Annotated in this window: 92 protein-coding genes, 1 tRNA gene, 3 pseudogenes and 1 riboswitch; of the genes and pseudogenes, 66 read left to right on the plus strand and 30 right to left on the minus strand. The window is 65.8% G+C overall.

The window, feature by feature from the left end; all coding sequences use genetic code 11:
- Positions 1-543: 543 nt before the first annotated feature.
- The 22 genes and pseudogenes from EBB59_RS08515 to EBB59_RS08620 all read left to right on the plus strand — a co-directional run bounded on the left by EBB59_RS08515 (position 544) and on the right by EBB59_RS08620 (position 20,844).
- Positions 544-927, plus strand: a complete 384-nt coding sequence (locus tag EBB59_RS08515) for a hypothetical protein (protein ID WP_122101736.1) — start codon at positions 544-546, stop codon at positions 925-927.
- Between the two features lie 57 nt (positions 928-984).
- The gene (locus EBB59_RS08520) at positions 985-1,875 is read left to right on the plus strand and encodes a VirB8 family type IV secretion system protein (RefSeq protein WP_122101737.1); all 891 of its coding nucleotides are present in this window, start codon (positions 985-987) and stop codon (positions 1,873-1,875) included.
- A 23-nt stretch (positions 1,876-1,898) separates the two neighbouring features.
- A complete protein-coding gene (locus tag EBB59_RS08525) occupies positions 1,899-2,642 on the plus strand; it encodes a TrbG/VirB9 family P-type conjugative transfer protein (protein WP_122101815.1) in 744 nt (247 codons plus the stop codon).
- Positions 2,639-3,841: a TraB/TrbI/VirB10 family type IV secretion system protein gene (locus EBB59_RS08530; protein WP_245979193.1), complete on the plus strand. Its 1,203-nt coding sequence runs from the start codon at positions 2,639-2,641 to the stop codon at positions 3,839-3,841. Before EBB59_RS08525 ends, EBB59_RS08530 begins: the two co-directional genes overlap by 4 nt.
- An 18-nt stretch (positions 3,842-3,859) precedes the next feature.
- Positions 3,860-4,894, plus strand: a complete 1,035-nt coding sequence (virB11, locus tag EBB59_RS08535) for a P-type DNA transfer ATPase VirB11 (RefSeq protein WP_122101738.1) — start codon at positions 3,860-3,862, stop codon at positions 4,892-4,894.
- Positions 4,895-5,010: 116 nt separating this feature from the next.
- A complete protein-coding gene (locus EBB59_RS08540; RefSeq protein WP_211327721.1) occupies positions 5,011-5,754 on the plus strand; it encodes a lytic transglycosylase domain-containing protein in 744 nt (247 codons plus the stop codon).
- Positions 5,755-5,785: 31 nt separating this feature from the next.
- Positions 5,786-6,202, plus strand: a complete 417-nt coding sequence (locus tag EBB59_RS08545) for a TrbC/VirB2 family protein (protein ID WP_122101739.1) — start codon at positions 5,786-5,788, stop codon at positions 6,200-6,202.
- A complete protein-coding gene (locus tag EBB59_RS08550) occupies positions 6,195-6,506 on the plus strand; it encodes a VirB3 family type IV secretion system protein (protein WP_122101740.1) in 312 nt (103 codons plus the stop codon). The genes EBB59_RS08545 and EBB59_RS08550 overlap by 8 nt, the downstream gene beginning before the upstream one ends.
- Before the next feature lie 37 nt (positions 6,507-6,543).
- Complete coding sequence (locus EBB59_RS08555; protein WP_122101741.1) at positions 6,544-9,015, plus strand: VirB4 family type IV secretion/conjugal transfer ATPase; 2,472 nt, start codon at positions 6,544-6,546, stop codon at positions 9,013-9,015.
- A gap of 26 nt (positions 9,016-9,041) precedes the next feature.
- Positions 9,042-9,839, plus strand: a complete 798-nt coding sequence (locus tag EBB59_RS08560; RefSeq protein WP_122101742.1) for a hypothetical protein — start codon at positions 9,042-9,044, stop codon at positions 9,837-9,839.
- A 26-nt stretch (positions 9,840-9,865) separates the two neighbouring features.
- Positions 9,866-10,942: a TrbL/VirB6 family protein gene (locus tag EBB59_RS08565; protein WP_122101743.1), complete on the plus strand. Its 1,077-nt coding sequence runs from the start codon at positions 9,866-9,868 to the stop codon at positions 10,940-10,942.
- Between the two features lie 16 nt (positions 10,943-10,958).
- Complete coding sequence (locus EBB59_RS14560) at positions 10,959-11,456, plus strand: DUF4189 domain-containing protein (protein WP_158601754.1); 498 nt, start codon at positions 10,959-10,961, stop codon at positions 11,454-11,456.
- A gap of 283 nt (positions 11,457-11,739) precedes the next feature.
- Complete coding sequence (locus EBB59_RS14565; protein ID WP_425451818.1) at positions 11,740-12,204, plus strand: DUF4189 domain-containing protein; 465 nt, start codon at positions 11,740-11,742, stop codon at positions 12,202-12,204.
- A gap of 303 nt (positions 12,205-12,507) precedes the next feature.
- On the plus strand, positions 12,508-13,014 hold the full coding sequence (locus EBB59_RS14570) for a DUF4189 domain-containing protein (RefSeq protein WP_122101746.1): 507 nt from the start codon (positions 12,508-12,510) through the stop codon (positions 13,012-13,014).
- Positions 13,015-13,018: 4 nt separating this feature from the next.
- Entirely contained in the window at positions 13,019-13,708 is a 690-nt protein-coding gene (locus EBB59_RS08585; protein WP_147455541.1) for a hypothetical protein, read from the plus strand.
- 80 nt (positions 13,709-13,788) lie between these two features.
- Positions 13,789-14,988: a peptidoglycan-binding protein gene (locus EBB59_RS08590; RefSeq protein ID WP_122101748.1), complete on the plus strand. Its 1,200-nt coding sequence runs from the start codon at positions 13,789-13,791 to the stop codon at positions 14,986-14,988.
- A 59-nt stretch (positions 14,989-15,047) separates the two neighbouring features.
- A pseudogene (locus EBB59_RS08595) lies at positions 15,048-15,371 on the plus strand (hypothetical protein); the annotation flags it as partial.
- Positions 15,372-15,397: 26 nt separating this feature from the next.
- Positions 15,398-16,294: a hypothetical protein gene (locus EBB59_RS08600; protein ID WP_122101750.1), complete on the plus strand. Its 897-nt coding sequence runs from the start codon at positions 15,398-15,400 to the stop codon at positions 16,292-16,294.
- A 56-nt stretch (positions 16,295-16,350) separates the two neighbouring features.
- The gene (locus EBB59_RS08605) at positions 16,351-17,451 is read left to right on the plus strand and encodes a TrbL/VirB6 family protein (protein WP_122101751.1); all 1,101 of its coding nucleotides are present in this window, start codon (positions 16,351-16,353) and stop codon (positions 17,449-17,451) included.
- Positions 17,448-17,954 carry a DUF4189 domain-containing protein gene (locus EBB59_RS14575; RefSeq protein WP_122101752.1) on the plus strand — a complete coding sequence of 169 codons (507 nt, stop codon included), beginning with the start codon at positions 17,448-17,450 and terminating at the stop codon, positions 17,952-17,954. Before EBB59_RS08605 ends, EBB59_RS14575 begins: the two co-directional genes overlap by 4 nt.
- 25 nt (positions 17,955-17,979) lie before the next feature.
- Positions 17,980-18,867: a hypothetical protein gene (locus EBB59_RS08615; RefSeq protein WP_147455542.1), complete on the plus strand. Its 888-nt coding sequence runs from the start codon at positions 17,980-17,982 to the stop codon at positions 18,865-18,867.
- Between the two features lie 39 nt (positions 18,868-18,906).
- On the plus strand, positions 18,907-20,844 hold the full coding sequence (locus tag EBB59_RS08620) for a peptidoglycan-binding protein (RefSeq protein WP_245979195.1): 1,938 nt from the start codon (positions 18,907-18,909) through the stop codon (positions 20,842-20,844).
- 260 nt (positions 20,845-21,104) lie between these two features.
- Here EBB59_RS08620 and EBB59_RS08625 read toward each other — a convergent pair whose 3' ends face one another.
- Positions 21,105-21,971, minus strand: coding sequence for a S1/P1 nuclease (locus EBB59_RS08625; protein ID WP_122101754.1), 867 nt, complete (start codon positions 21,969-21,971; stop codon positions 21,105-21,107).
- 52 nt (positions 21,972-22,023) lie between these two features.
- The gene (locus EBB59_RS08630) at positions 22,024-22,662 is read right to left on the minus strand and encodes an OmpW/AlkL family protein (RefSeq protein ID WP_122101755.1); all 639 of its coding nucleotides are present in this window, start codon (positions 22,660-22,662) and stop codon (positions 22,024-22,026) included.
- A gap of 173 nt (positions 22,663-22,835) precedes the next feature.
- On the opposite strand from EBB59_RS08630, the gene gap reads away from it, so the two are divergent.
- The 4 genes from gap (at position 22,836) to EBB59_RS08650 (ending at position 28,565) form a co-directional block, all read left to right on the plus strand.
- Positions 22,836-23,840: a type I glyceraldehyde-3-phosphate dehydrogenase gene (gap, locus tag EBB59_RS08635; protein WP_122101756.1), complete on the plus strand. Its 1,005-nt coding sequence runs from the start codon at positions 22,836-22,838 to the stop codon at positions 23,838-23,840.
- A 162-nt stretch (positions 23,841-24,002) separates the two neighbouring features.
- A complete protein-coding gene (locus EBB59_RS08640; RefSeq protein WP_122101757.1) occupies positions 24,003-26,789 on the plus strand; it encodes a DUF2339 domain-containing protein in 2,787 nt (928 codons plus the stop codon).
- Entirely contained in the window at positions 26,786-28,126 is a 1,341-nt protein-coding gene (locus EBB59_RS08645) for a DUF3999 domain-containing protein (RefSeq protein WP_122101758.1), read from the plus strand. The genes EBB59_RS08640 and EBB59_RS08645 overlap by 4 nt, the downstream gene beginning before the upstream one ends.
- Before the next feature lie 25 nt (positions 28,127-28,151).
- Entirely contained in the window at positions 28,152-28,565 is a 414-nt protein-coding gene (locus EBB59_RS08650) for a group III truncated hemoglobin (RefSeq protein WP_122101759.1), read from the plus strand.
- 16 nt (positions 28,566-28,581) lie between these two features.
- Here EBB59_RS08650 and EBB59_RS08655 read toward each other — a convergent pair whose 3' ends face one another.
- Positions 28,582-29,082: a hypothetical protein gene (locus tag EBB59_RS08655; RefSeq protein WP_122101760.1), complete on the minus strand. Its 501-nt coding sequence runs from the start codon at positions 29,080-29,082 to the stop codon at positions 28,582-28,584.
- Positions 29,083-29,110: 28 nt separating this feature from the next.
- A complete protein-coding gene (locus EBB59_RS08660; protein WP_122101761.1) occupies positions 29,111-29,581 on the minus strand; it encodes a hypothetical protein in 471 nt (156 codons plus the stop codon).
- A 140-nt stretch (positions 29,582-29,721) separates the two neighbouring features.
- Here EBB59_RS08660 and EBB59_RS08665 point away from each other — a divergent pair, with 140 nt between their 5' ends.
- The 6 genes from EBB59_RS08665 to EBB59_RS08690 all read left to right on the plus strand — a co-directional run bounded on the left by EBB59_RS08665 (position 29,722) and on the right by EBB59_RS08690 (position 35,736).
- The gene (locus tag EBB59_RS08665; RefSeq protein WP_122101762.1) at positions 29,722-30,894 is read left to right on the plus strand and encodes a phosphoglycerate kinase; all 1,173 of its coding nucleotides are present in this window, start codon (positions 29,722-29,724) and stop codon (positions 30,892-30,894) included.
- Between the two features lie 32 nt (positions 30,895-30,926).
- The gene (locus tag EBB59_RS08670) at positions 30,927-31,394 is read left to right on the plus strand and encodes a DUF302 domain-containing protein (protein ID WP_211327719.1); all 468 of its coding nucleotides are present in this window, start codon (positions 30,927-30,929) and stop codon (positions 31,392-31,394) included.
- Positions 31,395-31,457: 63 nt separating this feature from the next.
- Positions 31,458-32,897 carry a pyruvate kinase gene (gene pyk / locus EBB59_RS08675; protein ID WP_122101820.1) on the plus strand — a complete coding sequence of 480 codons (1,440 nt, stop codon included), beginning with the start codon at positions 31,458-31,460 and terminating at the stop codon, positions 32,895-32,897.
- 94 nt (positions 32,898-32,991) lie between these two features.
- Positions 32,992-33,996: a class I fructose-bisphosphate aldolase gene (locus EBB59_RS08680; protein WP_122101763.1), complete on the plus strand. Its 1,005-nt coding sequence runs from the start codon at positions 32,992-32,994 to the stop codon at positions 33,994-33,996.
- Positions 33,997-34,309: 313 nt separating this feature from the next.
- The gene (locus EBB59_RS08685) at positions 34,310-34,735 is read left to right on the plus strand and encodes a hypothetical protein (protein ID WP_122101764.1); all 426 of its coding nucleotides are present in this window, start codon (positions 34,310-34,312) and stop codon (positions 34,733-34,735) included.
- Between the two features lie 299 nt (positions 34,736-35,034).
- A complete protein-coding gene (locus tag EBB59_RS08690; protein WP_147455543.1) occupies positions 35,035-35,736 on the plus strand; it encodes a hypothetical protein in 702 nt (233 codons plus the stop codon).
- 37 nt (positions 35,737-35,773) lie between these two features.
- Here EBB59_RS08690 and EBB59_RS08695 read toward each other — a convergent pair whose 3' ends face one another.
- The gene (locus tag EBB59_RS08695) at positions 35,774-36,283 is read right to left on the minus strand and encodes an SET domain-containing protein (protein WP_122101766.1); all 510 of its coding nucleotides are present in this window, start codon (positions 36,281-36,283) and stop codon (positions 35,774-35,776) included.
- A gap of 276 nt (positions 36,284-36,559) precedes the next feature.
- Between EBB59_RS08695 and EBB59_RS08700 the strand changes: the two genes are divergently transcribed.
- Genes EBB59_RS08700 through EBB59_RS08735 form a run of 9 tightly spaced genes read left to right on the plus strand, consistent with a single transcriptional unit; the run spans position 36,560 to position 43,219 of the window.
- Positions 36,560-37,012 carry an SUF system Fe-S cluster assembly regulator gene (locus tag EBB59_RS08700; protein ID WP_122101767.1) on the plus strand — a complete coding sequence of 151 codons (453 nt, stop codon included), beginning with the start codon at positions 36,560-36,562 and terminating at the stop codon, positions 37,010-37,012.
- A gap of 10 nt (positions 37,013-37,022) precedes the next feature.
- Positions 37,023-38,492 carry a Fe-S cluster assembly protein SufB gene (sufB, locus tag EBB59_RS08705; protein ID WP_122101768.1) on the plus strand — a complete coding sequence of 490 codons (1,470 nt, stop codon included), beginning with the start codon at positions 37,023-37,025 and terminating at the stop codon, positions 38,490-38,492.
- Complete coding sequence (locus EBB59_RS13460; protein WP_147455544.1) at positions 38,489-38,689, plus strand: hypothetical protein; 201 nt, start codon at positions 38,489-38,491, stop codon at positions 38,687-38,689. The genes sufB and EBB59_RS13460 overlap by 4 nt, the downstream gene beginning before the upstream one ends.
- The gene (locus EBB59_RS08710; RefSeq protein ID WP_122101769.1) at positions 38,673-39,116 is read left to right on the plus strand and encodes a hypothetical protein; all 444 of its coding nucleotides are present in this window, start codon (positions 38,673-38,675) and stop codon (positions 39,114-39,116) included. The genes EBB59_RS13460 and EBB59_RS08710 overlap by 17 nt, the downstream gene beginning before the upstream one ends.
- A gap of 34 nt (positions 39,117-39,150) precedes the next feature.
- Complete coding sequence (gene sufC / locus EBB59_RS08715; RefSeq protein ID WP_122101770.1) at positions 39,151-39,912, plus strand: Fe-S cluster assembly ATPase SufC; 762 nt, start codon at positions 39,151-39,153, stop codon at positions 39,910-39,912.
- A 1-nt stretch (position 39,913) separates the two neighbouring features.
- A complete protein-coding gene (gene sufD, locus EBB59_RS08720) occupies positions 39,914-41,146 on the plus strand; it encodes a Fe-S cluster assembly protein SufD (protein ID WP_122101771.1) in 1,233 nt (410 codons plus the stop codon).
- Entirely contained in the window at positions 41,143-42,372 is a 1,230-nt protein-coding gene (locus EBB59_RS08725) for a cysteine desulfurase (protein WP_122101772.1), read from the plus strand. Before sufD ends, EBB59_RS08725 begins: the two co-directional genes overlap by 4 nt.
- Entirely contained in the window at positions 42,369-42,890 is a 522-nt protein-coding gene (locus EBB59_RS08730) for a GNAT family N-acetyltransferase (RefSeq protein ID WP_122101773.1), read from the plus strand. Before EBB59_RS08725 ends, EBB59_RS08730 begins: the two co-directional genes overlap by 4 nt.
- Positions 42,891-42,898: 8 nt before the next feature.
- Positions 42,899-43,219 carry a non-heme iron oxygenase ferredoxin subunit gene (locus tag EBB59_RS08735; protein WP_122101821.1) on the plus strand — a complete coding sequence of 107 codons (321 nt, stop codon included), beginning with the start codon at positions 42,899-42,901 and terminating at the stop codon, positions 43,217-43,219.
- 187 nt (positions 43,220-43,406) lie between these two features.
- Here EBB59_RS08735 and EBB59_RS08740 read toward each other — a convergent pair whose 3' ends face one another.
- Genes EBB59_RS08740 through EBB59_RS08755 form a run of 4 tightly spaced genes read right to left on the minus strand, consistent with a single transcriptional unit; the run spans position 43,407 to position 47,864 of the window.
- Positions 43,407-43,751, minus strand: coding sequence for a DUF3325 domain-containing protein (locus EBB59_RS08740; RefSeq protein WP_158601757.1), 345 nt, complete (start codon positions 43,749-43,751; stop codon positions 43,407-43,409).
- A complete protein-coding gene (locus tag EBB59_RS08745; protein ID WP_122101775.1) occupies positions 43,748-45,361 on the minus strand; it encodes a PepSY-associated TM helix domain-containing protein in 1,614 nt (537 codons plus the stop codon). Before EBB59_RS08745 ends, EBB59_RS08740 begins: the two co-directional genes overlap by 4 nt.
- The gene (locus tag EBB59_RS08750) at positions 45,358-45,672 is read right to left on the minus strand and encodes a DUF3649 domain-containing protein (RefSeq protein ID WP_122101776.1); all 315 of its coding nucleotides are present in this window, start codon (positions 45,670-45,672) and stop codon (positions 45,358-45,360) included. The genes EBB59_RS08745 and EBB59_RS08750 overlap by 4 nt, the downstream gene beginning before the upstream one ends.
- Positions 45,672-47,864, minus strand: coding sequence for a TonB-dependent siderophore receptor (locus tag EBB59_RS08755; protein ID WP_122101777.1), 2,193 nt, complete (start codon positions 47,862-47,864; stop codon positions 45,672-45,674). The genes EBB59_RS08750 and EBB59_RS08755 overlap by 1 nt, the downstream gene beginning before the upstream one ends.
- 227 nt (positions 47,865-48,091) lie before the next feature.
- Here EBB59_RS08755 and EBB59_RS08760 point away from each other — a divergent pair, with 227 nt between their 5' ends.
- The 5 genes from EBB59_RS08760 to EBB59_RS08780 all read left to right on the plus strand — a co-directional run bounded on the left by EBB59_RS08760 (position 48,092) and on the right by EBB59_RS08780 (position 55,276).
- Complete coding sequence (locus EBB59_RS08760; protein WP_122101778.1) at positions 48,092-49,165, plus strand: efflux RND transporter periplasmic adaptor subunit; 1,074 nt, start codon at positions 48,092-48,094, stop codon at positions 49,163-49,165.
- Positions 49,162-52,296 carry an efflux RND transporter permease subunit gene (locus EBB59_RS08765; RefSeq protein ID WP_122101779.1) on the plus strand — a complete coding sequence of 1,045 codons (3,135 nt, stop codon included), beginning with the start codon at positions 49,162-49,164 and terminating at the stop codon, positions 52,294-52,296. The genes EBB59_RS08760 and EBB59_RS08765 overlap by 4 nt, the downstream gene beginning before the upstream one ends.
- A 3-nt stretch (positions 52,297-52,299) precedes the next feature.
- Positions 52,300-52,839, plus strand: coding sequence for a GNAT family N-acetyltransferase (locus EBB59_RS08770; RefSeq protein ID WP_122101780.1), 540 nt, complete (start codon positions 52,300-52,302; stop codon positions 52,837-52,839).
- A 156-nt stretch (positions 52,840-52,995) separates the two neighbouring features.
- A complete protein-coding gene (locus EBB59_RS08775; RefSeq protein ID WP_122101781.1) occupies positions 52,996-54,462 on the plus strand; it encodes an alanine/glycine:cation symporter family protein in 1,467 nt (488 codons plus the stop codon).
- A gap of 31 nt (positions 54,463-54,493) precedes the next feature.
- Positions 54,494-55,276 carry a TrmH family RNA methyltransferase gene (locus tag EBB59_RS08780; protein ID WP_122101782.1) on the plus strand — a complete coding sequence of 261 codons (783 nt, stop codon included), beginning with the start codon at positions 54,494-54,496 and terminating at the stop codon, positions 55,274-55,276.
- A gap of 35 nt (positions 55,277-55,311) precedes the next feature.
- On the opposite strand, the gene mscL is transcribed toward EBB59_RS08780, so the two are convergent.
- From mscL to EBB59_RS08795, 3 genes are all read right to left on the minus strand, one after another.
- Complete coding sequence (gene mscL / locus EBB59_RS08785; RefSeq protein ID WP_122101783.1) at positions 55,312-55,722, minus strand: large-conductance mechanosensitive channel protein MscL; 411 nt, start codon at positions 55,720-55,722, stop codon at positions 55,312-55,314.
- A 70-nt stretch (positions 55,723-55,792) separates the two neighbouring features.
- Complete coding sequence (locus EBB59_RS08790; protein WP_122101784.1) at positions 55,793-56,524, minus strand: fumarylacetoacetate hydrolase family protein; 732 nt, start codon at positions 56,522-56,524, stop codon at positions 55,793-55,795.
- Positions 56,525-56,532: 8 nt separating this feature from the next.
- Positions 56,533-56,814: a hypothetical protein gene (locus tag EBB59_RS08795; protein ID WP_122101822.1), complete on the minus strand. Its 282-nt coding sequence runs from the start codon at positions 56,812-56,814 to the stop codon at positions 56,533-56,535.
- 85 nt (positions 56,815-56,899) lie between these two features.
- On the opposite strand from EBB59_RS08795, the gene EBB59_RS08800 reads away from it, so the two are divergent.
- Positions 56,900-57,229, plus strand: a complete 330-nt coding sequence (locus EBB59_RS08800) for a Rieske (2Fe-2S) protein (protein ID WP_122101785.1) — start codon at positions 56,900-56,902, stop codon at positions 57,227-57,229.
- Positions 57,230-57,427: 198 nt separating this feature from the next.
- Here the strand turns inward: EBB59_RS08800 and EBB59_RS08805 are convergent, their stop codons facing one another.
- From EBB59_RS08805 to thiS, 5 genes and pseudogenes are all read right to left on the minus strand, one after another.
- The gene (locus EBB59_RS08805; RefSeq protein WP_122101786.1) at positions 57,428-59,266 is read right to left on the minus strand and encodes an SLC13 family permease; all 1,839 of its coding nucleotides are present in this window, start codon (positions 59,264-59,266) and stop codon (positions 57,428-57,430) included.
- A gap of 111 nt (positions 59,267-59,377) precedes the next feature.
- Positions 59,378-60,148: pseudogene (gene trmB, locus EBB59_RS08810) on the minus strand (tRNA (guanosine(46)-N7)-methyltransferase TrmB); the annotation flags it as partial.
- Entirely contained in the window at positions 60,145-60,939 is a 795-nt protein-coding gene (locus tag EBB59_RS08815; protein WP_122101788.1) for a thiazole synthase, read from the minus strand. The pseudogene trmB and the gene EBB59_RS08815, both read right to left, overlap by 4 nt.
- 166 nt (positions 60,940-61,105) lie before the next feature.
- On the minus strand, positions 61,106-61,324 hold the full coding sequence (locus EBB59_RS08820) for an HP1242/YdcH family protein (protein WP_122101789.1): 219 nt from the start codon (positions 61,322-61,324) through the stop codon (positions 61,106-61,108).
- Between the two features lie 297 nt (positions 61,325-61,621).
- Entirely contained in the window at positions 61,622-61,822 is a 201-nt protein-coding gene (gene thiS / locus EBB59_RS08825) for a sulfur carrier protein ThiS (protein ID WP_122101790.1), read from the minus strand.
- 129 nt (positions 61,823-61,951) lie between these two features.
- Between thiS and EBB59_RS08830 the strand changes: the two genes are divergently transcribed.
- The 6 genes from EBB59_RS08830 (at position 61,952) to EBB59_RS08855 (ending at position 67,501) form a co-directional block, all read left to right on the plus strand.
- The gene (locus tag EBB59_RS08830; protein ID WP_122101791.1) at positions 61,952-63,829 is read left to right on the plus strand and encodes an autotransporter domain-containing protein; all 1,878 of its coding nucleotides are present in this window, start codon (positions 61,952-61,954) and stop codon (positions 63,827-63,829) included.
- A gap of 45 nt (positions 63,830-63,874) precedes the next feature.
- Positions 63,875-63,948 (plus strand) — tRNA-Gly (locus EBB59_RS08835).
- Between the two features lie 62 nt (positions 63,949-64,010).
- Positions 64,011-64,472, plus strand: a complete 462-nt coding sequence (locus EBB59_RS08840; RefSeq protein ID WP_122101823.1) for an ATP-dependent zinc protease family protein — start codon at positions 64,011-64,013, stop codon at positions 64,470-64,472.
- Positions 64,469-65,419 carry a 30S ribosomal protein S6--L-glutamate ligase gene (rimK, locus tag EBB59_RS08845; protein WP_122101792.1) on the plus strand — a complete coding sequence of 317 codons (951 nt, stop codon included), beginning with the start codon at positions 64,469-64,471 and terminating at the stop codon, positions 65,417-65,419. The genes EBB59_RS08840 and rimK overlap by 4 nt, the downstream gene beginning before the upstream one ends.
- Before the next feature lie 89 nt (positions 65,420-65,508).
- On the plus strand, positions 65,509-66,192 hold the full coding sequence (locus EBB59_RS08850; protein ID WP_122101793.1) for a response regulator transcription factor: 684 nt from the start codon (positions 65,509-65,511) through the stop codon (positions 66,190-66,192).
- Positions 66,179-67,501 carry a sensor histidine kinase gene (locus EBB59_RS08855; protein WP_122101794.1) on the plus strand — a complete coding sequence of 441 codons (1,323 nt, stop codon included), beginning with the start codon at positions 66,179-66,181 and terminating at the stop codon, positions 67,499-67,501. Before EBB59_RS08850 ends, EBB59_RS08855 begins: the two co-directional genes overlap by 14 nt.
- 60 nt (positions 67,502-67,561) lie before the next feature.
- Here EBB59_RS08855 and EBB59_RS08860 read toward each other — a convergent pair whose 3' ends face one another.
- The 4 genes from EBB59_RS08860 to ahcY all read right to left on the minus strand — a co-directional run bounded on the left by EBB59_RS08860 (position 67,562) and on the right by ahcY (position 71,905).
- Positions 67,562-68,473, minus strand: a complete 912-nt coding sequence (locus tag EBB59_RS08860; protein WP_122101795.1) for a branched-chain amino acid transaminase — start codon at positions 68,471-68,473, stop codon at positions 67,562-67,564.
- 61 nt (positions 68,474-68,534) lie between these two features.
- Entirely contained in the window at positions 68,535-69,116 is a 582-nt protein-coding gene (locus EBB59_RS08865) for a DUF4124 domain-containing protein (protein ID WP_158601758.1), read from the minus strand.
- Between the two features lie 291 nt (positions 69,117-69,407).
- On the minus strand, positions 69,408-70,238 hold the full coding sequence (gene metF, locus EBB59_RS08870; protein WP_122101797.1) for a methylenetetrahydrofolate reductase [NAD(P)H]: 831 nt from the start codon (positions 70,236-70,238) through the stop codon (positions 69,408-69,410).
- Between the two features lie 218 nt (positions 70,239-70,456).
- Complete coding sequence (gene ahcY / locus EBB59_RS08875; RefSeq protein ID WP_122101798.1) at positions 70,457-71,905, minus strand: adenosylhomocysteinase; 1,449 nt, start codon at positions 71,903-71,905, stop codon at positions 70,457-70,459.
- 31 nt (positions 71,906-71,936) lie between these two features.
- A riboswitch (S-adenosyl-L-homocysteine riboswitch) is annotated at positions 71,937-72,005 on the minus strand.
- Positions 72,006-72,134: 129 nt separating this feature from the next.
- On the opposite strand from ahcY, the gene EBB59_RS08880 reads away from it, so the two are divergent.
- The 4 genes from EBB59_RS08880 to lnt all read left to right on the plus strand — a co-directional run bounded on the left by EBB59_RS08880 (position 72,135) and on the right by lnt (position 79,470).
- Entirely contained in the window at positions 72,135-74,585 is a 2,451-nt protein-coding gene (locus tag EBB59_RS08880) for an alpha/beta hydrolase family protein (RefSeq protein ID WP_245979201.1), read from the plus strand.
- A gap of 694 nt (positions 74,586-75,279) precedes the next feature.
- Entirely contained in the window at positions 75,280-76,368 is a 1,089-nt protein-coding gene (locus tag EBB59_RS08885; RefSeq protein WP_122101799.1) for an SGNH/GDSL hydrolase family protein, read from the plus strand.
- A 64-nt stretch (positions 76,369-76,432) separates the two neighbouring features.
- Entirely contained in the window at positions 76,433-76,996 is a 564-nt protein-coding gene (locus tag EBB59_RS08890; RefSeq protein WP_122101800.1) for a hypothetical protein, read from the plus strand.
- 29 nt (positions 76,997-77,025) lie between these two features.
- On the plus strand, positions 77,026-79,470 hold the full coding sequence (lnt, locus tag EBB59_RS08895) for an apolipoprotein N-acyltransferase (protein ID WP_122101801.1): 2,445 nt from the start codon (positions 77,026-77,028) through the stop codon (positions 79,468-79,470).
- 66 nt (positions 79,471-79,536) lie between these two features.
- On the opposite strand, the gene metK is transcribed toward lnt, so the two are convergent.
- Positions 79,537-80,772 carry a methionine adenosyltransferase gene (gene metK / locus EBB59_RS08900; RefSeq protein WP_122101802.1) on the minus strand — a complete coding sequence of 412 codons (1,236 nt, stop codon included), beginning with the start codon at positions 80,770-80,772 and terminating at the stop codon, positions 79,537-79,539.
- Positions 80,773-80,974: 202 nt separating this feature from the next.
- Here metK and olsF point away from each other — a divergent pair, with 202 nt between their 5' ends.
- From olsF to EBB59_RS08915, 3 genes are all read left to right on the plus strand, one after another.
- A complete protein-coding gene (olsF, locus tag EBB59_RS08905) occupies positions 80,975-82,678 on the plus strand; it encodes a bifunctional ornithine lipid synthase OlsF (protein ID WP_122101825.1) in 1,704 nt (567 codons plus the stop codon).
- Entirely contained in the window at positions 82,675-83,511 is an 837-nt protein-coding gene (locus EBB59_RS08910) for a UDP-2,3-diacylglucosamine diphosphatase (protein ID WP_122101803.1), read from the plus strand. The genes olsF and EBB59_RS08910 overlap by 4 nt, the downstream gene beginning before the upstream one ends.
- A 92-nt stretch (positions 83,512-83,603) precedes the next feature.
- The gene (locus EBB59_RS08915; protein ID WP_122101804.1) at positions 83,604-84,671 is read left to right on the plus strand and encodes a metal-dependent hydrolase; all 1,068 of its coding nucleotides are present in this window, start codon (positions 83,604-83,606) and stop codon (positions 84,669-84,671) included.
- On the opposite strand, the gene dusB is transcribed toward EBB59_RS08915, so the two are convergent.
- From dusB to EBB59_RS08945, 6 genes are all read right to left on the minus strand, one after another.
- Positions 84,629-85,615, minus strand: a complete 987-nt coding sequence (dusB, locus tag EBB59_RS08920; RefSeq protein ID WP_122101805.1) for a tRNA dihydrouridine synthase DusB — start codon at positions 85,613-85,615, stop codon at positions 84,629-84,631. The genes EBB59_RS08915 and dusB overlap by 43 nt on opposite strands.
- Before the next feature lie 40 nt (positions 85,616-85,655).
- Positions 85,656-86,717, minus strand: a complete 1,062-nt coding sequence (locus EBB59_RS08925; RefSeq protein ID WP_122101806.1) for a PepSY-associated TM helix domain-containing protein — start codon at positions 86,715-86,717, stop codon at positions 85,656-85,658.
- A complete protein-coding gene (locus EBB59_RS08930; protein WP_158601759.1) occupies positions 86,717-88,852 on the minus strand; it encodes a TonB-dependent receptor domain-containing protein in 2,136 nt (711 codons plus the stop codon). Before EBB59_RS08930 ends, EBB59_RS08925 begins: the two co-directional genes overlap by 1 nt.
- A gap of 153 nt (positions 88,853-89,005) precedes the next feature.
- Positions 89,006-89,956, minus strand: coding sequence for a ribokinase (locus tag EBB59_RS08935; protein ID WP_122101808.1), 951 nt, complete (start codon positions 89,954-89,956; stop codon positions 89,006-89,008).
- 1 nt (position 89,957) lies between these two features.
- Positions 89,958-91,253 (minus strand): NupC/NupG family nucleoside CNT transporter, encoded by a 1,296-nt coding sequence (locus EBB59_RS08940; protein WP_122101809.1) that lies wholly within the window; start codon positions 91,251-91,253, stop codon positions 89,958-89,960.
- Between the two features lie 55 nt (positions 91,254-91,308).
- Complete coding sequence (locus EBB59_RS08945; protein WP_122101810.1) at positions 91,309-91,884, minus strand: TMEM165/GDT1 family protein; 576 nt, start codon at positions 91,882-91,884, stop codon at positions 91,309-91,311.
- Between the two features lie 318 nt (positions 91,885-92,202).
- On the opposite strand from EBB59_RS08945, the gene hemP reads away from it, so the two are divergent.
- The 5 genes from hemP (at position 92,203) to gcvH (ending at position 95,958) form a co-directional block, all read left to right on the plus strand.
- Positions 92,203-92,373: a hemin uptake protein HemP gene (gene hemP, locus EBB59_RS08950; protein ID WP_122101826.1), complete on the plus strand. Its 171-nt coding sequence runs from the start codon at positions 92,203-92,205 to the stop codon at positions 92,371-92,373.
- A gap of 257 nt (positions 92,374-92,630) precedes the next feature.
- Positions 92,631-93,593: a DUF6607 family protein gene (locus EBB59_RS08955; RefSeq protein ID WP_122101811.1), complete on the plus strand. Its 963-nt coding sequence runs from the start codon at positions 92,631-92,633 to the stop codon at positions 93,591-93,593.
- Between the two features lie 20 nt (positions 93,594-93,613).
- Positions 93,614-94,126, plus strand: a complete 513-nt coding sequence (locus EBB59_RS08960) for a Hemin transport protein (protein WP_147455545.1) — start codon at positions 93,614-93,616, stop codon at positions 94,124-94,126.
- Between the two features lie 279 nt (positions 94,127-94,405).
- On the plus strand, positions 94,406-95,506 hold the full coding sequence (gene gcvT, locus EBB59_RS08965) for a glycine cleavage system aminomethyltransferase GcvT (protein WP_122101813.1): 1,101 nt from the start codon (positions 94,406-94,408) through the stop codon (positions 95,504-95,506).
- 56 nt (positions 95,507-95,562) lie between these two features.
- On the plus strand, positions 95,563-95,958 hold the full coding sequence (gene gcvH, locus EBB59_RS08970; RefSeq protein WP_122101814.1) for a glycine cleavage system protein GcvH: 396 nt from the start codon (positions 95,563-95,565) through the stop codon (positions 95,956-95,958).
- Here the strand turns inward: gcvH and EBB59_RS13465 are convergent.
- Both EBB59_RS13465 and EBB59_RS14015 read right to left on the minus strand, forming a co-directional pair.
- The gene (locus EBB59_RS13465; protein WP_147455546.1) at positions 95,952-96,227 is read right to left on the minus strand and encodes a hypothetical protein; all 276 of its coding nucleotides are present in this window, start codon (positions 96,225-96,227) and stop codon (positions 95,952-95,954) included. The two genes, gcvH and EBB59_RS13465, sit on opposite strands and share 7 nt — an antisense overlap.
- Before the next feature lie 424 nt (positions 96,228-96,651).
- Positions 96,652-97,737 (minus strand): hypothetical protein, encoded by a 1,086-nt coding sequence (locus tag EBB59_RS14015; RefSeq protein WP_170156554.1) that lies wholly within the window; start codon positions 97,735-97,737, stop codon positions 96,652-96,654.
- Here EBB59_RS14015 and EBB59_RS08980 point away from each other — a divergent pair.
- Positions 97,736-97,832, plus strand: a pseudogene (locus EBB59_RS08980) (sulfite exporter TauE/SafE family protein); the annotation flags it as partial. The gene EBB59_RS14015 and the pseudogene EBB59_RS08980 sit on opposite strands and share 2 nt — an antisense overlap.

Below are 97,832 nucleotides of genomic sequence, written 5' to 3' on the forward strand. Positions count from 1 at the left end.
TGGTGACGAAGGACGAAGTACACGTGCTGGGCGACGTGCCGGGGATGCGCGCGGACATCAGCCTGCGCGAGGCGCCGCCCAGCCAGCAAGAAAGCCAGCAGCAGTTGGAAGCGCACGCCCTGCAACAACAGATGCAACAGGCCCAGCAGCAGCGGGCGCAGGGGATGAGCGTGCATTGAAGCCGAAAGTGATGGCGGCAGGTTGCGTCGAAGTGTCGGAGGGCGGCATCGGTTCACGCAATTGCGACCCAGGCGATGGGTGGAACGAACATTGCATGTGCTGCCGGCGTGGTTGCTGGGTGTCTCGTACAAGGCCGGTTCCCACGTCGCCTGATCGTCGTATCACCCTGAAAACACGGTCATTTTGCGCGGTGGTGCGTACTTTTTTCCGATGGGGCCGGAGCATGGCCCGCACCTCTGGCCCTGGGGCAGGGCGGTACCGACTTGACCTCCCGTCGTTCATCTGTGGTAAAAATGCCTGAATGGATCAGTAGTCGAAATGAGCATACGCATGCCTCAGTACAGGATTGTATTCGTACCCGTCATGGTCGCATTGTCCTTGGCGGCCTGTGGTACCACGCCAGCGCCCGAATTCAATGGCAAGTGGCAGCCGGTCAACCGCTTCGCCAGCCAGACGCAGGCCATCCCCCTGCATGCCGCCTATACCTACTACGCCACCCCGCTGGATGCCACGCTGAAAGGGCTCCTGGCGCGCTGGGCGGAGAACACCGGCATGACCCTTTCCTATCAGTCGGGCAGCGATTACACGTTGCACCTGCCGGTCGCGGAAATCCGCACCACGTCGGCGGCCCAGGCGGCGGAAGCCCTGGACCGGATTTACGCCGCACAAGGGTTGCAGGTCGCACTTGAAGGCTCGGCCTTCGTGGTGCGGCCGCGTCCAGCCGCCGAGCCGGTGGAAACGCCCTGATCCGAACGGGCCGGTAGGCATTCGCCCAGGCCACCCACCTGAAATTCACGGATTGTCATGAAGCTGAAACGGAAATCTCCTTCGGAAAAGATCGATCAGAAAACCAGAAAGGCCGTGGATTTCGAGCTGACCGTCGCCGATATGGCGCGGCGCAGCGAGAAACGCGCCTGGCGCGTGGCCGGGGCCTCGCTGCTGATGTCTTTCGCGCTGGGCGGCGGCCTGTTCTATGTGATTCCGCACATGGAGAAGCGCGAGCCGTATCTCATCATGGCCGATGCCACCACTGGCACCGCCAGCATGGCCCGTCTGAACGAAAGTGGCGCCTTCGACCGGATGACGGCCAGCAAGGCGGTCAATCAGAGCAATGTCTCGCAATACGTGATCGCGCGGGAATCCTACGAACCCGGCGGCTGGATTTCCGACCGCGACAACCGCGTGATGTACACCATGTCGTCCGAGAAAGTTCGTAACGGCTACATGGCCGAGCGCAGCCGGGGCAATCCAAACAGCCTCTACAACAAATATGGCGGGCAGGCGGCGGTGCGCACCAAGATACTCAGCATCGTGCTGGCGGATGCGCAGCCTGGCCGCCCGCCGCCGGGCGCGGTGGTGCGCTTCCAGCGCCAGTTGTACGACGTGGCGACCGGTGCCATTCGTCCGCTGGACAACAAGATCGCCACGATGGAGTTCACCTACAGGCCGGAAATCGGGTTGAACGAGAAGGACAGTGTGGTCAATCCGCTGCGCTTCCACGTCACCAAGTACCGCGTGGATCAGGACTTCTCCACCTCGCTGGGCGAATTCCCTGTCAACGAAGCCGCCTATCCGCAGCAGCAGCCGTCCGCATCGGCGGCCGCCGATGCCGCGGTTGCCGCGCAAGAAGATGCGGCGGCGCCGGCTCGACCCCCCGCCCCCTCTCAATTGGAATCGCAACAGGAGCAGCGATGAAGCCCGCCATCCCAAGAAGCCTGATGCTGGGCATGTGCATCGCGGCATCCTTCTTTCATGCCGACCATGCGCAGGCGCAAGCGCAGGCCATCCAGGAATACCGGTACGAACCGGGCAGGATCTACCCGATCCGCACTGGCCTCGGCATCACCACGGCCATCGAACTCAGCCCCAACGAAAACGTGCTCGATTACAGCCTGGGCTTCAGCAGCGGCTGGGACGTGAGCCGGCGTGACAACGTGTTCTACCTGCGGCCGAAAAACGTCGACGTCGACACCAACATGATGGTGCGCACCGAAACCAACGCATACATTTTCGAACTGAAAGTGGTCGCCACTGACTGGCGGGCGCTGGAGCAGGCCAAGCAGGCCGGCGTGCAGTACAAGGTGGTGTTCAACTACCCGGCGGACGCGTCGTTCGCCGTGGTCAAGGAAGCGCCGAAGCCGGCCGAAGCCAGTACCGCGCTGGACCCGTCGCGCCTGTACAACTTCAATTACGACTATTCCACGCGCAGCAAGGCCTCCTGGCTGGTGCCGGTGAGCGTGTACGACGATGGTCGTTTCACCTACATCAAGATGAATGACATGCGCGGCATCCCGACCGGCAATTTCCCGGCGGTGTATGGCCGGGAAAGCAAGCGCAGCGAGGAGTTCCTGCTCAACACCACGGTTGAGGACAACACCATCATCGTGCATGGCATCCATCCTTATCTGCTGATCAGGCAGGGGAACAACGTCATCGGTCTGCGGCGAGGGAGCCACCAATGAGCAGCAACTATCCGCCCGAGTACTCCGCAAACGAGCAGAAATCCGATCAGGAAAACCGGCAGGAAGCATCGCAGGATGCGCAGAATCCCTACATGCGGGGCGAGCAGGGGGCGCAACAACCCAACCTCGACGAAGCCGCGCCCACGCTGACCGTCAACGAAGTACGTCAGTTGAACCGCAAGGCGCTGTTCTTCCTGGCGGGCATCGTGCTGATATTGCTGGCGATGGCGTTCTGGTTCATGAACTCACTGAGCAATCGTGAGCGGCAACCGGCCCAGGCCGCGGCGCCGGCGCCGGTCATCGAGACGCCGGATATGCCGGAGCAGCGCCCGGCCACGCCCGCGCAGCCGGTCGAGGTCGTGCGGAACCCCCCTCCGCCCTTGCCCGTGCTGCCTCCGAATGAGCCGAATTCTCCGGGGCCAGGCAGGCAGGAAGGGCCGGTCGGCCCGACGCTTATGGAACGGCGCATGACCAATGGCGAATTGCCGCCATCCGAGGGGATGGAGGGCGGCGGCGTTCCGGGGCGCCCCGACGGTGAAACTGCCGTTGCTGAAATCTCCAAGCCGAAGGCCCGCGCCAAGCGGCTGAACAACCCGGACACGCTGCTGGTGCGCGGCACCTATATCCGCTGCGTACTGGAAACCCGCCTCGTCACCGACTTGGCCGGCCCGGCTTCCTGCATCGTGTCCGAGCCGATCTACTCCATCAACGGTCGCCGCTTGCTGTTGCCGGTCGGTACCAAATTGCTGGGTAGCTACGGCGGGGGCGGCAATGCCGAGGGGCAGGCCCGTAACCGCGTGGCGGTGATCTGGGACCGCGCGATCACCCCCAACGGTCTCGATGTCACCATGTCCAGCCCGAGCATGGACAACCTGGGCGGCGTCGGCGTGCCTGGGCAGTACACCGCCCACTGGGCCAACCGGATCACCACGGCGGTGCTGGTGAGCCTGATCAGCGACGTGTTCAAGTATGCGGGCGAGAAGCATGGCCCCCGCAGTTCAGTCTACCTGCCGGGCGCCGGCGCGGTCATCGAGCAGCCCTACCAGAGCAATACCGCGCGCACCGTGCAGAATCTTGCCCAGCAGGCGGTGCAGGAAAGCGCGCTGCGTCGGCCCACCATTACCGTCAACCAGGGCAGCATGTTGAATGTCTACGTCTCGCAGGACGTGGATTTCACCGGCGCGCTGAGCGGACGCTGAGCCGGGAGAAAGGTTGCCATGGACGACGATCTATCGCCAGTGGCGAGGATTTCCAACGAATTCCTCGACTACCAATATGAAATCCTCGGCATTCTCGGATACCTGAATTCCGAGGACGTTACCGAGATTTGCATCAACCGCCCCGGCGAGCTGTACCTGGAAACCCGGGCCGGCTGGCGGAAGGTGGAAGTGCCCTCGCTTACTTTCGAGCGCGCGCGCCAGTTCTGTACCGCGGTGGTCAACGAGAGCAATACCGGGCAGCGCATCACCGATGCCGACCCGATGGTCTCGCTGACCTTCCCCACCGGGCAGCGTGCGCAGTTCGTGATCCCGCCGGCCTGCGACCCGGGCAAGGTCTCGATCACCATCCGTCTGCCGGCCCGGCACAACCGCACGTTGCAGCAGTACGAGGAAGACGGCTTCTTCGCCGAAATTCTCGAAGGCGCGGGCGGGTTGAGCGAACACGACAAGCATCTGCTGGCGCTGCGCAGTCAGCGCGATTACGGCGCGTTCTTTCGCCACGCGGTGGCCTATCGCAAGAACATCGTGGTCTCCGGCGCCACCGGCAGCGGCAAGACCACCTTCATGAAGTCGTTGGTCGATCACGTCTCCCTGGACGAGCGGCTCGTCACCATCGAGGATGCACGCGAACTGTTCATCCCGCACCAGAACGCCGTCCACCTGCTGTATTCCAAGGGCGGCCAGAGCAGCAGCAACATCACCGCGAAGAGCTGCATGGAAGCCTGCCTGCGCATGAAGCCAGACCGCATCATCCTGGCCGAGTTGCGCGGCGACGAGGCTTTCTACTTCATCCGCAACTGCGCCTCCGGGCACCCGGGATCGATCACCAGCTGCCATGCCGGCACCACCGACCAGACCTGGGACCAGATGGCGCTGATGGTCAAGGCTTCGCCAGAAGGCGCGGGCCTGGAGTTCTCCACCATCAAGCGGCTGTTGATGCTGACCATCGACATCGTGGTTCATATCAAGGCCCATGGTGGCCGGCGCTACATCACCGGCATCGATTTCACGCCCGACCGCAGCTTCGAGTGACCGTAGGCATGCTGGACAATGAATGGATCCCGTATTTGACTTGACAAGCTCATCATGAATAATCGATGCACAGGGCAGGATGCCTGCCTCGTAAGGAGATGGCGATGTTGCCCGGAATGGAACTGATGGGGTGCCAGATCGAAGTACCCGCTTCGGTGATGCACCACGTCGTCAAAGTCGAGTCCTCCTACAACCCCTACGCCATTGGGGTGGTGGGGGGCCGCTTGGTGCGCCAGCCCGGCAACCTGGCCGAGGCGGTGGCGACCGCCGAGATGCTGGAATCGCGTGGCTTCAACTTCTCCCTCGGGTTGGCCCAGGTCAACCGCTACAACCTGAACAAATACGGATTGGCCAGCTACGAAGCCGCCTTCCAGGTCTGTCCCAACCTCAGTGCCGGCGCGCGCATTCTGCGCGAATGCCATGGCCGTTCGGGCGGCCATTGGGGCAAGGCTTTCAGTTGCTACTACTCCGGCAATTTCACCACCGGCTACCGCCACGGCTATGTTCAGAAGGTCGAGGCGTCGATGCTGGCCATGCGTGGCCCCGAAACGCCTTCGTTGGCGATTCCGGTAATCACGCGCAATGGCGGCGCGGCGCGCGTCTCCGCATCGAGAACCCTATCGGCGCCGAACCGGCGCTCGCTACCCGCCGCCAGCACGGCCGCCGCGCTGATGCGGCGCAGGGCGAGCTTCGATGCCGCCACGCCCGAACCCGCCCCCGCCGCGCCGCCGGCCATCGCCCAGGCAACGGCCGGGGAAACGGCGCGGGCCCCCGCCGTGGCGGTTCCAACCCCGGCAACACCGCCCCCACAAAAGATCCCGCGAATGTCGAATAACGGGGATTCGGCATTCGTGTTTTAACCCTGCCCCTGAAACACAAGGAAACTTCGATATGAAAGTGAAAAACCTCAAGCCTCAACATGCCCACTGGAAGCGGATGGCCGGCCTTCTCCTGTTCGCGCTCGTACTGCTCCTGCCGGCGATGGCCATGGCACAGGCCTCCCCTGATGGTGGCGGTAGCAACCTTGGCGACGCCACCAACAAGATCTGCGGCGTGATGGGCAATGTCCACAGCATCCTCAAGGTGGCTTCGATCGTGATCGTGACCATCGCCATCATCTTCGCCGGCTACCAGATCGCCTTCGCCCACAAACGCATTTCCGATGTCGCCCCGATCCTGATCGGCGGCCTGCTCATCGGCGCGGCCGGCCAGCTTGCCGCGATGGTGATCGGCGCGGGCGACGACTTCAAGAAGAACTGCACGACCACCAGCTACATCGTGGTCGAAAGCCCGGTACGGAATGCGTAAACACATCCTCTTCCGAGGCTGCACCCGGCCCCCGATGTTTCTCGGGGTGCCTTACGTACCCTTCTTCATGGGGGCCGGGAGCGTACTGCTGTTCGCCATGTACAGCGGCAACCTGCTTTTCCTGGTCTTCGTGCCGGTCGTCATCTTCGTCATGCGGATGATGGCCAAGCGTGACGAACTGATATTCCGCCTCCTGGGGTTATGGATGATATTCCGTCTGCGTGCACGCAATCTTCGCGAGCACGACGGCCTGCTCGTCCTCAACCCCAACCCCTACCGCGACAAGCCCGCGCGGAAGGACTGATCGTTTCACATCTTGACGGGCCCCCTGGCAACCACGCATGTTCAATCCCGATACCTCCAGCAGCGAGTTCATCCCGTTCTCCACCCACGTCTCGCCGACGGTGGTGAAGACGACCGGAGGGGATTTTCTCGTGGCCTGGCAAATGGCGGGGCTGCCATTCGTCGGGCGCGAGGAATGGGAGCTGGAACACAAGCATTCGACGTTCAACCGGCTGCTGCAAACACTGCGCGCGCCGGATTTCGTGAACGTGGCGTTCTGGGTGCACGACGTCCGCCGCCGCCGCCGCATCGGGGGCGGCGGTCGCTTCCGCCAAGCCTTCAACCAGCGGATGTCGGACGAGTACTTCGAAGCGCTGTCCTCGAAGAAACTCATGCAGAACGAGCTGTACCTTACCCTGCTCTACCGGCCCATGCCGGATAGCCGTCACCTGCGGGAGAAGACCGGCGACCTGGGCCGGCTGGAGGCCGAGCAGAAGGAAGCGATCAGCCGCATCCAGGAACTCGCCGCCAACGTGGAGGCGGTACTGAAGGAATACGCCCCCTACCGCCTGGGGATGTACGAAGCCTCGAACGGGATCGTGTTCTCGGAAGTGCTGGAACTCTACGGCTACCTGCTCAACCGCATCGACGAACCAGTGCCGGTGCTCGACGCGCCCGTCAAGGACTACCTGCCGGTGAGCCGGCAGATGTTCTCGACCAAGACCGGCGATTACATCGTCAACACCCCGGCAGGGAAGAACCACTTCGGGGCGATCCTGAACGTCAAGGAATACCCGGAAGGCACCTATCCGGGGATTCTCAACGGCCTGAAATACCTGGATTTCGAGTACGTCATCACCCACTCGTTCAGCCCGAAAGGCCGCCACGAAGCGCTGAAGGCGCTGGAACGCACGAAGGGGATGATGATCTCCTCGGGCGACAAAGCCGTCAGCCAAATCGCCGAACTGGACGTGGCGATGGATCAACTGGCCTCGGGCAACTTCGTGCTGGGGGAATACCACTTCATCCTGGCGCTGTACGCCGAGAGCCAGGAACAACTGGGCCAGCAAGTGGCGGCGGCGCGGGCGGAACTGGCCAACGCCGGGTTCGTGTCGTCAAAGGAGAACATGGCGGTGGCCGCGTCGTTCTTCTCGCAGTTTCCGGGCAACTGGAAATACCGCACCCGCCTGGCGAACGTAAGCTCGCTGAACTTCCTGGGCCTCTCGCCGCTGCACAACTTCGCCGGCGGCAAGCGGGACAACAACCCGTGGGGCGAATGCGTCACCACGCTACAGACGACCAACGGCCAACCGTACTACTTCAACTTCCACGCCACCCTGGCGGGCGAGAACTCGCTGGGCGAGAAAGCCATCGGCAACACGATGGTGATCGGCAAATCGGGCACCGGCAAGACCGCGCTGATCAACTTCCTGTTGAGCCAGGTGCAGAAGTTCGACCCGGTGCCGACGATCTTCTTCTTCGACAAGGATCGCGGCGCGGAGATTTTCGTGCGCGCCTGCGGCGGCAACTACCTGGCGCTGGAAAGCGGCCAGCCGACGGGCTTCAACCCGTTCCAGTGCGAACACAGCGAAAGCAACGTGCAGTTTCTGTCGGAACTGGTGAAAGTGCTGGCGGGCAAACCCGTGTACACCGCGCGCGAAGAAGACGACATCCACCGGGCGGTGGAATCGATGCTGGACATGCCGGTGCGCCTGCGCAGCCTGTCGAACTTTCAGAAGAACCTGCCCAACATGGGCGACGACGGCCTGTACGCGCGTCTTCGCAAATGGACGCAAGGCAACTCGCTGGGCTGGGTGTTCGACAACCCCGAGGACACGATCGATCTGCACAAGGCGCCGATCATCGGTTTTGACTACACCGACATCATCGAACACCCCGAAGTGCGCGTGCCGGTGATCAACTATCTGCTGCACCGCCTGGAATCGCTGATCGACGGCCGCCCGCTGATCTACGTGATGGACGAGTTCTGGAAGATTCTGGAAGGCAAGGGCGGGCTGAAGGAGTTCGCCAAGAACAAGCAGAAGACGATCCGGAAACAGAACGGGTTGGGGATCTTTGCGACCCAGAGCCCCGAGGACGCGCTACAGAGCGACATTTCGGCGGCGCTGATCGAACAGACCGCGACGCTGATCCTGCTGCCCAACCCGAACGCGAGCCGGGAAGACTACGTGGAAGGTCTGAAGCTGAGCGACTCGGAGTTCAACGTGGTGAAGGAACTCGACGAACGCTCGCGCTGCTTTCTGGTGAAACAAGGCCACGCCTCCGCGGTCTGCCAACTGAACCTACGGGGCCTGGACGACTCGCTGGCGGTGATCTCGGCGAGCACGGACAACGTCGAGATACTGCATGCATTGTTGCGTGAGGAGTCGCAGCGGTGTGAGGTACCGATCGATCAATTGCGGCCGGAGCAGTGGCTGGAACGGTTCTACGCGGAACGCAAGGGCTCGGGGAAACAACGGTTGCGGGATGTCCAGCCAGCCTACGCGCGGCGGGCGAGCGACGCGGCATGACGACACAGACAAGGGAGGAGCGGGAGATGAACGAGCGGAACCAACAGGGCGCGCGGCGGCAAGGAACCGCGGCGCCGATTCAAGGGCGGCGGTGGGTGCGCGACAGCCTGTTCACGGTGCTGGGCATGACGATGGCGCTGAGCCTGTCGGCCTCGGCGGAGTGGCAGGTGCGGGACAAAGAAGCTCGCAGTCGATTAACGGAAATCCGCGACAGCCACAAAGTGGAAAGCGAGAGCGGCAAGAACGAGATCATGAAAGACCCCGGTGAGCTCAAAATGAAGGGGTACGACAACGAGGCGATCACCAACCTCGACAAGGGCCAGATCACAGCCAGTGGATTCAAGTCCGATTCGCGCTGTCAGGACCCAGGCGACAAAGGCGGCAAGACTCACCAGAGCCAGTACAAGATATGCCAGGAACTGGTGAGCACCGAACTGGCACAGTATCAATACTCACTGGAAATGTACGAGCGGGCCAAGAAGCGGCACGAGGATCTGGCCAAGCTGGAAGAGGAACGCAGTGGCCTGAAAGGCTACGAGGACTACGGCAAATTGCAGGCCAATACCAACAAGATGCTGGCGTTGCAGACCCAGCTACAGATCGATCATCTGCAAAACAAGAGCTACATGGATGCCTATGCCGCCCGTATCCAGTACTTGAAGGCGGCGGAAGTGAAGCTTGCGGATCGTGCGCTGAACGGTGACGCTAAAGGAAATAAGTCATTGCGTGACTGGGTGGTGGATGGAGCGGTTGAAGTAACCGCCGGGGTGGCATTGAAAGAAGCCCTTGGGGCCGTGCAGACCAAGCGAGTGCGGAATAATTAAGCAGTGGTGAGGAAGAGGATGTAACGATGGACAGTGTCGCGCAGTGGGCATTCTTCAAGCTGATTTTTGATTTCCTGGACAAGGAGATTGCGACTTTCCAGGACAATCTGCTGTTCAGCATGGGCAGTTGGGTGATGGGCATCATCATGCTGGTGGTGACGATGTGGATCATGTTCCAGGGCTACCTGATCGTGACGGGCCGCTCACGCGAACCGATGATGGCGCTGGTGACACACTCTCTGCGTGTGGTGCTGATCGTGTTCGCTGCGGGTGCGCTGACGGCGGGTAAGGATCAGGTGTACACGATGTTGAGCAGCGACGTGCCACGTCATGTGACCAAGCTGGTGACTGGCAAGGACAAGGATGCCTCGTCGATGATCGACGGCAATTTGGACAAGATGGCGGCGGCGTTTGCGTTGATTGACCTTCTGGCCCCCGGTGACAACGATCGGATCGCGGCGCAGAAGACGCGGGCGCTGTGGTTCACGGGCGTGGGCGTGGCGGGTCCGGCGGTGGTGGGAGGAGCGTTGCTGCTGGTGTACAAGGTGGCGCTGGCGTTGTTTATCGGCTTTGGTCCTTTGTTCATATTGAGTTTGTTGTCCAACAGTACCAAGCAGTTGTTCAGCAAGTGGCTGTACTATGGGATCGGCACGATGTTTTCGTTGGCGGTACTGGCTTTTATGGTAGCGGTGGCGATGAAGATGATCGCGGTGGTGGCAGGCGTGTTCATCTTGAAATACCAAGCGGCGGCGGCGTTGGGTACGGCCCAGGAGGGTATCAGCAGCCTGTCGTTGCAGCAGGGTGGTCTGGGGTTGATATTGACGATCATGCTGATTACCTGTCCGCCGATGGCGGCGATGTTCTTCCAGGGCATGCTGGGCAATGTATCGACGATGTACTCGCAGTTTGGCGTGACGGGTAAAGAGGGCCGTGATGCGGCGGGTAATCCTGTTGGAGGTGGGGGGTATAAGCCGGCAGGTCAAGAAGTAAATAATACTATGGAAGGTAAAGGGGAGGTGAAGAGTATGGCAACTCTAAATTATAATTCGGGTCTGGGGTATGGTGAAAATAAATCAACTTCCGATCAGATTAAGAATAAATAACTGTGAGTGTATAATAATGAGTACTCGTGCATTGTTATTAGTTCTGTTGTTGGGTAGCGCTTTTAGTACTCAAGCATCCCCGATTCCGTGTCCTCCTGGGTCTGTGCCTATTCCTGGGCAAGGACGTTGTGGTGCTCCAGCGGAGGCTTCGGCTATCAGGTCGTCCTCTGGTAAGGCTCCGTCTGCCCCCGTTCATTCAGAAATATGGGAAGATCGTTATGGGGCAATTGCTCAGGATTTTGATACTGGAGCCGGGGGTACCGCAGAAGATCAGAAGTCAAAAAGAGAGGCCGAGAGATTAGCCTTGCAGCGGTGTGGGACTGGTAATTGTAAAATAGTTTCGAGTATTAGAAATTCATGTCAAGCTGCGGCAGCAGGGGGCGGGGGGGTCGCTTTTGGAGCGGGCGGAGGCCAAGATATTGCTAAAAGGAATGCCCTCTTGAAATGCCAATCTGACGGATCCAAATGTATTATTAAATACAGTGACTGTAGCTTTCCTATTCGAGTGAGGTAGGTAAATAAACTTAGCCATGTTGATGGTCTATGGTCTCTCGGAAGGTTCAGGGGAAATGGAAATCAAAGACATCGTTCCAAAGGGGTGCAAACTAGTTTCAGCCAGAAAGGAGACCTCACAAGAATGGGCTGGGTGATGCTCTCTCGCTGGCCGAGGAGACGAACAAATCGCGATGGTAGCAGGTGTGTTCACTTTGAGGGAGGGAATGATGATGGTGTCCATCATTACAGCCAGGCTCAGAGAGGTAGAGGCCGTGAATAAAAGTTTTTTTTCTAAATGCTTGATGATTATTTCGCTTTTTTTTGCGTGCCAAGTAAAGGCTTGCCCCCCAGGGGCGGTACCTATTCCTGGACAAGGGCGCTGTGGTTCACCGGCAGAAGCTTCTGCTATAAGATCGTCTTCCAGTGCTGCTTCATCTGCCCCAGCGCGCACTGAAATTTGGGAGGATAGGTATGGTGCAATAGCCGAGGATCCCAGTGGGGATGGTGGCGGTGCTGTAGAAAATCAAAAAACAAAACGTGATGCGGAGAGGGGGGCTATTTCTAAGTGTGGTGGGGGGGGGTGCAAAGTTGTTTCGAGTATTAGAAATACATGTCAAGCGGTTGTTTATGGCGGTGGTGTGCGAGTTATTGGTTCTGGGAATACAGAAATTCTTGCAGTGAGTAAGGCTCTTTCTATTTGCAAGAGGGGTGGTCTTGAATGCGAGTCAAGATATGTGGGCTGTAGCCTCCCTGTGCGAGTGAGGTAAGTAAATTAACTATGCACTCTGATCACTTGTCCATCAATGGTGGCGATGTTCTTCCAGGGCATGCTGGGCAATGTATCGACGATGTACTCGCAGTTTGGCGTGACGGGTAAAGAGGGCCGTGATGCGGCGGGTAATCCTGTTGGAGGTGGGGGGTATAGGGCGCCGGATGGTTTCAAGGAAATAAGTGGTCCAACGAGTAATGGAAAAACTTCCGAAGGATTCAATGTTACTGGTAGTGCACGGGTTGGTTCACAAAGTGACTATTCAGGGGGGGTGACAAGATAAAGAAACTGGGAGAATGATATGAAGAAACCGTATTCAATCAATTTTCTGGCGATATTGTTTTTTCTTGGTGCGGCTTCCAATCAGGTGGCAGCTAGCCCTTGCCCACCTGGTTCTGTACCTATTCCTGGGGAGGGGCGTTGTGGTGCTCCGGCGGAGGCTTCAGCTATCAGGTCATCTTCAGGTTCCATTTCATCCGCTCCTATTCGTTCAGAAATTTGGGAGAACAGATTTGGTGCGGTCGCTTTGGGAGATGGAAAGGGTCTCGGTGGCGTGATAGAGGGAGCTAGGAGTGAACGCGAAGCGCGGCGGACTGCACTTTCTCGTTGCACTCAAGCACGATGTGAGGTTGTTTCATTGGTTCGAAATGGCTGTCAAGCTGTGGCATCCAGTAACATTGGGAGTGGTTATGGACGCGCGGAAAGTGAGCGAGATGCTGCTGATGAGGCAATGAAGAACTGTTTGGCACAAGGGGGGCAATGTAGCGTTGGATATAGCGGCTGTAGTCTCCCTGTCCGAGTGAGGTAAGCAAATGAACTATGTTCTACATCTAACCATGTTGCTGGCCTGTAGTTTCCTCACATCCTGCAAGGACTCTACATCTGCAAGTCAAGTCAATAAAGCAGGAAATGTGACTGCAAGTGCCAATGCCTTGGCTGCGCAAGATGTGGAGGTAATCCCTCCCCCCACCCACTCGGAAGGTTCAGGGAAAATGGAAATCAAAGACATCGTTCCAGAGGGCTACAAATTGGTTTCCAGTCAAAAAGGAGACCTCAACAAGAATGGGTTGGATGATGCCCTGGTGCTGGTCGAGGAAGTGGGCAATACGAGTATGGTGCTGGGGCAGGGGGCCAAGCGTAAGCTTCTAGTCGTCGTTGCCAATGCTGCTGGAGGATACGAACTCGCGCGGAGTAATGACAAAATCGTGCCCTGCAATACCTGTGGTGGTGTCTCGGGCGACCCCTTCGGGTACATGAAAATAGATGCGCCGGGTATTTTCCGCCTTGTGGTGGAAGGTGGCTCCCGGGAGCGTTGGTCGTTCGAATACCTGTTTTCCTTCGATACTCAGAAGCAGGATTGGATTGCCGAAAAGATTGAAATGGAAACAGTGGACGAGCAGGATGGTCGCGTAGTCAACAAGACATTGACAGGTGCTGAAATCCCGGAGCGGCGTTTTGAAACGATTGATCCCGAAAAGCTTGTTCAGCCTGTCATTGAATAATCGATCGAGTATTGGTTGGGAGTGGTAAGGCCCGTTCAAATCAGGCGTGTGGGCAGCGCCATCACAATCAGGAGTTAGACATGAGCAAAGATCGTGAACAAGGATTGTTGGCGACAGCGGTCGCCAATGGCATCACCTCGCCAAGAGAACTGGCGAACTTCATGGCTCAGGTTGGGCATGAATCCAGTGGGTTGAACAGGCTTGAAGAAAGCTTCCGATACACTCGTAGTGTTGATCAAATACCAGTGAAGTCGGCCTTTCGGGAAGGTCGCTCCGCACTTGAGTCGGCGCGCTTGGAAGCGATGAATGGAAAGCCGGAAAAATTAGCCGAACTGATGTATGGCGGTCGCATGGGCAATGATGAGCCCGGTGACGGTTATTTGTATCGGGGGCGTGGCTATATTCAGTTGACAGGCAAGGATAATTACCGGAAGGCAGGTGAAGCCTTGGGTATTGATTTTGTCGGCAGCCCGGACTTGGCCGCTCAGCCAGAGAACGCGGAAAAGATTGCAGTGTGGTATTGGAAAACCCGGGTGCCGGAGGCGTCGCGTGAAGACGTTCGGGTGGCCACGCGTGCAATCAATGGCGGGCTGAACGGTCTTGCCGACCGGGAGCAACGCTTCGGGCGTTGGGAAAAAGCGATCACGGCGGAGCGTATCGAACAGATCAAGGAAGGTCGCTTGGGTCAGTCCATCGAAATGTCACCTGCTGCTAGCAAGAGTACGCGGCAGTCTGCCGAACCGACAGCAATGGATGCCCGCGCGGTACAAGCCAGCCTCGCTACTCTCGGCTACTTAGGCAAAGACGGCAAGCCCCTGGCCCAGGATGGTATTCAAGGCCAAAACACCGAGCACGCAGTCCGCATCTTCCAGCAGTCCCATGGCCTGTCAGTGGACGGCACCGTGGGCCCGCAGACTTTGAAGGCGCTGGAGCACGCCAAGGCCCATCCGTTCGTCACCGAGGTCAACCATCCGAATCACATGCTGTACAGGGCCATTGCCGAACGACTACCGCCGGGTACCGACCCGAGGGTGACGGCCAACGTCACCTTGCAGGCCATGGAAAATGGTGTTGACCATCCCAGCAAGCTGCGTGAGGTGTTGGTCAACGGCAATGACGTGTGGGTACTGAGCACCAGCCCCGACCCGGCCCAGCGCGCCCGAGTGGACTTGCAAGCCCCGACGCCTGACATGCAATCGATGAGCGATCACATGGCGAAGCAATCGGCCGAGCAACAGCTCGAACAGCAACGGGCGCAGCAGATGAACGTGCCGCGCTGATTTTTTCCACCGGTATCGTGATATGTTCGGAGGCTCCGCCTCAGGGGCCTTCGTCGTTGAACAAGCAAAAGACGATTCGGAAACAGAAGGGCCTGGGAATATTTGCGATCCAACGCCCGAGCAAGGGCCACGCCTCCGCGGTCTGCCAACTGAACCTACGGGGCCTGGACGACTCGCTGGCGGTGATCTCGGCGAGCACGGACAACGTCGAGATACTGCATGCATTGTTGCGTGAGGAGTCGCAGCGGCGTGAGGTACCGATCGATCAATTGCGGCCGGAGCAGTGGCTGGAACGGTTCTACGCGGAACGCAAGGGCTCGGGGAAACAACGGTTGCGGGATGTCCAGCCAGCCTACGCGCGGCGGGCGAGCGACGCGGCATGACGACACAGACAAGGGAGGAGCGGGAGATGAACGAGCGGAACCAACAGGGCGCGCGGCGGCAAGGAACCGCGGCGCCGATTCAAGGGCGGCGGTGGGTGCGTGACAGCCTGTTCACGGTGCTGGGCATGACGATGGCGCTGAGCCTGTCGGCCTCGGCGGAGTGGCAGGTGCAGGACGAGGGCACGCGCAACAAATTGGACACCGCCAACAAACACCTGGAACGGATCGAACAGGTCGGCTCGGGCAGCTACCAGAGCGATGCCGAAGCGGGCTCGGCCCAGGGGCAGTACAAAGCACCTGAAGTGGCCTTCGAGTCCAAGAACATCAAGATCGACGTGGCCCCGAAACCCAAAAGCCCGCTCGGGGTCGGCACCGCGTCGGGCCTGAAGATCTCGGCGGTGGATATGAACATCGACATGCGCTGCTCAAAGCCCTCGCCGCCCAGCGAAGGCATCTCCGAGGATCTGAAGAACAAACTGAAGGATAAGTTGAAGGAGAAGCTGACCGGCGGCGCGCAGTCGATCGCCGACCAGCAATTCCAGGTATGCCGGGAAATCGTGGAAACCCAGCAGGCACGCTTCAAGTACAACGTGATGATGAGCGAACTGGCGGCCAAGCGCTACGAACGGCTGAAGGAGTTGCAGCAGGCCCGCGGCAAAATCGATGGTAATGCTGTGGGCCTGTTGCAGGACAACACCAACGCGATCCTGGGCCTGATCGCACAGACCCATATCGACCAGCAGCAGCGGGCGGCCTACAACGACATCTATGAATCGCGTCTGGTGTACCTGGAAGGGGTGCAGCAACGGCTGAGCCAGCGGACGTTGGATGGCAAGCCGAACGTGGCGGTGGAACTGATTGCGATGGCCGGTCTGGCGGCTTCGCTGGGTGTCGATCCGACCAAGGTGATCCCGAAACTTTGAAGGGAGCAGACCGGTGCGGGCAGCAGGACGGAAGCCAATGAAAATGGGGTGGTGTGATGGGTGATGTAGGGCAGTGGGTACTTTTTCGGATCATCTTTCTGCATCTGGACGAGCAGATTGGGGTGATGCGCAACAACATGATGGGCGGGTTCATCCAGTGGGCATTGCTGCTGCTGACGACGCTCGTGACGATCTGGATCATCTTCCAGGGCTGGCTGATCGTGACGGGCCGCTCACGCGAACCGATGATGGCGCTGGTGACGAATGCGCTTCGGATTGGCCTGGTGTCGATGTTGGCGATGGCGTTCTCGTACAAGAGCACGGAGCTGAGCGATCTGTTGAGCACGACCATGCCGCGTGCGGTGATGGGGGTGGTGACGGGTGGCGAGAACGACCCGGCGGAGAAGATCGACAAGAACTTCGCATTGATGGGGGCGACGTTTGCGGTGATGAACGCGGCGGCGGCATCGAGCGGCGGCCGGGATGGTCTTCTGGATCAGGTGAAGCAGGCAACGACGATGAGCGCGGTGGGGACGGCGGGCCCGGCGGTGGTGGGCGGGGCGATATTGCTGGCGTACAAGGTGGCGCTGGGGCTGTTCGTGGGGTTTGGCCCGTTGTTTATCCTGTGTTTGATATTTCCATCGACCAAGCAGCTATTCTCGAAGTGGCTGTATTACGGGATAGGGACGACGTTTTCGTTGGCGGTGCTGGCGTTCATGGTGGGCGTGGCGACCAATCTGGTGTTGAAGGTGGGCGTGGTGATGCTGGGCAAATACGTATTGTTGATGCAGGGAACTGGCGCATCGGACGGATTGAACACGATAGCGATGCAGCAGGGCGGATTGGGCTTGATACTGACGATACTGCTGATCACCTGCCCGCCGATGGCGGCGATGTTCTTCCAGGGCACGCTGGGCCAGGTGGCGACGATGTACTCGCAGTTTGGCGTGGGCGCGGGCCAAGCGCGGGACGCGGCGGGTAATCCGGCTGGCGGGTATAGGCCGGCGGATAACCGCTTGGATTATGGAAGAGGAGAGTCAACGGGCTCCTCCACACAACCTGTTATAAATTCTGCTCGTGTTACAACAGTGGAGGGGGGGCAGAACTCCACTGGAAACATGAAGTCAGTTGGTGATTCGAAGGGTAATGCAAGATGAGTAAGAACAGGGTGTTAATTACTTTTGTCTGTTTGCTCCCTATTTCAGGGCTGTCTCAGTCTTCTCCATCTGGCCCATGCCCTCCAGGTGCTGTACCTATTCCTGGGCAGGGGCGTTGCGGCTCGCCAGCGGAGGCGGCGGCAATCAATAAAAGTGGCAGTGGAAGTTCTGCGCCGGCATATACTGAAGTATGGGAAAATCGTTTTGGTGCGGTGGCAATTGATTATTCAAGTGGAAAAGGAGGGGCTGTTGAGGATCAAAAAAACTTATCGGGCGCTAGAAGGTTGGCGCTCAATCGATGCGGTTTATCAACCTGTAAAATTGTAGCAAGTATTAGAAATGGATGTCAGTCCACGGCATGGGGGGGAGGGGTGGCAACTGTGGGTTATGGGGATTCGGAGCAAGAAGCTACTGAAGATGCTTTGTCCAGATGTGTGGCAAAAGGGGGGGGGCAATGTAAGCCGACCTATGCTGGATGCAGCCTCCCCGTCCGAGTAAGATAATCTCATGATCCTTGGTAGGAAATTAATGATTGTCATCATTGGGATTGGCCTGTCGGGCTGTAATCCCCATGCGGATCAATCGGTCAATGGGAGCGATTCTTCCGGAAAACCTGGAAGTGAAAAATCACAAGGAACGAAAATGACGGATGCCAAGTCGCCCAGATGCGAGTCCGAACTGCCGCCATCGGCTGATTCTGTTTTATACATGATTTATGGCATTGATGGCGATGGCGCAGTTTCGTATCCGATACAGAACGGTAGTGTCGCCACGTATTGGTATGGGCATGAGTTCGAGCTGGCAGGAAAGCGGTTCTTTACCGGGCTTGCCTACGATACGCCGGAGAAATACGGAAACGACGCTGAAGAAGCGTATCCAGATCCGGCCGCCCAGGTGACATTGACGCAGGCGACGTTCGAGCTGACCCAGCCGGGTACGGACAAGCCTTGGTCGTTCTGGGGTGCGCAGCGCTCGGTCGGTCGCTTTGGTGGTTATGAGCGGGCCGACGAGATCGACAAAACCCGTCAATCGATGAGTCATATCACGGACGATCATGTTTTGGCGTTGGCGGTACCCACGCGTCGTTTCGAGGCGGGTGTGGTTACGACCGGCTACGCGATGTTTTCCTTCAGGCCGGTCAAATCGGATGTGGAAGAGGTCAAACCTTGGCGTTACTTGGGAACGGTCGTCACTGGTACGGACAATGCCGATGCTTGCGACGATGGGACGGTAATTGCTTGCGTCGCTAGTACTGGGGGAATGTCTTTCATCTCGCGTGGCGCTGCACTTCCTGATGTGGAAGTAACCCGAAAAGGGAAAGAGGTCGGCACGGATGGTGCCGTAAATGAGATTCCAGCAGGTTCAAAGCTGCGCTACCGTTTCGACCCCGCTACCGATGGATATGTAACCGAATAACCGATATTCAAATCGTTGGCCGAGAACAGATGACGCAGGATGCGTCCGGTTGACTCCCTGGCGGTGAATGCCGCTTTTATCAACCGGAGTAATGTCATGGTACGTGACTACAGTAAGACAGAGGTTCTCGATATCATAGAGCGTGAAGCGGCGGAACGGGGGATTCCTCGAGACGATTTTCTGCGCTTTGCTTATATCGAGACAGGCGGTAAATTCGATGAATTGGTCAGTCGTGGTCCAAATGGAGCCAAAGGACTTTTTCAATTCGTTCCAAGCACTGCTCAGCAGTACGGAATACGTGGCAAGGAGTTGGATGCCGTTGCCAATACGGACGCGGCGGCCCAGCTTTATCTGGACAACCAGCGGATAATCACGTCAAGACATTCCCGTACGGGCCAGCCTTATCTTTCCGGCAACCCGCAACCGGATGGACTGGATATGTACGTGGCGCATCAGCAGGGGGCGGGCGGCTATGCCTCTATTCAGGCGGCGCTGGCGACAGGTAATTTCAGTCGCGCGGACACCCGGAGTAACATCTTGAACAATGTGTCGGCGTCCGACATCGAGCGAGTGGCCGGTGTCCGTATGGCGGACTTTAAGGCGATGTCCGACCAGCAGATGGCGGAAACCTTTGTTGCCTACTGGGATGCCAAGTTCGACCGCATCCGCATTCCAGAAAAAGGCATTGAGCCATTGACGGCTGCCCGTGAACAGTCCGAGGCGGCATCCGTCGGACAGCCGCTAACTGCGCCAGGGCCGGGGATCAGCCTTTCCAGGGCCTATGAAATGGGCATTCAATACGATCACGTCCAATATGCGATTAACGTCCCCGGGCATAGGTTGTACCGCGCGGGCGTGGATGGCAAGCACCTTGATCAGGGGTATATAGACTGTTCTGGTTGGGTAAGCGCGCTTCAGAACGAGACCATGGCGGAAATCAACCGGAAAGCGGGTCGAGAAGTGTTTGGTCGTGAGGATTTGTTCAATCCCGGGCTTTCTGGTTCCGGCACGATCGTCAAGAGGGCATTCGAAAACTCCGGCGTGCTTCTGGAGGGCGATGCGTTACGCGGGCCCGGCGCATTGAAGGAAGGCATGGTGATCGGTATCGATACCGGTGGAACCAAGCATGACCACTGGAAAGGTATCGATCACATCGTGATGGTGGTCAAGGACCCGGCGACGGGTGAATTGATGGCAAGCCAGTCCACAGGTAAGAAGGGGGTGCATATGATGCCGCTCGATGACTATCTGGCGGGTGCCAAGGGCAAGATGTACGCATCGGACCCCTTGGCCAAGGCGCGTCCCTTATTGCAGAGCCAGGCGTTGGGGCTTGACCAGTCACAACAAGTGCAGGAAGCACAAGCCCGGCAGGCATCAGATGGCAGTTCTGCTGGGATAGGGAAAGCGGATGGGCGTGGTGTGCAATCAGGAATTGCCAACAAAGCGGAAGCGATAAAAGAAACGCAAGCTGCACTTGCAGCCCTCGGCTACTTAGGCAAAGACGGCAAACCCCTGGCCCAGGATGGCATCCAAGGCCAAAACACCGAGCACGCAGTCCGCATCTTCCAGCAGTCCCATGGCCTGTCGGTGGACGGCACCGTGGGCCCGCAGACTCTGAAGGCTTTGGAGCACGCCAAGGCCTATCCGTTCGTCACAGAGGTCAACCATCCAAATCACACGCTGTACAGGGACATCGCAGAACGACTCCCCCCAGGTACCGACCCAAGGGTGACGGCCAACGTCACCTTGCAGGCCATGGAAAATGGCGTTGACCATCCCAGCAAGCTGCGTGAGGTGTTGGTCAATGGCAATGACGTGTGGGTACTGAGCACCAGCCCAGATCCGGCCCAGCGCGCCCGAGTGGACTTGCAAGCCCCGACGCCGGACATGCAATCGATGAGCGATCACATGGCGAAACAGTCGGCCGAGCAACAGCTCGAACAGCAGCGGGCACAGCAGATGAACGTGCCGCGCTGATTTTTTCCACCGGTATCGTGATACGTTCGAAGGCTCCACTCAGGGGCCTTCGTCGTTTCCAGAGTTTGACGGCCCCCCCTGGCAACCACGCATGTTCAATCCCGATACCTCCAGCAGCGAGTTCGTCGCGTTCTCCACCCACCTCTTACTGACAGCGTTGAAGGCGCTTTCGTCATATTCAATGTCTGTTTCTCCGTAAGTCCGGGGGACGATGGCGGCAAGCCGGGCCTTGGATGATTTCGTATAGGGGCGAGGCGCGTTCAGCGGGGTGCGAGTGCCTTGTTGAGCAGTTGTGCCAGGCGGTGGGCGGCTTGTTGGATGCGGCGTTCGGCGAGGGGGCGCATGGCGTCGGGGTAATGCCGCTGCATCTTGTGGGTGCCGGGATAAATACCCCAGGCATCGATCAAGCGGCAGGATTCTTCGGCCCAGGCGATGGGGGTTGCCGTAATGGTGGCTTGCGGGGGCCAGCCATCGCGGTGACGCAGGAGGTGGGTGTAGTCGTGTGTGGAGAGGCGACGCTCGGCCAGTATGTAATAGTCCCAGACGGCGTGCAGATGGGTGCCCATCACACCATTGGCGTAGTTTTTCCGGGCGTGGGCTTCTGGTGGGATGTCGGTGCGCAGGCTGACCTGGAAACCGTTGCCGCCGGCATCGGGACGGTTGCCGGCGTGCAGCGGTTGGTGGATGTCGCCGGTGAAATGCACCACGAATTTCAATGCGTCGCGGCGCGCAGCGAGTGATTGGCCGCGGTCGGCCAGAATGCCGAGTTGTGTCTGGAGGGCGGCAATCACGCAGTTGCCGCCAGGGCAGTCGCGCTCGGGGAGGTAATCGCATTGCCCTTCGGGAAAGTTGACGTAATGCCAGCGCGAGGTGCGGCGGAACCGGGGGGCGTCGAGTTGGCGGAGTTGGTCGGCCCAATTGGCGACGCCGGCCAGTGTGGGGTCGCGTTCTCCGGCCAGGAGCCGGGCCGCTTCGGCGCGCGCGGCCGGGATCAATTCGGCTTCGGCCAGTTGTCCGACCAGACGGTGCCCTTGCGCGCCCCAGGCGAAGGCGGGGGCGGTGATGAGGGAAAGGGCGAGCGAAAGCCCGTATCGCCATGCTTCGAGGCGCGGGAATGAAAAAGCCATGCCGGTAAGGATACCGGCATGGCTTGGCGTTGCGTTGATGCGTGGTCTTCGATCAGAACTTGAAGACGTAGGAAGCGCCGTAGACCAGCGGGTCGATGTTGACGGTACCGATCGAGGCCTTGTTGAGCTTGACCTTGCTGTCGATGTCGATCTTGCGCACGTCGACGCGGATGGCGCCGTTACCGACCTTGAAGTCGACGCCGGCATGCAGGCCTAGGCCCCAGGAGTTGCCGAGCTTCAGTTCGGTGCCGGCCAGGCCACCCTTGGTCTTTTCACCGTAGAACCAAGTGTAGTTCACGCCGGCGCCGATGAACGGCTTGATGGTGGCTTCGGGCGCGCCGAAGTGGTATTGCAGGCTGAGGGTCGGCGGCAATTGGCTGGTGCTGCCGATCTTGCCGATGTTCATGCTGTCGGCGGTGGTGGTGGCGTTGATGTCGTGCTTGAACGGCAGCGCGGCGATCAGCTCGATGCCGAGGTTGTCGACGATGAAGTATTCGGCGGTGATGGTCGGACGCAGGGCGCTCTTGACCTGGATCTTGTAGGCGCCATCGGCCAGGAGGCCGTTGTTGGACTTGGGCGCGACCTGATGCAACCCGACGCCGAGGGTGAAATCGCCTTTCGACTGAGCCATGGCCGGGGCGGCCACGAACAGGGCGGCGGCGGCGGCGATGGGAGCGAGCTTGCGGATCATGAGATATCTCCTGCTTGGTGTGTATGTGTTCAGCGGGAGGCATCATGCGCCCGCTTCCCAAACGCGCATTTGAGAAAGATCAAAAAAACGTTAAACCCTATCTGAACAGGGACAGAGTCCCCGGAATTGCTACAATTCCGAGCTTACCAACCGCTGCATCGAAGGAGCAGGCAATGGCCATCAAGGTCGGCATCAACGGGTTCGGTCGCATCGGCCGTAACGTCTTCCGCTCGGCGTTCCAGAACTTTGGCGACGATATCGAAATCGTCGGTATCAACGACCTGCTGGAGCCAGCGTACCTGGCTTACATGCTGCGCTACGACAGCGTCCATGGCCGCTTCGACCGCGAAGTGAAGGTGGAAGGTGACATCTTGATTGTCGATGGCAAAAAAATTCGCCTCACTCAGGAAAAAGACCCCGCCAACCTGAAATGGGATGAGGTGGGCGCCGAGGTGGTGATCGAAGCCACCGGCCTGTTCCTGACCCAGGAGACTTGCCAGAAGCATCTGGATGCCGGGGCGAAGAAAGTCATCATGTCGGCTCCGGCGAAGGACGGCACGCCGATGTTCGTGCACAAGGTCAACTGCGGCCAGTACGCCGGCGAAGCCATCGTTTCCAACGCCTCCTGCACCACCAATTGCCTGGCGCCGATCGCCAAGGTGCTAAACGACAAATGGGGCATCAAGCGCGGCCTGATGACCACCGTGCACGCCGCCACCGCCACCCAGAAGACCGTCGATGGCCCGTCCAACAAGGACTGGCGCGGTGGCCGTGGCATCCTGGAGAACATCATTCCGTCGTCGACCGGCGCGGCCAAGGCGGTGGGTGTGGTGTTGCCGGAACTCAAGGGCAAGCTGACCGGCATGTCTTTCCGCGTGCCGACCTCGGACGTCTCGGTGGTTGATTTGACTGTCGAACTCGACAAGCCGGCCAAATATGAGGACATCTGCGCCGAGATGAAGGCGCAGAGCGAAGGCGCGATGAAGGGCGTGCTGGGTTATACCGAGGACAAGGTCGTGGCGACCGATTTCCGCGGCGATACCCGCACTTCGATCTTCGATGCCGAGGCCGGCATCCAGCTCGACGACACTTTCGTCAAGCTGGTCAGCTGGTACGACAACGAGTGGGGCTACAGCAACAAGTGCCTGGAAATGGTCAAGGTGGTGATGTCCAAATAAGGCATCCGCCAGGATTGCTGCCGCCGAAGCCCCGCCTTGCGCGGGGCTTCTTGCTGCTGGCGGGAAACGTGACTGTGCGCATCGCGGGGATGATTTGGACGAGTTGCCGGTTTTCCGGCCCGTACTGGCTTAGAGTGCCGCCATGAGCCAAGGGAGTGGGGAATGGAAGGTTTGATTTTGCTGGCGGTATTGGCGGTGCCCATATTGCTGGTGATCGCGCTGGTTTCGATCAGCGGTTTGAAGCGCCGCGTGGAGGAGTTGGAGGCGCGGGTGGCCGCGCTGCGGCGGGAGCCGGCGAGCGATATGCCGGATGCGCCGCCGTCACCGTCACCGCCATCACCGCCGCCGCTTTATCCGATGCCGGGAATGCGCGCGCCGGTGTCATCGGCCGCCGCCTTGCCTCCGGTCGAGCCGCCCGTCGGTATCGCCCCCGCGGGGATGGATGCCCCGGCCATGCCCCGCGAGGACGGGAAGCCGGCAACGCCGTCGCCGCCGCCGGTCGAGGCGGCGGTGAGCGCCGGGCACCGTGGGGCTTCGCCGGTGGTGGATGCGCCGCCGGCCCCGCCGCCGCCCAATTTCGTCGAAACCGCGATCGAACGGGTCAGACATTGGTTCACGACGGGCAACGTGCCGGTCAAGGTCGGCATGCTGGTGCTGTTGGCTGGCGTGGCGGCGCTGTTGAAATACGCCAGCGTGCAAGGCTGGTTGAGGCTGCCAATCGAATACCGTCTGCTGGGCGTGTCGCTGGCGGCGCTGGCCGGGCTGGTCTTCGGCTGGAAGCAAAGAGCGGGCAAGCCGGCCTTTGCGCTGGCGGTGCAGGGCGGCAGCATCGGTGTGCTGCTTCTGACACTCTTCGCCGCCGCCAAGATGTACGCATTGATTCCGTTGGGCATGGCGTTCGGGCTCAGTGTGGTGCTGATCGTCGGCGCCGGCGTGCTGGCGGTGTTGCAGGATTCGCGCACGCTGGCCGTGCTCGCGGTGCTGGCCGGATTCATGGCGCCGATCTGGCTGTCGGATGGTGGTGGCAGCCATGTCGCGCTGTTCTCGTACTACGCGCTGCTCAATCTGGCGATCTTCGGCGTGGCCTGGGTGAAGCCATGGCGGGTATTGATGTTGCTCGGTTTCGCCTTCACCTGGGGTATCGGCGTGTTTTGGGGCGTGCTGGCCTACAAGCCGCATCTATACGCCAGCACCCAGCCTTTCCTCGCCTTGTTCTTCGTGCTTTATCTGGCGATGCCGGTACTGCATGCGCGCCGGTGCGTGCCGGGCCGCCGCGATCCGGTCGGCGGTAGTTTGCTGTTTGGCACGCCGTTGATCGCTTTCGCCTTGCAGGCGGGTCTGACGCCGGACCAGCCGATGCTGTTGGCGCTGATCGCGGTCGGCGTGGCCGCGGTGTATGCGGCATCGGCCTGGGCGTTGCGTGGCCGGGCGCGTTATGCGGTCATTACCGATGCCCATGCCCTGCTGGCGGTCGGGCTGGCCACCCTGGCGGTGCCGCTGGCGTTTTCGGCGCGCGTTACCGGCGCGGTGCTGGCGCTGGAAGGCGCGGCATTGATCTGGTTCGGGTTGCGCCAGCAACGCCGCTTGCCGTTGTGGTCGGGTGTGGCGCTTGAAGGGCTGGCGGCGATGGCGCATCTGCTCGCCCGTGGTCGGACCTTGGCGGTCGACATGGCCCGTCAAGCCGCCCATGCCGGCAATGAACTGGCCGGTCGGCCGGTTCAGGAGATGCCGGTCGAATGGCCGGTGATGAATGGTCTGGCGATGAGCGGCCTGTTGGTCGCGGCGGGGGGCTTGGCCAGCGCCTGGGCGTTGTGGCGGGCGCGGCGTCCACAGTCGGCGGCGTTGTTCTACGGCTGGGGCCTGCTGTGGTGGTTGGCGGTGGCGATTGCCGAAATCGTGCGTTTCGCACCCGTCGTCGATCAGCCCGACTGGCTGTTGATGCTGATCGCCGTCACCGGCTGGTGGGCGGCGGAAACCTGGCGCCGTATTGGCGGCGCGGCGCTGGCGCTGACCACCGCGTCCGGTTTGGCCGCGGCATTGCCGCTTGCCGTCGTCCAGACCGCCATGCACCAGCAGCCGTTCGCCGGCCTGGGCGCGCTGGCCTGGGCGGTGTATGCGCTGCTCGGTTCTCGTTCGCTGGTGTGCTTGCGCTCGCGCGAGGGCGGGGTGGCGCCATGGGCGCAATTCGTCTGGTGGCTGGTGTGGCCAGCGGTGGCGTCGCTGTTGGTTGCGCACTGGGTGGCCCGTTTCGAATTGGCGCAGGGCTGGCGCGTCGCCGGCATCCTCGTCCCGTGGCTGGCGGTGCTGGCGATGGCCTTGAGACGGCCAGGGTGGCTGGCGATGCCGCTTGGCGAGCGTTTCGGCCGTGCGTTGCCGTCGTTGATCCACACCTATCTGGCGGTGGTGGCGCTGGGCTTTGCCGTTGGCCTGCTGCTGCCCGGATCGGCCGCGCCGTTGCCGTGGCTGCCGTTGTTGAATCCGCTCGAACTTGCCCAGTTGAGCGCGCTGGCGCTGGCTGGCATGTGGTGGTCGCGGCGCGGGCCCGGCAACCGTCAGGGCCGGCGCCGCGGCTTGCCGGTTGGCTTGGCGATGCTGGTCTGGGTCAGCAGCGTCACGCTGCGCGCGGTGCATGTCTGGGGCGCGCTGCCGTGGGGGGCGGAAATGTTCCGTTACTCACTGGCGCAAACCAGCTTGACCGTGTTGTGGAGCCTGCTGGGTGTGATCGGCTGGATCGTCGGTTCGCGCCGGGGACAGCGCGGGCTGTGGCTGGCTGGCGCATCGCTGATGGGCGTGGTGCTGGTGAAGTTGGTGCTGGTCGATCGCCAGCATCTCGGCAATCTGCTCGGCATCGTCTCGTTCATCGCCTATGGCCTGTTGTGCACGGTGGTGGGCTATTTCGCACCGGCGCCGCCGCGCGACGGCATTGAGGAACAGGAGGCCGCGCCATGATCTCGCCCCGGTTTCGCACGCTTTGTTTGCTGCCGGCGTTCGGGCTGATGCTGGCGGCGACCGGTTGGTTGCGGCAATGGCCGGTGCGCCTGTCGGTACTCGATGCCGGGGCTTATCGCATCGATATCAGCGAAGCGGTCTATCACGCCGCCGGGCGCGCCGACCTGGGCGATGTCGACGTGCTGGACGCGCGCGGCCAGCCGGTGCCGGCGATGCTGTTCACCGCCGCCGTCCCGGACGCGCGCGCCACCGCGCCACAGGGGTTGCCGTGGTTCCCCCTGCCGGATGCGGCGGCCTTGCCGAATACCGAACTGCGCGTCATCAGCGAGCGCGCCGACGATGGCCGCGTATTGCGGCTGGAAACCCGCGAAGCCGCATCGAACGAGCCTTCGCGCAGTTGGCTGGTCGATGCCAGCGCATTACGCGCGCCGCTGGTGGCGCTGCGGCTCGCATTGACACCGGATGCGCAGGTGGAAGCGCGTTTGCGGGTGGAGGGCAGTGACGACCTCGCCCGCTGGCGCGTGCTGCGTATCGATGCCGGCGTCCTGCAACTGCGCCGTGACGGCCACGTGTTGCGCCAGACCCGCATCCCACTCGATGGCGGCGCGCGCTACCTGCGGCTCGTCCTCGAAAAGGGCGATGCCCTGCCGCTTGCCGGGGTCGAGGCCGAAACCATCGTCACCACCGCCGGGCCGGCGCGCGAATGGCGCGATTACGCCGCCAGCGCGGCCTCGCCCGATCGGAAATCGTTCGAGTTCGTCGTCGATGGCCGCCAGCCGTTCGACCGCGCCGATGTGGTGCTGCCGGGCAACAGCGCCGCGCGCTGGCGGTTGGAAAGTCGCGACCGTGCTGATGCGCCGTGGCGGTGGCGGGCCGGGCCGTGGACGCAATTCCAGCTTGGCGAGGCGCAGCGTTCGCCGGCCCAGGCGCTGCCACGGCTGCGCCAGCGCCAATGGCGGCTGGTGTCCGATGTCGCCATTGCCGAAACGCCGAGGCTGCGCCTTGGCTGGCAACCCGAGGCGATCGTCTTCGTCGCCGCGGGTGAAGCGCCCTACCGGCTGGTTGCCGGCAGTGCGCGGGCGCGCCGCGCCGATGCGCCGCTCGACGAATTGCTGGCCCAGATGCGCGCGCGTCGCGGGCGGGAGTGGCGGCCGGCCGATGCGCATATCGAAGGCGTGGGCGAAGCCGGCGATGCCGCCGCGCTCAATGCCCCGCGCGACTGGAAGCGTATCGCGCTGTGGAGCGTCCTGGTGCTGGCGGCATTGCTGGTGGTGGGGTTCGCCACTTCGTTGCTGCGCGCGAAACCGTCGCGGGATGATTCGGGTCAAGGACAATGACGGCGCGTGTCGCGAGCATGGCGGGATGAACGAATCCAATGACGAAACCGGCTTGAGCCGCGAGGACGTCGTCCGTCTGGTCGATGCTTTCTACGACAAGGTGCAGGCCGACGCCATTCTCGGCCCCATCTTCAACCCGGTGGTGCACGACTGGCCGGCGCACAAGGCGACGCTGGTGAGATTTTGGTCGTCGGTGGCGTTGGGCAGCCGCGAATACCGTGGCAACCCGATGGCCGCGCATCGCCCGCATCCCATCGTGGACGACCACTTCGGCCACTGGCTGGCGCTGTGGCTTGCCACCGCGCGCGAGCAACTGGGCGAAGACAAGGCGCAAGTCATGTACGTCTACGCCCAGCGTATCGCGCAAAGCCTGCGTTATGGGCTGGGGATGGATCGGACGCGGCCCTTGCCGACGGGCGCCGGCGAGGGCCGCGAGTGAGCCGGGCGGGCCGCGCTCAGTTGGCGGCCCTCAACCGTGCCTGGTTGCCGCGCCCTTCCACGGTTACGCGGCTGCCGACCTTTATTCCGGCCAACTCGGTTCGAAGCTGGGTGAGGGTCGGCACTCTCCGGTTGTCGAGCCGCACCTTCACCATGTAGCGGGTGGTCTCGCCCGGGCCGCCAATCTTGGCCGCGGCATTGCCCGCCGCCTTGCCGACATATTCCGAGGCGATCGCGCCACCCCGGCCCACGGCGACGGCGGTGTTCGTGTTGTCGGTCTTTTCGGCAATTTTCTGCATGCCCAGCAATCCGCCGACGGAACTGGCGGTTCCGCCCAGCGATTCGCCCCGACGGCGCTGCGTCTTGACTCGCGCGGTCTCGTCGCCGCCACGGTTTTCGATGGGTTGCATTTCGACCACGACGCCTTGCCGCGCCTGTTGCGCGCGCGCCTGGGCGAAGATGCCCATGCCGGCGAGCAGGGCGACAAGGATGAACAGGGAATGCTTGATGCGGGGCATGGCCGGGCTCCGTTGGGGGATTGGTGAGTCAGCGTTTCGGCGCGCGGGCGTCGCGTTTGCAGTCGCCACGGGGTTTCCAGTGGTCGATGACGTCTTCCGGATTGGCGCGGAAGATGACCGTGCAGCGCAAGCTCGCGGGGTGGTTGAGGGTGCCGTAGATCGGCACGGACTGCTGCACCGGAACCATCGATGTGACTTGCCCGCGCGCCATCGAGGCCGCCGCCATCCCGACGACTCGGTTTTCGCTCCCGACCACCACGCGCTCGTTCCAGGCTTCGTTCCAGAAGCGCCATGTGTAGAGCGTTTCGCCGGTGTCGTCGTTTTCCTCGATATCCAGATAATCGCCATCCACCCGCCATTCCATCAGCAATTGGCTGGCATCCCGGTCGAGCCAGGCATCGAGCTTGCGTTGCAGGGCGTCCTGTGCGGTGGCGGCGACGGGGAGCAGGGCCAGGCAGAACGTGCTGGTCAGGCACCAGCGTTTGATATCCGCTCGCATTGCGAGTACTCCTGTCCGTCCATGTCCCTGGCGGCTTGGTCAATTTGACCCGATTCCCGCGCCGGAGTAAGGCGAGGCGTTTGAACCAAGCCGGCCCGGGGCCGACAATACGGCGTTTCCACGCATTTACGGAGTCCCCGATGTCCATCGTCCGCATGACCGATCTTGATCTCTCGGGCAAGCGTGTGCTGATCCGGCAGGATCTCAACGTGCCGGTCGAAGGGGGGCGAGTCACCTCCGACCAGCGCATCGTCGCCTCGATCCCCACGTTGCAAGCCGCGCTCGACGCGGGCGCGGCGGTGATGGTGATGTCGCACCTGGGGCGGCCGAAGGAGGGCCAATGGAGCGAGGCCGACTCCCTGGCGCCCGTGGCCAGACGGTTGTCCGAACTACTGGGCCGCGAGGTGCCGCTGGCGAAGGAATACCTCGGTGGCGTGGACATCGCGCCGGGACAGATCGTGCTGCTGGAAAACTGCCGGATGAACGTCGGTGAAGGCAAGGACGACGAAGCGCTGGCAAAACGCTATGCCGGCCTTTGCGACGTGTTCGTGATGGACGCCTTCGGCACCGCGCATCGCGCCCAGGCTTCGACCCACGGCGTCATCAAGTTCGCCAAGCAGGCGGTGGGCGGGCCGTTGTTGATGGCCGAACTCGACGCGCTGGCCAAGGCGCTGGAGAACCCGGCGCGTCCGTTGCTGGCGATCGTCGCCGGTAGCAAGGTCAGCACCAAGCTGGAACTGCTCTCCTCGCTGGTCGGCAAGGTGGAGCAATTGATCGTCGGGGGCGGCATCGCCAATACGTTCATCGCCGCGCTGGGGCACAACGTCGGCAAGTCGCTGTTCGAGCCGGACCTGATCGATACCGCGAAAAAGATCATGGTCGATGCTAAGGCGCGCGGCGCCGAGATTCCGCTGCCGGTCGATGTCGTGGTCGCGGCCGAATTCAAGGCCGATGCGCCGGCCACGGTGAAGAAGGTCGACGAAGTGGCCGACGACGACATGATTCTCGACATCGGCCCGGAGACCGCGCGCCAGTACGCCGCGTCGATCGCGAAGGCCGGCACCGTGGTCTGGAACGGACCGGTCGGCGTGTTCGAGTTCGATGCCTTCGGCGAAGGCACCAAGGCGCTGGCCCGCGCCATCGCCGATTCGCCGGCGTTTTCCATCGCCGGTGGCGGCGATACGCTGGCGGCGGTGGACAAGTACGGCATCGAAAGACAGGTCGGCTACATCTCGACCGGCGGCGGCGCGTTCCTGGAGTTTCTGGAAGGCAAGACGCTGCCGGCGGTGGCCGCGCTGAAGGGGGGTGGCTGATGCGTACCGTGGCCTGTTTTGTCGCGGCCGCCGTGGCGCTGGCCGCCAGCGCTTGTGTCAGTGTCGATGTCGGTGAACGCGCGGGCATGCGGGCGGGCGCGGCGCCCGGGGCGGCCTTGCACTCGGCCGCGAGCCGGGGGGATGTCGATGCCACCGTGGCCGCCTTGAGGGTCGCGTTCGAGGCCAAGGGCATCCGGGTTTTCGCGGTGATCGACCACGCCGGCGCGGCGCGCGAAGCGGGGCTTGCGATGCCGCCGACGAAAGTGATCGTGTTCGGCAATCCCAAGGGCGGCACGCCGCTGATGCTCGCGCATCCGTCGCTGGCGCTGGATTTGCCGATGCGTGTTCTGGTGCGCGAAACCGCGCCGGGACGCGCCGAGGTGCTCTGGCATGCGCCTTCGGACATGGAACGCGGCCAGGGCCTGCCCGCCGGCACGCTCGATGGCTTGAAGCCGCTCGGCGCATTGGTCCGGGAGACGGTCGACGCGCTTGGCCGCTGATTCGCCGGGCACGCTCGGCGCAGGTCATGCCACGTGCCGGTGTCCGGCCAAATGGAGCAATCGATGACCGAACACCGCCGCCGCACCCGCATCCTGGCCACCCTTGGCCCGGCCACCGATAGCGAGGACCGGCTGGCGGCGCTGCTGAGCGCGGGCGTCGATTGCGTGCGGATGAACTTTTCGCACGGCAAGCCCGACGAACATCGCGCCCGTGCCCGCGCGGTGCGGGCGGCGGCTCTGGCTTGCGGCCGCGAGATCGGCATCCTCGCCGACCTGCCGGGGCCGAAGATCCGCATCGAGCGTTTCGCCGAAGGCCGCGTCGCGCTACGGGCCGGCGAACGCTTCGAGCTGATCGCGCGGAAGGACGCGCCGATGGGCGACGCCACACGGGTGGGCGTCAGCTATCTCGGCCTGCCGGGTGATGTCGCGCCGGGCGACCTGCTGCTGCTCGACGACGGCCTGCTGCAATTACGGGTCGAGCGGATCGAGGGCGAGCGCATCGTCACCCGCGTGCTCAACGACGCGGTGCTTTCCGACCGCAAGGGCTTGAACAAGCAGGGCGGCGGCCTGTCGCTGGGGGCGATCACCGACGACGACCGCGCGCTGATCGCGCTGGCGGCGGAGATCGAGGCGGATTTCATCGCGGTCTCGTTCTGCCGCGACGCCGCCGACATGCGCGAGGCGCGGCGCATCGCCGAGGCGCATGGCAGCCACGCCTCGCTGGTCTCGAAGATCGAACGCGCCGAGGCGATCGAACACCTGGACGAGATCATCGAGGCCAGCGACGTGGTGATGGTCGCGCGCGGCGACCTTGGGGTGGAGATCGGCGATGCCGAATTGCCCGGTTTGCAGAAGAAGATCATCCGCGAAACCCTGGCCCGCCACCGGGTGGTGATCACCGCCACGCAAATGCTGCAATCGATGGTGGACAGCCCGCTGCCGACGCGCGCCGAAGTGTTGGACGTGGCCAATGCGGTCATCGATGGCACCGATGTGGTGATGCTCTCGGCCGAAACCGCCGCCGGGCGCTTTCCCTTGCAGGCGGTGCAGGCGATGGCGCGGGTCTGCATCGGCGCGGAGCGGCAGTTCGCCGCCGATACCGATTACGAGCGGGCCGAGCGCGGGCTGAAGCGCGTCGATCACGCCATCGCCATGGCGACGATGTTCCTGACCGAGCACGTGCGGGTCGCGGCGATCATCGCGCTGACCGAATCCGGGGGCACCGCGCGTTACCTCTCGCGCTTCCGTTCGCCGGTCCCGATCTATGCTTTTTCGCGCCATGCCGGCGCGCGCCGGCGCATGAGTTTGATGCGCGACGTCTTTCCCATCGCCTTCGACAGCCGTGGCCTGCATCCCGAGGATGCCGCCCGCGGCGCCATCGCCCAGTTGCGCGCGGGCGGGCGGCTTCTCCCCGGCGAGCGCGTGCTGTTCACCAGCGGCGACACCATGGAGCGACTCGGGGCCACCAACACGCTGCGCATCCTGGAGGTTCCGGCGGGGTGAGGGCTGCTTCGATCGTGCCGTTTCCGGGTGGGGCCCGGCACACGGGCGCGGCTATAATGCGGGGCCATCCCCACCCACCGCAGGACGCCGCAGAATGAGCATCGAACAGCTTGCCGAAACCGCCCGCGCCATGGTCGCCCCGGGCAAGGGCATCATCGCCATCGACGAATCCGCCGGAACGTGCAAGAAGCGCTTCGATGGCGTTGGCATCGAATGCACCGAGGAAAACCGCCGCGCCTACCGCGAGCTGTTGCTGACCACCCCGAACGCCGGGGAATACCTTTCCGGCGCCATCCTGTTTGACGAGACCATCCGTCAGTCCACCAAGGACGGCGTGCCGTTCGCCAAGTACATGGCCGATCACGGCATGATCCCCGGCATCAAGGTGGACAAGGGCACCCACGCGCTCGCCGGCTGCCCGGGCGAGGTGGTGACCGAAGGACTCGATGGCCTGCGCGCGCGCCTTGAGGAGTACTACAAGCTCGGCGCCCGTTTCGCCAAGTGGCGCGCGGTGATCAACATCGGTGAGGACATTCCCTCCGGCACCTGCATCGAATCCAATGCCCACGCACTGGCCCGCTACGCCGCGCTCTGCCAGGAGCAGGGCCTGGTGCCGATGGTCGAGCCGGAAGTGCTGATGGACGGCAGCCACGACATCGAAACCTGCTACGAAGTCACCGAGGTCACCCTGCGCGCACTGTTCGATGCCCTGTACCAGCACAACGTGATGCTGGAGGGCACCATCCTGAAAGCCTCGATGGTGCTGCCTGGCAAGGACTGCCCGGAGCAGGCCAGCGTCGAGGAAGTGGCCGAAGCCACCCTGATGTGCCTGAAATCCGCCGTGCCGGCGATCCTGCCGGGCATCGTGTTCCTCTCCGGCGGCCAGTCCGACGAAGCCGCCACCGCCCATCTGGACGCCATGAACCGCATGGGCCCGAACCCGTGGCCGCTGTCGTTCTCCTATGGCCGCGCCATGCAGCAGGCCGCGCTGAAGCTGTGGGCCGCCGACATGAGCGGCAACTGGGACAAGGCCCAGGCCACCGTGTTCGAGCGCGCCAAGGCCAACGGCCTGGCCGCGCAGGGGCAATGGCAGGGGTAATCCCGCCGCCCTCATGCGGGACGAAAAAGAACGCCGGCATCAAGCCGGCGTTCGTGTTTCCGCAGTACCGACCAACCCCCTTGGCCCGGGCCTTTTCCACTTCGGGCCGGCGCCGGCGCCCGGCTTCGCGGCGGCAGGCTGATCGCAGGCTTGCCGGGAGAGATGGGCAAGGCCGGCCTTGGCGATGAATCCCAGACGCCATGACCGCCCGCGCGGCGCCAGCATCGCCCGATGTCGCCGGATGATTGCGCCATCGGCTCATGCAAGGCTGACGCCCGGCGCGCTAGCATCGGCGCACCGTTGGGAGGATTCGATGAACAAGCGTTTCTGGATCTGTGGACTGGTGATGAGCATCGCCGCGATGGTGCTGGATTTCCTGATCCACGGCCTGCTGCTTCAAGGGGATTACGCCGCCCTGGCCGAACAGGGTTTCGTGCGCGGGGCCGAGGATGGCCGCCGCCATCTGCCGTGGATGCTGCTGGCGCATCTGGCGATCGGCTTTGGCCTGACTTGGCTCTACAGCCTGCTGCACCCGCGCGCCGGCGGCAGCGCCCGCGATGGGCTGCGCTTCGGCGCGGCAATGACGCTGGCCGCCAGCCTGCCTGGCTATCTCGTCTACTACGCGGTGCAACCGTGGCCGGCCTTGCTGGTGGCGAAGCAGATCATCGCCAGCGGCATCGCCATGCTGCTGCTCGGTCTGCTGATCGCCTGGCTGGAGCCGCGCCGGGCCGTTCTGTGAGGCGCTTTCCGGTGCCGTTTCGCTTCCTTGCGGTCCGGCTGTCACTTGCTCGGTCCGCTGGTCGCTTGGCTGGAGCCGCGTCGGGTCGTTCTGTGAGGCGCTTTCCGATGCCGCTTCGCTCCCTTGCGGTCCGGCTGTCACTTGCTCGGTCCGCTGATCGCCTGGCTGGAGCCGCGCCGGGCCGTTCTGTGAGGTGCTTTCCGGTGCCGTTTCGCTTCCTCGCCGTCCGGCTGTCACTTGTTCGGTCCGCTGATCGCCTGGCCGGAGTCACGCCGGGTCGTTCTGTGAGGTGCTTTCCGGTGCCGCTTCGCTCTCTTGCGGTCCGGCTGTCACTGCCGGCCCTGGTTTGTTCGATCGTCGCTTGTGGTGACGGCAACGGGCCGCGCGCGCCCGGCGATCACGCGCCGGGGCCGGAGGATTCCGCATCGAGTGGCCTGCCCGCGCCGGTTGCCGGCGGCGGCTCAGTCACCGGCATGCCCGATGCCGCCCCGCACCCAGTCGACATACCGGCGACGCCCGCCGAGCCACTGTCCGAAGCCCGCCCCGACGTGGACGTGCCGCTCGATGGTGAAGGCGTGCCGGTCGATGCCGCCACCCCCGAAGCCGCCCATGCTGAAACCGCCAGCGCCGAACCCACGCCGGACGACGCCATCGCCGTCATCCGCGATTACTACGCCGCGATCAACGCTCGCGATTACGATCGCGCCTGGCGCCTGTGGCGCGGCCAAGGCGCCGCCAGCCGCATGAGCGCGGCGCAATTCGCCCACGGTTTCGCCGATACCCGCGGCGTCTCGGTGCGGATCGGCCCGCCCGGCGCGATCGGCGTCGGCGCCGCCCAGCGCTACATCGAGGTGCCGGTGACGCTGGCCGCGCGCCATGCCGATGGCGCCCAGCAACGCTACATCGGCAGCTATACGTTGCAACGCACGGTGGCCGATGGCGCCAGCGCCGAGCAGCGCGCCTGGCGGATCGGGTCGGCCTCGATCCGGCAACTGGAGTAAACGGCACGCGGACGTCACCGGCGCGGGCGGGCGATGCTCATGCCGTGGGCTTTGCCCCGCGCCGCTTGCCGCGCTTGGGTTGCAGCAGGGTGCCGGTGCAAGCGGGCGAACCGCAGCGGCAGCCCCACAGTCGCTTCAGCGCCGGGGTATGCGGCTCGTGCAGGACGATGCCGTAGTTGTAGGACAACTCCTCGCCCGCGGCGATATCGCGAACCGCCTCGATGAACACCTTGTCCTTGTGTCGCTTGCCCTTGCCGTTCTCGTGCAGCACCGCCTCGCAATTGGGCGCGCAGCTATGGTTGATCCAACGGGCGATGTTGCCATCGACGTTGGCGTCGATCACGTAATCGTCGTTGAGCGTGAACAGGAAGGTGTGGCCGTTCTCGTCGATCGCGCCGTATTCGGCATCGACGTCCTCGTGGGTGCGCAGCAGGCCCTTGTAGCGGACGATGCGCTCGCCCTTCGCGATCGCCACGGTGGCGAACACGCCATTGCCGTGGATGTTGGATTGGCGACGTTCGATCTTGCGCTTCGCGGTCTTGGACATGCGGGAAGACTCCGGGACGTGGAGGCAATTGTGACCCAATGCGCCGGCCTCTTCACGATGCCATGCGCGCGCATCGCGCCGTTGGCCCGTGGCCGGAACGCGAATGAGAGTATCCGGTGTCCGGTGGCGGTACCGGCTCCATGCCGCTGGCATTCGCCACCGCCACCGCCCGCGCGAGGCGGGCTGAACGAGCCATCCGCGCGGCGGGTTGGAGACGGACGCCTTAATCGGTACAATATCGGTACTGATTCAACGGCCAGCCATCGCCACGCCGCCATGCTCCGCGTCACCAAACTCACCGACTACGCCACACTCGTCATGACCGTGCTCGCCGCCACCCCCGGGGCGGTGAAGAGCGCGGCCGAGCTGGCCGAATGCGCCGGTATCGAGCTGCCGACCGCGGCCAAGGTGTTGAAACCGCTGGCGCAGGCCGGGCTGGTGGAAGGCTTTCGCGGCGCCAACGGCGGCTATCGGATTGCCCGCGATGCCCATGAAATTTCGCTGGCCGACATCGTGGAAGCGATGGAGGGCCCCTTGGCGATGACCGAATGCAGTATCCACGAGGGCCAGTGCGACATCGAGGATTCCTGCCATGCGCGTGCCAACTGGCAACGGGTCAACACGGTGATCGCCGAGGCGCTGACCGGTATCAGCCTGCACTCGATGCTGCCCGGCGAGGACATCGCCCCGGCCCGGAAACGCATCCCGACGCGCCTGGCCAAGGCTTGAAGACAACGACATGAACGCACAGACAGAGACGCCGCATGGCGCGATCGAAAACGCCGAGATTCATGCCCAGTTGGGCCGTAAGTATTCGGCGGGTTTCGTTACCGAGATCGAAAGCGACAGCCTGCCCCCGGGGCTTTCCGAGGACATCATCCGCGCGCTTTCGGCCAAGAAGCACGAGCCGGAATGGATGACCGAATGGCGGCTGGCGGCCTATCGCCACTGGCTGACCATGCCGATGCCGGAGTGGGCGAAACTCGATATCGCGCCGATCGATTTCCAGGCGCTGTCCTACTACAGCGCGCCCAAGGGCCCCAAGTACAAATCGCTGGACGAAGTGCCGAAGGAGTTGATCGAGACCTACGACAAACTCGGCGTGCCGTTGCACGAGCGGGCGAAACTCGCCGGCGTGGCGGTGGATGCGGTGTTCGATTCGGTTTCGGTCGGCACCACCTTCCGCAAGGAGCTGGCGGAGAAAGGCATCATCTTCTGCTCGATGTCGGAGGCGATCGCCGAGCATCCCGAGCTGGTGCGGAAGTACCTGGGCAGCGTAGTGCCGGTGGGCGACAACTTCTTCGCCGCGCTCAACTCAGCGGTGTTTTCCGACGGCAGCTTCGTGTTCATCCCGAAGGGCGTGCGCTCGCCGATGGAGCTTTCCACCTATTTTCGCATCAACGCCGGACACACCGGCCAGTTCGAGCGCACGCTGATCGTCTGCGAGGACAAGGGCTACGTTTCTTATCTCGAAGGCTGCACCGCGCCGATGCGTGACGAGAACCAACTGCACGCCGCGGTGGTGGAACTGGTGGCGCTGGAAGAGGCGGAGATCAAATATTCCACCGTGCAGAACTGGTACCCGGGCGACGAGAACGGCGTCGGCGGTATCTACAACTTCGTCACCAAGCGCGCCGAGTGTCGTGGCGCGCGTAGCAAGGTGGTGTGGACACAGGTCGAGACCGGCAGCGCCATCACCTGGAAATATCCGGGCTGCGTGCTGCTGGGCGATGATTCGGTGGGCGAATTCCACTCGGTCGCGTTGACCCACCACCGCCAGCAGGCCGACACCGGCACCAAGATGATCCACGTCGGCAAGCGCACCAAATCGAAGATCGTCAGCAAGGGCATCAGCGCCGGCCGCGGCCAGAACACCTATCGTGGGCTGGTCAGGATCGACCGTGGCGCGGAGGGCGCCCGCAACCACACCCAATGCGATTCGCTTTTGATCGGCAAACAATGCGGCGCGCATACCTTCCCCTACATCGAGGTGAAGCGTAGCGACGCGACGCTCGAACACGAGGCCACCACCAGCAAGATCAGCGACGATCAACTGTTCTACTGCCGTTCGCGCGGGATTGGCGAGGAAGACGCGGTGTCGATGATCGTCGATGGCTTCTGCAAGCAGGTGTTCCGCGAACTGCCGATGGAATTCGCGGTGGAGGCGAAGAAACTGCTGGAAGTCAGCCTGGAGGGCGCGGTCGGATGAGCACGCAACGTCTCCCCGTGCGTTGGTTGCAGCCCGGTGAAACGCCCCCTTCAACTGTCGCCTATTGGCGCGGCCGAACGCACAGTGAGCGGCTTGCCGCCGTCCTGCAACTGCACCGGGAGGGCAATGCGCTGTTCAAGGGCGGCAATCCACCGTTCCGTTTCGAGTTGAGATTCAGTGATGACCGTACTCAATGATGACTGGCGCGACTTCCTTGCCGCGTTGGCCGCGCATGGGGTCGACTACATGTTGGTCGGCGGCATCGCACTGGGTGTACATGGTCATGTGCGCTACACCAAGGACCTCGACGTGTGGTTTCGTGGCAGCCCGGATAATGCCGGTCGTCTGATCGCCGCGTTGGAAGCCTTTGGCGTGGGGCCCATATCCACCCCGCCCACCGAGTTCTGCAAGCCCCGCGCGATGCTGATGCTTGGCAGTGAACCCAATGCCATCGAACTGCTCAATTTTGCCGATGGCGTCGAGTTCGATGATTGTTGGATACGCCGCGTCATCGTGCCGCTGGATGATGTGCAAGTCACCGTGATCGGCCTTGAAGACTTGCGACGCAACAAACAAGCCGTTGGCCGATTGCAGGATCTGGCCGACCTGGAACATTTGGAATGAAGCCCGCAAGCCGGAAAAAAACGAGTACGAGCCCATGCTGAAAATCGACAACCTCCACGCCAACGTCGCCGGTAAGGAAATCCTCAAGGGCCTCTCGCTCGAAGTGAGGGCGGGCGAAGTACACGCCATCATGGGGCCGAACGGCGCCGGCAAATCCACCCTCGGCAACGTGCTGGCCGGCCGCGAGGGCTACGCCATCACCGACGGTTCGGTCAATTTCGACGGCCAGGATCTGCTGGCGCGGACGCCGGAAGCGCGCGCCGCCCACGGCGTGTTCCTGGCCTTCCAGTACCCGGTGGAAATCCCGGGCGTCAACAACACCTATTTCCTGCGCAGCGCGCTCAACGCCCAGCGCAAGGCGCGCGGCGAGCCGGAACTCGATTCCGTGCAGTTCCTGAAGCTGGTGCGCGAGAAGATCAAGGTGCTGCACCTGCCGGACACGTTGCTCAACCGTGGCGTCAACGAAGGCTTCAGCGGCGGCGAGAAGAAGCGTAACGAGATATTCCAGCTCGCCGTGCTGGAACCGAAGCTCGCCATCCTCGACGAAACCGATTCCGGCCTCGATATCGACGCGCTGAAGGCGGTCGCCGATGGCGTCAACGCGCTGCGTTCGCCGGATCGCGCCTTCATCGTCATCACCCACTACCAACGCCTGCTCGACTACATCAAGCCGGACGTGGTGCACGTGCTGGCCGATGGTCGCATCGTCGAGACCGGCGGGCCGGAGCTGGCGCTTCAACTGGAAGCGAATGGCTACGCCTGGGTGAAGGGGCGCATCGCCCCGCAGGCGGCCTGAGGTGAGCGTGCTTCTCGATTCGCTCCTCGCGGGCCACGACTCTCCCGCCGCCGAGGCGATTCGCGAGGCCGGCTTGCCCGGCGCGCGCTCGGAGGCGTGGAAGTACACGCCGCTGCGCGCCTTCGAGCGCCGCGCCTTCGCGCCCGCCCGCGCGATTGGCGCCGACGCGATGCGGGTCGCCGGCATCCCGGCTCCGCGTCTGGTCTTCGTCAATGGCTTCTTCGATGCGGGGCTGTCCGATCTCGACGGGCTGCCGGCCGGCATCGACATCGCCACCGATGCGTTGGCCGGGGAGACCGTCGAAATCCCCGTCCGGGCCACGCCCTGGCAACCGGCCGGCGATGAAGTCTTCGCCAACCTCAACGCGCTGCTGGCGCGGCAAGGGGCGCGGATCGAAGTCAGCGCCGACACCGCGCGGCCGCTGCATCTGGTCACGCTGGCGCTGGCCGACGGCGAGGATCGCGCTTCGCACCCGCACCATTCGCTGCGTCTGGCCGCCGACGCGGCGCTGACTCTGGTCGAACACCAGCTTGGCGACGACCACGCCAACCTCGACAACAGCCGCTTCACCCTGACCCTGGGCGCGCGCGCGCGACTTACCCATCTGCGCCTGCAAGACGATGGCCCGCGCGCCAGCCGTCTGCTGAAGACCGAGGCGCGGTTGGCCGCGGGGGCCGACTATCGCCGGTTCGACCTTGAGCTTGGCGCCGCGCTGTCGCGGCACGAGCTCGATGTCCGGCTCGAAGGCGAGGCCGCCACGCTGGTGGCCGCCGGCGTGCTGCTGGCCGACGGCCGCCGCCACCTGGATACTCGTCTCGGCATCGTCCACGCCGCCCGCGATACCCGTGGCGAACTGCCGTGGCGGGGGCTGGCCGATGGCCGCGCGCGGGCGGTGTTCCACGGCGGTATCCACATCGAGGCCGGCGCCGATGGCAGCGAGGCGGATTTGCAGAACCGTAGTCTGTTGCTTTCCGACAACGCCGGGATCGACACCCAGCCGGTGCTGGTCATCCATGCCGATGAAGTGAAGGCCGCGCACGGCGCCACGGTCGGCCAGCTCGATGCGACCGCGTTGTTCTACCTGCGCTCGCGCGGCATCCCGGAGGCCGCGGCGCGGCGCATCCTCACCGCCGCCTTCGTCCGCGATGTGTTGTCGATGGTGGAAGACGCGACGCTCCGCGCGCTGGCCGAAGCCCGCCTGGATGCCGCGCTGGCCCGGATGCAGTCGGCATGAACGCCCCCGACCCCATCGACTGGAACGCCCTGCGCGCCGATTTCCCGCTGCTCGCGCGCGAGGTGCACGGCAAGCCGCTGGTCTATCTCGATTCGGCCAATACCAGCCAGAAGCCGCGCGCGGTGATCGAGGCGGTGGATGGCTACTACCGCCAGCACAACGCCAACGTCAGCCGCGCCGTGCACCAGCTCGGCGCCGAGGCCACCGAACTCTACGAAGGCGCGCGCAGGAAACTGGCCGCCTTCCTCGGCGTGCGCGCGGACGAGGTGGTGCTGACCAGCGGCACCACGTTCGCCATCAATCTGGTCGCGTATTCCTGGGCCTTGCCGCGCTTGAAGGCGGGCGATGTGATCCTGCTTTCGCGCATGGAGCACCACGCCAACATCGTGCCGTGGCAGCTCGTGGCCGAGCGCAGCGGCGCGAAAATCCGCGTCGCCGAGCTTCTGCCTGATGGCGCGCTCGATCTCGACGCGCTCTGGGCGGCGATGACGCCGGAAGTGAAGCTGCTCGGCCTCGCCCACGTCAGCAACGTGCTGGGCACGGTCAACCCGGTGCGTGAAATCTGCCGCGAGGCGCGGCGGCGCGGCATCGTCACCGTCATCGACGGTTCGCAGGCGGCGCCGCACATGGCGCTCGACATTCCGTCCATCGGCTGCGATTTCTACGTCGCCACCGGCCACAAGCTGTGTGGCCCGACCGGCACCGGGCTTCTCTGGGCCGGGCGCGAACGTCTCGACGCCATGCCGCCCTTCGTCGGCGGCGGCGAGATGATCAAGCAGGTGAGCTTCGAGGGCACCGTCTTCAACGACCCGCCGCACAAGTTCGAGGCGGGCACGCCCAACATCGCCGGTTTCGTCGGCCTGGGCGCGGCGGTGGATTACCTCGCCGGCATCGGCATGCGGCATGTCCAGGCCCGCGAAGCCGAACTGCTGGCCCATGCGACCGAAGCGTTGTCGGCGATCGAGGGCTTGCGCATCATCGGTACCGCGCCGGGCAAGGCGGCGATCATCTCCTTCCTGATCGATGGCACCCATGCCCATGACCTGGCCACCCTGCTCGATCTCGAAGGCGTGGCGGTACGCTCCGGCCAGCATTGCGCGCATCCGTTGCTACAATTCCTCGGCATCGGCGCCACTTGCCGCGCTTCGCTGGCTTTCTACAACACCCCCGAGGAGGTCGATGCGCTGGCGCGCGCGATCCACAAGGTGAGAAAACTGCTGGCATGAATCTCGCCTTTCGCCGCGCCACGCGCGCCGACATCCCGTCGCTGATCCAACTGGTGACGTCCGCCTACCGTGGCGAGGCCAGCCGCGCGGGCTGGACCACCGAGGCCGACCTGCTCGACGGCGCGCGCATCGACACAGAACACCTCGCCGCCGACATCGAGCGGGCGCGGAGCCTGATCCTGATCGGCGAGGCGGAGGGCCGGATGCTGGCCTGCGCGCATGTCGCGGTCGAGGACGGCGCCGGTTACTTCGGCATGTTCTCGGTCTGGCCCATGCTGCAAGGCAGGGGCATCGGCAAGCGGATGTTGCTGGAGGCCGAACGCATCGCCCGCGACGAATTTGGCCAGACAACGATGCGGATGAGCGTGATCGACCTCCGCGATGCGTTGATCGATTACTACGCCCGCCGCGGCTACCGCCGCACCGGCATCCACAAGCCCTTCCCGTATGGCGACGAACGCTTCGGCACGCCCAGGCGCGACGACCTGCGCTTCGAAATCCTGGAGAAAAACCTTTGAGCGAAAACCTGAGTGACTGGGAATTCGTCTGCACCGAAGCCGAGCTTCTGCCCGGCGAGAAGAAAACCGTCTGGCACGGCGACACACCAATCCTGGTGGTGAATCTCGATGGCGAATATTTCGCCGTCGAGGACAAGTGCACGCACGAGGATTTCGAGCTGTCGGTGGGTGAGGTCGATGCCGCCGGCGGCCAGATCGAATGCGTGCTGCACGGGGCGAAATTCGACCTGAGAACCGGCGCGGCGACGTGCGCCCCGGCCTATACCCCGGTGGCGAAGTTCCCGGTGAAGGTGGTCGATGGCGCGCTCTGGACGCGCGACGACCGTTGAACGTGGAGCGCCGGGGCGCCCGGCGTTCCCTCCGCGCCCGGCGACTGGCGCGTAACCGCCCCGAAACGGCCCGGTGGCCGGGCCGCCGCGGCCGCGCGGTTTGGAAAGCCTTGTGGTCAAGATGAGCGCGAGCCGCCCGCTCTTTCCGATGGCCATGCCCTTCGGAAAGCTGGCCGCTGTCGTGTTCTCAGGGCATGCCCGTCAGCAGCGAGGCCGCCCCGCCCAGCACGGGTAGTAACAGCAGCATGGGCGCTATCCAATGCGCGCGGTAGGGCAGCAGGCCGAGCGCCAGCAGCAGGCCGGCGGCCGTGACGATGCCCAGCCAGTGCAACAGGCCGGTGGCGGGGCCTTCCATCCACATGGCGAGGGCAAGCGACGACCCGGTCAGCCACCAGCCGGCAAGGCGCAAGGCCGTGCGCGGCCAGGCGGCGGCCCAGTCATGCGTCCGGCAACAGGGGTGATGGCGCTCCATGCCCAGGCACAGTAGCGACAGGCCGGAAAAGGCGATGGCGATCAGCAGCGGTTGCATCATCCGGTGGCTCCGTTGGCGGCGAGTGCGCCGGGGCGCGGCGGGCGTTGGGCGGGTTTCCATTGCCGCGTGCGGTGGGCGGAGAGGGCAAGCCCCAGGCCCAGCAGCAGCACGACCAGGTCGAAACCGGCCATCGCCAGGTCGCCTCGCCGCAGGCTGGCGATGAGGTGCGCGTGTGGCGTCGCCAGGGCGTTCAGCACCGGCAGCAACGCGAACAGCGCCGCGCCCGCGTACAGCTGCGCCACCCAGGTGGCGCGCCGGGGCCGGGCGAAGGCGATCAGCATCGCCACGCCCCAGGCGATGAAGAAGGCGCGGATTTCCGCTTCGGGTCGGTCCGCCATGTCCGTGGGCAGCAGGCGGTTGGCCCAGAAGTAGACCGCGAAGGCAATGGGCAGCCCGGCCACGGTGCCGATGTTGAGCGCATCGACCAGACGCAGGCCGAAGCCGGGGCGTTCGCGTTTCTGGTGTTTCTGTCGCTCCTTGATCGCCCACAGCACCGAGCCGCTGGCGACCATCAGGCAACCCGCCAGGCCGGAGAGGAAAAACAGCGCGCGCAAGCCGGCCTCGGCGAAGCGGGCGGCATGCAGGCCCACCAGCACGTCGCGGGTTTGGGTGGCGCCGCCGGTGGGCGGGCTTTCGGCAACGCGCGTTCCGTCGTTGGCCCGGTAGCGCAGGGTGGACCTTTCCGCGCGGATGCCGCGCTCGCCGGCGCGTTGGAGGTCGATCAACGAATCGGCGCGTCCCGGGGCGTGGATGACGACCCGGCTGGGGATGCCCCCCCGCCAGACGCGGCGGGCGTCGGCGATGATCGAGGCGATTGGCGCAATTGGCGTGCTAGTGCTGGGCGGGCCGTCGATGTCGCCGGGGGCGGGCAATTGCGCGAACGTCTCGGCGATGAATACGCCTTCGTCCTGTGGATAAGCCGTTTTGACGCTCCACGGGAAATACATCACCATCAGGGTGACGATGCCGGTGTAGGTGATCATCAGGTGATAGGGCAGGGCCATCACCGCGCTGACGTTGTGAAAATCCAGCCACGAGCGCTGGCCCTTGCCGGGGCGGAAGGTGAAGAAGTCCTTGAAGATCTTCTTGTGGGTGATGATGCCGCTGATGATCGCCACCAGCATGAACATGGCGCAGAAGCCAACGAGGTAGCGCGCCCAGGACACCGGCAGATAGTGCAGGTCGAAGTGCAGGCGGTAGAAGAACTCGCCGCCGCGGGTGTCGCGCACGCCGACGGGCGCGCCGGAGGCGGGGTCGATCACCGCCTCGCCGAAGCGGCCCCGCCGCCCTTTCGACGGATCGGCTTCATCAGCGGGCTTGCGCCAGCGCAGGTGCATGGTGACATTGCGCTCGTCCGGCAGGGTGATCGACCAGTTCTCGGCGCGCGCGGCATACCGTTGCAGATAGGCGATGCCCCGGGTGGTGGCGGTTTCCGGCGCGACGCGCGGCATTCCCGCCATTCCCGCCAACTCGGGGCGCATCCAGTGGTTGATTTCCTCGCGGTAGTAGCTGGCGGTGCCGGCCATGAAGATCAGTAGCAGCAACCAGCCGGCCAGGAGGCCCGTCCAGGTGTGCAGCCAAGCCATGGATTGCCGGAATCCCGCCTTCACGCAACCGCTCCCAGTGCCCGAAGCCCGGCCCAGCACAACAGGGTGGGAAGGGCGATGCCGAGCCATGCCCGCGCGCTGCTGCGGGCGGAAAAGGCCCATAGCGCGGCGCCGGCGGCGATCAGGATGCCGGTCATCATGCCCGTCAGCACGGCCTGCCCGCGCGCGATTGGCAAGGCCACGGCCAGCCACGCGGCGGCGCTGGCCGCCAGCGCGTAACCGCCGAGGATCGCGGCCATGCTGCGCGAGGCGACATCCAGCCGCTGGCGCAGGCGGGAGGCGGGCGGGCGACGCGCGGCGGGGCGTTCGGCCATCAGTAGCGCCATCTCAGGCTGAGCCGGGTGTTGCGCGGCTCGCCGTAGTTGCCGAAGCCGGTATCGAGATTGGCCCAGTATTTCTTGTTAGTGGCGTTGGTGATGCTGAGCGTGGCGTCCAGATGTTCGTTGAAGGCGTAATTGGCGTGTAGGTTGAGCAGCGTATGGCCGCCCTGCGCGTAGCTATGCCGGCCGAGTACGGGATGCGCCTCCTGCACGCCGGTCATGCGGCTCTGCCAGTTCAGGCCGCCGCCGAGCATCAGGCCCGAGAGGGCGCCATCGAATTGGTAATAGGTGGAAATGTGCAGGCGATTTTCCGGCAGCGTGGCCCAGACCGGGTTGAGCGGGTGGCGCTTGATCTTGACGTGCGTGTAGCCGGAGCCGATGCGCCATTGCGGGGTGATGGCGCCGGAAACCTCCAGCTCGAACCCGCTGCTGCGGGTGCCGTTGGTCGCGATGTAGGCGGAGCCGCCATCGGGCAGCGAGCCTTCCGGTTCCGATGGGTCGCGCACCGGATAGTTGTTCTGCCCGGTGCGGAACACCGCCGCGCTGGCCTGGAGTCGCTTGTCCAGCCACTCGCCCTTGAGGCCGGCTTCCAGGTTCGAGCCGAGCAGGGGGGGAAGTAGGTTGTTGTGCTTGTCGCGGCGGTTCTGCGGATTGAAGATGTCGGTGTAGCTGGCATAGGCCGACAGGTTCGGGCTGATGTCGTAGAGCACGCCGAAGTACGGGGTGAGCTTGCGATCCACGCGGTAGGCGCCGCTGACGCCGGTCGGCCGGCCTTGCGCGTCGCGGTTGTCGGTGCGGGTGCGCCACGAACCCAGCCGCGCGCCGGCGATGAAGGAAAGCCGCGCGCCGGCGTGGAAGCGGGTCGATGCGTAGATGCCGGTCTGCCGGGTGGGCGAGACGCGCGTCGCGCCGGTCTTGAGGTAGACGGGCATCGGGGCGTCGCCGCGCCAGGTGCGATAGTCGGGGATGTCGTATGACCAGGTGCCGCCGGGGCCTGAGGCGTCCTTGAAAACGTCCGATTCCGATTCATGCCGCATCGCGTTGATGCCGACGACCAGTTCGTGGCGGCGGCCAAGCAGGGGATAGGTGCCGCGCGCGTACACGTCCACCGTGTCGCGGACGTCGCGCGTGCTGCTTCTGCCGCCAAGCAGCGTGATTCCGCGGCCGGTGGCCGCATCGGGGATGCCCTTGCCGTAGATGCGCAGGCTCTCAAGCTCGCCACGGGTGCGGCTCAGGTTGGCGTGCAGATTCCAGTCGTTTCCCAGACGGTGTTCGAGGGTGAGGAAGGCGGTGGCGCTGTCGCGCCGCCAATACGTCCACGCCGGCGCGAAGCTGGCGCCGAGCGGCAGGTCGCTCGGCGTGCCGTCGGCCATGAACAGCGGCAGTCCGCCCCAGGTACTGCCGCGCGGGTCGTTGCGTTGCATCTGGTAGCCGGCGAACAGGGTGGTGTTCCCGCCGAGATCGGCCTCGATCGCGCCCATGCCGGCGGTCTTGTCTTCGTGGTAGCGGTCGCGGAAGCTGTCGGCGCGCTGCCGCATCACGATCCAGCGGCTGCGTACCGCGCCCCGGGCATCGAGCGGAAGGTTGAGGTCGGCCTCGCCCCGGCGCAGGCGCCAACTGCCGGCCATCAGGCGTACCGAGGCGTCGAACGCGGCGCCGGGCCGCTTGCGCAGCATGTTGATCGTGGCCGATGGCGAGCCGGTGCCGCTCAGCAGGCCGTTCGCGCCGCGTACCACCTCGATGCGCTCGTACAGCGCGGTGTCGTATTCCAGATTGCTGGAATTGCTGTAACTGGGCACGTTGTCCACCTGGAAATCGGTGATCTGGAAACCCCGGGCGAAGTAGACGGGGCGCTGCGTGTCGTACATCGATACGTTGACGCCGGTGACTTGCGTGAGCGCGTCGTTGAGGTTGGTGATCGAGGCGGTGTCGAGTGTTTCGCGGTCGATCTGGCTGACCGATTGCGGGGTTTCGCGGGGCGTCAGCGGCAGGCGGGTGCTGGTCGCCTGGCGTTGTTGCCGGCCGGTGACGGTGACGCGGTCCAGGGTTTCCGCGCCCGCGTGTCCCGGCGCATCGGCGGCCTGGGCGGGGGATGCGGGCAGGCTCAGCAGGATGCAGCCGGCCAGCGGCAGCAGTCGGAACGGGTGGGCGGGCAGGGACGAAGATGAAAGCAATGCGGTGGGCATGGATGTCCGGATATTTACGAGGATGGCGAGAAAGCGCCGGCGGGCGCTGAGTATTCTTGATTTTATTGAGAATAATTATCTTTTGGCACGCGGGTGGCCGCAAGCGCGCGGCGCCGGCGTAACGCCCATGGAGTACCCGGGTTGACGCGGCCCGCCCGTGTCTGATGGCACACGGCGGTATCACGGGCGATCAATAAAATTGGGCGATCTCGACTCGCCACCCGCCCATGCTTCGTGGAATCCGTACCCCTGCCGTTGCCTGTCTGACCATCGCGCTCCTGGCCGGTTGCGGCGGCAAGACCGAAGCCGAGCAAGGGCGCCGGAGCGAGCGTCCGCTGCCGGTGGGAATGGACACCGTGCGCGAACAGCCCTGGCGGGACACGGTTCGCGCGCTGGGCACGGTGAAGGCGCGCGAGTCGGTGGAAGTCACCGCCAAGGTCAGCGAGACGGTGCGGGGCGTGCATTTCGAAAGCGGGCAGCAGGTCGCGCGCGGCGCGGCGTTGGTGACGCTCAGCGGGCAGCAGCAATTGGCTTCGCTGCGTGCCGCCGAGGCCGCCGCCGCCGAGGCCGAGCAGCTCTACCAGCGGCAATCGCAACTGGCCGCGCAGCAACTCGTCGCGCGCGCGTCGTTGGACAGCCAGCGCGCCACCCGTGATGCCGCGCGCGCCCAGGTGGCGCAGATCCGCGCCAATCTTGCCGACCGGGTGATCCGCGCGCCGTTTTCCGGCGTGCTCGGCATCCGCCAGGTCAGCCCGGGCGCGCTGGTGACGCCCGGCACCGTCATCGCCACGCTCGACGACCTCTCGCACGTTCACGTCGATTTTCCCTTGCCCGAAAGCGCGCTTGCCGGCGCTGGCAAGGGCCAGGTGGTCGTCGCGACCAGCGTGGCTTGGCCGGGCCGCGAATTCGCCGGCCACGTCTCCACCATCGCGACGCGCCTGGACGAAGCCAGCCGCGCCGCGATCGTGCGCGCCGATTTCGCCAATGCCGAGCGCGCACTCAAGCCGGGCATGTTGATGGAGGTGAGGCTGGTGCGCGGCGAGGTATCGGCGATCGTGGTGCCGGAGATCGCCGTGCAGCAGGTCGGCAGTGAAACCTTCGTCTGGCGGGTCGGGCCGGATGGCGGCGTGGAAAAGGCCGCCATCGAAGTGGGCGGCCGAGTGCCTGGCCGGGTGCGGGTGGCCAAGGGATTGACGGCGGGCGAGCGCATCGTCACCGAGGGCGTCGGCAAGCTGAGGGCCGGCGCCCGGGTGGTGCAGGCCGGTGGCGGGGCGAAGCCGGCGCGGGCGACGGGCGGATGAAGCTGTCCGATCTGTCCATCCGCCGGCCGGTGCTGGCGGTGGTGATGAGCTTGCTGTTGGTGGTGCTGGGCATCATGGCCTTCACCCGGCTCACCCTGCGCGAACTGCCGGCCATCGACCCGCCGATCGTTTCGGTGCAGGTGAATTATCCGGGCGCCTCGGCCGGCGTGGTCGAGACCCGCATCACCCAGACGCTGGAGGACGCGCTCTCGGGCATCGAGGGCATCAACACCATCGAGTCGCGCAGCCGCAACGGCAGTTCCGGCATCAGCATCGAATTCCTCGCCGAGCGCGATATCGAGGCGGCGGCCAACGATGTTCGCAACGCGGTCAGCCGGGTCGTCGACCGTCTGCCCGAGGAAGCCGACGCACCGGAGATCAGCAAGGTCGAGGGCGATTCCGACGCCATCCTCTGGCTCAACCTGCGTTCGGCCGGCATGGATCGCCTGCAACTGACCGACTACGCGCAACGCTACGTGATCGACCAGCTTTCGAGCCTGCCGGGTGTGGCCCGGGTCTACTTGGGCGGCGGCCAGCGCTATGCGATGCGGGTCTGGCTCGATGCCGATGCGCTGGCGGCGCGCGGCCTGACCGCCGCCGACGTCGAAACCGCGCTGCGGGCGGAGAACGTGGAGCTGGGCGCGGGGCGGATCGAATCGAAGGATCGCGACTTCATCCTGCGCGTGGCCCGCGATTACACCAGCGACGAAGCCTTCGCGGCGATGCCGGTCGGGCGCGGCGGCGACGGTTACGTGGTGCGGCTGGGCGATGTGGCGAAAGTGCGGCTGGAATCGGCCGAGCGCCGTTCGTATTACCACAGCAATGGCGAGGAGGCGGTGGGGCTGGGCATCGTCAAGACGTCGACCGCCAACAGCCTGGAGGTGGCGACCGAAGCCAAGGCGGCGGCCGGGCGCATCCAGAAAACCTTGCCCGATGGCACCGAGATTTATGTCGCTTTCGACAGCACCACCTTCATCGAAAGCGCGGTGGAGCGCGTCTATGCCACGCTGGCGGAGGCGGTCATCCTCGTTCTGATCGTGATCTGGCTGTTCCTCGGCAGCGTGCGCGCGGCGCTGATTCCAGCGGTGACGGTGCCGGTCTGCCTGATCGCCGCCTTCATCGCCCTGTGGCTCTTCGGCTATTCGATCAACCTGCTGACGCTGCTGGCGCTGGTGCTGTGCATCGGCCTGGTGGTGGACGATGCGATCGTGGTGGTGGAGAACATCCAGCGCCGCGTCGATCTGGGCGAGCCGGCGCTGGTCGCGGCGCGGCGCGGCACCGCGCAGGTGGCGTTCGCGGTGATCGCCACCACCGCGGTGCTGATCGCGGTGTTCCTGCCGGTCGGCTTCTTGCAGGGCAATACCGGCCGGCTGTTCCGCGAGCTGTCGGTGGCGCTGGCCGCGGCGGTGGCGATCTCGGCTTTCGTCGCGTTGACGTTGACGCCGATGATGGCGTCCAAGCTGCTCAAGCCGCATGCCGGCCCGCGCGCGGTCAAGGAAAACCGGGTGAGCGCCTGGCTCAACGCGCGCTTCCAGCGGCTCTCCACGGGCTATCGCGGGGTGCTCGAACGCCATGTGCATCGTATCGGGTTGTTCGGCTCGGCGATGCTCGCGTGCATCGTGGCGATGGTGCTGCTGTTCAAGTTTCTGCCAAGCGAACTGGCGCCGGCGGAGGATCGCGGCGCGTTCCAGTTGATGATGGACGCCCCGGAAGGGGCCGGTTACGACTTCACCGTGGCGCAGATGCGGAAAGTCGAGAAGGTGCTGGCCGGCGAGATCGGCGAGGGCAAGCCGATCGTGCGGGCCAATCCGCGGGTGCCCGGCGGCTTCGGCCCCAGCGAGGAGATGCACACCGGCCGCGCCATCGTGTTTCTGCGGGATTGGCGGGAGCGCGCCCAGTCCACCGCCGAGGTGGCCGGCGCGTTGCAGAAGAAGCTCTCCGGCCTGACCGAAGTGCGGGTGCGCACCCAGGTGGGCGGCGGTCTGGTGCGCACCCGCGGCCAGCCGTTCCAGATGGTGCTGGGCGGGCCGGACTACGCCGAGCTGGCGCAATGGCGCGATGTCCTGCTGGCCAGGATGGAGACGAACCCGGGCCTGACCGGCGCCGATTCCGATTACAAGGAAACCCGGCCGCAGATGCGGATCGTGATCGACAAGGCGCGCGCCGCCGATCTCGGCGTGACCGCCACCGCGATCGGCCGGGCGCTGGAGACGATGATGGGCGGCCGCCGCGTCACCACCTTCGTCGACAACGGCGAGGAATACGACGTGATGTTGCAGGCCGGCCGCGACGCCCGCGCCTCGGTCGCCGACCTCGGCGCGTTGCAGGTACGCGGCCGCGGCGGCGTGCTGGTTCCGCTGGGCAATCTGGTGACGCTGAGGGAAGTCGCCGAGCCGGCCACCTTCAACCGTTTCAACCGCCTGCGTTCGATCACGCTGTCGGCCGGCCTAGCGCCCGGCTACCGGCTGGGCGACGCGGTGGCCTGGGCGCAGGAAACCGCGCGCGCCGAACTGCCCGATTACGCGCAGATCGGCTGGAAGGGCGAATTGCGCGAACTGCAACGATCCGGTGGCGAGGTGCTGCTGATCTTCGTCCTGGCGATGCTGATCGTGTACCTGGCGCTGGCCGCGCAGTTCGAGAGCTTCCTGCATCCGCTGGTGATCATGCTGACGGTACCGCTCGGCGTGCTGGGGGCGCTGATCGGCCTGTGGCTGAGCGGTGGCACCCTCAATCTGTTCTCGCAGATCGGCATCGTGATGTTGGTGGGGCTGGCGGCGAAGAACGGCATCCTGATCGTCGAGTTCGCCAACCAGTTGCGCGATGCCGGACGTGGCGTGCGCGAGGCCATCGTCGAAGCCGCCTCGGTGCGCCTGCGCCCGATCCTCATGACTTCCATCGCCACCATCATGGGCGCGGTGCCGCTGGTGCTGGCCGGCGGTCCCGGTTCGGCCAGCCGGGGCACCATCGGCATCGTGGTGATTTTCGGCCTGGCGTTTTCCACCTTCCTCTCGTTGTTCGTGGTACCGGCGTTCTACGCGCTGCTGGCGCCGTACACGCGCTCGCCCGAGGCGCTGGCGCGCAAGCTGGAGGCGCTGGAAGCCGAGACGCCGGAAGCGCGGGGACCGCATTGAGCGATGGCCGGGGAGGCGCATCCGTACCGTATCGACATCCGTCCCGGCCTGCGCCTGCGCGCCTGGCGGGGTGAGGATTTACCGGCGCTCCTCGGCCATGCCGACCATGCCGAAGTCGCGCGTGGTCTCGGCGAGCGTTTCCCGCACCCTTATCGCCGGGCGGATGGCGAGGCGTTTCTGCGCGGCGAGGTGGTGGCGCTGCAAGACGCCTTCGCCATCGAGTCGCAGGGCGAGGCGGTCGGCGGCATCGGCCTGCGGCGGATGGCGGGCGAGCGCGCCATCGGCGCCGAATTCGGCTACTGGCTGGGGCGTTCGCTGTGGGGGCGCGGGTTGATGAGCGAGGCGGTGGCCGCTTTCGCGCCGTGGGCGCTGGCGCACTACCGGTTGCGGCGGTTGCAGGCGACGGTGCTGGATTTCAACGCCGGCTCCGCCCGGGTCTTGCGCAAGAACGGCTTCGTCGAGGAAGGCGTGTTGCGGCACGCGGTGATGAAAGACGGCCAGGTGCGCGACCTGCGCATGTTCGCCCGCTACGCCGGGGCGTAGGCGCGGCGGCGGTTCGGTTTCGGAGTGGCCGCCAAGGGAAAGCCCTCGACAGCCACGACCTGGACGTCCGGTTTCCGCGCGCGCGAGCGGAGTGGCCGTGCGTGCGTGGCAAATCGGTCACAATCGGGCCTTCACGCGCCAAGCCGGGAGTCTCATTTGGAATCGTTCATCAACGGCCTCAACGGCATCGTCTGGAGCAAACCGCTGATCTGGCTCTGCCTTGGCGGTGGCCTGTACTTTTCGCTGCGCACGCGCTTCGTGCAGGTGCGGCAGTTGAAGGAAATGGTGCGGCTGCTGCTGATCGACAAGCGCTCGGATGCGGGCGTGTCCTCGTTCCAGGCGTTGTCGGTATCGCTTTCGGGGCGCGTGGGGATGGGCAATATCGCCGGCGTGGCCACCGCGATCGGTTTCGGCGGGCCGGGCGCGGTGTTTTGGATGTGGGTGGTGGCCTTCCTGGGCGCTTCCACCGCGTATGTCGAGTCCACACTGGCGCAGATCTACAAGGAAAAGGATGACGAGGGCCGCTATCGCGGCGGCCCGGCTTATTACATCGAGAAGGCGATGGGGCGGAAGTGGTACGCGTGGCTGTTCGCCGTCGTCACCGTGGTCGCCTGCGGTTTCCTGCTGCCGGGCGTACAGGCCAACGGCATCGCCCATGGCATGAAGACGGCGTTCGACATCCCCGTCGAGATGACCGCGACGGTCATGGTGGTGTTGCTGGGCTTCATCATCTTCGGCGGGCTTAAACGCATCGCCAGCGTGGCCGAGTTCGTGGTGCCGTTCATGGCGCTGGCCTACATCCTGGTGGCGCTGGTGATCATGCTGTTGAACGCGCACCAGTTGCCGGCGATGTGGCTGTTGATCATCAAGAGCGCGTTTGGCCTGGAGGCCGCCTTCGGCGCGGTGGTGGGGCTGGCGGTGGAGTGGGGTGTCAAGCGCGGCATCTATTCCAACGAGGCCGGGCAGGGCACCGCGCCGCACGCGGCGGCGGCGGCGGAAGTCTCACATCCGGCCAAGCAGGGGCTGGTGCAGGCGTTCTCGGTATACGTGGACACCCTGCTGGTGTGCTCGGCCACGGCCTTCATGATTCTCTCCACCGGCATGTACAACGTGCTGCGTCCGGACAGGGCCGGGATGATCGTGGAGAAGTTGCCCGGCGTCTCGCACGAAAGCCCGGGCTTCGCGCAGAGCGCGGTGGAATCGGTGCTGCCGGGCTATGGCGGCGCCTTCGTGGCGTTGGCGCTGTTCTTCTTCGCCTTCACCACGGTCATGGCCCATTACTACATGGCCGAGACCAACGTCGCCTATCTCAACCGCAAGACGTCGCGCCCGTGGATGGTGTTCGTGCTGCGCATCGCGCTGCTGGTGGCCGTCACCTTCGGTGCGGTGCGCACCGCGGCCATGGCGTGGACGCTCGGCGACATCGGCGTGGGCGTGATGGCCTGGCTCAACATCATCGCCATCTTCATCCTGCAAAAACCGGCGCTGGCGGCGCTCCGCGATTACGAGGCGCAAAAGAAAGCGGGCATCGTGGAGCCGCAATTCGACCCGGATGCGCTAGGCATCAAGCACGCCGATTTCTGGCGCGAGCGCCGGGTGGCGGGTCACGATGAAGAGCGCTGACGGCGGCCCCTGAAAAGCCGCAAGGCGTCCGGTGGCGCCGCCCGCCGCCGCATCGCCGCGCGAGCTTCGGCTTTACGGATTCAATGCGGTGAGGGCGTTGTTCGCCCGTCGCCCGGAGGCGTTGCGCAGGCCGTGGCTCGCCGAGGCGCGGGTGGCGGATTGCCGCGACATGCTGAAGTGGTGCGCGGCCCACCGGGTCGGTTATCGCATCGTGGCGGAGGAGGATTTGCGCAAGCTGGCCGCCTCCGGCCACCACGAAGGCATCGTCGTGGACGTGCTACGCCCGTCGCCGTTGGCGTTCGCCGACTGGCTGGCCGCGTTGCCGGCCGGGCCTGTCTGCGTCCTTTGGCTAGATGGCGTGGGCAATCCACATAACCTGGGTGCGATCTTGCGCCGCGCCGCGCACTTCGGCGTGGCCGGGCTGCTGCTGCCCGCGGCCGGCGATCTGCAACTCTCGGCCGCCGCCGCGCGGTTGGCCGAGGATGGCGCGGAGGTGGCGCCGTTGGTGCGGATGGGCGATGCGATGGCCGATGTCGAGGCGCTCCACCGCGCCGGGTTCGTGCTGGCGGCGACGCTGGTGGAAGGCGGCGGCGATCTCTTCGCCAGCCAACCGCCCGCGCGCATCGTCTATGTCATGGGGGGCGAGCGGACCGGCGTGGATCGTGGCTTTGCCGGGCGTTGCGACCTGCGCCTTTTCATCCCCGGTAGTGGCGCGGTGGAGCGCCTCGACGTGGCCGCGGCCACGGCGGTGCTGCTGGCGGCGTGGGCGCGGGGTGTCTCGGCATTGCCCGAAACGACGAAGCCGCGGGCATAGCACCCGCGGCTTCGTTCGCGCCGAATGGCGGCGGCTTATGGGCGGCGCTTCAGTTCATCGCGGATTTCGCGCAGCAGCAGCACGTCTTCCGGTGGGGCGGCGGGGGCCGCTTCCGGCTTCTTGTGCAGCTTGTTGATCGCCTTGACCACCAGGAAGATGGCGAAGGCGACAATCACGAACTGGATGACGGCGTTGATGAATTCGCCGTAGGCGATCTGCACCGCCGGCACCGCTTCGCCCGCCGCGTCGAGGCTGGCTTCCTTCAGCGTGATGGAGAGGTTGGAGAAATCCACCCCGCCGATCAGGAGTCCGAGTGGCGGCATGATGACCTTGTCCACCAGCGCGGTGACGATCTTGCCGAAGGCGGCGCCGATCACCACGCCGACGGCGAGGTCGATCACGTTGCCGCGCATCGCAAACGCCTTGAACTCGCTCAACATGCCCATGTGTGCTCCTTGATGTCTTATTGATATGTGCGAACGGGCGGCAGCCGCGCCGCGCCGCCAGCTTAATCGCTCATCGGCGGTCGGTCACGCGGCCGGCGCAGGCCAGCCACTCGCGGCCTTCGGCGTCATTCACCGTGGCCTGCCAGGTATCGCCGGGCAGCAGCGCGGCGACGCCGGCGGGTGTGCCCATGAACACCAGGTCGCCGGCCTTCAGCGCGTACAGCTTGGATAGCTCGATCAGTACGTCGGGCACGTCCCAGATCAGGTCGGCGAAGTGGCCTTGCTGGCGCGGCTCGGCGTTCACCGCCAGTCGCAGGCCGAGCGCGTCGATGGGCGGGAGGTCCGCCGCGCGGCGCATCGGCCCGACCGGCGCGCAGGCATCGAAGCTCTTGCCGGTATCCCAGGGCAGCGATTTCGCTTTCGCCGCGGCTTGCAGGTCGCGGCGGGTGAGGTCGAGGCCCAGCGCGTAGCCGAATACCAGCGATGTGGCGGCGGCGCGGTCGAGCCGGCCGGTGGGCGCATCCTGGCCCAGGGCCACCACCAGTTCCACCTCGTGGTGCAATTCGCGGGTGCCGGGCGGGTAGGGCACCACGCCATCGGCCACCACCGCGTCGGTGGGCTTGAGGAAGAACACCGGGTCGCCGCGCGCGGCCTTCGAGGCTGGCGCGTCCGCGCCCATCTCGCGGGCGTGATCGGCGAAATTGCGGCCGATGCAATAGACCCGCCGCACCGGGAAATAATCGCCGGCCTCGCCCGCCAGCGGGATGCGCGCCGGCGGTGTGGGCGCGAGGACGTCGGCCACCGGGGTTGTCAGCGCGGATGCGGCAGGGCGGAATCGCGCACGCTACGGTATTCGCCTTCGATCACTTGGCCGCCGGCCCGGGGCCGGCCACGCTGGCGCAGGCCGCGCAGCACGGCGGCTCCCAGCAGCATGGTCAGGCCAAGCAGTGCGCCCACCACCAGCAGCACCAGTAGTAGGGCCAGCCCGGTCAGGCCAAGCAACCCACGCACCAGCGGGTGGCGCGGACGCCGCGCGGCGAAGCGCGCGCGCAGACGGGTGACGTAGGGATGGTGTAACCACTGTGCGAACATCGATATCTCCATCCGGCCGGGACACTGGCCGGACCGCCAAGTATCCGGCCGAAGGTCGGGTGAAATGTAAGAGGAGCGTTAAGCGATGGCGAGTGTCAGGTGGGAGCAGATCGAGAATGGCGGCTTTGCCGAAGCCGAAATGTGTGTGGATGGCGTGGCCGAATCGGTGATTCTGCACCGTGATGGCGATGCCGTGCGCGCCTGGCTCAACATCTGTCCGCATGCCGGGCGGCGGCTGGAGGCCGGTCCCGGCCGTTTCATCAAGACCGGTGACGGTCTGCTGATGTGCGCGGTGCATGGGGCGACCTTCGAACTGACCGATGGCGAATGCGTCGGCGGTCCCTGCCGCGGCCAGCGCCTGGCAAAGGTGGAGGTGGAACTGCGCGACGGCGAGGTGGTGCCACGCGCGCGGTGAACGCGCGCGACGGATGACCGGCTCCCATCTCGGCGGTTTCGACGTGCTGCGGACACGCGTGTGGTGAGCGCGTGCGGCGGATCACCTCGAACAGGCCGCTCCATCGCCGGGGGCGTGTGGTGAGCGCGCCCGCGATGAATCACGATCCACGTAGTGCCTGGCGATCTTGCCGGAGGCGGTGAGCGCAGGTGCGCCGAATCACCAGATCAGGTTGACCATCAGTACCACCACCGCGGTGTAGATCACCGACAGCGGCAGGCCGACCCGCCACAGTTCGCGCGCGGTGTAGTTGCCGGGGCCGACCACCATCGAGACGATCGGGTTGGTCGCGGTCATGAAGTTGTTGCTGGCCGAGAGCGCGACGATGAGGGCGAACACCAGCGGATCGCCGTTGGCCGCCAGCGCCAGGTTGATCGCCAGCGGCACCATCATGATGGTCGCGCCGACGTGGCTCACTACCAGCGAGAACGCCACCGTCAGCACCGCCAGGGCCACTTCGATCAGCCACAGCGGCGTGCTCTCGGGAATGCGGTCGATGCTGTGGCCGGCCACCCACGCCGCCGCGCCGGAGGAATCCATCGCCCAGCCCAGCGGGATCAGGCAGGCCATCAGGAACACCGTCTTCCAGTTGATCGAGGCGTAGGCTTCGTCCATGTGGATGACGCCGGCGATCAGCATGCCGGCCACGCCGGTCATCAGCGCGATCGGCACCGGGATGCGCGAGGACAGCGCCAGTAGCATCGTCACCGCGAAGATGCCCATGGCGATCTTGAATTTGTGCGGGCGCTGCTCGCCCTTGGGGTAGTCGGTGACGACGACGAAATCCTTCTTCGCCGCCACGTCGGCCAGGTTGCGCCAGATGCTGTGCAACACCAGCATGTCGCCCGCCTTCAGCGGCAGCTTGCGGATGTCCTCGCGGATCACTTCCTTGTCGCGGTTCACCGCCAGCAGGCTCAGGCGGTACTGCTTGCGCAGTTGCAGGTCGCTGGCGGTCTTGCCGATGAACGGGGAGTTGGGCGGGATCACCGCCTCGGCGATGCCGGCCCGGCTCGGGTTGAACAAATCGGCGAACTGCCGCAGACGGGCGTTCATGTGCAGGAAGTTTTCCTTCGAGAACGCCGCCACCTGCTCGCGCGGGCCCATTGCGCCCAGTACGTCGCCCACCCAGATGCGGGCATCGGCCGGCGGTGCCAGGCGCGATTCGTCGCTGGATTTCAGCGCCAGCACCAGGGGCGTGTCGGGCATCGTCTCGACCTCGCCCAGGGTCATGCCGACCAGCGGGCTGTCGGCGCTGACGGTCAGTTCGTAGACCTCGCCCTCGATGCCGTAAGCCTGGGCGAAGTAGCTCTGGGTGCGCGCCGGAGTGACGCCGCCGTCGCTTTCGTCCGAAAGCTGGCGGTCGCCCAGCCAGCGGAAGTACGCCAGCGAGGCGGCCAGCAGCGCCAAGCCGATCGGCAGTGGCGCGAACATCTTCAGCGGATGCAGCGAGACCGCGCCCGAGGGCAGGTTGGCGTTGGCCGAGACCAGCAGGTCGTTCAACAGGATGAGTGGCGAATTGCCGACCATCGTCAGCCCGCCGCCCATCACGATGGCGGCGGCGATGGGCAGCAGCATCCGTGAGAGCGCCACGCCGGTACGCGCCGACAGGCGCGAGGCCACCGGCATGTACAGCGCCATCACCGCCGGGTTCTGCATGATCGAGGAGTTGAGCCCGGCCACCGCGCTGGTCAGGAACAGCAGCCGTCGCTCGCTGCCGTCGGCGCGGCGCAGCAGCCAGCCGGCCAGGCGGTTGAGCGCGCCGGTGCGCTCCAGCCCCGCGCCCAGGATCATGGTGGCGATGATGCTGATCACCGCGTTGCCGGCGAAACCGCCGAACAGGTCCTCCGGCGCCACCAGTCCGGTGAGGCCGAGCAGTACCAGCACCACCAGCGCGACCACGTCGGCGCGCACGCGGTCGAACAGGAACAGCACCATCGTCAGCCCCACCAGCCCGAGGACGAGCTTCATGTCGGTGGTGAGGGTGAGCGCGGGATGCATGGGGATCGGGGGTTAGCAGTCGGGGGTCGGGGAGGCGCCGCGATGGTTGTCCGCGGCAGGCGCGTGGCCCTGGGACGCCGAGCCGGAAGGCGGGCTGAGGGCATCCGCCGTCCCCGTTTCCGCTGGCGCCCGATCCCGGGCTTCCGGCCCCCGCTTTTCGTAAATCATGTCCCAGACGCCGTGGCCGAGGCGCTGGCCACGGGTCTCGAAGTGCGTCTGCGGCCGCCAGTCCGGGCGCGGCAGGTGCCCGCGCGGGCCGACGCGGTTGGCGATGCCGGGCGTGGCATCGAGCACGTCCCACATCTGCTCGGCGTAATCGGCCCAGTCGGTGGCGAGGTGCAGGCGGCCATCGGGGCTGAGCTTGCGCACCAGCAGGGCGGCGAATTCGGGGTTCACCAGCCGGCGCTTGTGGTGGCGCTTCTTGTGCCAGGGGTCGGGGAAATAGATGCGAATCTCGTCGAGACCGCCATCGGCGATTTCGTTTTCCAGCACTTCCACCGCATCGTGGTGGTAAACGCGGGCATTGGCGAGGCCCTCGGCATCCAGCGCGTTCAGCAGCCGGCCGACGCCCGGCGCGTGTACCTCGATGCCGATATGGTCGCGCGCCGGATCGCGCGCCGAGGAGAAGCGGAACGCCTCGCCATTGCCGAAACCGATTTCGAGGATGCGTTTGGCGGCGCGGCCGAACACGGCGTCGAAATCCTTCGGCTGGCCGCTGTAGTCGATGCCGAAGCGCGGCCACAGCGCATCGAAGGCGCGTTGCTGGGCCGGAGTGAAGCGGCCCTGGCGCAGCACGAAGCTGCGCACGCGGCGGCGGCCTGCCTCCACCGTGAACGGCTTGGGCGGGGCCTTGGCGCCGTCGCTGGAGAACGGATCACTCACGTGATCAGGCCATCCACCGGCGAGGAGGCGCTGGCGAAGCGTTTCCTGGGGATGCGGCCGGCCAGGTACGCCTCGCGGCCGGCCTCCACCGCCAGTTTCATCGCATGGGCCATCCGTACCGGCTCGCGCGCGCCGGCGATGGCGGTGTTCATCAGCACGCCGTCGCAGCCCAGTTCCATGGCGATGGCGGCGTCCGAGGCGGTGCCGACGCCGGCATCGACGATGATCGGCACTTTCGCGTTCTCCACGATTTCGATCAGGTTGTAGCGGTTCTGCACGCCCAGGCCGGAGCCGATCGGCGCGGCCAGCGGCATCACCGCCACGCAGCCGATCTCCTCCAGTCGCTTGCACAGGATCGGGTCGTCGCTGGTGTAGACCATGACCTCGAAGCCTTCTTTCACCAGCGTCTCGGCGGCGGCGAGTGTCTGCACCACGTCGGGGTGGAGCGTGCGCTGATCGCCCAGCACTTCGAGCTTGACCAGGTTGTGGCCGTCCAGCAGTTCGCGGGCGAGGCGGCAGGTGCGCACGGCATCGTCGGCGCTGTAGCAGCCGGCGGTGTTGGGGAGGAGGGTGTAGCGCTCGGGCGGCAGGACGTCGAGCAGATTGGGTTCGCCGGGATGCTGGCCGATGTTGCTGCGGCGGATGGCGATGGTGACGATCTCGGCGGCGGCGGCCTCGGTGGCGGCGCGGGTTTCTTCGAGATCCTTGAACTTGCCGGTGCCGGTCAGCAGGCGCGAACGATAGGGCTTGCCGGCGATGAGCAGCGGCTTCGGGTCGATGAAAGTCTGCATCCGTGGATTATGGCCCAGGGCGGGCCGGTGGACGAGGCCGCGACGCGGGAAAACAGCGGCGATTGACGGTGATGGGCGGAATGGATCGATGTAGCGGCGGGCATCGGCGCCCTGCCGCCCGTGCAGCCATCCGATCCCGATGGCTGCACGGGAAAAACCCGCGCGGTCAGTGCGCTATCTGTTCGGCCATGGTGATGAGGCGTTCCTTGGCGGCCAGTTTCTCGCGCTTCATCTGGGAAAGCTCCATGTCGCCGATCGGCAGCACGCCGTGTTCGGCATCGCTCACTTTCTTGTCCAGTTCCTGATGGTGGAAATACAACTGGCGGAATTCCGCGTTCTGCTTCATCAGGCTGTCCAGTTCGTCCTGCGAGCGGTCTTCAAACATGCCAAATCCTCCTGTTTGCGGGGTGGAGATAGCCAACGCGACACGGCACGATCGCAGGGGAGGCGGAGGTACCCGGAGCGGGTACGAACAGGCATCCGATGCACCGGCGGCGGTCTTCGGCGCGGTGGCGATTCCACCTTACTCCCGGCTCCGGGCCGGATGCAATCGGCACTTCGGGGAACCGTTCATCGCCGTGTCAGGGGCGTGTTATCCGGGGCTGGAAGCGGGCCGATGCGCCCTTTGCAAGCGGGCGGATCCGGGGGGGCGAATTGGGCAAGCGCGGTGGTGCCGGGCGGCTCAGCCGCCGCCGAGGGCATGGACGATCTCGATCACATCGCCCTCGGCCAGGCGGTGTTCGCCATGGCGCGAGCGCGGCACGATCTCGCCATTGACCTCGACCGCCACCCGGCGCTCGCCAAGTCCCTCGCGTTCCAGCAGCTCACGTACGCTGGGCGTGTCGGCATAGTGGCGCGGCTCGCCGTTCAATCGGATGTCCATCGCGCCATTGTCGGCGCTTGGCGGCCTGGATGCACGTCCTCGCGGCCTGGCCGGTGGCGCGGTGCGACCCAACCGTGCCGTATGGCATGAAACGGTAAGCTGTCATGCTTTCGTAACCGGAATCTGTTCATGTCCGCTATCCGTAAAATCCGCCGTTTGAAGGCGGCCACGCTCGCCACCGCGCTGGCGTGCGCCGCATTGCCGAGCCTGGCCCAGCAGGGTCCCTTCAGCCAGACCGTGTTCTTCGGCGACAGCCTGACCGACGCCGGTTATTTCCGTCCCTTGCTGCCGCTGGCCGCGCAGCCGGTCATCGGCCAGTTCACCACCAATCCCGGCCTGGTCTGGTCGCAGTTCCTGGCCGATTACTACCGCACCGACGCCTCCACCGCCTGGTTGGCGACCGGCCGCGTCCCGCTGGCCGATAAGGGCGGCAACTACGCGGTGGGCGGCGCCCGGGTGGGTACCGAGGTGAACGGCGCGCTCGGCTACACGCCCTCGCTGTCCAGCCAGTTGGCCGAACATCTGCGCCGCGGCGGCGGCCGCGCCGATGCCGATGCGCTCTACACCGTCTGGGGCGGGGCCAACGATCTGTTCGCAGTCACCAACGATGGCGCCGATCCGGCCGCCACGCTCGCCGCCGCGGTGGGGGCGGAAGTGGGGGTCGTCGACAAGCTGCACGCCGCCGGCGCCCGCTACATCCTCGTCCCGACGGTGCCGGATATCGGCATCACCCCGGCCTTCCGCGCCAAGGGGGCGGCGGCGATGGCGCAGGGCAGCGCGCTGGCTGCGGCCTACAACGATGCGCTGTTCAAGGGCCTGGCGGCGCGGAACCTGCGGGTGATCCCGCTCGATACCTATCGCCTGCTGGGGGAGGTCGTCGCCGATCCGGGCACTTACGGCTTCCGCAACGTCAGCGGCACCGCCTGCCAGCCGCAGATCACCGCGCAGTCGCTGGCTTGCAACCCGACCAGCTACGTCTCGCCGGATGCCCCTTACACCTATGCCTTCGCCGATGGCGTGCATCCCGGTAGCGCGGCCCACGCGATCCTGGCCGATTACGCCGTCGCCACGATCGAGGGGCCGCGCCAGGTCGCGGTACTGCCGCACTCGGCGGCGACGGTCGGGCGCCAGCGCGCCGATCGCGTCGCTGAGCAGTTGGCCAGCCGCGGCGATGCCGAGGGCGGCCGTTTCTGGGGCGGCCTGCGCTACGACAACCAGCGCTACCCACGCGGTGCGATGGTCGGCGATGGCTTCGAGGGTGGCGGCGCCAGCCTCGGCCTGGGCTACGACCGCAACGCCGGCGCCTGGGTCTATGGCGGTTATCTCGACGCCGGCCGCCAGCGTATCGATTACGGCGCGCGGCGCGGCGATTTCCGCCAGCGCGAGATCGGGCTGGGCGGCTACGTCGGCTGGCGGGGCGACAACGCCTGGTTCGATGGACAACTCGGTTACTCGAAGCTCCAGTTCGATGTCAGCCGCCAGGTGCCGCTTGGCCCGGCGACGCGCGGCCACGATGGCCGCGCCGATGGCCGCAATCTCAGCGCCGGTCTGGGCGCCGGCTGGCGCTTCGGCCATGACGGGTTGCGCCACGGCCCGTTGCTGCGGGTGCTGGCGCAGAAGATCCGCGTCGATGGCTATGCCGAATCGCGTCCGGAACTCGCCACGGCGCTGTCCTTCCCCAGCCAGGCATTCGACTCGCTACAGGTATCCGCCGGCTGGCAGGCCGAATGGATGCTGGGCGAACACACCCGGCCCTATGCCCGCCTGACGGCCGAACGCGAATTCGGCGACCGGCCCGAACAAGCCTTCGCGCGCATGAGTTCGATGCCCGGCACGCCCGATTACGCGGTGCCGGCGCCGCGCTTCGACGACCGTTATGGCCGCCTCGGCCTGGGCGTGCGCACCCGGCTGAGCGGGATGGACGTGCTGGCCGGCGCGGAACTCGGGCTGGGCGAGCGTGATGGCCGGCGTTCGAGCTTCCACCTCGGCCTCGCCAAGGGGTTCTGAGCGCGATTGCCAAACGCCTGGCATGCGGCATAGACTCTGCCGCACGCGGGTGTAGTTCAATGGTAGAACTTCAGCTTCCCAAGCTGATAGCGTGGGTTCGATTCCCATCACCCGCTCCAATACGCGACGGCGGCCTCCGGGCCGCCGTTTTTTCGTGGCGAACAAGGATGCGGGAGGCAATGTGGAGAGCCATGACCCGGTGGTGCTCGGCTGGCGCGAGCGCATCGACCTGCCCTTGCTTGGCATTGGCCGCCTGCGCGCCAAGATCGACAGTGGCGCGCGCAGTTCCTGCCTGCATGTCGAGGCGCAATGGCGCTTCGTCGAGGCCGGCGCGCCGTGGGTGGGTTTCCGCCTGCGTGGCGCGCGCGCGGACGCGCCGCCGGTCGAGGCCGCCTCGGCCGTCATCGATGAGCGCATCGTCACCGATTCCGGCGGGCATCCGGGCCTGAGGCCGTTCATCCGTACCCGGCTGGCGCTGGCCGGCCTCGTGCGCGAGATCGAGATCAACCTGGCCGATCGCCGGCGCATGCGTTTTCCCATGTTGATCGGGCGCAGCGCCATGCGGGACGCCTTCATCGTCGATCCTTCACGATCCTGGCTGCACAATTGCCCGCGCCGCCGCAGTCTCGCCGAGTCCGCATGAAGCTCGCCATCCTGTCCCGCAACAGCAAGCTGTATTCCACCAAGCGGCTGGTCGAGGCGGCGCGCGCGCGTGGCCACAGCGTGCGCGTGCTCGATCCGTTGCGCTGCTACATGCACATTTCCAGCGACGGCTTCGACATGCACTACAAGGGCGCGCCGATCGCCGATTACGACGCGGTGATTCCGCGCATCGGCACCTCGGTCACCCGCTATGCCACCGCCGTGCTGCGCCAGTTCGAGTTGATGGGCGCGGATACGCCCAACGCCTCCGACGCCATCCTGAAGGCGCGCGACAAGCTGCGCAGCCACCAATTGCTGGCGGCGCAGGGCATCGGCCTGCCGACCACGGTGTTCGGCGACAACCCGGACGACACCGCGGATCTGCTCTCGATGCTCGGCCCGCCGCCGCACGTCATCAAGTTGAACGAGGGAACCCAGGGCGCCGGCGTGATGCTGACCGAGAAGTTGTCGGCCTCGAAAGGCGTGATCGAGGCGCTGCGCGGCCTGTACGCGCAGTTCCTGGTGCAGGAGTTCGTCGCCGAGGCCAAGGGGGCCGATCTGCGCTGTTTCGTCGTTGGCGGCAACGTGGTCGGGGCGATGAAACGGCAGGCGCCGAAGGGCGACTTCCGCTCCAACCTGCATCGCGGCGGGGTGGCGAAGGCGGTCAAGCCGCGCCCGGACGAAGTCGAGATCGCGGTACGCGCGGCGCGGGGGCTGGGGCTGAGCATCGCCGGCGTCGATCTGATCCGTTCCGAGCGTGGCCCGCTGGTGCTGGAGGTGAATGCCTCGCCGGGGCTGGAGGGCATCGAGTCCGCCACCGGCAAGGACATCGCCGGGCTGATCATCGAGCACGTTGCCGCCCGCATCGAGAAACCCGCGCGCCGTGTGCGGCCCTCGACCAGGACCGCCGCGCCACGGGAGCACAAGCGCGCGCCACGGGCCGGATGAAGCGGCCGCCGGCTGCCGGCCGGGGCCGCCGCTGTGACAGAATCGAACCCTTGCGCGGAGAAGGCCGCGCCGACTGACAGGAGCAAGTCATGCGCATACTGGTGATTGAGGACAATCAGGACATCGCCGCCAATCTTGGCGACTATCTGGAAGATCGCGGCCACGCCGTCGATTTCGCCGCCGATGGCGTCACCGGCCTGCATCTGGCGGTGGTCAACGAGTTCGATGCCATCGTGCTCGACCTCAACCTGCCCGGGATGGACGGGCTGGAAGTCAGCCGGAAGCTGCGCAACGAAGCCCGCAAGCAGACCCCGATCCTGATGCTCACCGCGCGCGACACGCTGGACAACAAACTGGCCGGCTTCGATTCCGGCGCCGACGATTACCTGGTCAAGCCGTTCGCCTTGCAGGAAGTGGAGGTGCGTCTCAACGCGCTGGCGCGCCGCGGCAAGGGTGTGCAGGCGCGCGAGTTGCAGGTGGCCGATCTCGAATACAACCTCGACACGCTGGAGGTGCGTCGCCAGGGCAAGCTGTTGCAGCTCAACCCGACCGCGCTGAAGATCCTCCAGGCGCTGATGGAGGCAAGCCCGGCGGTGGTGACGCGGCAGGACTTGGAGACCCGCGTCTGGGGCGAGGAACTGCCCGATTCCGACAGCCTGCGCGTGCATATCCACGGCCTGCGCAGCATGGTGGACAAGCCCTTCGGCGTACCGCTGATCCAGACGCGCCACGGCATCGGCTATCGCATCGCGGCGCCGGATGACACCCAGTAACGCCGCGCCCGCCGGCGATGCCCGGCATCCCCGGCGGCGGCGGCTGCGCAGCCGCATCATCTGGTCGTTCTTCCTGCTCGGCTTCGGCCTGACGTTGCTGCTGGCGTTTTCCACCAACTGGATGCGCGGCCGGGTGGAGGATGACCTGATCGTCGACATGATGAACCGCAACATCGTCGAGTTTCAGCGCGAGTACGCCACCAACCCGAGCGACCCGATGTTGCAGGTCGAGCAGATGCGGGTGTTTTCCTTCACGCCCGACAAGTTCGAAACCGTGCGCGAGCGCGAACCGGACTGGTACGCGCTGGACAACGGCGTACACACGCTCAACGGCAAGAACGAGGACGGCACGCCGTTCCGTTACCGGCTGGCCGTGCTCAAGCAGCCGGATGTCTGGTTCTTCATCGCTTACGACATGACCGAATCGGTACGCCGGGATCAACGCTTCCGCGAGTCGCTGGTGGTGGTGGTGGCGATTTTCACGCTGATCTCGCTGGTGCTCGGCTGGTGGTCGGCCTCCAAGGTGATGAGCCCGGTGACCGATCTCGCCAGCCGCCTGCGCCGTGCCGGCAGCAGTTCCGATCCCGAGGCGCTGGCGCCGTTCTTCGCCGATGACGAGGTGGGCGAGCTGGCGAAGGCGCTGGACGATTATTCCGACCGGCTCACCGAGGTCGTGCAGCGCGACCGCGAGTTCAACGCCGATGTCAGCCATGAGCTGCGCACGCCGCTGGCGGTGATCCGCAGCGCCACCGAACTCTTGCTCTCGCAGGATGGCCTGGACGAGAAGACCCGTCAGCGTCTGCTGCGCATCCAGCGCGCGCAGCAGAACGGCACCGATCTCACCAATGCGCTGCTGCAACTTTCGCGCAACGAACGCGTGCATGGCGCCACCGACATCGCCCGGGTGGCCGAGCAATTGCTGGACGCCCACCGCTCGCAACTGCGCGGCAAGGCATTGGAATTGCGGCTGGAGGGCGAGCCGGGCCTGGTGGTGGACGCGCCGGAGGCGGCGGTCAGCGTGGCGCTGGGCAATCTCATCGGCAACGCGGTCAAGTACACCGCCAGCGGCGAGGTGGTGGTGCGGCTTGCCGACAATGCCGTGGACGTGATCGATTCCGGCCCGGGGCTCTCGGCCGAGGAAGCGGCCCGGCTGTTCGAGCGCGGTTATCGCGGCACGCATGCCGAGCACACCCACGGCGGCGGCATCGGGCTGTCGATCGTGCGGCGGTTGTGCGATCTCTATGGCTGGAGCGTGCGGGTGGTGCCCGGCACCGGGCGCGGGGTGATCGCCACGCTCTCGTTCGTCTGAGGGCCGCGCGAATGAAAACGCCACCGGTGGGTGGCGTTCTCGCGGGGCGGGACGGAACACTCAGAGATATTCCAGCCAGCCGTGCTCGTCGGGCGTGGTGCCGTTGAACAGGCCGAAGAACAGCGCCTGCATCCGCCGTGTGAGCGGGCCGGCGACGCCCTCGCCGATGACGCGGCCGTCGACCGAGCGGATCGGGGTGATTTCGGCGGCGGTGCCGCACATGAAGAGTTCATCGCAGAGGTAGAGGTATTCGCGCGGCAGGTCGCGCTCCACGACCTTGATCCCGGCCTTCTGCGCCAGCGTGATGATGGTGTGGCGGGTGATGCCGTTCAAGAGCGCGGCGCTGACCGGCGTGGTGTGCAATTCGCCATTGAATACCAGGAACAGGTTTTCGCCGGCGCCCTCGCTCAGCAGGCCCGTGGATGCCAGCGCGATGCCTTCGCCGAAGCCCAGCCGGCGCGCCTCGCGCGCGACCAACTGGCCGGAGAGATAGTTCCCGCCGGCCTTGGCGCCGGCGGGAATGGTGTTGGGCGCGAAACGCTGCCAGCTGGAGACACAGGCGTCGATACCGGTTTCCAGCACGCCCTCGCCCAGGTACGCGCCCATCTTCCAGGCCGAGACCGACATCTCCACCGGCGTGTCGGCCGATAGCCCGATGCCGCCCAGCCCACGGAACGCGAACGGGCGCAGGTAGGCCGCGCCAAGGCCGTTCTTCTTCAGCACTTCGCGGCAGGCGGCGTTGATTTCGTCGAGCGAGTACGGCATTGGCATGTCGTAGATGCGTGCCGAGGCGTACAGCCGCCGGTTGTGGTCGGTGAGGCGGAAGATCGCCGGGCCGTTGGGCGTGTCGTAGCTGCGGATACCCTCGAACACTGAGGAGCCGTAGTGCAGGGCATGCGCCATCACATGGGTGGTGGCCTCGGCCCAGGGTTTGACGTGGCCGTTGTGCCAGATCCATTCGGGGTATTGCATGGCGCGCTCCGTGAGTGAATGGGCCATTCTCACCGGATGCGCCGGTGCCGGCAATGTGCGGTTACAGGCTGATCCACAGGCAGCCGAGGTGGCGGCGCAACGCGAAGACGATGGCGCGGGTCTGGCCGTCGTGGCCGGCCGATTGCAGGATGCGCAGGCCGCTCGGCGCGCGTTTCCGGGGCCGCGCCGAGGCAAGGTGGCCATCGGTATCCCCGGCCCATGTCGGCTCGGCATCGCCGCCGCCGCCGACCGGGCCGATATCCACCAGCGGCCGTTTGACGATCGTTTCGAGCCGCTGCATCACCTGGTAGCCGCCGCGGGTATCGATGCCGGCCCAGTGATAGACGCCGGCGAGGCGGTTGGCGTCGCGCAGGTCGATGGCCGCCGCGACTTCGAAACTCAACGCTTCCAGGTCGCGCATGCAGCCGTTGCGGTTGGGACGCTCGAGGGCGGTGGCGCCGGCCTGGGGCGGCAGGCGTTCGGCGGCGCCGATCGCCGCGCAGGGTTGGTCGGTCATCACCACGCCGCCGTCGGCGGCGGTGCAGCGGCGCACTTGCTGGGCCTGGGCGGCGGGGCAGGCCGCCAGCGGCAGGCAGAGCAGGGCGGCCGAAACCAGGGCGGGGAGGCGGGTAGTGCGGTTCACGCGCTCAATCTAGCGGCTCGGCGCGCGCGCGCAAGCGTTGGCGAGCGCGAAAGCCAAATGCGTGCGCTGTCGGGCGGCTCGGCGCGTACGCGCAAGCGTTGGCAGACGTCAACATGCCGGGGCTGGCCGCCGCCGAGGGTGGCTCGGCGCGCGCGCAAGCGTTGGCGCGTGTGGGGGCCGATGTGCGTGTGGGGAGTGGGACATTCCACGAAAGTGGGGCGTTGCCCGTTGCCCGTTGCCCGTTGCGTGGCGAGCGTGGGCCGGCGACGGGGTGTTTGCGCGCGGGGTGTCCTAGGCGGTTCGGATCCGGCTCAGCACGTTCATCGTGGGCCGGGCCAGGTTGAGGGTGTAGAAGTGCAGCCCCGGCGCGCCGCCTTCGATCAGCCGCCGGCACATCGCCGCGACCAGATCGGCGGCGAATTCGCGCACCGCGCCGGTATCGTCGCCGAAGGCGCGCATGCGCTGTTCGATCCAGCGTGGGATTTCGGCCCCGCAGCTTTCCGAGAAGCGCCGCAGTTGCGAGAAGTTGGAGATCGGCATGATGCCGGGCACGATCGGCGCTTCGACGCCGCGCGCGCGGGCATCCTCGACGAAGCGGAAATAGGCGTCCGCGTTGTAGAAATACTGGGTGATCGCGCTGTCGGCGCCGGCATCGACCTTGCGCTTGAAATGGTCGAGGTCGGCCAGCGCATCGCGCGCCTGGGGGTGGGTTTCGGGATAGGCGGCGACTTCGATGTGGAAGTGCCCGCCATGTTCGTCGTGGATGAAGCGGACCAACTCGCTGGCGTAGCGCAGGTCGCCGCGGTCGAGCGTGCCGGAGGGCAGGTCGCCGCGCAGGGCGACGATCCGCCGCACGCCGAGCGCGCGATAGAGCCGCAGCAGGGCGCGGATATCCTCGCGGCTCGCGCCGACGCAGGTCAGATGCGGCACGCCTTCCAGCCCATGGCTGGCGCGTAGGCGCTGCACGGTTTCCGAGGTGTGGCTCTGGGTGGAGCCGCCGGCGCCGAACGTGCAGGAGACGAAATGCGGCGCGAACGTTTTCAGTTTGCTCATCGCGCGGTCGAGCTGAGCGCGCTGGTCGTCGGTTTTCGGCGGATAGACTTCGAAGCTGATCGGGAGCATCGCGGCGGGCTAGGCAGTAAGGCCGGGAATTGTATCGCTTTATCGCGATGGATGTTTTAGTTATCGTGGCGGCGTCACGGGGGATGTTTGTCTGGTGTGTGTCGTGGCCGTCGGTGCTTGTCGGGCGGCGGCGTGTGGGGGCAATCCACGGGCGCGGAATGCGGAACGGGCGCCCGAAGGCGCCCGTCGCGGTCATGCGGGGATTTGCGGCAGGCCGCTCAATAGCGATAGTGCGCGGGCTTGTACGGCCCTTCCACCGGCACGCCGAGGTAGTCGGCCTGTTCCTGGGAGAGGCGGGTCAGCTTCACGCCGATCTTTTCCAGGTGCAGGCGGGCGACTTCCTCGTCCAGCTTCTTCGGCAGGATGTAGACCTTCGCCTCGTAGGCGTCCTTGTGGGCCCACAGGTCGATCTGCGCCAGGGTCTGGTTGGAGAAGCTGTTGGACATCACGAAGCTCGGGTGGCCGGTGGCGCAGCCCAGGTTCACCAGCCGGCCTTCGGCCAGCAGGAAGATGCTGTGGCCCTCGGCGAACGTGAACTTGTCCACCTGCGGTTTGATGTTGGTGCGCGCCGCGCCGCTTTCGTACAGCGCATCGACCTGGATTTCGTTGTCGAAATGGCCGATGTTGCAGACGATGGCCTGGTCCTTCATCGCCCGCATGTGGGCGAGGGTGAGGATGTCCTTGTTGCCGGTGGTGGTGACGTAGATGTCGGCCGTGCCCAGGGTGTCCTCGACGGTCTTGACCTCGAAGCCTTCCATCGCCGCCTGCAAGGCGCAGATCGGGTCGATCTCGGTGACGACCACGCGCGCGCCATAGGCGCGCAGGGAGGCGGCGCAGCCCTTGCCGACATCGCCGTAGCCGCAGACCACGGCGACCTTGCCGGCGAGCATCACGTCCAGCGCGCGCTTCAGGCCATCGGCCAGCGATTCGCGGCAGCCGTAGAGATTGTCGAATTTCGATTTCGTCACCGAGTCGTTGACGTTGATCGCCGGCACCAGCAGCTTGCCGGACTCGGCCAACTGATAGAGGCGGTGCACCCCGGTGGTGGTTTCTTCCGACACGCCCTTCCAGTCGGCGATCACCCGCGTCCAGAAACCCGGGCGCTCGGCGGCGACGCGCTTCAGCAGATTCTTGATGACCTGCTCCTCGTGGCTGGTGGCGGCGGCGTCGACCCAGGCCTCGTCGCCTTGTTCCAGCTCGTAGCCCTTGTGGATCAGGAGCGTCACGTCGCCGCCGTCGTCGACCACCAACTGCGGGCCGAGGAAGCCGCCGTTGCCATCGGGGAAGGACAGGGCGGCGAGTGTGCAGTCCCAGTATTCCTCCAGCGTTTCGCCCTTCCAGGCGAACACCGGGGTGCCGGTGGCGGCGATCGCGGCGGCGGCGTGATCCTGGGTGGAGAAGATGTTGCAGGACGCCCAGCGCACGTCGGCGCCGATGTCCTTCAGCGTCTCGATCAGCACCGCGGTCTGGATGGTCATGTGCAGGCTGCCGGTCACGCGCACGCCCTTGAGCGGGGCGTCGGGCGCGTACTTGCCGCGGATCGACATCAGGCCCGGCATTTCGGCTTCGGCGATGTCGATTTCCTTGCGGCCCCAGTCGGCCAGGGAGATGTCGGCGACCTTGTAGTCGCTTTCGGGGGAGGAGGTCTGCGGGGTATGGGTGGTCATCGGGCGCTCCGTGAGGGATGAAGGGGGTTCATGGTCACGGGCGCCGTTGTGTTCCGTGCCGAGCCTGGTGGGAATCCCCATCGCAGCGCCCCTCGGCGGAGCGCCATTGTATTTCTTCTTGTTCGCGATGAAGGGATCGCTGGATCGCCGGGGCGTCATGACCTTTGGCTCCTGCGCCGCGCCGGCGCCCGTGCCAACCTGCGGATCGGAACAAACGAGGATCCAGACGATGCGACTTCGCGCCATCGCCGGCTTGCCGCTGGCCCTTTTGCTGGGCTGGCCGCCGTCCGCCGCCGCCCAGACCGCTTACCGCGAGCCGCCGGCCGCGCTCAAGGCCATCGCCGATGCGCCGCGCGCGCCGCGGGTATCGCTCAGCCCGCGACGCGACCTGATGGCGCTGATGGCGATTCCCGGCCTGCCCGGCATCGAGGTGGTGGCGCAGCCGGAGGAGAAACTGGCCGGCATCCGCATCCATCCGCGCGTGCTGGCGCGGAGCAGTTTCAGTTTCGGCAACGACCTGTGGTTGCAGGACGTCGCCACTGGCAGGGAGATCCGCATCGAAGGCTTGCCCAGGCCGCTGTCGATCGCCGGCATGGGCTGGTCGCCGGATCAGAAATACCTCGCCTTCAACCAGGTCGAGCCGAAGACCGGCACCAACGCGTTGTGGCTGGTCGATGTCGCCGCGCGCCGCGCGCGGCTCTTGACGCGCGGGCTCAACACCATCAGCGGCCGGCCGTTCGAGTGGATGCCCGGGGGCCGCGCGCTGCTGGTCACGCTGCGCCCCGCCGATGTCGGCGCGATGCCGGTGGACGATAGCGTCCCGGCCGGTCCCAACGTGCAACGCACCGATGGCGACGGCCGCGTCACCAGCGTGCGCACCTATCAGGATCTGCTGAAGAACGAAGCCGACGCGCGCCGCTTCGAATACCTGCTGCGCGCGCAGGCGGCGCTCGTCGGCGTGGATGGCCGGGTGTCGCCGATGGCCGCGCCGGCGCTTTACACCGGCCTGTCGGTGTCGCCCGATGGCCGCCACATCCTCAGCCAGCGCATCGTCCGGCCGTTCTCGTATCTGGTGCCGATGCACTTCTTCCCGCGCACGATCGAGGTGCGCGACCTGGCCGGCAAGGTGATCCACACGGTGGCGAAACTGCCGCTCGTCGAGGGCCTGCCGACCGGCAACGACGCGGTGCCGACAGGCGTGCGCCGCATCGCATGGCGTGGCGATGCGCCGGCCACCCTGGTCTGGGCCGAGGCGCGCGATGGCGGCGATCCCGCCCGCGAGGTGGCGGTGCGCGACGTCGTCTACATGCAGCCGGCGCCGTTCACCGCCCGGCCGGTCGAACTGGCGAAACTGTCGATGCGATATTCGGGGACGCAGTGGGGGCGCGGCGACCTGGCCCTGCTCGGCGAATACTGGTGGAAGACTCGCCGCTTCAAGACCTGGCGCATACGGCCGGACGCGCCAGGGCGGGCGCCCGCGCTGTTCGAGGAAGGCAGCAGCGAGGATCGCTACGCCGACAAGGGCGAGCCGGTGCTGGCGCCGGATGCGCGCGGGCAATCGCGGCTGTTGACCTCGCCCGATGGCGGCGCGATCTACCGCATCGGCGATGGCGCATCGCCCGAAGGCGACCGCCCGTTCCTCGACCGCCAATCGCTGGCCGATGGCGAGACCACGCGCCTGTTCCATTCCAGCGGCCAGCGCTACGAGCGCCCGGTGGCGATGCTCGATGCCGAGGGCAAACGCCTCATCACCAGCCGCGAATCACCCAGCGAGCGCCCCAACTTCTGGCTGCGCGAACTGGCGGCGGACGATGCCGGTCGCGCGCTGACGCGCTTCCCGCACCCCACCCCGCAACTGCGCGAAGTGCGGAAGGAACTGATCCGCTACCGGCGCGCCGATGGCGTCGAGCTGACCGCCAACCTCTACCTGCCGCCAGGCTACGACCCGAAACGCGACGGCCGCCTACCGCTGTTGATGTGGGCCTATCCGGGCGAGTTCAAATCCGCCGCCGCGGCCAGCCAGGTGACGGGCTCGCCCTACCGCTTCAACAACATCGGCTACTGGGGGCCGCTGCCGTATCTCGCCACCGGCTACGCGGTGCTGGACAACCCCGGCATGCCGATCATCGGCGAGGGCCAGGCCGAACCCAACGACAGCTACATCGAGCAATTGCGCGCCAACGCGCAGGCGGCGGTGGACGAGGTGGTGCGTCGCGGCGTGGCCGATCCGGCGCGCATCGCCGTGGGCGGTCATTCCTACGGCGCCTTCATGACCGCCAACCTGCTGGCGCACACGCGGCTGTTCCGCGCCGGCATCGCCCGCAGCGGCGCTTACAACCGCACGTTGACGCCGTTCGGCTTCCAGGCCGAGGAGCGCAATTTCTGGCGCGCGCCGGAGACCTATGCCGCGATGTCGCCATTCAACCACGCCGACAAGATCAAGGACGCATTGCTCCTGATCCACGGCGAGGAGGACAACAATTCCGGCACCTTCCCGATGCAGAGCGCGCGCATGTACCAGGCGGTGCGCGGCCTGGGCGGCCACGCGAAACTGGTGATGCTGCCCAAGGAATCGCACGGCTACCGCGCCCGCGAATCGATCCTGACCATGATGGCCGAGACCCACGATTGGCTGGAGCAGAACGTCAAACGAGCCGTCCCGCGCGATGACGCCCGCTGAGGCGGTCCGCCGCCGCGCCGTATCGGCGGCCAGGAAAATCGACGCACGCGCCGCCGCGTGGCGGCGTGTGTTTATCGCCAGGTGGATTGGTCGGACGCGCTCTCCAGCGCGCGCGGCGTGACCGGCGGGTGCCGCTGTGCCGGGTTGATGACAGGGATTCGTGACAGGGATTCGTGACAGGGATTCGTGACAGGGATTCGTGACAGGGATTCGTGACAGGGATTCGTGACAGGGATTCGTGACTGGAATTCGTGACTGGAATTCGTGACTGGAATTCGTGACTGGAATTCGTGACTGGAATTCGTGACTGGAATTCGTGACTGGAATTCGTGATTGGAATTCGTGATTGGAATTCGTGATTGGAATTCGTGATTGGAATTCGTGATTGGAATTCGTGATTGGAATTCGTGATTGGGGCCGCGACCGGAACGAGAGCGGCAGACACCTCCGCCGTTGCCGGGGTCGCATCGCATGCGGAACGGAAAACCTCCGTTTCCGGGCGATTTCATGTTGCGGTGCGATATACGCGCCTGCGCGTTGACGCTTGTCATCAAGCTGGCGTAGCGTGGCCCACGGCATCGCGGGCCGGGTGGGCGGCGGCGCCATCGAATCGATGGATCGAACACCGCGCCCGCCCTCGTGCCGTTTCGGCCCGTGGGGCGGGGGAGTGCAACCTCACCACGGGAAAACAGCCATGACCGTCCGCTTCGCCAAGTCCCCGCGCCTCTTGTCGTCCGCCTTGCTCGTGTTCGCCACCGCCCCGCCGGCGTTGGCCAGCACCCTGACCCAGAATGCGTCGTGGACGATCGATCGCTCCGATACCCGTGCCAAGTATCGCGTCGTCGCCTACGGCGACTCGATCTACGCCGGCTACAACGGCTCGCTCTCGCGCGCGGCGACCTTCTCCGCGCCCACGGTGGAATCGGAATACCTGTCCGGCGTGTGGAAGACCGATATCGAGAACGTCCGCCGGGCTAAATCGGGCGCGGTGGCTTCCGATGTCTACCGGAACAAGATCGTGGCCGAGCGGTCGTACATGCAGCATGCCTCGACCCGCGTGGTCACTTTCGAGATGTGCGGCAATGACGGGTTGCAGGCGCGCGCCAGCTTCAAATCGCAGACCGGCACCTGCAACTACGCCGTGCTCGACGAGGCCGTTCACAACTGCAAAATCCACGTCGCCGCCGCGATGGATTTCATCAATGCCAATGCCTACCCGGGCGTCAAGCTGAAGGTCATCAGCAACCTCTATTACCCCGGCTACGACGCCGACAACGTGCACAGCTCGTGCAGGGATGCGCGCACCGGCGCGCACGTCAACCTGCGCGACAGGTTTCTGCCGTCGATGGCGAAGATGAATTACTGGATGTGCGAATACGCGCGGCGAAAGGACTTCCGCTGCGCCGACAGCTTCGCCGAGTACATGGGCGCCGATTACGACAGCAACGGCGACGGACGGGTGGATTCCGAGGCGCTGAGATACGTCGCCGGCGAAAGCGAATCCAGCTACGTCACCCGTATCGTCTCGACCCTGCGCTCGACCATCCGGGACGCGAATACCCACTTCGTGTCGTCCTCCAGCAGCTACGACTACATCCAGTCCGACGATGTCCATCCCACCTATGCCGGCGATACGCTCCGCTCGGGCATCTGGGGCGGCGCGGCGGACAAGGGCGCGCCGCGCTTCACCGCGTTCGTCAACGGCCGCAACCCGATATGGAACCAATACGGCCACGAACGCATGGGCTGGGTGTTGTCGACCTATGGCCCGGCCACGCCCTGAGGCGCCGGTGCCGGCGTCGAATGGCCATGATCCGCGTCTCCCGCCCCCGCAAGTCCGGAGCGGGATGCGGCGGCGCGTCCTGGGGTGGATGGCGGTTGCGGTGGTCATTCTGCTGGCCGGTTGCTACGGCTGGCTCAGCATGCGGCCCAAGCCCTTGCGGGTCGATGTGTCCGGGCCGGCCGGGCGGGCGGTTGACGGCGCGCGCGCCGCGGCTCTCCCGCCGCCGGCCGCCGCCGCCGCTCAGCCCACGGAGCCGGGCGACGTGACGCCCGATATCAAGGATTACATCCCGCCCGGCCGCGAACCGGAGATGGGCGAAGTGATCGCCCGGCTGCGCGCGGCGGGCGTGCAATCGGGCATCGCCGCCTTCAACCCGCCCGGCACCCGCCCGCCGCTGGTGGGGATCGCGGTACCGGAGGATTTTCCGCTGCCCGAGGGGTACGTCCGCCACACGCAGACCACCGACGATGGCCAGCGCATCGAGCCGATCCTGATGTTCTCGCCCGATTACGATTTCTTCGACGCCCAGGGGCGGCCGATCCAGGTGCCGGAAAATCGCGTGGTACCGCCCGTGCATGCGCCCCCGGGCCTGAATGTCCGCATGATCCGTATCCCGCCGCCACGTTGAGCGGTGGTCGCTTCCGGCTCGCTTCCGCCATGACACGTTTCCTTTCCGGCGCCCGCACGCCCGTCGAGCTCCTTGCCTGCGGGCTGCTGTTCGGGCTGTATGCCCGTGGCGGTAACGCCTTCATCCTTGGCTTCGTCGCCCTGGCGCCGTGGCTCGTCACGCTGGACAAGCCGCGTGGCCTCGTCGCCACCGTGTCCAACGCGTGGGCGATGAGCGTCGTCTTCGTGTTGGCGGCCTTTCACTGGTTCGCGTTCGCCATTGCCGATTATTTCGGCATCGAACCGGCGCTGGCGCTGGCGTCGCTGACGGTGGCCGCGCCGTTGCTGCAACCGCAGTGGATCGCATTCGCGCTGGTGCGGCGCTGGGCCGCGCGCCGGCATGGTCCGCCGCTGGTGGCGCTGGCTGGCGCATCGGCCTGGGCGGGCTGCGAATGGCTGTGGCCGAAGCTGCTCGGCGACACGCTCGGCCACGGGCTGTATCCCTCGCCGTGGCTGCGCCAGTTCGCCGATGTCGCCGGCGCGGCGGGGTTGAGCTTCGCCCTGATCCTCGCCAACGAGGCGCTGGCGCTGGCATTCGCGCGCCGGTGCGCGGCGCGGCGCGAGTGGGGCCGTCCGCTCGCCGTGGCCTGCGCCGTGCCGCTGTTGCTGGCCGGCTACGGCATGCTTCGGCTGCCGCTGCTGGCTTCGGTCGTGCCGGAAGCGCCGCTGCGGATCGGCATGGTGCAATCGAACATCGTCGATTACGACCGCCTGCGTGCTGACATCGGCGCCTACGAGGTGGTGCGGCGTGTGCTGGATACCCATTTCGCGCTGTCGTACCCGTTGGCGCGCGCGGGCCGGGTGGATGCGTTGCTGTGGTCGGAGACCGTTTACCCCACCACCTACGGCCAGCCCAAGAGCGAGGATGGCGCGACCTTCGATCGTGAGATCGCCGACTTCGTGGCGATGACGCGCGTGCCGCTGGTGTTCGGCACCTACGATGCCGATCCCGATGGCGAATACAACGCCGCCGCCTTCGTCGGGCCGCGGGCGCGGCTTCTCGGCTTCTACCGCAAGACTAGGCTGTTCTTCGGCACCGAATACCTGCCGCGGTGGGCGGAAGAACTCGGCCTGCGCCGGCTGCTGCCGTGGGCCGGCGCCTGGCGGCCAGGCCAGGGTGCGCGGGTGATGCCGTTGCGGCTGGCCGATGGCCGCGAGGTGCCGGTACAGGCGTTGATCTGTCTGGACGACGTCGACCCCGGTCTCGCCATCGATGGCGCGAGGCTGGGGGCGCACGCCTTGCTGGGGATGTCCAACGACAGTTGGTTCACCCGTCACCCGGTGGGCGCGCGTCTGCACTTGCAGGTGGCCGCGTTCCGCAGCATCGAGACGCGCCTGCCGCAGGCGCGCGTTACCAGCAATGGGTTCAGCGCGGCGATCGACGCCACCGGCGCGCTGCTGGCGGAAACCGCGATGGACGAACAAGCCGTGCGGGTGGCGGAACTGGCCGCGCGCCCGGCGCCGTTCACCCCGATGCGCATGTTGGGCGACTGGCTGGGCAAGGCGGGTTTGGTCTTCCTGGTGCTGCTGGCGGTACGGGCGGCGTTGTCGGACTGGCGGGGCCACCACCCCGCTCGCGCCAGTGCGCGCGCGCCGGTCGTCTTGCCGCGAGGCGTGGCGATGATGTCGCCGGCGATGCGCGTGGTCATCGTCGGGCTGCAACTGTTCGCGCGTGCCGCGGTGCTGTGGATGGGCGTGGCCTGGCTGCTTGGCGAAGCCGGGCAGGATCGGCTGCTCACCCAACTGCGCACGTTCGTCGCGCTGGTGCTTTTGCCGGAAGCGTCGGCCTGGCTGCTGATGGGCCTGCATCGCGCGCGTCTCGCGGTGGACGACGACGGCCTGCGGCTGTTCCGGCGCGGCCGCGAGGTCCGTCTGCTGCGGAAAGGCGATGGCACGGCGCTGAGGCCGTGGGCGTTGCCGCTGCCGGCCGATGGCGTCAGCTTGCGCGCGCCGGCGGGCCGGGACATCGTCCTGTCCGGTGTGGACCCCGCCGCCCTGGCGCGGGCGTTGGATTCCCCCTCTCCGGCCACGTCGCGCGCCAGGCTGTCGCTGCTCGCCGCGCAGGCGCGCGCGTGGGCGCGGCGTGGCCGGTTGGATCATCCATTGCCCAAGTTCCTGCTGTTTCCGCTGCTGCCGGCGCTGCCGGCGTTCCGTTTGCATCAGATCATCGCTTTCGGCGGCACCTTCGGCGAGGCGTATGTTCATGGCTGGAAAGCGTGGTTCGCCGCGCTCGGCCTGTGGTGGGCGAGTTGGATCGTGATGATGGTGCTGTGGGCGGGCGCGTTGCGGGCGGCGGTGGAAGCGGTCTGCCTCGCCGCGCCGCGGATCGCGCCGACGCGCATTGTCGGCCTGCGCACCGTGCTGGAATCGGCCGCGCGCTGGCTCTACTACCTGGGCGTGCCGGTCTGGCTCGCCTGGCGGATGCTGGCGGCCTGACCCGCGCCGCCAGGAGAAACGGGCCGCATGGAGGCGGCCCGTTTCCTTCGCGTCATGGCATTGCGGTCACTTCTTCAGCTTGGCCTGCTTGCGCAGTTCCTCCGCCTTGTCGGTTTTTTCCCAGCTGAAGGCGGTGGCCTTCTGCTTCTTGCCGGTGCCGTCGGTATAGCTGATTTCCCTGGGCTTGCGGCCGAAGTGGCCGTAGGCGGCGGTGCGCTGGTAGATCGGGTGCACCAGGTCGAGCATCTTGATGATGCCGTACGGGCGCAGGTCGAAGTTGGCGCGGATGAGTTTTTCGATCTGGTCGTCGGGGATCTTGCCGGTACCGAAGGTGGTGACCGAGATCGAAGTCGGCTCGGCCACGCCGATGGCGTAGCTGACCTGCACTTCGCATTTGCCGGCCAGTCCGGCGGCGACGATGTTCTTCGCCACGTAGCGCGCCGCGTAGGCGGCCGAGCGGTCCACCTTCGAAGGGTCCTTGCCGGAGAACGCGCCGCCGCCGTGGCGGGCCATGCCGCCGTAGGTGTCGACGATGATCTTGCGCCCGGTCAGGCCGCAGTCGCCCACCGGGCCGCCGATCACGAAGATGCCGGTCGGGTTGATATGCACCTTGTTCTTCGGCAGCGCCTCGAACCACTTCTTCGGCAGCACCGGGCGCAGGATTTCCTCGCGCACCGCCTCGATCAGGTGCTTCTGTTTGATCCCCGGATCGTGCTGGGTCGAGAGCACCACCGCGTCCAGTCCCTCGATGGTGTGGCCGTCGTCGTTGTAGCGCAACGTGACTTGGCTCTTGGCGTCCGGGCGTAGCCACGGCAGCTTGCCGTTCTTGCGCAGCTTGGCCTGCTGCTCGACCAGTCGGTGGCTGTAGTAAATCGGCGCGGGCATGAATTCCGGCGCCTCGTTGCAGGCGTAGCCGAACATCAGGCCCTGGTCGCCGGCGCCCATTTCCTCGGGCTTCTTGGCTTTCCTCTCGGTGCCGTCCACACCCGCGGCGATGTCCGGCGACTGCTTGCCGAGCATGTTGATGATGGCGCAGGTGTGGCCGTCGAAACCGACATCCGAATTGTCGTAGCCGATGTCGTTGATGACGTTGCGGGCCAGGCCCTCGATGTCCACCCAGGCGCTGGTGGTCACTTCGCCGGCGACGATCGCCGCGCCAGTCTTGACCAGCGTTTCGCAGGCCACGCGGGCGCGCTTGTCCTGGGCCAGGATGGCATCGAGGACAGCGTCGGAGATCTGGTCGGCGATCTTGTCCGGATGGCCTTCGGAGACCGATTCGGAAGTGAACAGATAGCTGGACATCGACTTGTATCCTTTTATTCGGATGAAAAGATGTAGCGAATGATACATGCGTGCACGGGCGCATGCACGAGCGCCGCCAGTTTGCCCGATGACGGTTAAGCAGACGTATCCGGCCCGGCTGTCATCGCCCCGCAACCGTGCTGCAACCCGGCTGACGCGGGGGGCGGCCACGATCAGGTATCCCATACCGCATCCGATGGGCATGATCCAGCTCGAAGAACGTCTGCAACAGCGTTTTCCGCATTGGTTCCGGGGGCGTCGCGCGCCCGTCGCGCGTACGCTGGTGCGTGGTGTCGGCCGCTGGTCGCGGCTGGACCGGGTGGAATCGTTCCTGCGGGCCAACGGCCATCTACGCGATTTCGAGTTCGTCCGCGCCGCGCTGGATCACCTGGAGGCGCGCTACGACATCGACGAGGCCGCGCTGGCGCGGGTTCCCGTTAGCGGCCGCCTGCTGATCGTTGCCAATCATCCTTCCGGCGCGCTCGATGCGCTGGCGCTGCTCGACGCGGTCGGCCGCGTGCGGCGCGATGTGCGCATCGTCGCCAACGATTTCCTTACCACCCTCACCGGCCTGTCCAACCTGCTGTTGCCGGTGCGGGTGTTCGGCGGCCGGGCCGGGGCCGACTCGGTGCGGGCGATCGAGTCCGCGCTGGCGCGGGAGGAATGCGTCATCGTGTTTCCGGCCGGCGAAGTGTCGCGGCTTTCGTCCAGAGGTGTGCGCGACGGGCGTTGGCGTCCGGGGTTCGTGCGTTTTGCCCGCAGCGCCATGGCGCCGGTGCTGCCGATCCACGTCCAGGCGCGCAATTCCGCGTTGTTCTACGGGGCGTCGGCCATCTTCAAGCCGGCCGGCACCGCCCTGCTGGCGCGCGAGGTCTTCGCCCGCCAGCGTCGCCGCATCGTGCTGCGGGTCGGCCGGGCCGCGTGCCTGCCGGCCGATGTCGAGCCGCATGAAGTGCTGCGCCGCACGCGCGCCGCGCTCTACCGGCTGGGGCGCGGCGCGACGCCGGTGGCGTCCAGGCCGGAGGCGCTGGCAATGGCGCTGCCGCCCGAACGGGTGCGGGCCGGCATCGCCGCGATGGAATTGCTTGGCCGCACCAGCGACGGCAAGGAAATCCGTGTCGGCCGGCTGGCGGCCAGCGCGCCGCTGCTGGACGAGATCGGCCGGCTGCGGGAGCTGACCTTCCGCCAGGTCGGCGAGGGGACCGGCAAGCGTCTCGATCTCGACGAATACGATGCCTGGTACGAACACATCGTGCTGTGGGATGCGAACGCGATGAGGATCGCCGGGGCTTATCGCGTCGCCCGGGGCGCGCGGATACTGGCCGAAAAGGGGCTGCCCGGTCTCTACACCGCCTCGCTGTTCCATTACGACGAGGCGGCGGTGCCGCGCATCGCCGCCGGTATGGAACTGGGGCGCAGCTTCGTCGTCCCGGAATACTGGAACAGCCGCAGCCTCGACTATCTCTGGCAGGGCATCGGCGCTTATCTGCGCGTGCATCCCGGCGTTCGCTACCTGTTTGGGCCGGTGTCGATCAGCGCCGCGTTGCCGCCGGCCGCGCGCGACGCGCTGGTGGCTTATTACTCGCGTTATTTCGGCGGTGGCGACGGCCTGGCGCACTCGCTACGGCCCTTCGCTTATTTCGCCGCGCCGCCGGATTTCGGCGGGCTTGATGCCGATACCGCCTTCCGCGTGCTCAAGCACAACCTCGATGCGCTCGGGAGCAGCGTGCCGACGCTCTACAAACAGTACACCGAACTGTGCGAACCGGGCGGCGCGCGCTTCCTCGCTTTTGGTGTCGATCCCGATTTCAACAACGCGATCGACGGCCTGATCGAACTCGATCTGGCCGCGATGCGCCCCAAGAAACGGCGGCGCTACATCGGCGAGCGCGGGGCGGCGGCGTGAGGCGCGAAAGCGGACAGGCGGAATGCCTGCGGACGGTGTTCATTTCCGATGTCCACCTTGGCGCGCGTCATTGCCACGCGCGCGAACTAGCGGAATTCCTCGGCCGCCTCCATTGCCGCAAGCTGTACCTGGTGGGCGATATCGTCGATCTGTGGTGGATGGCGCAGCGACGCGCGCACTGGCGCGCCGAGCACAATCGCGTCGTCGAGGCGCTGCACGCGTTGCGCCGCGTCGGTACCGAGATCGTTTACGTGCCCGGCAATCACGACCGGCCCGCGCGCAAGTTCTGCGGCTTGATGTTGCCGGCGATGCAGGTGCGCCGCCGCGCCATCCACGTCACCGCCGATGGCCGCCGCCTGCTGGTGGTGCATGGCGACGATTACGACAGCATCACCCACTTCGGCAGCGTCCAGGAAAAGTTCGGCGACTGGCTGTATTACCGCATCCTCACCTGGAACCAGCGCACCAACGCCGTCCGCCGCCGGCTTGGCCTGCGCTACTGGTCGTTGGCGGAATATCTCAAGCGCCGCAGCGCCGCCGCCGAGCGCTACATCGAGCGCTTCGTCCAGGCCGGGCTTGCCGATGCCAGGCGTCGCGGGCTCGATGGCATCGTTTGCGGCCACATCCACCGGGCCGCGCTGCGGGAGCGCGATGGCCTGATCTACGCCAACGATGGCGATTGGGTCGAGACGCTCACCGCGATCGCCGAGGACCGCGATGGCGGGCTGCGCCTGCTGGCGCACAATGGCGAGACCCTGGCCCGCATCGCGCCGCGTCCGCGACTGCCGCGCGCGGATGTCGGCGGTGCCGAAGCGATGCCGGTGGCGGCTTGATCGCCCCCGACCGTGGAGATGGCGGGCGCGGGCCCGTCGGCGGGCGCCGCGCGGTTCGTCGTTCGGCGCGCGCGTTGCCTTAACATCGGCGCATGGATTCGCTGACCCAGATCGTCCTCGGCGGCGCGCTTGCCGCCGCCGTCGCACCCGCGCGCCATCGCCGCGCCGCCTTGCTGGCCGGCGCCGCGCTCGGCACGCTGCCCGATCTCGACGTATTGCCGGCGTCGCTGCTGCTCGGCGACCCGATCGACCGCATGACCTGGCATCGCGGGCCGTCGCATTCGCTGCTGGTGCTGCCTTTCGTGGCATGGGCGATCTGGGCGTTCTTCAAACGTCGCGGCGGCCGCGTGGCCGAGGCCTCGGGACGTTGGTGGTGGGCCATTCTGCTGGCTCTGGCAACCCATCCCGCGCTGGATGCCTTCACCGTCTATGGCACGCAATTGTGGTGGCCGTGGCCGTCCTCGCCGGTGATGTGGTCGAGCATCTTCATCATCGATCCGCTCTACACGGTGTGGCTGCTGGCCGCCTGTGTCGCCGCCTGGTGGCTGCGCCGCGGACGCGCCGCGCAACTCGGGTTGGTGATCGGGCTGGCGATCAGCACCGGGTATCTCGGCTGGTCGCTGCTCGCCAAGGCGATCGTCGAGCGCGATGCGGCGCGTTCGCTGGCGGCGCTGGGGTTGCAGGATGCGCCGCGCTTCTCGGTGCCGACGCCGTTCAATACGCTGCTTTGGCGGGTGGTGGCGATGACGCCCGAGGGATATGTCGAGGGCGAGTATTCGCTCTTCTCCGATTGCGGCTCGGTGCGTTTCCAGGCTTTTCCCTCCGATGCCGGGGCCTGGGCGCAGGCGCGCGACTTGCCCGCGGCGCGGCGCATGACCTGGTTCAACCACGGCTTCCAGCGCGCGGCGATGGTCGACGACCGCCTGGTGCTGACCGATCTGCGCATGGGCAGCGAGCCGGATTATTTCTTCAATTACGCCGTTGCCCGGCGCGATGCGCTGGGGCGTTGGCGGGCGCTGACGCCCAGCGAGCGTTTCAGGCCGCCGGAGGCGAAGCCGCGCAGCGCGCAGCTCGGGCGTATCTGGCGGCGCATCTGGCATGCGCCCGATGGCGAGGCTCAGGCCGCCAGCGAGACCCCGGCGATCAGCGCGTCGAAATAATCGCGGGTCAGCCCGCGCTGGGCGTGGGCATCGATCGCGCGGTTGACCACGGCGCGGAAGGCGGCGTTCTCCGGCTTGTCCCGCGCGTACCAGCCGAGGTGCTTGCGGGCGATGCGCACGCCCGTTTCCTCGCCGTAGAACGCGTAGAGCGCGTCGAGGTGCGAGAGCAGCACGTCGCGCACCTCGTCGAGCGAGGGCGCCGGCAAGGTCTCGCCGGTGGCGAGGAAATGGGCGATCTCGCGGAAGATCCACGGCCGGCCCTGAGCCGCGCGCCCGACCATGACCGCATCGCAGCCGGTACTGTCCAGCACCTCGCGCGCCCGGTGCGGCGAGTCGATGTCGCCGTTGGCGATCACCGGCATCCGCGTCCCGGCCTTGATCGCCGCCACGGTTTCGTGCTCGGCCCTGCCGGCGTAGTGCTGGTCGCGGGTGCGGCCGTGGACGCTCAGCGCGGCAATGCCGCATTGCTCGGCCACGCGGGCGATGGCCGGCGCGTTGCGGTGGGTCGCATCCCAGCCGGTGCGGATCTTCAGCGTGACCGGCACTTCGACCGCACCCACCACGGCTTCCAGGATGCGCGCGACCAATGCTTCGTCGCGCATCAGCGCCGAGCCGGCCCAGACGTTGCAGACCTTCTTCGCCGGGCAGCCCATGTTGATGTCGATGATCTCGGCGCCGTGATCGACGTTGTAACGTGCGGCATCGGCCAGCAGTGCCGGATCGGTGCCGGCGATCTGCACGCTGACCGGCGCCGGTTCGCCGAGGTGATCCATGCGGTGGCGCGATTTGGCCGTTTGCCAGAAGCGCGGGTCGCTGATCGTCATCTCCGAGACCGCCAGGCCCGCCCCCATGCGCTTGCACAGTTGCCGGAAGGGCTTGTCGGTCACACCGGCCATCGGGGCCAGCACGATGCGCGGTTCGATGCGATGGCGGCCGATCTGCATCCGCGGATTGTAGTGGGCAATGACAGGCGTGCGCGGTGGCTCAGGCCGCTCGGTGGCGGTGCCCGCGCCGTCGCAGCCAGAACAGCAGCCCGGTGACGAACAGGAACATCGGGACGATGCCGGCCAGGGCGGTCGCCCAGCGCGGCGCGGGGCCGCCGACCGCGCCGATGTGCAGCGGGTAGAGGGCCATGGCGATGCGGTGCCCGGGCGCCAGCGTTCGCGCATCCCGGCGCAGCCGCAACAGATGCCCGCCGCGGTCGCTGACCACCATGCTGCGGCCGTTGGGGTGCCATTCGCCCTCGGCCTGGAGGCGCACGGTCACTTGGTCCTGGCCGGGTGTCGGCGTGTTGACCCGGCGGATTCGCGCATCCGGCAACGTACTGGCGGCAAGCGCGAGGATGCGTGGCCAATCCGGTGCGGCGTCCGAGACGCGGCCGGACGTGGGCGCGGGCAGCGGCTCGCCGCCGAAGATGCCGGTCAGTGCTTTGGAATAGGCATCCTGATAGACCATGCCCAGGCCGGTGAGCGTTGCCAGCAGCATCAGCGGAGACAGCACGGCGCCGAGGCTGCGATGCCAGCTCAGCCAGCGGCGGGGCGGCGGATTGGCATGCACCTTGAGCTGCGCGAGCATGCGGCCTGGCTTGGGCCACCACAGGTACAGGCCGATCAGCAGCATGGACAGGCCGATGCAGCCGACCACGCCCAGCACCGCCTCGCCGGTTTCCCCGCCCAGTAGCTCGACGTGGAATTCGTGCAACCAGAGCAGGGCGTCGTCGTCCGGCGTGCGGGTGAGCAGCAGTTCGCCGTCCTCGGGCGCGAAGTAGCGGCGGCTGCCGTCCCGGTAATGGCCCTGCCATACCGGCAACGCCGGGCGCGGCAGATCGAGGGCGCGCAAGCCGCGCGCCGACTCGCGCGCCATGAGGGCGGCCAGCACCCCGCCATCGGCTTGCGCCGTGTGCGCGGCCAGTCGCGGGTGCTGCATGCGCAGTAGCGGCACATGAAACACCAGGACCGCCCCGGCGAGGCCGATCAGGCCGAACAACAGCCCGACGCCGAGGCCGCTCCAGAGATGCAGCCGGGAAAGCAGCCGGCGCGGGGGCATCAGAATCGGCGGCTCCAGCTCATCGTCAGCGTGCGTCCGCGGCCCGCCGTGTAGGTGTCGTTGCGCGGCGTGGTCTGCGAATGGTAGGTGACGTAATGGCGGTCGAGCAGGTTCTCGATGCCCACGCTCAGCTCGCCGTCGAGCCATGCGAACCGGGCATTGGCGTCGAACGTGGTGTAGCCGTCGAAGCGCGCCACTTCGACGCCCCGCCGGTCGAAACCGCGGCCGCCCGCCTGGTTGGCTTGCAGGCGCGTGCGGATGCCTTCGCGCCACTGCCGCTCCCAATAGGCGCCGATGCGATTCGGGCTGATGTTGACGCCGGGCAGGTCGCTGTCCACCTTGTTGTCGCCATCGCTGTCGTAGCGCCCGCGCGATGCCGCCAGCAACAGGCCGACCCGCGCCCGCTCGCTCAGACGGAAGCCGACACTGCCCTCGACGCCGGCGATCCTGGTGCGCTCGCGCACGACGTTGTAGGAGAACGTGCCGGGATCGAAGGCCAGGCGCGACCCCAGCTTGGACTCGGACTGGTATGCCGCGAGGTGCGCGTTCCAGCGCTGGCCGTCGTAATCGATGCCGATTTCCCGGTTGTCGGCGATTACCGGGGTCAGGTCGATCAGCGTCCCCACCGACCGCCCGGGGGTATCGATCGCGCGCAGCACGCGGCCGATATCGGCCACGGTATAGCCCTCGCTGTAGGAGGCGTAGACTTTCAGCTCGGGCGTGGTCTCCCATACCAGGCCGAGGTTCGGCATGGTCTCGCGGCTCTTGCGTATGCCGCCCCGCACGAACTGGCCGCCGTTATACCGGGGCAGGGTGGTGAAGTCGTTGACCTCCAGCTCGCCGCGTTCATGGCGCAGGCCGCCGGTCAGCATCAGGTTGTCGCGCAGGCGCCACTCGCCCTGGATGAAGGGGGCGAGCGAGCTGTAACGGGTTTCCGGCACCCAGTTCAGCTGGCTCCTGAGCAGTTGCTGTTTGGTTGCGTCGCGTGACCAGTCCAGGCCCAGCATCAGCCGCGCGCGGCCATCGAACAGGCCGCGAGACCAACTGAGCTTGGCGCCGCGCTTGATCGAGACGTTTTCCGATTCGTCGTACCAGTCGCGGCCATCGTTCCAGAAATTCGGCCAGGCGCTGCCGCCGTAGCGGCCGGCGAAATCGACACCGAACAGTTGCGCCTGGAGATAGCCGCCGAATACGTCATCGTCGCTGTAGTCGAGGGCGATGGAGGTGGCGCGGTTGCGCGCGGACAGGCCCGGCGGCGTGCCGCGTACCGAGGTGGCCAGGAGGCCGCGCCGGAAATCGCCGTTCCTGCTGACGTAGCGGTTGCGGCCTTCCAGGCGGTAATCGTTGGCGTTGAGCTGCAAGCGGCGGCCATCGTCGATCTCCCAGCCCATCTTGAGAAACAGCCCGAGGCTGGTCGAATCCATCAGATCGCCCTGGGTATTGTTGACGGCGATGGGCTGGCCCTTGCCGTCGTAATACAGGCCCTCGCTGGCGCGCGACACGCCGCCGACCAGATCGAAGCGGCCCTGCCGGGTGCCGAACAGATACGCGCCGCGGTAGCCGGCGCTGTCCGCGCGCGGCCGCAAGGCGCTGGAGAGGCCCAGCGACAGTTCGTGGAAGGACTCGCCATCCCGCTTCGGCGCGCGCTTGGTGATGATGTTGATGATGCCGCCGGAAGCGCCCAGCCCTTGCAGGGCGTTGGCGCCGTGGATGACCTCGATGCGCTCGACCATCGCCAGGTCGATGGTGTGGCCGTCGCGGCCGCCTTCGCGCAGCGGCGTGGACTGCGGCATGCCGTCGACCAGATACAACGGCTTGCGGCCGCGCAGGGTTTCGCCGCCATTGGTCATTTTCTGCCGCGAGGGCGAAAACGAAGGCACCAGATTGCTCAGCACCTGCGAGAGGTCCTGGGTGAGCGACAGTTGCTGTTTGAGCTGTTCGCGGTCGATCACGGTGATGGTGTTGGGTATCGCCGCTTCGGAGTCGGGGCTGCGGCTGGTGCTGGCCGAGACCACCACGCGGTCGAGCGTATGGGCGGAAGGCGACGGAGCGGCGCTGGCCTCGGCGAGGGCGGCATGCGGGGCGAAAAGCAGGGAGAACGCGGCGGCGAGCGCGTTCTGGCGGGGAAGTTTCATTCGTAAGCCCGGAAAAATATCCGACAAATGATAACTATTCGCATGAATGCGGCATATATGCATCTGCCGGCGAGGCGGCGGCGCGTGACTGCCGGCTCCGCGCCGCTGGCGCGTGGCTTGCCGGCGTGGGCGTGCGGCGTATGACGGCGGGTTTCAGCCGGCCGGCAGGTACGGCATCGACAGCGCGGCGCCCGTCCGCTCGGTCGAGCGCGCGGCGTAACGGCTGGCGACATCGACGTGACGGGCAAAGCCGACGTCTGCCCGCAGCGCCATCGATGCGCACAGCGCGCCGTTGAAGGCATCGCCGGCGCCGGTGGTGTCGAGGGTTCTGGCCGGTGTCGCGGCGATGCGGTAGTGCGTGACGCTATCGCCGCGGAGAGCGCCTTCTGGGTGGGAGACGAAGCTGCCCAGCGCGCCCAGCGTCAGCACCACGCTGCCGGCCGGGTGCAGGGTGCGGCAGAGCAGGTGCAGCGCATCGTCGGCGGCGCTGGCGACGGCCTGGGCGGGAATCGCCAGCGCGGTATGGCGGGCGATGAGCGCGGCGAACTCGGTTTCGTTGGGCGTGAGGATGTCGGCCTGCGCCAGCAGTGAGCGTTCGGTCCCGGCATTGGCGGGGGCGGGGTTGAGCACCGTGCGGCGGCCTGCGCCGCGCGCGGTGGCGAGCGCCAGCCCGATCGCTTCGGCCGGCGATTCCAACTGCGCCAGCAGCACGTCGGCGGCGGCGATGGCGGCGTGCTCGGCCTCGACATGCGCCAGGGAAAGTTCGGCGTTGGCGCCCGGCCCGATCACGATGGAATTGCGGCCCGCCGCATCGACGAAGATGCCGGCGGTGCCGGTGGGGTTCCGCGCGGCCATCGCCGCCAGCGCGATGCCGTCCGCCTTGGCCAGCCGCCGCGCCAGGCGTCCGCCGTCGTCATCGCCCAGCGCGCAGATGAAACGGGTATCGGCGCCGGCGCGGCGCGCCGCCATCGCCTGGTTGAAGCCCTTGCCGCCGGGGCCGCAGGCGTAGCGGCCGGCCAGCGTCGCGCCCGGCGCGGGCAGGGCGTCGCAACGCCAGACGTGATCGACGTTGAACGAACCGACGACGACGACCTTGCCGCTCATCTCAGCCGAAATGGGTCAGTACGCCGGCGATGGTGGCGGTCATGAAGGTGGCGATCGAGCCGCCCAGCACCGCGCGCAGACCGAAGCGGGCCAGGTCGCCGCGACGCTCCGGCGCCAGGCCGCCGATACCGCCGATCTGGATCGCGATCGAACTGAAATTGGCGAAGCCGCACAGCGCGTAGGTGGCGATCAGCGCGGCTTGCGGGCTCAACGCCACCCCCGGCATCTGGCCGTTGGTGATCTTCGCCAGCTCGGTGTAGGCGATGAACTCGTTGATCACGACCTTCTGCCCGATCAGCGAACCGACCGTGGTCGCATCCGCCCACGGCACGCCGATCACCCAGGCCAGCGGCGCCAGCACCGCTCCCAGAATGGTCTGGAGGTTGGTCGGCTTGCCGATCGCGGCGGCGAGCCCGGTCACTTCGCCGAACCAGGTCAGGGGCGCATTGACCAGTGCGATGAGGGCGATGAAGGCAAGCAGCATCGCGCCGATGTTGAGCGCCAGCCGGAGGCCGTCGGCCGCGCCCGAGGCCGCGGCGTCGATCACGTTGGCGGTGGTCTTCTCCACTTCCATCTTCACCGTGCCGCGGGTCAGCGGCTCGCCGGTCTCGGGGATCAGCAGCTTGGCCACCACCAGCGTGGCCGGTGCGGCCATGATCGAGGCGGCGAGCAGGTGCTTGGCGTAGAACGCCTGCTGCTCGGGGTCGCCACCGCCCAGCATGCCGACGTAGGCGGCCAGGACGCCGCCGGCGATGTGCGCCATGCCGCCGATCATCATCGTCAGCAACTCGGAGTGGGTCATCCGCGCGATGTAAGGCCGCACCGTCAGCGGCGCCTCGGTCTGGCCGATGAACACGCTGGCGCACACGCTGGTGGTCTCGGCGCCGGATACCCGCATCACCTTGGTGATCGCCCAGGCCATCGCCTTGACGATCGCCTGCATCACGCCCAGGTGGTAGAGCACGCCCATGAAGGCGGCGAAGAAGATGATGGTCGGCAGCACCTGGAAGGCAAAGATGAAACCGAACTTGTCGATATCCATCAGCGAACCGAAGATGAAGCTCGACCCGGCGTTGACGAAGGCCAGCAGCTTGACGAAACCGCGGCCCAGCCAGTCGAACATCTCGCGCCCGCCCGGCACCAGCAGCACCAGCGCGGCGAAGCCGATCTGCAAGGCGATGCCGGTCGATACCAGTTTCCAGTCCACCGCGCGGCGGTTGTTCGAAAACAGCCACGCCACGCCCACCAGTACCGCCAGCCCGAATAGGCCGAACCCGATCCGCGACAACCCTTCCATATCCGACCCCGTTGATGCTGCGCGGCAGATTAGCCGATTTGCCGTGCCACCGTCCTCATCCGATCCCGCGCAATGCCGCCCATAGCCCCAGCGCCAGAAACACCAGCGCGGCGGTGACGCGCGCGGTTTTCAACGGCAGCCGGGCGGCGAATCGGCTGCCTAGACACACCACCGGCACGTTGGCCAGCAGCATGCCCACCGTGGTGCCGGCCACCACCTGCCATAGCGGCGGGTACTTGGCGGCCAGGAGCACCGTCGCCACCTGCGTCTTGTCGCCGATCTCGGCGATGAAGAAAGCGAGACTGGTGGCGATGAAGGCGCCGCGCGCGGGCAGCCGGGCGTCGTCGTCGATTTCGTCGGGTTTCAGCGTCCACAATGCGATGGCGATGAAACTGGCCGCCACCACCCAGCGCAATATCTGCGGCGTCAACCACTGGGCCGCCAGCGTGCCGAGCCAGCCGGCCAGCGCGTGGTTGAGCAAGGTGGCCACCAGGATGCCGGCAACGATCGGCCAGGGCTTGCGGAAGCGCGCGGCCAGCAGCAGCGCCAGCAATTGAGTCTTGTCGCCGATTTCGGCCAGCGCCACGGCGCCGGCCGAGACCAGCAGGGGATGGAAGGGAAAGTCGCTCATCTTCTGGGTTCCGGGGCCGGGCGACATGGTGGACGCGAAAGCACGCGGAACGTCGCCCGGCCTGGGGTGGTCCCGCCTGCCTTCGGTCTTGCCCACGGCCTGTACGAGGCCGTTCGCGCGCCATGGCCTGCCGGCCAAGTGTGTTGACGCGCGCCCCGGCGCGACGCGCCGGCGGGCTACTCCCCGGAGGAGATTGCCGGCAATTCTATCCACCCCCCTTGCATCGTTAGAAAATGATAATTATTCTCATTGACGAACCTTATACGGAGCTTCGCCATGTTCGATCTCGTCCACCAGACCGCTGCCCATGAACGCGAGATGTCCGGAGCGTTCGGTTTCGACTCGCCGCGCGACGTACCACCCCGCATCCGCAAGGAAATCAGCAGCGGCGCGCTGCTGGGAGGCGAGCGGGAAATCCTGATTCGTCACGGGGGCGAGTGCTACCGCCTGCGCCACACGCGCAACAACAAGCTCATCCTGACCAAGTAGCCGGGACGCCTGCCGCCGCATTCCTTACGTTCAAGGTAGCCAGCCGCGCCGCACGCAAGCCAGCCAGTATTCGTACCGCTCGGGAGGCTCCGCCGCCGTCGCGGTCGGCGCCCTCGTTTGCCGCGAGGCCCGTCCGCGCCGCGATACGCCTTCGGGGTGCGGGTTTAGCCGGTGGCGGCCCGGTTGCCGTCTTGGCGGGGATGCGCTGGCGGCGCGGCGATGTTTCCTTCGATTCGAACCTCCACCGGAGACGCTCCATGTCCAGCCTTCGTTGTCTGCCGGCGCTATGCGTCGCGTTTTTCGCCAGCACCGCCGCCGCGGAAGCGCCCAAGGGGCCGGCCGGGGCCGATCGCGACGCGATCCTCGCCATGCAGGGGGAATACCAGGTTGATTTCGCCTTCGACGAAACCGTGCTGATCGCGCCCGGCTACGCGCGCGCGCCGGCCCAGCGTAGCGGCGGCGACGAAGTGGTGATCGTGGTGGAGGACAGCGCGCGGCGCATCGTCCTTCAGCATCTGCTAGTCGATGCGAAGAGCGGCCACGTCACCAAGCACTGGCGGCAGGATTGGGAATACGAAGCGCCGAAACGCTTCGAATTCAGCGCCGACCAGACCTGGCGGATGCGCGCGATCCCCGCCGCGCTCACCCGGGGCGCCTGGACCCAATGCGTGTATGAAGTCAACGACGCCCCGCGCTATTGCGGCACCGGCCGCTGGCGCCACCGTGACGGCGTGGCGACCTGGGTGTCCGACCGCGTATGGCGGCCTTTGCCGCGCCGCGAGCACACCCGCCGCAGCGACTACAACGCGATGCACGTGGAGAACCGGCATACGATCGTCGCTGGCGGCTGGACCCACGAGCAGGACAACACCAAGACCGTGCGCCGGGCCGATGGCGGCGAGGAGCGCAGCATCGCCCGCGAATTCGGCTTCAACGATTATCGAAAGACCGCCGAAATCGATTTCGGCCCGGCTTATCGCTATTGGCGGGCGACCGCGCCGTACTGGTCGCGGGTGCGGGCGCGCTGGCGCCAGGCGCTGGAAAGCGGCGGCCTGCGTCTTGCCACGAAGATCGACGGCATGGCGTTGATCATGCCGCTGTTCCAGCAGGCCGAACAGGCGCGGTCTGGAAAGCCGGTGGCCGAGCCGGAGATCGAGGCGCAGTTCCAGCGTTGGGTGAAGCCGCTGCCGCCCGCCGCCGGCGCGCGCGCCGCGCGTTAGCCACTTTCGGAGATAGCCCGATGAAATGCCTCCAGAGTCGTTTCCCACGCGTATCGGTCTCGGCCTTGCCGAAAGATTCGCTGGCCGCGGTCGGCCCCTTGTTGTGCTTGTTCCCGGCCGCCAAACGCAGCGAACTGGGGGCGCTTGCCGGCGCTTGCGCGGTCTGCGCGGAATGCTGCATCGACGATGACGGCATCCGCGAGAGCGTGCGTTTCCTCGACCAGGAAGGACGCACCTGCCTGCGCCTGTTCCTGCTGCCCGATAGCGATTACACCGGCTGGGAGCGCCTGCGCGAAGGCATGCCGTGCATCGCCCACGAAGCCCGCCTGTCGACTTGCTCGCGCTGCGTGGATTTAATGCGCTGCCTCGGCCGGCGCTGGCGCGGGCAGGACTGGATGGCCTCGCTCCTGCGAATCGATTCCGGCTGCCCCGCGCGTCCGGGTCCACGCATCGCCTCGGCCCGGGTGTCGGCCATCGGGCGCGAGATCGCTTGCCGCATCGCGCGCGCCGAGGGGGCGCCGATACCCGCCTGAAGCACTGTCACCGCCCCGCTGGCGCACGATCGATACGAGTACCGGATCGGGGTGCCGCCGCCGCGCCCGTGGCGCGCGATCAACGACTGCGCCAGAGGGGGTGCATCGGGCGCGCGATCGATGATGAACGCCGGATCGGCGGCGCCGATGCCCGCCGGGCGACATCGGGCCTGGACGCTCGGCGAGAGCGACGGCCGTGGACGACATGACGCGGTTGGTCGCGCCGGCCCGAGGCGTGGCGGTTTGCGATAATCGCGCTTTCCCATCGCGAGCCATGCCATGACCCAGAAGACCATTCTCAATGACACCCACCGCGCAATGGGCGCGAAGATGGTCGATTTCGGTGGCTGGGACATGCCGATCCACTACGGCTCGCAGATCGACGAACACCACCAGGTGCGCCGCGATGCCGGCATGTTCGATGTTTCGCACATGACCGTGGTCGATCTCGAAGGCGCGCGCGCCAGAGCGTTCCTGAAGCGGCTGGTCGCCAACTCGGTGGACAAGCTGCACAAGCCGGGCAAGGCGCTCTACACCTGCATGTTGAACGACGAAGGCGGGGTGATCGACGACCTGATCGTCTACTACTTGCGCGAGGACTGGTTCCGCCTGGTGGTCAATGCCGCCACCCGGGACAAGGACATCGCGTGGATCACCGCGCAGGCCAAGGCGTTCGATGTCGAGGTGAAGGCGCGTCCCGAGTTCGGCATGGTCGCGGTGCAGGGGCCGAACGCGCGCGAGAAGGTGATCGCTCTCCTGAAGGCGTCCGACCGCGAAGCCGCGCGCAAGCTGGCCCGCTTCGCCGCCCTGGAAACCGAAACCGCCGCCGGTGTGCCGGTCTTCCTCGCCCGCACCGGCTACACCGGCGAGGACGGTTTCGAAGTGATCGTGTCGGCGGCCGATGCCGTGGCGCTCTGGCATACGTTGCACGAGGCGGGCGTCAAGCCGGCGGGCCTGGGCGCGCGCGACACCTTGCGCCTGGAGGCCGGCATGAACCTCTACGGCCAGGACATGGACGAATCCGTTTCGCCTTTCGAAGCCGCGCTTGGCTGGACCGTGGCGCTGGACGAAGGCCGTGACTTCAACGGCCGCGCCGTGCTGGAGCGGCAGAAGGCGGAAGGCGCGCCACGGCAGATGATCGGCATCGTGATGGACGAGAAGGGCGTGTTGCGCCATGGCCAGAAGGTGATGAGCGCGGGCGGCGAGGGCGAGATTCTTTCCGGCACCTTCTCGCCGACCCTGGGTAAGGCGATCGCCTTCGCCCGCGTTCCGGCTGGCGAGCCGGGCGAAGTGCGTGTGGACATCCGTGGCCGCGAAGTGCCGGTGCGCGTGGTCAAGTTCCCGTTCGTGCGCGAGGGCAAGCCGCAAGACGGCATCTGATTCGCTACGATTCACCTATCCGCTTTCCACTCGCTTCCACAATCTATGGAGTCATCATGAGCAGCGAAATTCCCGGCGATCTGAAGTTTCTCAAGTCCCACGAATGGGTGCGCATCGAAGGCGACCGCGCGGTCGTCGGCATCTCCGACCATGCGCAGGGCCTGCTCGGCGATCTGGTCTACGTCGAACTGCCCGCGGTGGGCGACGAAGTCGAGGCCGGCAACGCCGTGGCGGTGGTCGAGTCGGTCAAGGCCGCCTCGGACGTCTACGCGCCGGTCGGTGGCAAGGTGGTCGAGATCAACGAAGCGCTGGCCGACAAGCCCGAGACCATCAACCAGGATGCCTTCGGCGAAGGCTGGCTGTTCGCGGTGGAAATGAGCGACCCGGCCGAAGCCGACGCGCTGCTCTCCGCCAATGATTACGCGGCGGTGATGGAGGACGACGATCACTGATCGTCATCGTCATCGAGAGTTCGCGACGGCCGCCATCGGGCGGCCGTTCGCGTTCGCTCGAAGCGGTTTCGCGCGCCGATGAAAAAATTTCGCGCAAATCGCCATCCGCGATACATGAAAACGATGCCGACGGGAAAAATCTTTCGCCATCCATCGGTCGATGCCGCTTGTCGCCGGCTCATCGGCGCGCCTCTTCGGCAGAGGCCGTGCGTGCCTCCCCGAATGTTGATCGGCTGAAGAAAAACCGGCTTTTTTTGCTGTTTTTTCATTCCATGCCACGCGCCCGCGTAAGCTCGGTGATGGCGTCTGCGGTGGCGGCGGGAAGTGTTCGCGCCATCAGGCGGGCGGTGGTGGATGTACGCATGCGAAAAAAATGCGCGGGACGTGTTGACAGCCTAAAAAACCGTGATTAGGTTTCGCCGAAACGACACGGCTGAACGGAATTGTCCCAGCAACGCGCGAACTCCAGGCACTCGGCATACCCGGCCCCGGCCATCGCTCCGAAACGGAGCGGGGATCGCTCGGCTTTCCTTCCGGCCATTTCGCTCGAATTGCGCAGACCCGCTCCCCGACTGGAAGTGGGTCTTTCCATATCCGCGCGTGTATCGCGCGTCATCCCATCCGTTGCCTCGCGCATTGCGCGAGGCCGGTCCGCGTCGGGTCCGACTCCCGCCGCGCGCGAAGCCTGGGCCGCTATACAAGTCCAATGACGAGGAGCCACATCATGGCCATGAAGAAAGTTGCGAAGAAGCCGGCCGCCAAGAAGGCGGTCAAAAAGGTAGCGAAGAAACCGGCCGCCAAGAAAGCGGTGACGAAGAAGGCCACCCCCAAGAAAGCCGCTGCCAAGAAAACGGTGAAAAAAGTGGTGAAGAAGGTTGCCGCCACGAAGACCGCGGCGAAGAAGGCAGTCAAGAAAGTGGTCAAGCAGGTGGCGAAGAAGCTGGCCGCCAAGAAGGCCACGGTGAAGAAAGCGGTCAAGAAGGTCGCGAAGAAGGCCGCGGTCAAAAAGCCCGCCGCCAAGAAGGCTGCCGTCAAGAAGCCCGTGGCTAAAAAGGCTGTCGTCAAGAAGCCCGCGGCCAAGAAGGTGGTCAAGAAAGCGGTGAAGCAGGTGGCGAAGAAGCCCGCCGCCAAGAAGGCCGTGGCGAAGAAGCCGGTGCAGAAAGCCGTGAAGAAGGCCGTGGCGAAGAAGCCGGTGCAGAAGGCGGTGAAGAAGGTCGTGGCGAAGAAGCCGGTGCAGAAGGTCGTGAAGAAGGCCGTGGACAAAAAGCCGGTGGAGAAGAAGGCGGCGGCAAAGAAGCCCGCCAGAAAACCGGCGGCGAAGAAAGCCCCGGCGGCGATGCCGCCGATGCCGATGCCGATGATCTGATCGTCGTTCTCCCACCCGGCTTCCGCGCCCAGGCGGAAGCCGGGGGAAACTTGGGTTCCGGTCGTTCGGATACCAAAAACCCGCGCCGGGCGCGGGTTTTTCTTGTGCGTGCTGGGTGGTGCAAGTCCTCTACTCATCTGCCAAGGGGAGGCGTTGGTGGAAGGCAAGTGCGTCGTGGACTGTGCGTGCGAAGGAGGCCAGAAGTGAAACGCTGACCTGACGAACAGAGAGTGGATACCGGGCGACACGCTGGGGTGAAACGGCCCGGGAAGCCAAAGCCCGGCACTTGCTGACATGGAGTGGCCCGACAGGCATAAGCGGACGGCCAGGTGCGTCATGCCCTGGGAAATCTCGCCTTGTGGATGAAAGTCCGATAGCGTTTCGGCTTTCGTCGGTATTGGCGGCGGCAGCATGACGGTACCGTTGCTCACCTGGCTCGACGTGCCGCCGGTGCGCGCAGTCGGGACTTCCTCGGCCTGCGGGGTGTTCATCGGCCTGGCCAGTGCGT

The sequence above is a fragment of the Solilutibacter pythonis genome, from assembly GCF_003697345.1.
GTDB classification, from domain to species: Bacteria; Pseudomonadota; Gammaproteobacteria; order Xanthomonadales; family Xanthomonadaceae; genus Solilutibacter; species Solilutibacter pythonis.

Coding starts and splice junctions, on each gene's coding strand:
- EBB59_RS14015 (WP_170156554.1), bottom strand. CDS start 97,737: ATGCTGCCGCCGCCAATACCGACGAAAGCCGAAACGCTATCGGACTTT.
- gcvT (WP_122101813.1), top strand. CDS start 94,406: ATGACCCAGAAGACCATTCTCAATGACACCCACCGCGCAATGGGCGCG.
- sufB (WP_122101768.1), top strand. CDS start 37,023: ATGAACGCACAGACAGAGACGCCGCATGGCGCGATCGAAAACGCCGAG.
- EBB59_RS08855 (WP_122101794.1), top strand. CDS start 66,179: ATGACACCCAGTAACGCCGCGCCCGCCGGCGATGCCCGGCATCCCCGG.
- EBB59_RS08650 (WP_122101759.1), top strand. CDS start 28,152: ATGAACGAATCCAATGACGAAACCGGCTTGAGCCGCGAGGACGTCGTC.
- dusB (WP_122101805.1), bottom strand. CDS start 85,615: ATGCAGATCGGCCGCCATCGCATCGAACCGCGCATCGTGCTGGCCCCG.
- ahcY (WP_122101798.1), bottom strand. CDS start 71,905: ATGACCACCCATACCCCGCAGACCTCCTCCCCCGAAAGCGACTACAAG.
- olsF (WP_122101825.1), top strand. CDS start 80,975: ATGATCCAGCTCGAAGAACGTCTGCAACAGCGTTTTCCGCATTGGTTC.
- EBB59_RS08940 (WP_122101809.1), bottom strand. CDS start 91,253: ATGGAAGGGTTGTCGCGGATCGGGTTCGGCCTATTCGGGCTGGCGGTA.
- EBB59_RS08860 (WP_122101795.1), bottom strand. CDS start 68,473: ATGCAATACCCCGAATGGATCTGGCACAACGGCCACGTCAAACCCTGG.
- EBB59_RS08540 (WP_211327721.1), top strand. CDS start 5,011: ATGGAACTGATGGGGTGCCAGATCGAAGTACCCGCTTCGGTGATGCAC.
- gcvH (WP_122101814.1), top strand. CDS start 95,563: ATGAGCAGCGAAATTCCCGGCGATCTGAAGTTTCTCAAGTCCCACGAA.
- EBB59_RS08820 (WP_122101789.1), bottom strand. CDS start 61,324: ATGTTTGAAGACCGCTCGCAGGACGAACTGGACAGCCTGATGAAGCAG.
- sufC (WP_122101770.1), top strand. CDS start 39,151: ATGCTGAAAATCGACAACCTCCACGCCAACGTCGCCGGTAAGGAAATC.
- lnt (WP_122101801.1), top strand. CDS start 77,026: ATGACACGTTTCCTTTCCGGCGCCCGCACGCCCGTCGAGCTCCTTGCC.
- EBB59_RS08640 (WP_122101757.1), top strand. CDS start 24,003: ATGGAAGGTTTGATTTTGCTGGCGGTATTGGCGGTGCCCATATTGCTG.
- thiS (WP_122101790.1), bottom strand. CDS start 61,822: ATGGACATCCGATTGAACGGCGAGCCGCGCCACTATGCCGACACGCCC.
- EBB59_RS08925 (WP_122101806.1), bottom strand. CDS start 86,717: ATGCCCCCGCGCCGGCTGCTTTCCCGGCTGCATCTCTGGAGCGGCCTC.
- gap (WP_122101756.1), top strand. CDS start 22,836: ATGGCCATCAAGGTCGGCATCAACGGGTTCGGTCGCATCGGCCGTAAC.
- EBB59_RS08645 (WP_122101758.1), top strand. CDS start 26,786: ATGATCTCGCCCCGGTTTCGCACGCTTTGTTTGCTGCCGGCGTTCGGG.
- EBB59_RS14565 (WP_425451818.1), top strand. CDS start 11,740: ATGATTATTTCGCTTTTTTTTGCGTGCCAAGTAAAGGCTTGCCCCCCA.
- mscL (WP_122101783.1), bottom strand. CDS start 55,722: ATGGGCATGTTGAGCGAGTTCAAGGCGTTTGCGATGCGCGGCAACGTG.
- EBB59_RS13465 (WP_147455546.1), bottom strand. CDS start 96,227: ATGAAAAAACAGCAAAAAAAGCCGGTTTTTCTTCAGCCGATCAACATT.
- EBB59_RS08530 (WP_245979193.1), top strand. CDS start 2,639: ATGAGCAGCAACTATCCGCCCGAGTACTCCGCAAACGAGCAGAAATCC.
- EBB59_RS08750 (WP_122101776.1), bottom strand. CDS start 45,672: ATGGCCGAACGCCCCGCCGCGCGTCGCCCGCCCGCCTCCCGCCTGCGC.
- virB11 (WP_122101738.1), top strand. CDS start 3,860: ATGGACGACGATCTATCGCCAGTGGCGAGGATTTCCAACGAATTCCTC.
- EBB59_RS08585 (WP_147455541.1), top strand. CDS start 13,019: ATGAACTATGTTCTACATCTAACCATGTTGCTGGCCTGTAGTTTCCTC.
- EBB59_RS08770 (WP_122101780.1), top strand. CDS start 52,300: ATGGCCGGGGAGGCGCATCCGTACCGTATCGACATCCGTCCCGGCCTG.
- EBB59_RS08555 (WP_122101741.1), top strand. CDS start 6,544: ATGTTCAATCCCGATACCTCCAGCAGCGAGTTCATCCCGTTCTCCACC.
- EBB59_RS08630 (WP_122101755.1), bottom strand. CDS start 22,662: ATGATCCGCAAGCTCGCTCCCATCGCCGCCGCCGCCGCCCTGTTCGTG.
- EBB59_RS08795 (WP_122101822.1), bottom strand. CDS start 56,814: ATGTTCGCACAGTGGTTACACCATCCCTACGTCACCCGTCTGCGCGCG.
- EBB59_RS08885 (WP_122101799.1), top strand. CDS start 75,280: ATGACCGTCCGCTTCGCCAAGTCCCCGCGCCTCTTGTCGTCCGCCTTG.
- hemP (WP_122101826.1), top strand. CDS start 92,203: ATGTCCGGAGCGTTCGGTTTCGACTCGCCGCGCGACGTACCACCCCGC.
- EBB59_RS08695 (WP_122101766.1), bottom strand. CDS start 36,283: ATGTCCAAGACCGCGAAGCGCAAGATCGAACGTCGCCAATCCAACATC.
- EBB59_RS08765 (WP_122101779.1), top strand. CDS start 49,162: ATGAAGCTGTCCGATCTGTCCATCCGCCGGCCGGTGCTGGCGGTGGTG.
- EBB59_RS08830 (WP_122101791.1), top strand. CDS start 61,952: ATGTCCGCTATCCGTAAAATCCGCCGTTTGAAGGCGGCCACGCTCGCC.
- pyk (WP_122101820.1), top strand. CDS start 31,458: ATGACCGAACACCGCCGCCGCACCCGCATCCTGGCCACCCTTGGCCCG.
- rimK (WP_122101792.1), top strand. CDS start 64,469: ATGAAGCTCGCCATCCTGTCCCGCAACAGCAAGCTGTATTCCACCAAG.
- EBB59_RS14560 (WP_158601754.1), top strand. CDS start 10,959: ATGAGTACTCGTGCATTGTTATTAGTTCTGTTGTTGGGTAGCGCTTTT.
- EBB59_RS08725 (WP_122101772.1), top strand. CDS start 41,143: ATGAACGCCCCCGACCCCATCGACTGGAACGCCCTGCGCGCCGATTTC.
- EBB59_RS08945 (WP_122101810.1), bottom strand. CDS start 91,884: ATGAGCGACTTTCCCTTCCATCCCCTGCTGGTCTCGGCCGGCGCCGTG.
- EBB59_RS13460 (WP_147455544.1), top strand. CDS start 38,489: ATGAGCACGCAACGTCTCCCCGTGCGTTGGTTGCAGCCCGGTGAAACG.
- EBB59_RS08625 (WP_122101754.1), bottom strand. CDS start 21,971: ATGGCTTTTTCATTCCCGCGCCTCGAAGCATGGCGATACGGGCTTTCG.
- EBB59_RS14575 (WP_122101752.1), top strand. CDS start 17,448: ATGAGTAAGAACAGGGTGTTAATTACTTTTGTCTGTTTGCTCCCTATT.
- EBB59_RS08515 (WP_122101736.1), top strand. CDS start 544: ATGGTCGCATTGTCCTTGGCGGCCTGTGGTACCACGCCAGCGCCCGAA.
- EBB59_RS08935 (WP_122101808.1), bottom strand. CDS start 89,956: ATGAGCGGCAAGGTCGTCGTCGTCGGTTCGTTCAACGTCGATCACGTC.
- EBB59_RS08930 (WP_158601759.1), bottom strand. CDS start 88,852: ATGAAACTTCCCCGCCAGAACGCGCTCGCCGCCGCGTTCTCCCTGCTT.
- EBB59_RS08880 (WP_245979201.1), top strand. CDS start 72,135: ATGCGACTTCGCGCCATCGCCGGCTTGCCGCTGGCCCTTTTGCTGGGC.
- EBB59_RS14570 (WP_122101746.1), top strand. CDS start 12,508: ATGAAGAAACCGTATTCAATCAATTTTCTGGCGATATTGTTTTTTCTT.
- EBB59_RS08680 (WP_122101763.1), top strand. CDS start 32,992: ATGAGCATCGAACAGCTTGCCGAAACCGCCCGCGCCATGGTCGCCCCG.
- metF (WP_122101797.1), bottom strand. CDS start 70,238: ATGCTCCCGATCAGCTTCGAAGTCTATCCGCCGAAAACCGACGACCAG.
- EBB59_RS08815 (WP_122101788.1), bottom strand. CDS start 60,939: ATGCAGACTTTCATCGACCCGAAGCCGCTGCTCATCGCCGGCAAGCCC.
- EBB59_RS08685 (WP_122101764.1), top strand. CDS start 34,310: ATGAACAAGCGTTTCTGGATCTGTGGACTGGTGATGAGCATCGCCGCG.
- EBB59_RS08760 (WP_122101778.1), top strand. CDS start 48,092: ATGCTTCGTGGAATCCGTACCCCTGCCGTTGCCTGTCTGACCATCGCG.
- EBB59_RS08800 (WP_122101785.1), top strand. CDS start 56,900: ATGGCGAGTGTCAGGTGGGAGCAGATCGAGAATGGCGGCTTTGCCGAA.
- EBB59_RS08915 (WP_122101804.1), top strand. CDS start 83,604: ATGGATTCGCTGACCCAGATCGTCCTCGGCGGCGCGCTTGCCGCCGCC.
- EBB59_RS08615 (WP_147455542.1), top strand. CDS start 17,980: ATGATTGTCATCATTGGGATTGGCCTGTCGGGCTGTAATCCCCATGCG.
- EBB59_RS08660 (WP_122101761.1), bottom strand. CDS start 29,581: ATGCGAGCGGATATCAAACGCTGGTGCCTGACCAGCACGTTCTGCCTG.
- EBB59_RS08710 (WP_122101769.1), top strand. CDS start 38,673: ATGACCGTACTCAATGATGACTGGCGCGACTTCCTTGCCGCGTTGGCC.
- EBB59_RS08550 (WP_122101740.1), top strand. CDS start 6,195: ATGCGTAAACACATCCTCTTCCGAGGCTGCACCCGGCCCCCGATGTTT.
- EBB59_RS08590 (WP_122101748.1), top strand. CDS start 13,789: ATGAGCAAAGATCGTGAACAAGGATTGTTGGCGACAGCGGTCGCCAAT.
- EBB59_RS08520 (WP_122101737.1), top strand. CDS start 985: ATGAAGCTGAAACGGAAATCTCCTTCGGAAAAGATCGATCAGAAAACC.
- EBB59_RS08565 (WP_122101743.1), top strand. CDS start 9,866: ATGGACAGTGTCGCGCAGTGGGCATTCTTCAAGCTGATTTTTGATTTC.
- EBB59_RS08740 (WP_158601757.1), bottom strand. CDS start 43,751: ATGATGCAACCGCTGCTGATCGCCATCGCCTTTTCCGGCCTGTCGCTA.
- EBB59_RS08755 (WP_122101777.1), bottom strand. CDS start 47,864: ATGCCCACCGCATTGCTTTCATCTTCGTCCCTGCCCGCCCACCCGTTC.
- EBB59_RS08525 (WP_122101815.1), top strand. CDS start 1,899: ATGCTGGGCATGTGCATCGCGGCATCCTTCTTTCATGCCGACCATGCG.
- EBB59_RS08955 (WP_122101811.1), top strand. CDS start 92,631: ATGTCCAGCCTTCGTTGTCTGCCGGCGCTATGCGTCGCGTTTTTCGCC.
- EBB59_RS08605 (WP_122101751.1), top strand. CDS start 16,351: ATGGGTGATGTAGGGCAGTGGGTACTTTTTCGGATCATCTTTCTGCAT.
- EBB59_RS08600 (WP_122101750.1), top strand. CDS start 15,398: ATGAACGAGCGGAACCAACAGGGCGCGCGGCGGCAAGGAACCGCGGCG.
- EBB59_RS08665 (WP_122101762.1), top strand. CDS start 29,722: ATGTCCATCGTCCGCATGACCGATCTTGATCTCTCGGGCAAGCGTGTG.
- EBB59_RS08700 (WP_122101767.1), top strand. CDS start 36,560: ATGCTCCGCGTCACCAAACTCACCGACTACGCCACACTCGTCATGACC.
- EBB59_RS08620 (WP_245979195.1), top strand. CDS start 18,907: ATGCGTCCGGTTGACTCCCTGGCGGTGAATGCCGCTTTTATCAACCGG.
- EBB59_RS08850 (WP_122101793.1), top strand. CDS start 65,509: ATGCGCATACTGGTGATTGAGGACAATCAGGACATCGCCGCCAATCTT.
- EBB59_RS08890 (WP_122101800.1), top strand. CDS start 76,433: ATGCGGCGGCGCGTCCTGGGGTGGATGGCGGTTGCGGTGGTCATTCTG.
- metK (WP_122101802.1), bottom strand. CDS start 80,772: ATGTCCAGCTATCTGTTCACTTCCGAATCGGTCTCCGAAGGCCATCCG.
- EBB59_RS08730 (WP_122101773.1), top strand. CDS start 42,369: ATGAATCTCGCCTTTCGCCGCGCCACGCGCGCCGACATCCCGTCGCTG.
- EBB59_RS08805 (WP_122101786.1), bottom strand. CDS start 59,266: ATGCATCCCGCGCTCACCCTCACCACCGACATGAAGCTCGTCCTCGGG.
- EBB59_RS08960 (WP_147455545.1), top strand. CDS start 93,614: ATGAAATGCCTCCAGAGTCGTTTCCCACGCGTATCGGTCTCGGCCTTG.
- EBB59_RS08545 (WP_122101739.1), top strand. CDS start 5,786: ATGAAAGTGAAAAACCTCAAGCCTCAACATGCCCACTGGAAGCGGATG.
- EBB59_RS08655 (WP_122101760.1), bottom strand. CDS start 29,082: ATGCCCCGCATCAAGCATTCCCTGTTCATCCTTGTCGCCCTGCTCGCC.
- EBB59_RS08560 (WP_122101742.1), top strand. CDS start 9,042: ATGAACGAGCGGAACCAACAGGGCGCGCGGCGGCAAGGAACCGCGGCG.